Annotated in this window: 104 protein-coding genes, 1 tRNA gene and 1 riboswitch (1 of these 106 only partly in view); of the genes, 55 read left to right on the top strand and 50 right to left on the bottom strand. The window is 60.7% G+C overall.

The annotated features are described in order from the left end of the window. From AWB64_RS22510 to fdnG, 8 genes are all read right to left on the bottom strand, one after another. On the bottom strand, positions 1-489 hold the 5' end (the start) of the coding sequence (locus AWB64_RS22510) for a tyrosine-type recombinase/integrase (RefSeq protein ID WP_244164157.1). The gene continues 837 nt to the left of window position 1, outside the view; only the first 489 of its 1,326 coding nucleotides appear in the window; the start codon lies at positions 487-489; its stop codon lies beyond the left edge, outside the window. 168 nt (positions 490-657) lie between these two features. Further along, positions 658-750, bottom strand: a tRNA-Sec gene (locus AWB64_RS31660). Positions 751-800: 50 nt separating this feature from the next. Then, on the bottom strand, positions 801-2,714 hold the full coding sequence (selB, locus tag AWB64_RS22505) for a selenocysteine-specific translation elongation factor (RefSeq protein ID WP_060857648.1): 1,914 nt from the start codon (positions 2,712-2,714) through the stop codon (positions 801-803). Beyond that, positions 2,711-4,141 carry an L-seryl-tRNA(Sec) selenium transferase gene (gene selA, locus AWB64_RS22500; RefSeq protein ID WP_075643323.1) on the bottom strand — a complete coding sequence of 477 codons (1,431 nt, stop codon included), beginning with the start codon at positions 4,139-4,141 and terminating at the stop codon, positions 2,711-2,713. Before selA ends, selB begins: the two co-directional genes overlap by 4 nt. 32 nt (positions 4,142-4,173) lie before the next feature. After that, positions 4,174-5,151: a formate dehydrogenase accessory protein FdhE gene (fdhE, locus tag AWB64_RS22495; RefSeq protein WP_060857647.1), complete on the bottom strand. Its 978-nt coding sequence runs from the start codon at positions 5,149-5,151 to the stop codon at positions 4,174-4,176. Positions 5,152-5,249: 98 nt separating this feature from the next. Then, positions 5,250-5,906, bottom strand: coding sequence for a formate dehydrogenase subunit gamma (locus AWB64_RS22490; RefSeq protein WP_060857646.1), 657 nt, complete (start codon positions 5,904-5,906; stop codon positions 5,250-5,252). Next, positions 5,893-6,834: a formate dehydrogenase subunit beta gene (gene fdxH, locus AWB64_RS22485; RefSeq protein ID WP_060857645.1), complete on the bottom strand. Its 942-nt coding sequence runs from the start codon at positions 6,832-6,834 to the stop codon at positions 5,893-5,895. The genes AWB64_RS22490 and fdxH overlap by 14 nt, the downstream gene beginning before the upstream one ends. A gap of 9 nt (positions 6,835-6,843) precedes the next feature. After that, positions 6,844-9,912, bottom strand: a complete 3,069-nt coding sequence (gene fdnG / locus AWB64_RS22480) for a formate dehydrogenase-N subunit alpha (RefSeq protein WP_157766675.1) — start codon at positions 9,910-9,912, stop codon at positions 6,844-6,846. Positions 9,913-10,073: 161 nt separating this feature from the next. On the opposite strand from fdnG, the gene AWB64_RS22470 reads away from it, so the two are divergent. Continuing rightward, positions 10,074-10,502, top strand: coding sequence for a beta-xylosidase (locus AWB64_RS22470; protein ID WP_244164156.1), 429 nt, complete (start codon positions 10,074-10,076; stop codon positions 10,500-10,502). Between the two features lie 9 nt (positions 10,503-10,511). Here AWB64_RS22470 and kdpC read toward each other — a convergent pair whose 3' ends face one another. From kdpC to AWB64_RS22440, 6 genes are all read right to left on the bottom strand, one after another. Then, complete coding sequence (kdpC, locus tag AWB64_RS22465; protein ID WP_060857642.1) at positions 10,512-11,093, bottom strand: potassium-transporting ATPase subunit KdpC; 582 nt, start codon at positions 11,091-11,093, stop codon at positions 10,512-10,514. A 49-nt stretch (positions 11,094-11,142) separates the two neighbouring features. Next, positions 11,143-13,200, bottom strand: coding sequence for a potassium-transporting ATPase subunit KdpB (gene kdpB / locus AWB64_RS22460; RefSeq protein ID WP_060857676.1), 2,058 nt, complete (start codon positions 13,198-13,200; stop codon positions 11,143-11,145). Positions 13,201-13,320: 120 nt separating this feature from the next. Continuing rightward, complete coding sequence (gene kdpA / locus AWB64_RS22455) at positions 13,321-15,129, bottom strand: potassium-transporting ATPase subunit KdpA (RefSeq protein ID WP_060857641.1); 1,809 nt, start codon at positions 15,127-15,129, stop codon at positions 13,321-13,323. Then, a complete protein-coding gene (locus AWB64_RS22450; protein ID WP_056359778.1) occupies positions 15,126-15,221 on the bottom strand; it encodes a potassium-transporting ATPase subunit F in 96 nt (31 codons plus the stop codon). Before AWB64_RS22450 ends, kdpA begins: the two co-directional genes overlap by 4 nt. A 302-nt stretch (positions 15,222-15,523) precedes the next feature. After that, positions 15,524-16,513, bottom strand: coding sequence for a sterol desaturase family protein (locus AWB64_RS22445; protein ID WP_060857639.1), 990 nt, complete (start codon positions 16,511-16,513; stop codon positions 15,524-15,526). A gap of 74 nt (positions 16,514-16,587) precedes the next feature. Then, entirely contained in the window at positions 16,588-17,562 is a 975-nt protein-coding gene (locus AWB64_RS22440; RefSeq protein ID WP_244164155.1) for a YVTN family beta-propeller repeat protein, read from the bottom strand. A gap of 237 nt (positions 17,563-17,799) precedes the next feature. Here AWB64_RS22440 and AWB64_RS22435 point away from each other — a divergent pair, with 237 nt between their 5' ends. Further along, positions 17,800-19,119, top strand: coding sequence for an Nramp family divalent metal transporter (locus AWB64_RS22435; protein WP_060857637.1), 1,320 nt, complete (start codon positions 17,800-17,802; stop codon positions 19,117-19,119). 106 nt (positions 19,120-19,225) lie between these two features. Beyond that, a complete protein-coding gene (locus AWB64_RS22430; protein WP_060857636.1) occupies positions 19,226-20,440 on the top strand; it encodes a YeeE/YedE family protein in 1,215 nt (404 codons plus the stop codon). Positions 20,441-20,478: 38 nt separating this feature from the next. Here the strand turns inward: AWB64_RS22430 and AWB64_RS22425 are convergent, their stop codons facing one another. Beyond that, the gene (locus tag AWB64_RS22425; protein ID WP_060857635.1) at positions 20,479-20,901 is read right to left on the bottom strand and encodes a GNAT family N-acetyltransferase; all 423 of its coding nucleotides are present in this window, start codon (positions 20,899-20,901) and stop codon (positions 20,479-20,481) included. A 169-nt stretch (positions 20,902-21,070) separates the two neighbouring features. Here AWB64_RS22425 and pncA point away from each other — a divergent pair, with 169 nt between their 5' ends. After that, positions 21,071-21,820, top strand: coding sequence for a bifunctional nicotinamidase/pyrazinamidase (gene pncA / locus AWB64_RS22420; RefSeq protein WP_244164154.1), 750 nt, complete (start codon positions 21,071-21,073; stop codon positions 21,818-21,820). A gap of 2 nt (positions 21,821-21,822) precedes the next feature. On the opposite strand, the gene AWB64_RS22415 is transcribed toward pncA, so the two are convergent. Then, positions 21,823-22,107, bottom strand: coding sequence for a helix-turn-helix domain-containing protein (locus AWB64_RS22415; RefSeq protein ID WP_060857634.1), 285 nt, complete (start codon positions 22,105-22,107; stop codon positions 21,823-21,825). After that, a complete protein-coding gene (locus tag AWB64_RS22410; RefSeq protein WP_060857633.1) occupies positions 22,097-23,530 on the bottom strand; it encodes an aminotransferase-like domain-containing protein in 1,434 nt (477 codons plus the stop codon). Before AWB64_RS22410 ends, AWB64_RS22415 begins: the two co-directional genes overlap by 11 nt. A gap of 138 nt (positions 23,531-23,668) precedes the next feature. Here AWB64_RS22410 and AWB64_RS22405 point away from each other — a divergent pair, with 138 nt between their 5' ends. Then, positions 23,669-25,987: an FdhF/YdeP family oxidoreductase gene (locus AWB64_RS22405; protein ID WP_060857632.1), complete on the top strand. Its 2,319-nt coding sequence runs from the start codon at positions 23,669-23,671 to the stop codon at positions 25,985-25,987. Position 25,988: 1 nt separating this feature from the next. Here AWB64_RS22405 and AWB64_RS22400 read toward each other — a convergent pair whose 3' ends face one another. Continuing rightward, the gene (locus tag AWB64_RS22400) at positions 25,989-27,521 is read right to left on the bottom strand and encodes a class I adenylate-forming enzyme family protein (RefSeq protein WP_060857631.1); all 1,533 of its coding nucleotides are present in this window, start codon (positions 27,519-27,521) and stop codon (positions 25,989-25,991) included. Between the two features lie 12 nt (positions 27,522-27,533). On the opposite strand from AWB64_RS22400, the gene AWB64_RS22395 reads away from it, so the two are divergent. From AWB64_RS22395 to AWB64_RS22385, 3 genes are read left to right on the top strand one after another with little or no spacing between them, the layout of a single operon-like run. Continuing rightward, positions 27,534-28,202, top strand: a complete 669-nt coding sequence (locus AWB64_RS22395; protein ID WP_341845242.1) for a hypothetical protein — start codon at positions 27,534-27,536, stop codon at positions 28,200-28,202. Between the two features lie 54 nt (positions 28,203-28,256). Beyond that, the gene (locus tag AWB64_RS22390; protein ID WP_060857629.1) at positions 28,257-29,291 is read left to right on the top strand and encodes a M14 family zinc carboxypeptidase; all 1,035 of its coding nucleotides are present in this window, start codon (positions 28,257-28,259) and stop codon (positions 29,289-29,291) included. Further along, positions 29,288-30,049 (top strand): alpha/beta fold hydrolase, encoded by a 762-nt coding sequence (locus AWB64_RS22385; RefSeq protein WP_060857628.1) that lies wholly within the window; start codon positions 29,288-29,290, stop codon positions 30,047-30,049. The genes AWB64_RS22390 and AWB64_RS22385 overlap by 4 nt, the downstream gene beginning before the upstream one ends. A gap of 111 nt (positions 30,050-30,160) precedes the next feature. Here AWB64_RS22385 and AWB64_RS22380 read toward each other — a convergent pair whose 3' ends face one another. Beyond that, complete coding sequence (locus AWB64_RS22380) at positions 30,161-31,507, bottom strand: glycerophosphodiester phosphodiesterase family protein (protein ID WP_082850596.1); 1,347 nt, start codon at positions 31,505-31,507, stop codon at positions 30,161-30,163. Between the two features lie 277 nt (positions 31,508-31,784). Then, a complete protein-coding gene (locus tag AWB64_RS22375) occupies positions 31,785-32,237 on the bottom strand; it encodes a MarR family winged helix-turn-helix transcriptional regulator (protein WP_060857626.1) in 453 nt (150 codons plus the stop codon). Positions 32,238-32,380: 143 nt separating this feature from the next. On the opposite strand from AWB64_RS22375, the gene AWB64_RS22370 reads away from it, so the two are divergent. Next, a complete protein-coding gene (locus AWB64_RS22370; protein ID WP_060857625.1) occupies positions 32,381-33,373 on the top strand; it encodes a ketopantoate reductase family protein in 993 nt (330 codons plus the stop codon). Between the two features lie 5 nt (positions 33,374-33,378). Here the strand turns inward: AWB64_RS22370 and AWB64_RS22365 are convergent, their stop codons facing one another. Then, positions 33,379-34,353, bottom strand: a complete 975-nt coding sequence (locus tag AWB64_RS22365) for a bifunctional helix-turn-helix transcriptional regulator/GNAT family N-acetyltransferase (RefSeq protein WP_060857674.1) — start codon at positions 34,351-34,353, stop codon at positions 33,379-33,381. Positions 34,354-34,553: 200 nt separating this feature from the next. Continuing rightward, a riboswitch (adenosylcobalamin (AdoCbl) riboswitch) is annotated at positions 34,554-34,702 on the top strand. A gap of 218 nt (positions 34,703-34,920) precedes the next feature. On the opposite strand from AWB64_RS22365, the gene AWB64_RS22355 reads away from it, so the two are divergent. From AWB64_RS22355 to AWB64_RS22340, 4 genes are read left to right on the top strand one after another with little or no spacing between them, the layout of a single operon-like run. Next, entirely contained in the window at positions 34,921-37,092 is a 2,172-nt protein-coding gene (locus AWB64_RS22355) for a TonB-dependent receptor (protein WP_075643322.1), read from the top strand. A gap of 2 nt (positions 37,093-37,094) precedes the next feature. Then, entirely contained in the window at positions 37,095-37,886 is a 792-nt protein-coding gene (locus AWB64_RS22350; protein ID WP_060857622.1) for an ABC transporter ATP-binding protein, read from the top strand. Next, on the top strand, positions 37,883-38,845 hold the full coding sequence (locus AWB64_RS22345) for an ABC transporter substrate-binding protein (RefSeq protein ID WP_060857621.1): 963 nt from the start codon (positions 37,883-37,885) through the stop codon (positions 38,843-38,845). Before AWB64_RS22350 ends, AWB64_RS22345 begins: the two co-directional genes overlap by 4 nt. After that, positions 38,842-39,861: a FecCD family ABC transporter permease gene (locus AWB64_RS22340; protein ID WP_060857620.1), complete on the top strand. Its 1,020-nt coding sequence runs from the start codon at positions 38,842-38,844 to the stop codon at positions 39,859-39,861. Before AWB64_RS22345 ends, AWB64_RS22340 begins: the two co-directional genes overlap by 4 nt. A gap of 18 nt (positions 39,862-39,879) precedes the next feature. Here the strand turns inward: AWB64_RS22340 and AWB64_RS22335 are convergent, their stop codons facing one another. From AWB64_RS22335 to tauA, 8 genes are all read right to left on the bottom strand, one after another. Continuing rightward, positions 39,880-41,292 carry an FAD-binding oxidoreductase gene (locus AWB64_RS22335; RefSeq protein WP_060857619.1) on the bottom strand — a complete coding sequence of 471 codons (1,413 nt, stop codon included), beginning with the start codon at positions 41,290-41,292 and terminating at the stop codon, positions 39,880-39,882. 3 nt (positions 41,293-41,295) lie between these two features. Beyond that, complete coding sequence (locus AWB64_RS22330) at positions 41,296-42,045, bottom strand: FadR/GntR family transcriptional regulator (RefSeq protein ID WP_060857618.1); 750 nt, start codon at positions 42,043-42,045, stop codon at positions 41,296-41,298. 303 nt (positions 42,046-42,348) lie between these two features. Then, positions 42,349-42,642, bottom strand: a complete 294-nt coding sequence (locus tag AWB64_RS22325) for an HU family DNA-binding protein (RefSeq protein WP_279616271.1) — start codon at positions 42,640-42,642, stop codon at positions 42,349-42,351. 551 nt (positions 42,643-43,193) lie between these two features. Continuing rightward, positions 43,194-43,526 carry a 4Fe-4S binding protein gene (locus tag AWB64_RS22320; RefSeq protein ID WP_060857616.1) on the bottom strand — a complete coding sequence of 111 codons (333 nt, stop codon included), beginning with the start codon at positions 43,524-43,526 and terminating at the stop codon, positions 43,194-43,196. 20 nt (positions 43,527-43,546) lie between these two features. Further along, a complete protein-coding gene (locus tag AWB64_RS22315; RefSeq protein ID WP_244164153.1) occupies positions 43,547-45,073 on the bottom strand; it encodes an FAD-binding protein in 1,527 nt (508 codons plus the stop codon). Next, complete coding sequence (gene tauC, locus AWB64_RS22310) at positions 45,070-45,915, bottom strand: taurine ABC transporter permease TauC (protein ID WP_060857614.1); 846 nt, start codon at positions 45,913-45,915, stop codon at positions 45,070-45,072. The genes AWB64_RS22315 and tauC overlap by 4 nt, the downstream gene beginning before the upstream one ends. Beyond that, positions 45,912-46,691: a taurine ABC transporter ATP-binding protein gene (locus AWB64_RS22305; RefSeq protein WP_060857613.1), complete on the bottom strand. Its 780-nt coding sequence runs from the start codon at positions 46,689-46,691 to the stop codon at positions 45,912-45,914. The genes tauC and AWB64_RS22305 overlap by 4 nt, the downstream gene beginning before the upstream one ends. A 4-nt stretch (positions 46,692-46,695) precedes the next feature. Next, a complete protein-coding gene (tauA, locus tag AWB64_RS22300; RefSeq protein ID WP_060857612.1) occupies positions 46,696-47,721 on the bottom strand; it encodes a taurine ABC transporter substrate-binding protein in 1,026 nt (341 codons plus the stop codon). A gap of 345 nt (positions 47,722-48,066) precedes the next feature. Here tauA and AWB64_RS22295 point away from each other — a divergent pair, with 345 nt between their 5' ends. The 5 genes from AWB64_RS22295 (at position 48,067) to AWB64_RS22275 (ending at position 52,138) form a co-directional block, all read left to right on the top strand. Continuing rightward, on the top strand, positions 48,067-48,840 hold the full coding sequence (locus tag AWB64_RS22295) for a GntR family transcriptional regulator (protein WP_082850590.1): 774 nt from the start codon (positions 48,067-48,069) through the stop codon (positions 48,838-48,840). Positions 48,841-48,893: 53 nt separating this feature from the next. After that, complete coding sequence (locus AWB64_RS22290) at positions 48,894-50,318, top strand: FAD/NAD(P)-binding protein (RefSeq protein ID WP_060857611.1); 1,425 nt, start codon at positions 48,894-48,896, stop codon at positions 50,316-50,318. A gap of 29 nt (positions 50,319-50,347) precedes the next feature. Further along, positions 50,348-50,746, top strand: coding sequence for a RidA family protein (locus AWB64_RS22285; protein ID WP_208603301.1), 399 nt, complete (start codon positions 50,348-50,350; stop codon positions 50,744-50,746). A 126-nt stretch (positions 50,747-50,872) separates the two neighbouring features. After that, positions 50,873-51,679 (top strand): MetQ/NlpA family ABC transporter substrate-binding protein, encoded by an 807-nt coding sequence (locus tag AWB64_RS22280; protein WP_060857609.1) that lies wholly within the window; start codon positions 50,873-50,875, stop codon positions 51,677-51,679. Positions 51,680-51,934: 255 nt separating this feature from the next. Beyond that, the gene (locus AWB64_RS22275) at positions 51,935-52,138 is read left to right on the top strand and encodes a cold-shock protein (RefSeq protein WP_031356584.1); all 204 of its coding nucleotides are present in this window, start codon (positions 51,935-51,937) and stop codon (positions 52,136-52,138) included. Positions 52,139-52,311: 173 nt separating this feature from the next. On the opposite strand, the gene AWB64_RS22270 is transcribed toward AWB64_RS22275, so the two are convergent. Together AWB64_RS22270 and AWB64_RS22265 are read right to left on the bottom strand one after the other, a co-directional pair. Beyond that, complete coding sequence (locus tag AWB64_RS22270; protein WP_082850589.1) at positions 52,312-53,598, bottom strand: acyl-CoA dehydrogenase family protein; 1,287 nt, start codon at positions 53,596-53,598, stop codon at positions 52,312-52,314. Positions 53,599-53,624: 26 nt separating this feature from the next. Beyond that, the gene (locus tag AWB64_RS22265) at positions 53,625-53,840 is read right to left on the bottom strand and encodes a TOBE domain-containing protein (RefSeq protein ID WP_060857608.1); all 216 of its coding nucleotides are present in this window, start codon (positions 53,838-53,840) and stop codon (positions 53,625-53,627) included. A 309-nt stretch (positions 53,841-54,149) separates the two neighbouring features. Here AWB64_RS22265 and AWB64_RS22260 point away from each other — a divergent pair, with 309 nt between their 5' ends. After that, entirely contained in the window at positions 54,150-55,529 is a 1,380-nt protein-coding gene (locus tag AWB64_RS22260) for an LLM class flavin-dependent oxidoreductase (protein ID WP_060857607.1), read from the top strand. A 41-nt stretch (positions 55,530-55,570) separates the two neighbouring features. On the opposite strand, the gene AWB64_RS22255 is transcribed toward AWB64_RS22260, so the two are convergent. Then, positions 55,571-56,230, bottom strand: a complete 660-nt coding sequence (locus tag AWB64_RS22255) for a glutathione S-transferase family protein (RefSeq protein ID WP_060857606.1) — start codon at positions 56,228-56,230, stop codon at positions 55,571-55,573. A 187-nt stretch (positions 56,231-56,417) separates the two neighbouring features. Here AWB64_RS22255 and AWB64_RS22250 point away from each other — a divergent pair, with 187 nt between their 5' ends. From AWB64_RS22250 to AWB64_RS22230, 5 genes are all read left to right on the top strand, one after another. Then, positions 56,418-58,820, top strand: coding sequence for a DNA polymerase II (locus AWB64_RS22250; protein ID WP_060857605.1), 2,403 nt, complete (start codon positions 56,418-56,420; stop codon positions 58,818-58,820). Positions 58,821-59,139: 319 nt separating this feature from the next. Further along, positions 59,140-59,856 (top strand): DUF3348 domain-containing protein, encoded by a 717-nt coding sequence (locus tag AWB64_RS22245; RefSeq protein WP_060857604.1) that lies wholly within the window; start codon positions 59,140-59,142, stop codon positions 59,854-59,856. Between the two features lie 10 nt (positions 59,857-59,866). Next, complete coding sequence (locus AWB64_RS22240) at positions 59,867-61,960, top strand: DUF802 domain-containing protein (protein WP_060857603.1); 2,094 nt, start codon at positions 59,867-59,869, stop codon at positions 61,958-61,960. Next, the gene (locus AWB64_RS22235) at positions 61,957-62,601 is read left to right on the top strand and encodes an OmpA family protein (protein ID WP_060857602.1); all 645 of its coding nucleotides are present in this window, start codon (positions 61,957-61,959) and stop codon (positions 62,599-62,601) included. Before AWB64_RS22240 ends, AWB64_RS22235 begins: the two co-directional genes overlap by 4 nt. Beyond that, positions 62,598-63,203, top strand: a complete 606-nt coding sequence (locus tag AWB64_RS22230) for a DUF2894 domain-containing protein (protein WP_060857601.1) — start codon at positions 62,598-62,600, stop codon at positions 63,201-63,203. The genes AWB64_RS22235 and AWB64_RS22230 overlap by 4 nt, the downstream gene beginning before the upstream one ends. A 51-nt stretch (positions 63,204-63,254) precedes the next feature. On the opposite strand, the gene AWB64_RS22225 is transcribed toward AWB64_RS22230, so the two are convergent. Beyond that, complete coding sequence (locus AWB64_RS22225) at positions 63,255-63,656, bottom strand: hypothetical protein (RefSeq protein ID WP_060857600.1); 402 nt, start codon at positions 63,654-63,656, stop codon at positions 63,255-63,257. Between the two features lie 101 nt (positions 63,657-63,757). On the opposite strand from AWB64_RS22225, the gene AWB64_RS22220 reads away from it, so the two are divergent. The 3 genes from AWB64_RS22220 (at position 63,758) to AWB64_RS31655 (ending at position 66,171) form a co-directional block, all read left to right on the top strand. Next, positions 63,758-64,561 (top strand): hypothetical protein, encoded by an 804-nt coding sequence (locus tag AWB64_RS22220; protein ID WP_060857599.1) that lies wholly within the window; start codon positions 63,758-63,760, stop codon positions 64,559-64,561. 68 nt (positions 64,562-64,629) lie between these two features. Then, complete coding sequence (gene solA, locus AWB64_RS22215) at positions 64,630-65,802, top strand: N-methyl-L-tryptophan oxidase (RefSeq protein ID WP_060857598.1); 1,173 nt, start codon at positions 64,630-64,632, stop codon at positions 65,800-65,802. A 207-nt stretch (positions 65,803-66,009) separates the two neighbouring features. Beyond that, a complete protein-coding gene (locus AWB64_RS31655) occupies positions 66,010-66,171 on the top strand; it encodes a hypothetical protein (protein ID WP_167353937.1) in 162 nt (53 codons plus the stop codon). A 102-nt stretch (positions 66,172-66,273) separates the two neighbouring features. Here AWB64_RS31655 and AWB64_RS22210 read toward each other — a convergent pair whose 3' ends face one another. The 7 genes from AWB64_RS22210 to AWB64_RS22180 all read right to left on the bottom strand — a co-directional run bounded on the left by AWB64_RS22210 (position 66,274) and on the right by AWB64_RS22180 (position 75,787). Then, entirely contained in the window at positions 66,274-67,494 is a 1,221-nt protein-coding gene (locus AWB64_RS22210) for an ABC transporter substrate-binding protein (protein ID WP_060857597.1), read from the bottom strand. A gap of 50 nt (positions 67,495-67,544) precedes the next feature. Continuing rightward, positions 67,545-68,255: an ABC transporter ATP-binding protein gene (locus AWB64_RS22205; RefSeq protein WP_060857596.1), complete on the bottom strand. Its 711-nt coding sequence runs from the start codon at positions 68,253-68,255 to the stop codon at positions 67,545-67,547. Continuing rightward, positions 68,252-69,040: an ABC transporter ATP-binding protein gene (locus AWB64_RS22200; RefSeq protein WP_060857595.1), complete on the bottom strand. Its 789-nt coding sequence runs from the start codon at positions 69,038-69,040 to the stop codon at positions 68,252-68,254. The genes AWB64_RS22205 and AWB64_RS22200 overlap by 4 nt, the downstream gene beginning before the upstream one ends. After that, the gene (locus tag AWB64_RS22195; protein WP_060857594.1) at positions 69,037-70,959 is read right to left on the bottom strand and encodes an ABC transporter permease; all 1,923 of its coding nucleotides are present in this window, start codon (positions 70,957-70,959) and stop codon (positions 69,037-69,039) included. Before AWB64_RS22195 ends, AWB64_RS22200 begins: the two co-directional genes overlap by 4 nt. A 398-nt stretch (positions 70,960-71,357) precedes the next feature. Then, the gene (locus AWB64_RS22190) at positions 71,358-74,093 is read right to left on the bottom strand and encodes a cytochrome c (protein ID WP_244164152.1); all 2,736 of its coding nucleotides are present in this window, start codon (positions 74,091-74,093) and stop codon (positions 71,358-71,360) included. Between the two features lie 4 nt (positions 74,094-74,097). Then, complete coding sequence (locus tag AWB64_RS22185) at positions 74,098-74,610, bottom strand: (2Fe-2S)-binding protein (RefSeq protein ID WP_060857593.1); 513 nt, start codon at positions 74,608-74,610, stop codon at positions 74,098-74,100. Between the two features lie 16 nt (positions 74,611-74,626). Continuing rightward, positions 74,627-75,787: an FAD-dependent monooxygenase gene (locus AWB64_RS22180; protein WP_060857592.1), complete on the bottom strand. Its 1,161-nt coding sequence runs from the start codon at positions 75,785-75,787 to the stop codon at positions 74,627-74,629. A 332-nt stretch (positions 75,788-76,119) separates the two neighbouring features. On the opposite strand from AWB64_RS22180, the gene AWB64_RS22175 reads away from it, so the two are divergent. From AWB64_RS22175 to AWB64_RS22150, 6 genes are all read left to right on the top strand, one after another. Then, on the top strand, positions 76,120-76,872 hold the full coding sequence (locus tag AWB64_RS22175; protein ID WP_060857591.1) for a maleate cis-trans isomerase family protein: 753 nt from the start codon (positions 76,120-76,122) through the stop codon (positions 76,870-76,872). Positions 76,873-76,925: 53 nt separating this feature from the next. Beyond that, a complete protein-coding gene (locus AWB64_RS22170) occupies positions 76,926-77,753 on the top strand; it encodes an alpha/beta fold hydrolase (protein WP_060857590.1) in 828 nt (275 codons plus the stop codon). Positions 77,754-77,763: 10 nt separating this feature from the next. Beyond that, on the top strand, positions 77,764-78,798 hold the full coding sequence (locus tag AWB64_RS22165; RefSeq protein WP_060857589.1) for a 2,5-dihydroxypyridine 5,6-dioxygenase NicX family protein: 1,035 nt from the start codon (positions 77,764-77,766) through the stop codon (positions 78,796-78,798). A gap of 25 nt (positions 78,799-78,823) precedes the next feature. After that, positions 78,824-79,462, top strand: coding sequence for an isochorismatase family protein (locus AWB64_RS22160; protein ID WP_060857588.1), 639 nt, complete (start codon positions 78,824-78,826; stop codon positions 79,460-79,462). Between the two features lie 491 nt (positions 79,463-79,953). Next, positions 79,954-81,270 carry an MFS transporter gene (locus AWB64_RS22155; RefSeq protein WP_060857587.1) on the top strand — a complete coding sequence of 439 codons (1,317 nt, stop codon included), beginning with the start codon at positions 79,954-79,956 and terminating at the stop codon, positions 81,268-81,270. Positions 81,271-81,293: 23 nt separating this feature from the next. Beyond that, on the top strand, positions 81,294-83,540 hold the full coding sequence (locus tag AWB64_RS22150; protein WP_060857586.1) for a xanthine dehydrogenase family protein molybdopterin-binding subunit: 2,247 nt from the start codon (positions 81,294-81,296) through the stop codon (positions 83,538-83,540). Positions 83,541-83,617: 77 nt separating this feature from the next. Here AWB64_RS22150 and AWB64_RS22145 read toward each other — a convergent pair whose 3' ends face one another. The 4 genes from AWB64_RS22145 to AWB64_RS22130 all read right to left on the bottom strand — a co-directional run bounded on the left by AWB64_RS22145 (position 83,618) and on the right by AWB64_RS22130 (position 86,221). After that, positions 83,618-84,232, bottom strand: a complete 615-nt coding sequence (locus AWB64_RS22145) for an OmpW/AlkL family protein (protein WP_208603300.1) — start codon at positions 84,230-84,232, stop codon at positions 83,618-83,620. 173 nt (positions 84,233-84,405) lie between these two features. Then, entirely contained in the window at positions 84,406-84,912 is a 507-nt protein-coding gene (locus AWB64_RS22140) for a MarR family winged helix-turn-helix transcriptional regulator (RefSeq protein ID WP_082850588.1), read from the bottom strand. A 64-nt stretch (positions 84,913-84,976) separates the two neighbouring features. Further along, the gene (locus AWB64_RS22135; protein ID WP_060857585.1) at positions 84,977-85,930 is read right to left on the bottom strand and encodes a quinone oxidoreductase family protein; all 954 of its coding nucleotides are present in this window, start codon (positions 85,928-85,930) and stop codon (positions 84,977-84,979) included. 39 nt (positions 85,931-85,969) lie between these two features. Further along, complete coding sequence (locus AWB64_RS22130) at positions 85,970-86,221, bottom strand: hypothetical protein (protein WP_060857584.1); 252 nt, start codon at positions 86,219-86,221, stop codon at positions 85,970-85,972. A 96-nt stretch (positions 86,222-86,317) separates the two neighbouring features. Here AWB64_RS22130 and AWB64_RS22125 point away from each other — a divergent pair, with 96 nt between their 5' ends. Next, positions 86,318-87,118, top strand: coding sequence for an AraC family transcriptional regulator (locus AWB64_RS22125; RefSeq protein WP_060857583.1), 801 nt, complete (start codon positions 86,318-86,320; stop codon positions 87,116-87,118). A 67-nt stretch (positions 87,119-87,185) separates the two neighbouring features. On the opposite strand, the gene AWB64_RS22120 is transcribed toward AWB64_RS22125, so the two are convergent. Together AWB64_RS22120 and AWB64_RS22115 are read right to left on the bottom strand one after the other, a co-directional pair. Then, positions 87,186-87,677, bottom strand: coding sequence for a septal ring lytic transglycosylase RlpA family protein (locus tag AWB64_RS22120; RefSeq protein ID WP_244164151.1), 492 nt, complete (start codon positions 87,675-87,677; stop codon positions 87,186-87,188). 148 nt (positions 87,678-87,825) lie between these two features. After that, a complete protein-coding gene (locus AWB64_RS22115; protein ID WP_060857582.1) occupies positions 87,826-88,353 on the bottom strand; it encodes a GNAT family N-acetyltransferase in 528 nt (175 codons plus the stop codon). A gap of 276 nt (positions 88,354-88,629) precedes the next feature. On the opposite strand from AWB64_RS22115, the gene AWB64_RS22105 reads away from it, so the two are divergent. The 16 genes from AWB64_RS22105 (at position 88,630) to AWB64_RS22030 (ending at position 104,763) form a co-directional block, all read left to right on the top strand. Beyond that, complete coding sequence (locus AWB64_RS22105) at positions 88,630-89,619, top strand: LysR substrate-binding domain-containing protein (protein ID WP_060857580.1); 990 nt, start codon at positions 88,630-88,632, stop codon at positions 89,617-89,619. Beyond that, positions 89,616-91,094: an NAD(P)-binding domain-containing protein gene (locus AWB64_RS22100; protein ID WP_060857579.1), complete on the top strand. Its 1,479-nt coding sequence runs from the start codon at positions 89,616-89,618 to the stop codon at positions 91,092-91,094. The genes AWB64_RS22105 and AWB64_RS22100 overlap by 4 nt, the downstream gene beginning before the upstream one ends. After that, positions 91,091-92,065 carry an ABC transporter permease gene (locus AWB64_RS22095; RefSeq protein ID WP_060857578.1) on the top strand — a complete coding sequence of 325 codons (975 nt, stop codon included), beginning with the start codon at positions 91,091-91,093 and terminating at the stop codon, positions 92,063-92,065. Before AWB64_RS22100 ends, AWB64_RS22095 begins: the two co-directional genes overlap by 4 nt. Then, the gene (locus tag AWB64_RS22090; protein ID WP_060857577.1) at positions 92,062-92,991 is read left to right on the top strand and encodes an ABC transporter permease; all 930 of its coding nucleotides are present in this window, start codon (positions 92,062-92,064) and stop codon (positions 92,989-92,991) included. The genes AWB64_RS22095 and AWB64_RS22090 overlap by 4 nt, the downstream gene beginning before the upstream one ends. A gap of 5 nt (positions 92,992-92,996) precedes the next feature. Further along, the gene (locus tag AWB64_RS22085; RefSeq protein ID WP_060857668.1) at positions 92,997-94,025 is read left to right on the top strand and encodes an ABC transporter ATP-binding protein; all 1,029 of its coding nucleotides are present in this window, start codon (positions 92,997-92,999) and stop codon (positions 94,023-94,025) included. Continuing rightward, positions 94,022-95,035: an ABC transporter ATP-binding protein gene (locus AWB64_RS22080; RefSeq protein WP_060857576.1), complete on the top strand. Its 1,014-nt coding sequence runs from the start codon at positions 94,022-94,024 to the stop codon at positions 95,033-95,035. The genes AWB64_RS22085 and AWB64_RS22080 overlap by 4 nt, the downstream gene beginning before the upstream one ends. Positions 95,036-95,075: 40 nt before the next feature. Then, on the top strand, positions 95,076-96,653 hold the full coding sequence (locus AWB64_RS22075; RefSeq protein WP_060857575.1) for an ABC transporter substrate-binding protein: 1,578 nt from the start codon (positions 95,076-95,078) through the stop codon (positions 96,651-96,653). A gap of 7 nt (positions 96,654-96,660) precedes the next feature. Next, complete coding sequence (locus AWB64_RS22070; RefSeq protein ID WP_060857574.1) at positions 96,661-97,983, top strand: acyl-CoA thioester hydrolase/BAAT C-terminal domain-containing protein; 1,323 nt, start codon at positions 96,661-96,663, stop codon at positions 97,981-97,983. Beyond that, on the top strand, positions 97,980-98,504 hold the full coding sequence (locus AWB64_RS32330) for a CMD domain-containing protein (RefSeq protein WP_060857573.1): 525 nt from the start codon (positions 97,980-97,982) through the stop codon (positions 98,502-98,504). Before AWB64_RS22070 ends, AWB64_RS32330 begins: the two co-directional genes overlap by 4 nt. Continuing rightward, positions 98,501-99,079: a peroxidase-related enzyme gene (locus tag AWB64_RS22060; RefSeq protein ID WP_060857572.1), complete on the top strand. Its 579-nt coding sequence runs from the start codon at positions 98,501-98,503 to the stop codon at positions 99,077-99,079. Before AWB64_RS32330 ends, AWB64_RS22060 begins: the two co-directional genes overlap by 4 nt. Positions 99,080-99,194: 115 nt before the next feature. Then, positions 99,195-100,154: an AraC family transcriptional regulator gene (locus tag AWB64_RS22055; protein WP_060857571.1), complete on the top strand. Its 960-nt coding sequence runs from the start codon at positions 99,195-99,197 to the stop codon at positions 100,152-100,154. A gap of 92 nt (positions 100,155-100,246) precedes the next feature. After that, the gene (locus tag AWB64_RS22050; protein WP_060857570.1) at positions 100,247-100,819 is read left to right on the top strand and encodes a carboxymuconolactone decarboxylase family protein; all 573 of its coding nucleotides are present in this window, start codon (positions 100,247-100,249) and stop codon (positions 100,817-100,819) included. Further along, on the top strand, positions 100,816-101,916 hold the full coding sequence (locus AWB64_RS22045; protein ID WP_082850587.1) for an acyl-CoA dehydrogenase family protein: 1,101 nt from the start codon (positions 100,816-100,818) through the stop codon (positions 101,914-101,916). Before AWB64_RS22050 ends, AWB64_RS22045 begins: the two co-directional genes overlap by 4 nt. Then, a complete protein-coding gene (locus AWB64_RS22040) occupies positions 101,913-102,689 on the top strand; it encodes an ABC transporter ATP-binding protein (protein ID WP_060857568.1) in 777 nt (258 codons plus the stop codon). The genes AWB64_RS22045 and AWB64_RS22040 overlap by 4 nt, the downstream gene beginning before the upstream one ends. A gap of 54 nt (positions 102,690-102,743) precedes the next feature. Beyond that, positions 102,744-103,934: an ABC transporter substrate-binding protein gene (locus tag AWB64_RS22035; RefSeq protein ID WP_060857567.1), complete on the top strand. Its 1,191-nt coding sequence runs from the start codon at positions 102,744-102,746 to the stop codon at positions 103,932-103,934. Between the two features lie 25 nt (positions 103,935-103,959). Then, positions 103,960-104,763 (top strand): ABC transporter permease, encoded by an 804-nt coding sequence (locus tag AWB64_RS22030; RefSeq protein WP_060857667.1) that lies wholly within the window; start codon positions 103,960-103,962, stop codon positions 104,761-104,763. A 57-nt stretch (positions 104,764-104,820) separates the two neighbouring features. Here AWB64_RS22030 and AWB64_RS22025 read toward each other — a convergent pair whose 3' ends face one another. Further along, the gene (locus AWB64_RS22025; RefSeq protein ID WP_060857566.1) at positions 104,821-105,873 is read right to left on the bottom strand and encodes an NAD(P)-dependent alcohol dehydrogenase; all 1,053 of its coding nucleotides are present in this window, start codon (positions 105,871-105,873) and stop codon (positions 104,821-104,823) included. 107 nt (positions 105,874-105,980) lie between these two features. On the opposite strand from AWB64_RS22025, the gene AWB64_RS22020 reads away from it, so the two are divergent. Both AWB64_RS22020 and AWB64_RS22015 read left to right on the top strand, forming a co-directional pair. Next, positions 105,981-106,904, top strand: coding sequence for a LysR family transcriptional regulator (locus tag AWB64_RS22020; RefSeq protein WP_060857565.1), 924 nt, complete (start codon positions 105,981-105,983; stop codon positions 106,902-106,904). Positions 106,905-106,953: 49 nt separating this feature from the next. Next, on the top strand, positions 106,954-108,273 hold the full coding sequence (locus tag AWB64_RS22015; protein WP_060857564.1) for a leucine-rich repeat-containing protein kinase family protein: 1,320 nt from the start codon (positions 106,954-106,956) through the stop codon (positions 108,271-108,273). Positions 108,274-108,342: 69 nt separating this feature from the next. Here AWB64_RS22015 and AWB64_RS22010 read toward each other — a convergent pair whose 3' ends face one another. Continuing rightward, complete coding sequence (locus AWB64_RS22010; RefSeq protein WP_060857563.1) at positions 108,343-108,723, bottom strand: DUF1090 domain-containing protein; 381 nt, start codon at positions 108,721-108,723, stop codon at positions 108,343-108,345. A 204-nt stretch (positions 108,724-108,927) separates the two neighbouring features. On the opposite strand from AWB64_RS22010, the gene AWB64_RS22005 reads away from it, so the two are divergent. Beyond that, the gene (locus AWB64_RS22005) at positions 108,928-110,163 is read left to right on the top strand and encodes an acyl-CoA dehydrogenase family protein (RefSeq protein WP_060857562.1); all 1,236 of its coding nucleotides are present in this window, start codon (positions 108,928-108,930) and stop codon (positions 110,161-110,163) included. A gap of 3 nt (positions 110,164-110,166) precedes the next feature. On the opposite strand, the gene AWB64_RS22000 is transcribed toward AWB64_RS22005, so the two are convergent. Beyond that, on the bottom strand, positions 110,167-110,727 hold the full coding sequence (locus tag AWB64_RS22000; RefSeq protein WP_244164158.1) for a cysteine hydrolase family protein: 561 nt from the start codon (positions 110,725-110,727) through the stop codon (positions 110,167-110,169). 102 nt (positions 110,728-110,829) lie between these two features. Continuing rightward, on the bottom strand, positions 110,830-111,741 hold the full coding sequence (locus AWB64_RS21995) for a LysR family transcriptional regulator (RefSeq protein WP_060857561.1): 912 nt from the start codon (positions 111,739-111,741) through the stop codon (positions 110,830-110,832). Positions 111,742-111,858: 117 nt separating this feature from the next. Here AWB64_RS21995 and AWB64_RS21990 point away from each other — a divergent pair, with 117 nt between their 5' ends. Together AWB64_RS21990 and AWB64_RS21985 are read left to right on the top strand one after the other, a co-directional pair. Then, complete coding sequence (locus tag AWB64_RS21990) at positions 111,859-112,515, top strand: glutathione S-transferase family protein (RefSeq protein ID WP_060857560.1); 657 nt, start codon at positions 111,859-111,861, stop codon at positions 112,513-112,515. Between the two features lie 34 nt (positions 112,516-112,549). Next, complete coding sequence (locus AWB64_RS21985) at positions 112,550-114,595, top strand: 2Fe-2S iron-sulfur cluster-binding protein (RefSeq protein ID WP_060857559.1); 2,046 nt, start codon at positions 112,550-112,552, stop codon at positions 114,593-114,595. Positions 114,596-115,008: the final 413 nt, after the last annotated feature.

Genomic DNA, 115,008 nt, shown 5'->3' with positions numbered 1-115,008 from the left:
GATCGGCTGAAGGATCCGCACGACCATCGCGGTGTCAACGTCGCGCACCCGGACGTCACCGATGACCGGATACGCGTACGTTTTGAGCGTGTTACCCCACTGCTGAACATGCTTGAGATTTCGCCACTGGGGTTCGTGCGCGTGGATAAATGCTTCAGTTGCTTCACGAAACGTCACGTTGGCATCCGACGATATGTCGAGCAGTTGCCTTCGCTGCTGCTCACGCCGCGCAAGGATTGGATCGATCAGGTCTCTGACCATGTCACGGTACCCGGCGGCCAGCTTTCGCGCCTCGCCCAGAGAGACCCGCGAGAGCGGACCAAGACCCATCTCCCGCATGCGACCGTTCAGTTTGAACCGGAACACCCATGAACGCGCACCGCTGTCCGCGATCTGCATGTAGAGGCCACCGCCATCCGCGTAATGACCCGGCATCACTTCTTTCGCGACTCGGAGAGCGCTGAGTCGATGCAACTGTCGTCCTGCCATGTTGACCTCCCTACCCACAAACCCACATCGCTACCCATACTTCGTGGGGAAATTGTGCGGGACGTCAACGGTAGCCGCAAGCACGTCGTTACCCATAAACCGCTTTAAAATCAGCGATCTACAGGACATCATTGGAAGAGGTCGGAATGACCGGGAAGGCCCACTGGGCGGAAGGCAGCCGGAGTCGAACCGACCTGAGAACGTCTGACGCCCCCAACTGGGTTTGAAGCCCAGCCGCACCACCGGATACGGATGCCTTCCATCTTGACGCTGATAAAACCGTTTGAACTGCCAGCCGCGCATTGCACGCATCAAAGCAGATCGAGCCAACGGCTGTCCGTGCGCATTACGTGCATTTCACGGTGGAAGCGAGTATACCCAACGCGGTCGAAAAATTCCAAAACCTGGATCGCGCGTTTGCGCCCGAGTGCGGTGGCATCGCGAAAAGGTGCGGCGGCCAGTCTCGCCTCATTCTTTTTCGCTTCCGACGCAGCGATTACAGCGAGGTCGCGGATTGCATCGCGATGATAAAAAAGATCCCGCACCACCTGGAAAACTTCGCCCTGCCGCGCAAGCTTGCGCATCAACAGACGCACACGCTCTTCGGATACGCCAAGCGAAGCCGCAAGATCACGAACCCATGGCGGATTGAAACCGCCGGCTTTCAAAGCAGGCAGCAACTGCAACGCAAGCGCCTCTTCGGCGGCATCGAGCGTGACAGCGTGTCCCGGCATGTGCAGCCACGGTCCGCTCCGGACAATGTCGCCGCTCGCGCATGCATCGTTGATCAGCGCGCGCCACAACGCATCGTCCATCAGCGGCGCGGCGATCCTGCGCAAGCGCGATGCATCGGGTCCCTGCTCGTCGGGCGAACGCTCATGGAATTGCTGCAACGCTCCAAGCAAATGAGCCTTCAACGCATCCCACGTCGCGCCTGCGACGAACAACGCATCGTCGCCGGATAGCGCGACAGTGCGAGTGCCAGCCGGAAGATTCAGCGACGCCGCCGGCATGCCAGTGAGGTGTTCCAGCAACGAGCGCGATAAACCATGGGGCGCATGATCCAGCAGCGCGTCGAGCGTGCCGGTGTCGAGCATCGTCTGGATTGCGTCGAGCCAACGGAGGCGTTCCGGTATGCGCCGCTTGCGCGCCGGGCCGAACGGATCGAGCACATGTCCGCCGCCCAACGTCTGGTTCGCCTGCGCATTTCTCACGATAAACCGGTCGCCCGGCAACGCGCACACAGGCTGATCGAACACGAGTTGCGCGCGCGCAGTTTGATCCGGACGCAGCATTTCGCCATCCAGCAGCGCGACATGCGCGACCCGGTGCTGCGTGCCAAGGTGTACATGCAGCGTGGCCCAATGCTGCAACGTGACGGCGGCATCGGGTAATACGGTGAGCGTGGCATCGATACGTTCGGACACTCGCGACAATTTCGGATCGACGATCCAGTCGCCGCGACTGATTGCGCCCTTCTCGATACCCACGAGATTAAGCGCGCACCGTTCGCCCGCGCGACCCGACTCGGCGGCGCGATTTTGCGCGTGAATGCTTCGCACGCGCACAGGAGCGCCCTTGGGCGCGAGCAGCAATGTATCGCCTGCCGTCATCCGTCCGGCGATCACCGTGCCGGTAACAATCGTGCCCTGCCCGGACAGCGTGAATACGCGGTCGATCGCGAGCCGGAACAAACCGTCGTCGCGGCGCATGCGCCACGCGCTCGCCGCCGCGCGCAAATGCGCGTCGAGCAAAGCCACGCCCGGGTCGCCGGGGAGGGTTGCGTTGGTATCGAAAACCGGTGCATTGTGCAGCGTGCTCGCGGCCAGAAACGATGCAATCTCCTGATGCACGTCGTGCAAACGCGCCTCATCCACGCGATCAATCTTGGTCAACGCCACCGCGCCTTGCTTCACCCCAAGCAACTGCAAGATCGCCAGGTGTTCGCGCGTTTGCGGCATCACGCCATCATCCGCGGCGATCACGAGCAATGCGTAATCGATACCGCTCGCCCCCGCCGTCATGGTGTGAACGAGTTTCTCGTGTCCGGGGACATCGATCAAACCCAGCACGTCGCCGTTATCGAGCGGCACGTACGCGTAGCCAAGCTCAATGGAAATGCCGCGCACTTTCTCTTCTTTCAGCCGGTCGGTGTCCACGCCCGACAAGGCCCGAACGAGCGTGGTCTTGCCGTGATCGATATGACCCGCCGTGCCGACGATCATTCTTCCGGACCCACCAGTTGCGCGACGAATTCCGCTTCGTCGGCGGCTTCCAGGCAACGAAGATCGAGGCGCAATGCGTCGTCGGCGACGCGGCCAATCACCGGGCGCGGCATCTCGCGCAGCTTCTTTTCAAGCGCGAGCAACTGGCGTCCGCCGCGCTTTCCATCAGTCATCCTGACGACAAGACCATAGCTCGGCAGTACCTCGACGGGCAATGCGCCGCTGCCGATCTGGCTGAACATCGGTTCGACCAAAACCGTATAACGCTCGGCCGCCGCGCGTTGCAAAGCCGGCTGCACCCGCTCGGCGGCGGCGCGGATGGCATCGGCGGGACGCGTGAGCAAACGCAACGTGGTGAGTCGCTCGGCGAGCAATTCCGGCGCGCGATAAAGCTGCAATACAGGCTCGAGCGCGGCAAGCGTCAGCTTGCCAACCCGCAACGCACGCTTGAGCGGATGCTTCTTGATCTTCGCAATCAGGTCCCGCCGCCCGACGATCAGGCCGGCCTGCGGTCCGCCCAGCAACTTGTCACCGCTGAACGTGACCACGTCCGCACCCGCAAGAATGGTCTCGCGCACCGTATCTTCGCGCGGCAATCCCCACTGGGTCAGATCGACCAGCGTGCCGCTGCCCAGATCGACCGCTATGGGCACGCCGCGCTCCTTCGATAACGGAGCAAGGCCGCTCACTGTCACTTCCTTGGTGAAGCCATTGATGGCGTAGTTGCTCGTATGGACTTTCATGAGCAGCGCCGTGCGCGGGCCGATGGCTTCGTCGTAGTCCTTGAGGTGCGTACGGTTGGTCGTCCCGACTTCGCGCAACTTCGCGCCCGCGCGGCTCATGATGTCGGGAATGCGAAACGCGCCGCCGATTTCCACGAGTTCACCGCGCGATACGATCACTTCTTTCCGTGACGCCAATGCGGACAATGTCAGCAGCACCGCCGCCGCGTTGTTGTTCACGACAGTCGCGGCCTCTGCGCCCGTGAGCTCGCACATGAGTTCATCGATCAGGTCATCGCGGTCGCCCCGCTTGCCCGTCTCCAGATCGAACTCGAGGTTTGCCGGCCGCGTCAACGCGGCAACGACCGCACTGATCGCGGTATCGGGCAGCAACGCGCGGCCGAGGTTGGTGTGAAGCACCGTGCCGGTCAGATTGAACACCGTGCGAAAGCGCGCCCGGTTGCGCTCGTGAAGACTCCGTTCAACCGATGCCGTCAGCTCGGGCAGATCGAGCGCGCCCACGGAAGCGCAACCGGAGAGCGCAGCCGCGCGCCAGCCGTCGAGCGCGCTCCTTAGCGTGGCCAGGACCTGTGCGCGCCCGAACTCGCCTGCCAGCGTTACGAAAGCGGCCGACGCCATGACCTGTTCCACAGATGGCACATGCGCCATCAGCGCCCGCAATTCAGCGCTTGTTACATCGCTCACAAGCCGATCCTTTTTTGTTGGATTCGCTAAGGTTAGTCAGTTTTATCGCCGGCGTGTTCCGGCCACAACCACGGATGCAGCGATGCGCGCCGGTAACCTTCCTCACCCATCAGCAAATCCAGCGTCAGGCTCGCGAGATCGTCGGCGAAGGGTTCGAAATCGTAGTCCTTGTCCTGGAAGCCAATTTTTCTGTACGTATGGCATTCGTCGCAGGATTCCGCTTTCAGCGGTGCTTTTTTCGATTCTATTTCCCTGGTCTGCGTATCAGCATCCGGTGTTCCCAATGCATGATAGGCAATTCCCTTGGTCGAATCGCAGTTCGAGCATTTTGTGCGGACCATGTGCCACTCGGTGGCGCACAGGCCGCACTGCAGATACCGGTAATTCTCGTAAGCGCCGCCAATACGCACCGTGCTCGCAACCGGATGCGAACCGCAAACGGGACACAGTCCAAGCGTCTCTATGTACGGTACGTCGCGTTTATCGATATCGGCGGCCATGTCGGTCCACACCACTTGCAACGCGGCCGAAATAAACGGCGCGCTCGCCGGGTCTACTTCGGCAAACCGCTGCGCGAAGATGGCGTCGGCTTGCGCTTCGAGCGTGGCGGAATCGAGCGATTCGATTTTTGCAATCAACTGCTCTAGAGCAGGCGTGAGCGGGCCAGCGGCCTTGAGTTTGTGGAGCAGACGAATCAGCACGTCGCGCCAAGCGGGGTCCCGTACGCCGGACAGCGCCGGGATCAATGGCATCGAATGCTTCTGCGCGCTCGCGATCAACTCGGCGCTCGGCGGTTGAGCTTTGAAATCCTGGATCACGTCCTGCTGTGCGTCTGCAAGCGCCGCCATCAACCGCAAATAACCCGCTATGGGGTTGGACCGTTCAGCAAGCGCCCGCAGGCGCGCCGCGCGCGCGCGAAATACAGCAGAGCGCTCGGGCGTGCGAATGCGCGGAATGGCGGACTGATCAAGCGACTCGATCTCGCCCGCTTCTAGGATGCGTTGAACCACGATTGTCGACCTCTTGAAACTAAAGAGCCGCCGCGTTTCCAAAAGCAAAGAACGGCGGCGGCCCGGTTACATCGGATGCTGGCTTGCCCTGGCCAGACTTACTTCCCGATGATTTCCTTGAACCATCTCGGATGATGCTTTTTCGCCCAGCCATAGGTCACGGTGCCGCGCGTCATTGCTCCAATCGATCCCTTGATCCACAGAGCCGCATAAATATGCACAACGATTCCGACAATCAGCACAAACGCCGCAGCGGCATGCACAACGGCGGCAAGGCGAATGATCTCGATCGGAAAATAGAACGAGAAATATCTGCGCCAGATCACAATACCGCTTGCCAGAAGCAGCAGCAGGCAGGCGACCATAGTAAAGAACAGGAGCTTCTGACCGGCATTGTATTTACCAATGGCGGGAAGTTTTTCCTCACGATTGGCAAGCACGTCGCCAATCTGGCGCATCCACTGCACGTCGCTCTTGTCGAGATAGTTATGGTGCCAGAATCGCAACGCAAGGATCAGGAACGAGAGAAACATCACGCAGCCAATGAACGGATGCAAAATACGCGTCCATTGCCCGCCGCCCAGGAGCGCATAAAGCCACGACATGGCCGGATGAAACATGGCCAGTCCGGACAACGCCAGCAAGACGAACGTGATGGCGGTGATCCAGTGGTTCGTGCGTTCATTGGGCGTATAGCGCAGGATCAGACCGTTGCCCTTCACATCCCTTGGAACAGCATTTTCATCGTGCTTCATCGGATGCCTCCCGTGAACGGCGTGCTTCATTCGCTTCTGCCGCTTCATGCTGCGCTTCGGCCTCTTCCGCCTCCGACACCTCATTCGGCCCGACCCGCGTGTAGTGGAAGAATCCCGCTAGCGCGGCCATTGCAATGCCGGCAAGCGCCAGCGGTTTTGCCAGGCCCTTCCAAAGATAGACCATTGCGCTGATCTTCGGATTTTGCGGCAGGCCGTGATAAAGATTGGCTTTGTCGGCGTGATGAAGCACGTACATGACATGCGTGCCGCCCACGCCCGCAGGATCATACAAACCTGCGTTGGCAAAGCCGCGTTCCTTCAGATCCACCACGCGGTCGGCCGCCTGCTGCTTCATGTCCTCTTTGGTGCCGAACATGATCGCGCCGGTCGGGCAGGTCTTCACGCATGCCGGTTCCTGTCCAACGGCGACCCGGTCCGAACACAGCGTGCATTTATACGCACGATTGTCCTGCTTCGAAATACGCGGCACATTGAATGGGCAACCCGTCACGCAGTAGCCGCAGCCGATGCAGTTCTCCTCGTGAAAATCCACGATGCCGTTCGTGTACTGAACGATCGCACCCGGCGACGGACATGCCTTCAGACACCCCGGGTCCTCGCAATGCATGCAGCCGTCCTTGCGGATCAGCCACTCGAGATCGCCTTCGGTATTCTCGTATTCCGAGAACCGCATGACCGTCCACGAATGTTCGGTCAGGTCACGCGGGTTGTCGTACACGCCAATGGAATCGCCGACTTCATCGCGCAAGTCGTTCCATTCCATGCACGCCGTCTGACACGCCTTGCAGCCGATGCACTTCGATACATCGATCAGCTTCGCAACTGTGCCCGTGACGGGAGCGCGGGCCTGGGGCTCCGGCAGCGTCGTGGCAGAGAGACGTTTGATATCCAGTGATTGCAGTGCCATCTCTTTTCCTTATGCCTTTTCGACCTTGACGAGAAACGACTTGAATTCCGGTGTTTGCGAATTCCCGTCGCCCACGGAAGGCGTTAGCGTATTGACGAGATAGCCTGGCTTCGTGAGTCCCTTGAAGCCCCAATGCAGCGGCAATCCAACTGTCTGAACTTTCTTTCCCTCGATCATCAAAGGTTTGATCCGCTTCGTCACGACCGCGACAGCAACGATGTGGCCGCGATTGGACGACACTTTCACGCGATCGCCCGCAACCACGCCGACTTCCTTGGCCAGGTCCTCGCCAATTTCCACGAACTGCTGCGGCTGCACGATTGCGTTGAGGCGCGCGTGCTTGGTCCAGTAATGGAAGTGCTCGGTCAGGCGATAAGTCGTCGCCGTGTGCGGGAAATGCTCGTGCGTGCCGAACGCGGCGCGATCGTCCGGGAACACGCGCGCCGCCGGATTGCTGACGACCGCCTTGTTGTCCGGGTGCATCGGGTTGTAGCCCAGCGGGTTTTCGAACGGCTCGTAATGCTCCGGGAACGGCCCTTCCACCAGACCATCACGCGAGAAGAAACGCGCCACGCCTTCCGGATTCATGATGAACGGGTTCATGCCATTTTCAGGCGGTTCATCCGCCTTGAAGTCGGCTATATCCGCACCGGCCCACGTCTTGCCGTTCCACGCAATCAGCTTGCGCGTCATGTCGAAGGGCTTGCCGCTGACGTCGCATGAAGCACGGTTGTATAAGATCCGCCGGTTCGCCGGCCACGCCCATGCCCAGTTCAACGTGTTGCCAATACCTGTGGGGTCCGAATTGTCGCGACGGCCCATCTGGTTGCCGGCCTGCGTCCATGATCCGCAGAAAATCCAGCAACCGCTTGCCGTGCTGCCGTCGTCGCGAAGTAGCGCGAAGCTCGACAACTGCTCGCCTTTTTTCGCCAGGACCTTGGTTTTATCGGCGACATCGGTCACGTCGTCCAGAGCCTTGCCGTTGAACTCCATCGCGATTTCTTCGGGCGTCGGACTCTCCGGATCCGAATACGGCCAGCTCATGTTGACAATGGGATCAGGGTATTTGCCACCCTGCTCCTTGTACGCCTTCCTGATTCGCAGCCACAGGCCCGACATGATTTCCAGGTCGCTCTTCGATTCCCCCGGACCGTCCGCGCCCTGCCAGTGCCACTGCAGTACGCGGCTCGAACTTACGAGCGAACCGCGTTCTTCAGCAAAACACGTAGTGGGCAGGCGGAATACTTCCGTCTGGATCTTCGATGGATCCACGTCGTTGAACTCGCCAAAGTTCTTCCAGAACTCGGACGTTTCAGTAGCGAGCGGGTCCATGATGACGAGCCATTTCAGCTTGGCGAGACTCGCGCCGATCTTCGCCTTGTTCGGCGCCGCCGCAAGCGGATTGAACCCTTGCGCGAGGTAGCCGTTCATCTTGCCCTGGTTCATCAGCTCGAACACTTGCAGCATGTCGTAGGACTTGTCGAGCTTGGGCAAATAGTCGAAGCCGAAGTTGTTTTCAGCGGTCGCGTTCGCGCCCCACCACGACTTCATGAAGCTCACATGGAACGCACGATAGTTGCGCCAGTAACTTAATTGGTTCGGGCGTAATGGCTGTGTTGCACGCTTCTTGATGTACGCATCGAAGTCCTGTTCGCCTTCCATGGGCAACGTCATATAGCCCGGCAGCAGGTTCGACATGAGCCCAAGGTCGGTCAAACCCTGAATATTCGAGTGGCCGCGCAACGCATTCATGCCGCCGCCCGCAATGCCGATGTTACCCAGCAGCAACTGCACCATGGCGCCAGTGCGGATGATCTGCGATCCAACCGAATGATGCGTCCAGCCAAGCGCGTACAGGATCGTACCGGCGCGTCCGGGGACGGCGGTAGACGCAAGCATCTCGCATACCTTCAGAAATTTCTCCTTGGGCGTGCCGCAGATCTTCTCCACTTGCTCGGGCGTATAGCGCGAGTAGTGCTGCTTCATCAGGTTGTACACGCAGCGCGGATGCTGCAGCGTGGGATCGACTTTGGCGTAACCATCGTCGCCGCGTTCGTAATCCCAGGTCGATTTGTCGTAGCTATGCTTTTGCACGTCATAGCCGGAATACAACCCGTCCGTAAACGCAAAGTCCTCACGGACAATAAACGGGAAGTCCGTGTAATTCTTGACGTACTCGTGCTGGATCTTGTCGTTCGTCAGCAGATAATTAATTACGCCGCCAAGGAACACAATGTCCGAACCCGTGCGAATCTGCGCGTAATAATCCGCGACCGAAGCTGTCCGCGTAAAGCGCGGATCGACTACGATCAGCCTTGCTTTTCTGTGCGCCTTGGCTTCGGTGACCCATTTGAAACCGCACGGGTGCGCCTCGGCTGCATTGCCGCCCATTACCAGAATCACGTCCGCGTTCTTGATGTCGACCCAATGGTTCGTCATCGCTCCACGGCCAAACGTCGGGGCAAGACCTGCCACCGTCGGGCCGTGTCAGACACGTGCTTGATTATCGAATGCGAGCATGCCAAGACTGCGTGCAGTCTTGTGCGTCAAATATCCAACTTCATTGCTTCCGGCCGATGCCGCCAGCATGCCGGTGGTCAGCCATCGGTTGACCTTCTTGCCGTCTTCGGTCGTCTCGACAAAGTTTGCGTCGCGATCGTCCTTCATCAGCTTGGCAATGCGATCGAGTGCGTCTTCCCACGACATGCGTTTCCATTCATTCGATCCCGCCGCGCGATATTCCGGAAATTTCAACCGGCTCGGACTATGAATGAAATCGATAAGGCTCGCGCCCTTGGGGCACAGCGTGCCGCGATTGACCGGATGATCCGGGTCGCCTTCAATATGAATAATGCTCGACTTGGCGTTCTTAGCGTTGTCGCCCAGGCCGTACATCAGGATGCCGCATCCGACTGAGCAGTACGGACAGGTATTACGCGTTTCAGTAGTACGCGACAGCTTGTACTGGCGGACTTCCGCTAAAGCCGGCGCCGGCGAGAAGCCCATTAGGGCCAGGCTCGATCCGGCAAGCGTGCTTGCGGAAACTTTCAGGAACTGTCGCCGGGACATTTGTAGCATCGTGCGCCTCGGCATTTTTGGGGACCGGTGCCGATTATAAAGTCGTAGGACTAATTTCGCAGAAAGCTTGGCGCAAATGACTGCCGAGCAGGCATGGGCAAGCGCTTGGTGACCTTAGGAGAACGGCGTTAAGGCGCTAGCAGTAATAAATAAGTAATGTGTTGGAATATTTTGGTAATGGTCAGGCATTGTTCGTGCATGTTGCCTTAACACTCCAATTTATTACGCTCTCCATGGCCTACCAAGCGCACGACACTTTTCCTTTCCTTAACGTCGATGTGCAGTTTCGCAAGCGTTTGCGAGCGCGTGTGACTGCGGTTTTCGCGGGCAGCGTTCTATTTGCGCTAAGCACTTATGGCTTTGCGCAAATTTCGCAGGGAAACGGCAGCTCGTCTCAGGACAATCGGACTTCGTCGGCTGGAACACAGCCCGATGCGTCGGCATCGACGGTACATGAGTCGCTCAAACCGCAGTCGAAGGAAGCCGCGGGAAACGCACGAGGCGCGACGGCAGGCAATCAGCATAAGACCGAAGGTGCCGGCGGCTTTAACAATGGTTTGTATGGAACAGGCGCGGGCAGCAACAAATAAGCCGCTTGATCAGCTTGCAGGCTTCATTTCGTCAAGCGCAAGGTTGAGCTTGAGCACATTCACACGCGCTTCGCCGAGAATGCCGAACTGGCGGCCGGTGGTCGCGCGTTGAACAAGTGCTTCGACGTCGTTATGCGAGAGCTTGCGGGCCTTCGCCACGCGGTCGATCTGATACGCGGCGGCGGCCGGGCTGATCTCAGGGTCGAGGCCACTGCCAGACGATGTCACGAGATCGACGGGAACGGGCGCAGTGTTGGCCGGATCGGCGTCATGCAATGCGCTGATCCGCCCTTTGACTTCATCGGCGAGTGCGGGATTGGTCGGACCAAGATTCGAGCCGCTCGATGCAGTCGCGTTATACGGATTCGGCGAAGTCGCGGACAGACGGCCCCAGAAGTAACCGGGCGCATCGAATTGCTGGCCGATGAGTTCCGAGCCGACTGGCTTGCCGCTCTTCTCGATCACGCTGCCGTTCGCTTGCGCCGGAAATGCCGCTTGGGCAACCGCGGTCACCACGGCCGGATAGATGAGCCCGGTTACGACGGTCAGTGCCGCGAACAGTACGATCACGGGGCGAATGATGTTTTTCATGATTGACGATCCAGTTAAAAGCCAGGGTATGAAGTGACCGCCACGAAGTTCAGGCCCAGCCAAAGGCGGTCAGAACCATATCGATGATCTTGATGAACGGGAATGGCAGCAAGATACCGCCAAGCCCGTACACCAGCAGGTTGCGGCGCAGCAGCGACGCGGCGCCGAGCGGCCGGTACTTCACGCCTTTCAACGCGAGCGGAATCAGCACCACGATGATCAACGCGTTGAAGATCACCGCGGACAGGATTGCCGACGAGGGCGAGGTCAGATGCATGACGTCAAGCACCCTCAGTTGCGGATAGGTGGACGCAAACGCCGCCGGAATGATCGCGAAATACTTGGCGACGTCGTTCGCAATCGAGAAGGTCGTAAGCGAGCCACGCGTCATCAGCATCTGCTTGCCGATCTCCACGATCTCGATCAGCTTGGTCGGGTTCGAATCGAGGTCGACCATGTTGCCGGCTTCCTTCGCCGCTTGCGTGCCGGTGTTCATCGCCACGGCGACGTCGGCCTGGGCGAGCGCCGGGGCGTCGTTCGTGCCGTCGCCGGTCATCGCAACCAGACGGCCTTCCGCCTGATAGCTGCGGATGGTCGAAAGCTTCGCTTCCGGCGTGGCTTCTGCAAGAAAATCGTCCACGCCTGCTTCGGCTGCGATCGCGGCCGCGGTCAGCCGGTTGTCGCCAGTGACCATCACGGTCTTGATACCCATCTTGCGCAGTTCGGCGAAACGTTCCTTGATGCCGCCCTTGACGATGTCTTTCAGCTCGATCACGCCAAGCACGCGCGCGCCGTTATCGCTGCGCTCCGCCACGACCAGCGGCGTGCTGCCGCGACGCGCAATGTCATCGACCGCATTCGATACTTCCTGCGGATAACGCCCGCCGTTACGCTCGACGTATAACCTGACTGCATCGGCCGCGCCCTTGCGAATCTCGCGATCCGGCAGATCGACGCCGCTCATGCGCGTCTGCGCCGTAAAGTTCAGGAAGGTCGCGTGCAGCGCCGCCATCTCGCGCTGGCGAATGTTGAAGCGCTGCTTGGCGAGCACCACGATGCTGCGGCCTTCCGGCGTTTCGTCGGCAAGCGACGCGAGTTGCGCGGCATCGGCAAGGTCCTGTTCCGACAGACCCGGCGCAGCAACAAAATTCGAAGCCTGGCGGTTTCCAAGCGTGATCGTGCCGGTCTTGTCGAGCAACAGCACGTCGACGTCCCCAGCAGCTTCCACCGCGCGGCCGGAAGTCGCGATCACGTTCGCCTGCATCATGCGGCTCATGCCAGCCACGCCAATAGCCGACAACAAGCCGCCGATGGTCGTCGGGATCAGGCATACGAGCAACGCGGCAAGCGCGGTGATCGTCACCACGTGTCCCGCTTTCATGGCGCCGACCGAGAACATGGAGAACGGCAGCAGCGTCGCGGTGGCGAACAGCAGCACGATGCTCAACGCAACCAGCAAGATAGTCAGTGCAATTTCGTTGGGCGTCTTCTGGCGCTTCGCGCCTTCGACCATCGCGATCATGCGGTCGAGAAAGGCCTCGCCCGGATTGACCGTCACGCGCACCACGATCCAGTCCGACAGCACGCGCGTGCCGCCCGTCACCGCCGTGAAGTCGCCGCCCGATTCGCGGATGACAGGGGCCGATTCGCCGGTGATTGCTGATTCATCGACGGAAGCCACGCCATCCACGACTTCGCCGTCGGCGGGGATCACGTCGCCCGTTTCCACGAGCACGACGTCGCCTTTGCGAAGATCCGTCGCAGTCGTGATCTGGATCGCGCCCTTGTGATCCGGCTTGTCCAGTTTTTTCGCCATGACGTCACGCTTGGCGCTGCGCAGCGACGCGGCCTGCGCCTTGGAACGGCCTTCGGCCAGCGCTTCGGCGAAGTTTGCGAACAGCACTGTGAACCACAGCCAGAGCGAGACCGCGAGGATAAAACCCGCAGGCGCTTCAGCCTGCCCCGATAACGCGGCGACCCACAGCACGGTCGTGAGGATACTGCCCACATACACGCAGAACATCACCGGATTGCGCAACTGGGTGCGCGGATCGAGTTTCCTGAACGAGTCCGCAATCGCCGGCATCACAATGGCCGGGTCGAACATGGAACGTGCTGCCGAGCGTGAATGACCCGTTGGCTCCGGATTTTTTTCCGGCGTCTTGTTAGGCGTCGTCACGGGCGGTTTGATAATCGTGTTCATACTTTCCTCTGTATCAGTGACCGCTTATTTGCCCGAGAGCATCATCAGATGCTCGACTATCGGGCCCAGCGCAAGCGCAGGCACATACGTCAGTGCGCCCACCAGCACCACGGTGCCGAGCAGCAGCACGACAAACAACGGACCGTGCGTTGGCAAGCTGCCGGCGGTCGTGGCAATGCGCTTCTTGGCGGCCAGCGCGCCGGCAATCGCAAGCACCGGAATGATCGAGCCGAAGCGGCCGAACCACATCGCAATGCCGGTCGTGATGTTGTAGAACGGCGTGCTGACCGTGAGGCCCGCAAACGCGCTGCCATTGTTGTTCGCGGCCGAGCTATAGGCGTACAGGACTTCGGAGAAGCCATGCGGCCCAGGGTTCGATATACCCGCGGTGCCGGCTGTGGTCAGCACCCCTATCGACGCGCCGAGCAGCACGAGGAATGGCGTCAGCAGTACCACGATCGCAACCATCTTCATTTCGTACGATTCGATCTTTTTGCCGATATATTCAGGTGTACGGCCTATCATCAGGCCGGCGACGAACACCGCGAGCATTGCGAACACGAGCATGCCGTAGAGACCGGACCCCACGCCGCCGAAGATCACTTCGCCAAGCTGGATCAGCAGCAATGGAACGAAGCCGCCCATTGGCGTAAGCGAGTCGTGCGTATTGTTCACCGCACCGCACGAAGCAGCGGTCGTGGCGACCGTGAAGATGCCCGACTGCGCAATGCCGAAGCGCGTTTCCTTGCCCTCGGCGTTACCGCCGGCTTGCATCGGCGACGCACTTTGATCGACATGAAGCGATGCAAACAGCGGATTTCCCGCCTGCTCGAACGAGATTTCGCCCCAACATGCAATCGCGAACGCTATGGTCATGGCCCCGAGGATTGCGTAACTCTGCCGCCTGTCGCCGACCATCCTTCCGAACACCACGCACAGCGACGCGGGAATGATCAGCATGGACAGCATCTGGACGAAGTTCGAGAACGGTGTGGGGTTTTCATACGGATGCGCCGAGTTGGCATTGAAGAAACCGCCGCCATTCGTGCCGAGCATCTTGATGGCTTCTTGCGAGGCGACCGGACCCATTGCCAGCGTCTGCTTGTCGGCCTTGTTCTCGACCATCACCGGATTGCCCTTGGCGTCTTTCACGGCGTTACCCTGGGCATCGACTTTTGGTGCCTGATACGTCGTGGTCTGAAGCGTGCCGACATCCCGATAGGCTTCGAAGTTCTGGATCACGCCCTGGCTCACGAACACCAGCGCAATGACGGTTGCCATGGGCGCGAGGATATACAGCGTGATACGGGTCAGGTCGACCCAGAAGTTGCCGATGGTGCTCGCGGTATGGCGTGCGAAGCCGCGAATCAATGCAACCACGACCGCTATGCCCGTTGCCGCCGACAGGAAGTTCTGCACCGACAAGCCGGTCATTTGCGACAGGTAGCTCGCGGTTGCTTCAGGGGTGTAGTCCTGCCAGTTGGTATTGGTGACGAAGCTGACGGCGGTGTTGAACGCGCCATCCGGGGTCATCGGACCAAAGCCTTGCGGGTTCGACGGCAACCACTGCTGCAAACGCAGGAAGCCGAACACGACCAGCGTGCCCAGCGCGTTGAACGCGAGCACGGCAAGGGCGTAGTGCTTCCACGACATTTCCGCTTTGTCGTCGACTCCGGCGAGCTTGTACAAGACTGATTCAATCGGGCGGCCGATTCGGCGAACCACCACCGAAGAACCATCGAGCACGGCTGTTATGTATCGGCCTGCCGGGATCGCGAGCGCGATCAGCACAACAATAAAAAGAGCCGCTTGAAACACGGTATTCGCGTTCATTCCAGATCCTCCGCACGCAGCAACGCGTACACGAGGTACACGAACAAGAGCAGTGTCGAGGCACCGGCCAGCACCAGCATCCAGGTGGTCATGGACGGCCTCCCGGAGCGCGACGCAACTTGTCGCAACCAATTGCAAGCGCCGCGCATAAGGCCCAGAAGGCGACGATGCCGGCGATATAAAGCAGGTCCATTGTGTTGTTCTCCCGTAGCGGATTTGGACGTGCTGAAGGTTAGTTGAAGGCGTGTAAACGGCTGGAAAAGAGAACGGCGGCGGGTATAAAAAACATGTAAAGAAGCCTGCGGGCGCTCTCGCGAAGCCAATAAAAAAAACGCCATGCGCAAAGCGCATGGCGTTAGCTCAATCGGCGCGGCTCAAGCCGCAATCAAACTGTTCAGGCGGCGGTCGTACGGCGCAAGCGCTGCGCAATGCGCACAAATGCGTGCCATTGCTGCGCCCACATGCCCATTCCATAGTTACGTCCCAGACCCGCGGGCGCGGGCAACTGATCGCGAATGCCAGTCGGCTCCACCACACGGTTCCACGATGCAGTCTTGAACAGGATGTCCCACCAAGGAAACAGCACGCCGAAATTGCAGCCATAACGCGTACCTTCGTGACCGTAGCCAATCGCGTGATGACGCCGGTGAAACGTGGGACTTACCAGCAAGCGGTCGAGCATCGGCACAAACGGCAAGCGCGCGTTCACGTGCTGGATGCTCTGCAGCACATTGCCGAGCGCGACCAGAACCACAAACTGAGACGGCTCCACGCCGATAAAAAGCGAGATGCCTGCGAAAAATGCCGCCTGGATGATGTCGTCGAGAAAATGATTGCGGTCGTCAGCCCAGAGCGACATCTGCTGCTGGCTATGATGGACCGCGTGCAGTTCCCACCACACGCCAAACCGGTGTTGCCAGCGGTGATACCAATAGCCCGCAAAATCGAGCACGACGAGATAGATCACGAACGACACGACCGGCTGATCGGTCACGCCGGGCCAGAGACCATCCACATCGATATTCGGAATGCCGTGGATCACCATCAGGCTCTGCCAATGATTGAAGACCGGCTGCAACAGGAAAAAGAACGCAAGGTTGATGATGCCGAGCTTGGCGATCCACGTATAGAAAACGTCAGAACGAACCGCCTTGCGGTCCTGCCATGTTTCAATGGGGCGAAGCGCTTCCAGCGGCCGCAGGATCGCGAATGTCGCCAGCACTTCCAGCGCGCCGATGATCACCCAATACAGTGCGTCGTACGTGTCTTCGTCGTAACCCATCAAGCCGGCCTTGAAGAAGAGCGGCTGGACAACGTCGACGTAGAGAAGAGTCTGGAGGCTGCCCACCGCGTTATCGAGTTGCGCGAGAATCTCAGTCACCATGCAAATGCCCCTGCTTTGTCAATTAACCCGCAATAACCCGCAATATCGGGCAATAGCCGCGCCACGGCTGCGGCCTAGTCCGGATTCGGCGCATACACTGGCGCGCGGTTAGCAAAATAGATCCCATGCGGCGAGCGGCCCACGGCAATGGTATCGACCAGCTTGTAGCTGTTCAGATCGATCACCCCTACGTGGCGCGCGAAGCGGAACGTGACCCACAGCGTCTTGCGATCCGCCGACAATTCCATGTCGTCCGGTCCGGGGAGAAGACCCGTGATGTCGGCGACTTTTTGCAGCGTCGTGTAATCGAGAATGCTGATGGTGCTGGCAACGCGGTTCGTCACGGCGACATGCTTGCCGTCGTCGAGGTTGCGGAAGTTATGCGCGCCCTTGCCCGTCTGGATGCGCTTGGTGACTTGCTGCTTGTGCCAGTCGACCACCGCAACGTCGTCTTCGCCGGTCATGCCTACCAGCAATTCCTTGTCGCCAGGCGTCATCCATAACCCCGCCGGCGTGTTGCCCACCGGCATTTTCCACTTCACGGCCTGCGTGGCCAGGTCTATGGCGGCCAGTTCGCCGGAATCCTGCAAGGTGATGAAAACCGTATGAGCGTCCGACGAAAACGTCATGTGGCTAGGTGTTTTTCCTAGCGGAACGCGCTTGGCGAGCGTGAGGTCGTGTCCGTCATATTTATAGATATCGACGCGATCAAGGCGCAAGCCCGCCGTGACAAACCACTTATGGTCAGGAGAAAACCCGAGCTGATACGGATCTTCGATAGCTTCCACCCGTTTTTGCACCTGGCCGCTATGCGGATCGATAAAGATCAGATCATTCGAAACGGAATCGGCGACGATAAGCGAATTGCCGTCGGGCGTGATCATCAGGTGATGCGGTTCCTTGCCGGTCGGTTGCGTGCCGACAACTTTATGGGCGGCTTGATCAATCAGCGTAAGTTTTGCTTCGCCGGAATCCAGCACGATGACTTTCGAGTCCGGGGCATTCGCGGCGAATGCGGTGCTATGGACCAGCACGGATACCAGCGCCATCTTTGAAAGGTTTCTGATTGCAGTGCGGAGCATATTGAAAGGAATTAAATCTAGGCGGTCCGGAAAGACCAAAATTGTGCTTTGATAGCTTAAGGGCGCGGATTATTGGCTAACGGCCAGGGAAAGACCGGGAGCAGCGCAATCTTAAGCTATTCAAGCACTGCACGTGACGCGACCGGTGCGACCGCTAGCCGGTCGCTCAAGCGAATCTTTATCTCTAACGTATTGAGTCGATTAATGGATGACCGGACGCGCAACGAAACCAATCAGTCCATGAGCGAAAGCACCACGCTTGCCATGCAAGAGGTGCTCGACGGACGCCGCACGGGCCTCGCTGTCCTGCTTCCGTTCGCAGGACCGGCGGTGGTCGTTTCTGTCGCTTATATGGATCCCGGCAATTTCGCGACCAATATTCAAGCGGGCGCGCGCTACGGCTATGGATTATTGTGGGTTGTATTGCTTGCGAACTTAATAGCCATGCTATTCCAGGCGCTTTCCGCAAAGCTTGGCATTGTCACGGGAAAAAACCTGGCCGAATTATGCCGGGACAATTTCCCCAAGCCGCTTGTCTACCTGATGTGGGCTGTGAGCGAAATCGCCGCCATGGCGACCGATCTCGCGGAATTCCTTGGCGGCGCGATCGGGCTTAGCCTGCTGTTTCACATGCCCATCCTGATTGGCATGGCAATAACGGCTGTCATCACCTACGGCTTGCTGATGTTCGAAAAAGCAGGGTATCGGCCGCTTGAACTGATTATTGGCGCGCTGGTTGGAATTATCGGCTTGTCGTATCTGGCGGAGCTTTTTATTACGCCCGTTGCCTGGGCGCAAGTTGGCTTGCATCTCTTTTCGCCCTCGTTGCCCGATGCGCAAGCGGTCACCATCGCGGTCGGCATCATTGGCGCAACGGTCATGCCGCACGCGCTTTTCCTGCATTCGGGCTTGACGCAGCGACGCCTGCCTGCGCGCACCGAAGTCGAACGCAAGAAGATCATCTTGTTCTCCAACGTGGAAGTGGTCATTGCCTTGACCATTGCCGGCATGATCAACATTGCGATGGTCATCATGGCATCCGGCGCGTTTCACTCGGGTCATCCGGAAGTGGCCGAGATCGAAACGGCTTATCACACGCTCGCGCCGCTCTTGGGCATTGCCGCAGCCGGCATTTTTCTTTTGTCGCTGATCGCGTCGGGCATTTCGAGTTCTGTCGTGGGAACGATGGCCGGGCAGATGATCATGCAGGGTTTTGTCGGATTTCGCATTCCGCTATGGCTGCGCCGCGCACTCACGATGATTCCGAGTTTTATCGTCGTGTGGCTGGGCGTGAACGTGACGCAAGCGCTCGTCATGAGCCAGGTTGTGCTCAGCCTTGCATTGCCATTTCCCATGGCCGCGCTGGTCTGGTTCACGTGCAACCGGAAAGTCATGGGTTCGTACCAGAGCAGAACATTCGTCAGGGCGGCTGCAACGATTGCCGCAGTTGCCGTCTTGGCGCTCAACGCCGTTTTGCTGCTGCAAGCGGCCGGCGTGAGCATTCCTGGTTTGCCGGATGCGTAAGCGGGTGAGGAGGCGATAAAGGCGTGTGATCCGCGCAGCTTTAGCAGCGCGCATTCGTTAAACGCGAGAAAATGCTCGTTTTGCCGAACCTCTCGCGGAGTATCGAATGTCCGATCTAGCCTCACCGGTATCGCGCCGTTTTAGCGTCGATCCCAAGCCGCTCGGCATTGCCGCGCTGTTGATTCTTTCTGGCGCACTGTATCTCGCGCAAGCCGTCAACGGCCGCCAGGCCGCGCTTTATCTGGTCGGCGCGCTGCTCGGCGTCACGCTTTATCACGCCGCGTTCGGCTTTACGTCAGCGTGGCGCGTCTTTATTGCCGATGGCCGTGGCGCCGGCCTGCGCGCGCAAATGGTCATGCTCGCGGTGGGCGTTGCGCTGTTCTTTCCCGCGCTCGCGGCCGGAACGCTTTTCGGCATGCCGGTCACCGGACTTGTTTCGCCGGCTGGAACGTCGGTGGTCGTCGGTGCATTCATATTCGGTATTGGCATGCAGCTAGGCGGCGGCTGCGCATCGGGCACGCTCTATACGGTGGGCGGCGGCAGCACACGCATGATCGTGACGCTCGCGGCGTTTATTGTGGGTTCGGTGATCGCAACAGCGCATATGCCGTTCTGGACCGCGTTGCCATCCTTTCAGCCCGTTTCCCTTGTCAAGTCGCTTGGCGCGGGTCCCGCGCTCGCGCTCAACTGGGCAGTGTTCGCGGCGATTGCGGCGCTGACCGTGGTGATCGAAAAGCGGCGGCATGGACGGCTTGTCGCCGCGCATACGCAAGCACCGCACGCGTCGCCGTGGTTGCATGGACCGTGGCCGCTCGTTGCCGGCGCAATTGCGCTCGCGTTGCTAAACTTCGCCACGCTCGCGCTTTCCGGACGGCCGTGGGGCATTACGTCGGCGTTTGCGCTGTGGGGTGCCAAAGCGGCGTCGGCCATTGGATTCGATGTCGCGAGCTGGCCATATTGGGCAAGCAAGGCGAACGCCGCGGCGCTCGCCGCGCCCGTTTCGCGCGATGTGACATCCGTGATGGATATTGGCATTGTGCTCGGCGCCATGATGGCGGCGGGACTCGCGGGCCGATATGCGCCGGTATGGCGCGTGCCGCTGCGCTCCCTGATCGCCGCGATTGTCGGCGGCCTGCTGCTCGGCTATGGCGCACGGCTCGCTTACGGCTGCAATATCGGCGCGTATTTCAGCGGCATTGTTTCGGGCAGCCTGCACGGCTGGTTGTGGCTCGTTGCAGCGTTCTTCGGCAATATTGTCGGGACGCGCCTGCGTCCCGCGTTCGGGCTGGAAGTGGAGCGGCTCAAGCCCACTGCGTGCTGATTCGCTGTTGTCTCAGGCCGCAGCGCATGCACTGCAGCCTAGAGCTTGCGTGAAAGCCGCGTGAGCGTCTCGACTGGATGCCAGCCAGCTTTTTGCCAGAACACGCTGGCTGTTTCGTTATCGGCAACCACGTCCAGATGCACCCATCCCAAGTGGTTTTCTCTCAAGCGCTCCACACAGATATCGATCATCGTGCGTGCCACGCCCTGACCGCGCGCAACGGGCGCGACCACGACGTGCTGCAGGAAGCCGCGGCGGCCGTCGTGGCTCGCAAGCGCGCAGCCGACAAGTGTGTCGCCGTTCATCACCACCACGCTTAGCCCCGGGTTCCTCGCGAGCAGCCGTGCGATCCCTTCCCTACTGTCAGTTACCGGCCGGATATCCACGCCGGGTGTATCGCGCCATAACGCAAGCACCGCGTCGTAGTCGTCGAGCACCATTTCCCGAATCTGCACGTTCATTGTTCATCCTGCAAAGCGCTGTTCGATCTGTTTCGATCCATTCGATCCTTCGTCCGGCAGCAGTTTATAAAAACGCGCGGCATTCGAAAATCGCGCTGAGCAGGACGAAGGCTCAAATAGTTTTGGCGGCTTTATGATTGGGTTCCTGATCGGACTTGGGGGATTCGTCGTGGCAGAAAACCATCGCAGGATGTTGATCAAGTCGGCTGCAGCATTCGGGCTGGTTCATCTGTTCGGATTGGGAAGCCTGAATGCTCTTGCCGCGGCTGCGGCCTCTGCCCGCGCCATCAGGCCGGGCAGCAAGTCGGCGCTGATCGTCGTGGACGTGCAGAATTGTTTTATCGACGGCGGCACGCTGCCTGTGAAAGGCGGTGCCGATGTGGTTCCCGTGATCAACGAACTCGCCGGCAAGTTCGAGAATATTGTGATCACGCAGGACTGGCATACGGTGGGCCACGCGTCGTTTGCGAGTTCGCATCCGGGCAAGAAGCCGTTCGAGACGGCGCAATTGTCGTATGGCACGCAGGTGCTGTGGCCGGATCATTGCGTGCAAGGCACCGAGGACGCCGCGCTCGACAAGGACCTCAAGCTGCCGACAGCGCAAGTCATCATCCGCAAGGGCTATCACAAGGACATGGACAGCTATTCCGCGTTTGAAGAAGCGGATCACAAGACCCAGACGGGCTTGTCGGCATATCTGAACCAGCGGCATATCGATACGGTCTTCGTGACCGGGCTTGCCACTGATTTATGCGTCGCGTGGACGGCAATGGACGCCCGCAAGGCGGGCTTCAATGCATACGTGATCGAAGATGCAACGCGCGCCATCGACCTCAACGGATCGCTCGCCGCCGCGTGGAAAAACATGGCGCGAGCAGGCGTGAAACGGATTCAGTCGAAGGATGTTTTGGCGGCTTGAATTCAGCCGGCGTCCGGCTCCGGCCGCACGCCTTCTGCGAACAATCCCGCACAGAGTTCCTTGCCAGCTTCGGTCAATGCGACTGCGGGCACGCCAGCATCGCTCGGAGTGGTATCGAGCAAACCTGTGTCCGAGAGCGCCGTGAGCTGGCGGCGCAAACTGCTCATCGGAAGACCGGATTGCTTCGATAACTTCGCGAGCGACCATGCCCGCGCGGGCGACTCCTGCGCGGCGCGCCACAATTGCGTGAGAATCGCGATCAGCGCGGGATCGATTTCATCGTTCATGCTGTCTCCTGCCGGCCATGCTTGCGGCCAGTTCGCCAAGCGTTTTCAACGCGGCTTCTGTTTGTGTGTTCCAAGGATAACTGTAGTTGAGCCGAATGAAATGGCGGAACGCATCGCGCGATGAAAACATGGTCCCGGGACCAATCGTGATACCGCGCTCGAGCGCCGCTTTGTAGAGCTTCATGGAGTCCACTGCACCTGGAAGCTCGACCCATAGAACGTAGCCGCCCATCGGCCCGGAAGTCTGCGTGCCAGCGGGGAAAAACCGCTGGACAGTCGCGATCATGAGGCGCGCCTGCTGCCGGTAAATGCGGCGCACGTGACGCAGATGATGATCGTAGCCGCCCTGCTTCAAGTAGTCCGCCACCGCCACCTGCGGCACTGAAGGCGTGGTCAGCGTGTTCAGGAACTTGAGCTTTTCCACCTGCCGCCTGTAACGGCCCGGCATGGCCCAGCCGATCCGGTAAGAAGCCGTCAGGCTCTTCGAAAACGAAGCGCAATGCAGCACGAGGCCGTTCTTATCGAAGTTCTTGAGGGTCGACGGGCGTGCATCGCCGTAATAAAGCTCCTGGTACACATCGTTTTCTATGACCGGAATGTCGTGCTCCGCAAGCAGTTCGACGAGGCGCTGCTTGTTTGCGTCGGACATCACGAAACCCAGCGGATTCTGGAAGTTGGGCATGACCATGCACGCCGCAATCTCATGCTCGCCGATGATCTTCGCCAGCGCGTCGATATTGATGCCTTCGGCCGGATGCGTCGGCACTTCGATCGCGCGCATTCCCATGCGTTCTATGGCGTGCAGCATGGCGTAATACGTCGGCGACTCGACCGCGACAGTGTCGCCGGGTTTCGCCACGGCCTGCAGGCTGAGGTTGATGGCCTCGGTTGCGCCGACTGTGATGACGATCTCGTCCGGGTCCACGGGCACGCCGTTCTCCGCGTAACGCCGCGCAATCTGACGGATCAGCTCGGGGTTTCCAGGCGGCAGGTCGTCTATCAGATTCCAGCTCGAATGCCTTCGTGCAATTGCGTTCGCCAGTTGATTGATCTTGCGCCACGGAAACAGCGACGGATCCGGATACGGCGAGCCGAGCGGGGTCGCGTCGTGCGAGCGGATGGAGCGCAGCGTGGACAGAACGAGCCGGCTGACATCGACTGTTGACGCAACCGGCGGCGGCTGAGATGCGGCAGGCGGCTCAGGCTTCGCCGCCGGCATTTCCCGCACGAAATAGCCGGACTGCGGGCGCGTTTCGAGCAGGCCGCGGCTCTCCAGCAGCGCGTAGGCGCGCAAGACCGTCTTGATGCTGACGCCGTATTGCGTGCTCGCCTGGCGCACCGAAGGCACGCGCTCTCCAACCGCGAATACGCCGCGCCGCACCGCTTCCTCGACTTCAGCCGCAAGGTTTTCGTAAAGCATCACGATACAGATCGCCTAAAACGTACGAGTTTGCCAACTGTACTCCTTGTATATGTATTTTTCTGTGTACCGCCGGATTTTGGGAACACAGTAGTCTTGATGTCATCGGCGCAACGCCTCCTGCACACGCGGTTAAATGATATGAAAAAGCCAGAACCTCGCATCGAGCCCTACACGCACCCGGCCGCTGGCTGGGGCGCGCTCAAGTACGTCGCCATCAACCTGCTCAAGGAAAAAGTCTCCGGCGGTAATTACCGCGTTCTTCTCGGCCAGAACCAGCCTGACGGCTTCGACTGCCCCGGCTGCGCGTGGCCGGATCGCGAGCATGCATCCACGTTCGAGTTCTGCGAAAACGGCGTCAAGGCCGTCGCCGCCGAATCCACCAGCAAGCGCGTCACGCCTGCGTTCTTCGAAGACCACACGATCGAAGCGCTGATGGCGCAGTCGGATTACGAACTGGAACAGCACGGACGTCTCACCGATCCACTCGTCTACGATGCTTCCCGCGACCGCTACGTGCCCATTTCCTGGGACAACGCCTTTGCGCTGATCGCCAGTCATCTGAACCGGCTCGACAACCCGGACCGCGCCGCGTTCTATACATCGGGCCGCGCGAGCAACGAAGCCGCTTTCCTTTATCAGTTATTCGTGCGCATGTACGGCACCAACAACTTTCCCGATTGCTCGAACATGTGCCACGAAGCCACGAGCCGCGGCTTGCCCGTGACGGTCGGCGTTGGCAAGGGAACGGTCACGCTGGAGGATTTCGAGCATGCCGACACGTTGCTGTTATTCGGCCAGAATCCCGCGACAAACCATCCGCGCATGCTTGGCGAACTGCGCGAATGCGCGAAGCGTGGCGCGACCATCGTGTCCATCAACCCGCTGCGCGAACGGGGCCTCGAACGTTTCGCGAGTCCGCAGCATCCGGTGGAAATGTTGACGGGCGGCAGCACGAAAATCAGCTCCGTGTTCATCCGTCCGAAAATCGGCGGCGATTTCGCGCTGATCAAGGGCGTGGCCAAGCGCGTGATCGAACTCGACGACGAAGCCCTGAAACAAGGCACGCAACGTGTTCTGGATGTGGATTTCATCGCCGAGCATACGGTGGGTTTCGAAGCCTTCGCGGACGATCTTCGCGCCGAGAACTGGGATGCTATCGTCGCGGAATCCGGCGTGCCGATTGAAGACGTTTTACAGCTCGCCGATATCTACGTGCGCGGCCGCGCCGTGATTTCAACGTGGGGCATGGGCCTCACGCAGCACAAGAATTCGGTGCCGACGGTGCAGATCCTGTCGAACCTGATGATGATGCGCGGCAACATTGGCAAGCTAGGCGCGGGACTGTGCCCGGTGCGCGGCCATTCGAACGTGCAAGGCGACCGGACCGTGGGGATTGAAGAAAGGCCCACGCAGGAATTCCTGGATCGCCTTGGCGCCGCGTACGATTTCGAGCCGCCGCGCGAACACGGTTATGACGTGGTGCGTTCGATTGAAGCAATGCTCGCTGGCGATGTGAAAGTTTTCATCGGGCTGGGCGGCAATTTTTCGATTGCAACGCCCGACACGCCGCGCGTCTGGGAAGCGATGCGCTCGTGCGACCTCACCGTGCACATCACGACCAAGCTCAACCGCAGCCACCTGGTCCACGGCCGCGACGCGCTCATTTTGCCAACGCTCGGACGCACCGAGATCGACATGCAGAACGGCGTGCCGCAAGGCGTCAGCGTCGAAGATTCAATGAGCATGGTCCACATTTCGTACGGCATGAACCGGCCGGCGTCGCCAAATCTGTTGTCGGAGATCGCGATTGTGGCGCGCATGGCGCATGCAACGCTCGGCAGCGAGAAAGTGGACTGGCTCGCGAATGCAAGCGACTATGCACTGATTCGAGACGGCATCGAGAAGGTGATCGACGGCTTCGAGAATTACAACGAACGCCTGAAGCAGCCGGGCGGTTTTCATCTTGGCGTGGCTTCGCGCGAACGGGTGTGGAATACGCCAACGGGCAAGGCGCAGTTCCTCGTGAACTCCATCGACCTGGATTCGCCGATTCATCGCGCGCGTCATGTGCATGGCGAACGTTTGATGACGCTCATGACCACGCGCTCGCACGATCAGTACAACACGACCATCTATGGCCTGGATGACCGCTATCGCGGCGTGTATGGCCAGCGCCGCGTGCTGTTTGCGAACGCGCTGGACATCGAGATGCTCGGCTTCGAGGCGGGACAGCGCGTGGACATCACGAGTGTCTGGGACGATCACGTGAAGCGTCGTGCCGACGGTTTCCTGCTGGTCGCGTACGACATTCCGCGCGGTTGTCTCGGTGCTTATTACCCTGAGACAAACCCGCTCGTACCGTTGTCAAGCGTTGCCGATGGTGCGGGAACGCCTACGTCGAAATCGATCCCGGTGTTGCTCAAGGCTTCCGCCGTCACGCAACTGGAAGCGGCCTGAGTCAGACCAGCGTCGCGATTCGAGCCACTTCATTGCGATCGATCTTGCCGAGCGCGTTGCGCGGAATCGCATCGACAATCACGACCTGCTCCGGCAGCTTGAATGCGGCAAGTCGCGACTTCATCCAGAGCAGGATTTCGTCGGCCACGGCGGCGGCCGGCGCCGACTTGTCCGTCAGCTTGACCAGCGCCACCACGCGCTGACCTGACGTCTCGTCCGGTGCGCCCGCCACCGCTGCATCGGCCACCGCCCCGTGCTGGATCAGCACGTTTTCCACTTCCACTGGCGATATCTTGTTCGTATCACTAACAATCAAATCCTTGCAACGGCCGACGAAGCGGTAATCACAGTCGGCGTCTTCCACCATCAGGTCGCCGGTCGGAAACCATCCGTCACGCGTGTGGCTCATGATGTCGCCCGGACCGGTCCAGTAGCCAAGGCTCAGGTTCGGGCCGCGCAGATGCAATTCGCCGACCTCGCCCAGCCCGACCTGAACGCCGTTTCTGTCAACGAGCTGCGTGCGTCCTGGCACGCCTCGTAATGTCCGCCGGTTGTATCCGAATGCCGTGCTGCCCACGCATTCGGTCAGGCCGTAGGTGTTCTCCAATTGAATATCGAACGTGCTTTCAAATGCTTCGGCAATGTGCGCCCTGCATGCATCACCGCCCACGCCACAGACTTCAAGCGAACGGACATCACGCGCCCTTTTGCGCTGCGCCTCGACCAGCGGCATGCAAAGGAACGGCGCCAGAAATATCGCAGTGCCGGCATGTTCCTCAATGAGATCGAGCACTGCGTCTGCATCGAAACGGCTCAGCAGGACCTCCCTGCAGCCGCTGATCATTGCCACCAGCATCACGAACGTACCTGAGACGTGCGCGACCGGCGTGCTGCCGATGACACATGCGTCGTGGGTCAGCGCCCACGACTTCGCCGCGCCCGCCACATGCGATATGACACGCTGGTTGTACGCCACCAGCTTGGGCCGCCCGGTCGTGCCGGACGTTGCGAGCAGCAGGCAAGGTGCGTCGATATCCGCAGGAAGCACAGCGTCTTCTCTCGACGCGTCGTCCATGAGATGACGCCATGAACGCGCGCCGTGGTCGTCGGCCACGAAGGTCTTCGTGTGCCCGAGCACGGCAGGATCGATCTGGGACACGACCTCCTGTAAATCCGCTTCGTGTATGAAGACCGCGGGCCGTTGCACGCGCAGAAGTTCAGTCAGTTCCGCGGCCGTGAACTCCGTCTTGAGCGGCGCCACGATCGCGCCGGTCATCATGGCCGCGAACAGGAAAACGGCGTACATGGGCGACGTCCTCACGATCATCGTGATGCGGTCGCCCGGCAGGATTCCGGCGCGCCGCAGTCCGTTGCTCAGGCGGGCGACATCGATCGCGAGATGCTCGTAGGTCCAGACATCGTCGCCCGCGATCAATGCAATTGCATCGGGTCGCGCGGATGCATGGCGATACAGCGCGTTGAGCGGCGTCTCTGTAGGTGGCGGGATTTCATCGGTAATGAGGCGATATGGCATTGAGGTCTCCCAATGGATAAGGAACACGAATCACGCACGTGCGGCGGCGCAGTTGATGAGGAAACACGCCACCGCCAAGGTTTATTCCGCGCCGGGATCCGGAGGAAGACGAGTCAGGGAAGCTGGAACGTGACTGAAAAGCTGGCCATCCAGCGCAGACAGTGCCGCCATTCCACTTTTTTGAATGCCCGATTAAACCGTATATACTGTTTGTACTATTATTTTTCTGGAGACCTCATGCTTACATCCACCACGAAGAGTTCGAGCAAGAAAGCCGCCGACATTGCGGACACAACGCCGGTCGACGCGGCTCCCGCCAGCGTCAGCAAGCGCAAGGCGAGCACGAAAGCGGTAGAGGCCGCCACTGAAGCTCAGGCGAAAGCCGCCAAGACGCCTGCCAAATCGAAGACGAAAGCCGCACCGGCCGAGTCTGTTCCTCAAGAAAAAAACAAGCGCGCGAAGAAGGAAAAAGTCGTGCGCGACAGTTTCACCATGCCGAAATCCGATTACGAAAAGATCGCGGCGCTCAAGCAAAAATGCCTCGCCAATGGCGTGCATGTGAAAAAAGGTGAGTTGTTGCGGGCTGGATTGCTCATACTTGAGGCTGCGAACATCGAACAGCTTACTGCTGCGGTTGCCGCCGTCGAAACCGTCAAGACGGGCAGGCCAGGCAAGTCCTGAGCGCCAGAACGGCGGCATGAAGCTGCCGCCGTAATCAAATCAACAGGGCGTGGCATGAGCACTTTACGCGTGGCGTCCGACAGCTTTTCGGAGCTTGACGATCTCAAGGCGATCCTGACCGCGGGCGCAAAGCGCCTGCACATGCACACGGTCGGCGAGGTGCATGCGGGCGCGCGCACCTTCCCCATCCTGACCGCAACCATTGGCTCGGATGATCCGCAAGCGCCGGCCATCGGTTTCTTCGGCGGCGTGCATGGACTGGAGCGCATTGGCACGCAACTGATTCTGGACTATATGCGCGCGTTGCTGCGGCGTCTCGAATGGGATGAACTGCTGAATCAGCAACTGCAGTCAGTGCGGCTCGTCTTCATGCCTATCGTGAACCCGGGCGGCATGTGGGCGAACACGCGTTCGAATCCGAACGGCGTCGACCTGATGCGCAATGCGCCGCAAAACGCCGAGGGCCGCGTGCCTTTTCTTGCGGGCGGACAGCGGATTGGTTCGTGGCTGCCGTGGTATCGCGGAGCGCGAAACCAAGCGCTCGAAGTCGAAAGCGAGGCGTTGCTTCGGGTCGTCAAGGAAGAATTATTGAGCCGCCCGCTCAGCTTCGCGCTCGATTGCCATTCGGGCTACGGCTGGGACGACAGCATCTGGTTTCCGTACGCGCGCACGCAACGGCAAATGCCGCATCTTCCTGAGATGTACCAGCTCAAGGTCATGTTCGAGCAGGCTTATCCGCATCACGGTTACGCGTTCGAGCCGCAGAGTCATCAATATCTGCTTCACGGAGACTTGTGGGACTGCGCATATGACCAGACGCCGCCGCCCAACGTTTTCCTGCCGATGACGCTGGAACTCGGCTCATGGCGCTGGATCCGGAAAAACCCGCGCCAGCTTTTCTCGCGTCTCGGCATGTTCAATCCCGTCAAGGCGCACCGCGTGGAACGCGTGCTGCGCCGTCACGCGAATTTCTTCGATTTCCTGACGCGCGCTGCGTTTGCCTCAAACCGATGGATGCCGAAGGGCGACGCCCGCGCGCCGATCCTCGAGCGCGCGATGGAACACTGGCAACGCAAGTCGTCGCGATGAGCGCCTGGATCCTGCTGCGCGGACTGACGCGCGAGGGGCGCCATTGGGGCAGGTTCGTGGAGCATCTTCGCGTTGAAGCAGCGTTATCCGGCGACCAGGTCACGTTGCTCGACTTGCCTGGAAATGGCCGCGAAAACGCGTCGGCCGCGCCGCTGAACGTGTCCGGCATGACCGCTTTCGTCCGTTCTCGCGCGAAGGCGGCCGGATTGAAACCGCCATACCGGTTGCTCGCCATGTCGCTCGGCGGCATGGTCGCAACCGACTGGGCGCAGCGTCATGCGCAGGATATAGAAAGGCTCGTGCTGATCAACACGAGCATGCGGCCGTTTGCGGCCATGCATGAGCGCCTGCAGCTCGCCGCGTGGCCGCAGTTGATGCGCGCGGCTGCATTGTGGAACGATCCGCTTCGATGCGAAGGCATCATCCACGGCGTCACGTGCAATCGCACGGATACCTTCGACGACGACCTCGCCATGTGGAGCACGATCCGCCGCGTCGCGCCGGTGAGCGCGAAAAACGCGTTGCGCCAGCTTTGGGCGGCGGCGCGCTTTCGAGCCGGCGAACGCGCGCCTGAGTGTCCAACACTGCTGCTGTCATCCAAGGCCGATCATCTCGTCAAGGCAGTCTGTTCGGATCGAATCGCGCAGCAATGGCGGGCCGAACACAAGCAGCACGCGTGGGCTGGCCACGATCTGCCTCACGACGATCCCGCATGGACCGCGAGCGCAATCGCCGAATGGCTGCGCACGCTACCTTGAAAGCGTATTAACGGATTCGGGAATTCGCGTGTAAAGCGCGATAACCGGATTCAATGTGACTTCCCAACAAGAACCGCGGCGGCCAGTAATCGACCGCCGCACGCAGAACGCTCAACGGCCGAGTTCCTTCAAATAGGCCGCGCGCGCAGCCACGCCGGTATTCGCGAAGTCGGAGAACACGCCGTCCACGCCCAGCCTGTAGAACTTCAGATATTCCGCGCTCGGGTCGCCTTGATAATCGGCCGCCAGATACTTTTTCTCGTTGCGGAACGTGAAGATATGAACGAACAAACCGGCCTTGTGCGCGTCGCTGATCACAGTCGTGGCAGGCTGCGTGGTCGCTGCCGTTGTCGACCCGGTGAACGGCGTGCCATCCGGATTCGTCGCGGGAAACGGCGTGATTTTCAGCGGCACGATCTGCGGCTTCCAGGGGCCGATTCCGTCGGCATAAGTTTTGATCTCGGCAAGACCCGCGGGCGTGAGCATGACGTCGAACCAGCGCGGATCGCCGGCCACGGTCCAGTCGAACGGACGGCTGTCGGTGATCTCGTTGTAGATGACCGCGCCCGTCTTGTAGTCGGTGTCGAAGCCATCGATCAGTTGCACGACCTTCGTATTCAGGCCGTGGCTGCGCATGTATTTCAGGCTGCCCGGCTCGAAGCTCTGCACGAAAATGGGGGCCGTCCGGGTGTTCAGGCCGTTGTCGTTGAGGATCTTGATCAACGCGTCTTCCAACGGATGACTGCCCGGCGCGCCACACCCGTTCGCGATTGCCTGCGCGTTGTTCCAGGTCGGATTCTTGGTTTCCGGATACACGGAGATCGGCCGCCCGGTCGACGCGCTCTTTGCCTTGGCGATATCGATGATCTGCTGAAACGTCAGCACCGGATACTTGCCGTTGAATTCGGTGGGACGCTCGCTGGCGGCGTCGAAGGTCGTGCCGCCAATCAGCGTGGTCAGTTCCTGCGCGGTGAAATCGGTGACGGACCAGTCGTTCGTGTGATCTTCGCCATCCACGATCAGGGACTTGAGCACCGACTTCGGGTCAGCGGGATTCGTGAGGTCGGTTAGATATTGCGAAGGCCCCGAGGTAGGCGTTGTCGCCCATTTGACGTTGACCAACACGCCTGGGACCACGCGTTTGCGGGCCGCCACCGACGCATTGGTCCTGGCGACATCGGCAATGTTGGTGTTGTCGGAGAGCCAGGGATTATGACGTGCAACCAGCACGCAATCCTTCGACAGGTGCAAGTCTTCTTCCAGCGCGTCCGCGCCGTTATCGGCTGCAAGTTCATAGGACGGTTGCGTTTCTTCAGGCCGCAAACCCGGCAATCCACGATGCCCGATAACGAGCGGCTGCTTGCCGTCCAGCGTTGAAAAAGCCGTCACCGACGGCGGGTTAGCGTTGTCGTCGTTGCCGTTGCAGCCCGCAAGCACGCTCAAGCCGAGAAGAGCCATTGTTGCGGCGACGCGTCCGAGCGGGAAAGGCAGCTTTTTATGCTTTCGTTCGTATTTCATGTAGTTTCCCGTAAGGTGTTTTAATTCTTACGGATTATTGCCAGCGCTCAGTGACGGTGATGTGACTTCGCAGCGCAAAGCCCCGCTGTTCAATCTCCTGGCGGATTCCTGTTTATAGCGAACGCGTGCATGACCGTAAAGTTCACGCGCCAGACAAGAGCTTAAGGTCAGGAGAATGTGTACGTACTTTGAAATTAATGAAAGCAAGCATTGAACTTCATTCGACTGCCTCTTCGGCGCATTGCGCATCGACAAGTCTTGCGAGCATTGAATGGATCGCTTTGCGTTCGGCGGGCAGCAGCGCCGCCAGGATCTCGTCGTTTTGCGTTTTCGCAATGACGGCGGCACGTGCATAGGTTCGCTTGCCCTTCGTGGTCAGCGTAACGACAACACCGCGGCCATCGGTTGCGTTCGACGTCTTTTGCACCAGTCCTTTCTTCTCAAGAATGTCAGTTGCGCGGCTGGCCTGACTGCGGTCCAGATTCGATGCCCGTCCAAGATCGGATACAGAAAGCGCGCCAAACGAACCCACGCTCAGCAAGACGCGGGCTTCGGTCAACGTCAACGAGATGCCGTTGCTGAAAGCCCCGTTCATGGCCTTGTCGGTCTGTTTCTTAAGCACATGCAACCGATAGGTAAACAGGCTTTGAATCATGATCGTATCGTTCATTCCTTTCCTCCGGCATCCGCCCTTTTTATGGCAACGCACATGTATTGGATTTCCGATGCTTGCGCACGCATCAATTAATCGATAGCATCAGCTTAGCGTAATCCCGGATCAACGTGACAGGGATCGCTTCAGGAGGCGGAGTTTTGACCAGGCACGATTCGAAGATCACTGTAGTCGGCGGCGGCGCCATTGGCGGTATCGTGGCAGCCCGGCTTGCGCGCGCGGGCGTGCCGGTCAGTCTGCTCGCGCGAGGCGCGCATCTGGACGCCATAAAACGCAATGGCCTTTCGGTAATCGATGGCGACGATCGTTACGTGATCGACCTTCATGCGACCGACCTGCCCGACACATTGGGCGTACAGGATCTGTTGTTCATCTGCCTGAAAGGACCCGCCCTGACCGCAGCCGCCGCTTCGCTGAAGCCGCTGGTCGGCCCCGGCACGCATATCGTGTCGGTCATGAACGGGGTGCCGTGGTGGTATCTCCACGAATTTGGCGGCGCGCTCGCGGGTCAACGTCTCGAGTCGGTGGATCCGGCAGGCGCGGTATCGGCAGTGCTGCCGCCGTCGCAAGCTTCTGGATGCGTCGTGCATATTTCATCGTCGATTGCAGAGCCAGGCGTGATCAGGAAAGGCCACGGCAATGAGCTGATCATCGGGCCCGGGTCTGCGCGGCTCGCTGATCGCGCAGCCAACGCCATAGAGCTTTTGCGCCGCGCCCGGTTTGACGTGGTTGCCTCCAACGACATTCGTCGCGACATCTGGGTCAAGCTGTGGGGCAACATGACCATGAATCCGATCAGCGCAATCACGCGCTCGACCGGCGACGTGATCCTCGACGATCCGCTCACGAAGGAACTCGTGGTTGCCGTCATGGAAGAAGCGCGGCGCATTGGCAAGGCGATCGGGATTGAACTGACCATGACCACCGACGCCCGCAACGCGCTGACACGCAAGCTCGGCGCGTTCAAGACGTCGATGCTTCAGGACGTGGAAGCCGGCCGCCAGTTGGAGATCGAAGCGATTCTTGGCGCGCCCTGTGAGATTGCATCGAAGGCGGGAATTCCAGCGCCGTTCCTGAGCGTGTTGTATGGCCTTGTGGGGCAGTTGAACGCAAACCTCGTCAGGCGAACCTGATCGCATCAAAGCAAGACCGTACCGCGACTGAACCGTTGCTCCACGACTTTGCTTCCCCACTGATCTCCTTCGGCTTCTTCGATCAATCGAAAGCCAAACGACTCGTAAAGATGGCGCGCCGCATCCAGACCCTTGAACGTCCAGAGATATGTTTCGCTGAATCGTTCATCGACATAGTTCATGGCGTATGACATCAGTTGCCGCCCGACGCCGCAACCGCGCAGCGAATCGTCCACAATGAACCATCGCAAATGGGCAACGCCTGTGTTTTCGTTTCCATCGATTGCCAGCGAAGCGAGAACGCGATCATTTTCAATGTAGAGCCATAGCGCCTTGCCATTGGCTGGCAATGAACCGGCAAACGCCGCAAGCTCTGTCGCTACCTTCTTTTCGAAGAACACGCCAAAATTCCAGTGCGCCGAATAGAACCGTGCGTGCAAGCTTGCAATGTCACCAATACAGCCCGGCCGATACCCTTCCTGAATCCCCGTCTCCGCGATATCTCGGGCCACCGTTTCAGCAGCGTTGTCCTGCGCGAGCGCGTCGGCGTAGAGCGCGAGAGAACGGACCAGGGCCTGCTGGTCGAAGGGCGCCATGCGCCGGAGCGCGCTGGATACCTGATCCGTCGCAAACCGGTCGATTTTTTTCCGGAGCTTCTGCCCTGCCTCCGTCAAATACAACCCGGACGAACGGGCATCGTCTTTTGCGACCTCGCGCCTCACGAGCGCGCCAGCTTCCAGCTTGGCTACCTGCCTGCTCGTATTCGATTTATCCAGACGCAGGATGTTGCCCAAGGCTTTGGCGCTTATCCCTGGCGCCGCTCCAATTTCAATGATCGCGTGTACCGCGGACGGAGCGAGATCGCTGTCGGCCAGCGTTGCTCGCATGAAACCAAGCTCGCGAACCAGTTTTCGGGAGAAATTCCGGAGTTCGAGAATCGTGGTTTCTCGCGGCTTGGCGGGGATATCGACAAAGTCCATGATCGGCCCAATTGGTTGCGGTTCGCAACCAATATAGTTGTGAGCCGCAACTTGTGCAAGCTTGCGTTGCGAGCTTAGATCCATTGGTCATCGAAATAATCTGGTTTCTTCCGACCACGAATGTAATAATATTACATCGTATCTGGAGACTGTCCGATCGCTGGTTTGTTTCGAAACTTGTCTTGCGTCGATCACTTTCGCACGTAAAATGCGCGGCTACGACGTTTGGAAGCCGGTGAGAATCCGGCGCGGTCGCGCCACTGTGACTGGCCCTTTGGGGTCGGAAGTCAGACCTGGGCGTCGTAATCCAGCCAATTTTGATGGGGCGCGAAACCCCTGGAGAACCTCGCATGACCGACGCTGCCAGCGTTATCCATTTCCCTGCAAGTCCCTGTTGTCCCGATCAATCGCGTTTGCCATCCAGCGGCCGATATCCGCCCTTGGACAAAGCAACACCAACAGCTTGATTCGATTGATCGCGGCCATGCCGTGAATCGTCAGCGCTCACACAACAGAAGTCATCGCTGCCTCGCGCGGCGAGACACGCATACGCTTTCGGGGAACAAGATGGGACGAGACTGGAATTCGGCGCACAGCAGCCGGAGAAGCCGGTGCGGTTATCAATCGCGCCGTCCGAAGAGAACCGCGCTCGCGGTCCTATGTGTGCTCAGTGCGTCGCCGGTATTTGCCGATGAGACCACATCGACATTGCCGCCTGTCGTGGTGAACGACACGAACAGCATCGATACCGCGCCGCTCGCAACGCCCACACGCACTGGCTCGCGCCTTGGTCTTTCGAGCCTGGACACGCCCGCGAGCGTGGAGACCGTCACCGCAAAACAGATCACGGAACGCGGCGACCAGAGCGTCTCGGACGCCGTCACGCGCGCGACCGGATTTGTCAGCGACGGCTCGCCCGGCAATGGCGGCACGGCGTTGAGCGTGCGCGGCTTCAGCGGCCAGGAATCCGTCATGACACTCTATGACGGCACCCGCCTGTACCCGGGCGCGGGCACCATGACCTACCCTTTCGATACGTGGTCCGTCGATCGAATCGAAGTATTGCGCGGGCCTGCGTCAGTGCTGTATGGCGAGGGCGCGATAGGCGGCGTCGTGAATGTCGTGCCGAAGCAGCCGCAGCGCGACCATGCAACGACGGTGCAATTGGGTATTGGTACGGAAGGCCAGAAGCACGTTGCCTTCGATACCACGGGCGCGCTCGGCGCCATGCTCTCCTACCGCTTCTATGTCAGCGACAACCGCTCGAACGGCTGGGTGGATCGGGGTGAATCACACACGACCGCGCTTGGCGGCGCGTTGAAACTCGATGTTTCGCCGCGCCTGTCTTTCACGCTCGACTATGACTACGGGCGCCAGCGGCCCGCGACTTATCTCGGTACGCCGGTGAACGACGGCGCGCTCGATACCTCGTTGCGCTACAAGAACTACAACGTCGGCAATCCGCTGATTGCCTACATGGATCAGTCGACGCGGCTCTCGGGCATCTATCACGCAACCGATGGCATTACGATTCGCGACCAGCTCTATTATCTGACGACGAACCGGCACTATCGCGATAGTGAAAGCTATCTGCTCGATCCATCGACGCGCGAGATTACGCGCAGCGACTACATCGAGATCATTCATCATGAGCGGCAAATCGGCAATCGTCTCGACGCGACCTTTGATGGCAACGCCATGGGTCACGCGAACCGTTTCGTCATAGGCGCGGAGGCGAACCAGATCACCTTCCAGCGCGACAGCAATACGCCTTTCGATGGTTCGTCGCTGGTCAATGCCGACAGCTTCGACCCGGGCGTGTTCGCGAGCAGCGACCCGACCGTGCCGGAGTTCTACACGCGCACCCGGCAAGCCGCCCTCTTCGCCGAAGACCGCTTCGAGTTGACGCCGCGTGTGTCGGTGGTCGGGGGCGCGCGTTATGACTATGTCGATTTCTGGCGCCAGCAACTCGGCAATGGCAGCACTTTCAGCAAGACCTTGTCGAACGCTGGATGGCGTCTCGGACTTGTCTACCAGCTCACGCCGTCGATGTCCGTCTACGGACAATACACGCGCGGCGCCGACAGCGTGGGTTCGTTGATCACAATGTCGCAGGCGCAGACCGCGTTCAAGCTTGCAACTGGACAGCAACTGGAAGCCGGCGTTAAGCAGGACATCATGAACGGTCGCGGCTTCTGGACGCTCGCGCTCTATCAGATCGTGAAGAAGAACCTGTTGAGCCAGGATCCGATCAATCCCGCGATCCAGCAGCAGGTTGGCGAACAATCGTCGCGCGGCATTGAATGGTCGGGGGCGTTCAAGCTCGGCTGGGGATTTTCTATCGAGGCGAATGCGGCCTTGCTGCGCGCCCGCTACGACGACTTCAACGAGACCGTGAACGGCGTCGCGGTATCGCGCGCCGGCAACGTGCCGTTGAACATCCCGGAGCAGACGGCCAACCTGTGGCTGACCTACAGGCCCGCAGCGGACTGGGTCATCGGTTCGGGCCTGCGCTACGTTGGCCGGCGATACGGCGACAATGCCAATTCCGTCGACGTGCCTTCGTACACGGTCTTCGACCTGTCCGCACAATGGCAAGCCACGCGGCAGGTCAACGTCGCGCTTTACCTGCGCAACCTTGCCAACCGCGCTTACGCCGTGACCTCGGCGAATAACGGTACGCAATGGCTGCTCGGGCCCGCGCGATCCGCCGAAGTTGTCGCCACCATGAACTTCTGATCATGTCCTGCGGACTTCACGTCGATCATCTAAGCTGGTCTCCCGCCGAACGCGAGCAGCACCACCAGGCGCACTTGCTGCGCGAGATCACGCTGGATGTGGAGGCCGGGGAATTCGTCGGCCTGATCGGTCCGAATGGGAGCGGCAAGACCAGCTTGCTGCGCTGCGCATTTCGCTTTTCGAAGCCGCATGAAGGCTCGGTGTCGCTCGATCAGACCGATGTTTGGGGCGCGTCGCCGCGATGGGCCGCGCAGCGTATTGCCGTGTTGCTGCAGGAACTGCCCGATGATTTCGGCCTGACGGTCGAACAGATAGCGCGCATGGGGCGCACGCCGCACAAGCGTCTGCTCGACGGTGCCACGCCTGAGGACGCACGCATTGTTGAAGGCGCGTTGCGCGATGTCGATCTGTGGAGCGCACGGGAACGCGCGTTCGCTTCGCTCTCGGGCGGCGAGAAACAGCGTGCATTGCTGGCGCGCGCGCTGGTGCAGCGCCCAACGGTGCTGATGCTCGATGAACCCACGAACCATCTGGATCTGCGCCATCAAATCGAGTTGCTCAAGCTCGTCAAGAATCAGAACGTCACTACGCTCGCCACCATTCACGACCTGAATCTTGCCGCGGCTTTTTGCGACCGGTTATATGTGATCGCGAATGGCGCGATCGTCACGCACGGCAAGCCGCACGACGTGCTGACGCCTGCCATGTTGAAGGCCGTATTCAATGTCGATGCCATCGTGGACCTTCATCCCGTTTCACGATGCCCTCGCATCACCCTCATTCACTCGACATGATCAAACCTTTCACGACTGCGTTGTTGGCGCTGCTGCTGGTCAGTTCGGAAGCACGCGCGGGGCATTATCCGGTCACGGTTCAAAGCTGCAACCGCGAAGTCGTGTTCCAGCATGCGCCCGAACACGCAGTCAGCAACGATGTCAATCTCACGGAGATGATGCTTGCATTGGGCCTGAAGTCTCGCATGGCGGGTTATACCGGCGTCAGCGGCTGGAGCACAGGCAACGAAGCCTTGCGCGCTCAACTGAAGGGCGTGCCGGAACTCGCGCGGCAATATCCATCGGTTGAAGTGCTGGTCAATGCGGGCGTCGACTTCTATTTCGCCGGATGGAACTACGGCATGCAGGTCGGCGGCCCCGTGACGCCGGCGACACTCGCGCCGCTGCACATTGCCGTGTATGAACTGAGCGAATCGTGCGCGCATGTCATGCCTCGTCCCGCCGCTACCTTCAATGACGTCTATGACGATCTGCGTAACCTGGGACGCATCTTCGACGCAGACGCCCAAGCGTCGATGCTGATGGACGACATGCAGAAGCGGCTCGCGATGGTGACGCGGCGCATTGGGAATAACGCCGCGCCGCCGCGCGTCTTCGTTTATGACAGCGGCGAGGACAAGCCCTTCACCGCAGGCGGCCTTGCGATGCCAACCGCATTGATCAAGGCTGCGGGTGGGCGCAATGTGATGGACGACGTGCAGCAAAGCTGGACCCGCGTGAGTTGGGAAAGCGTCGTGGCGCGCAATCCGCAAGCGATCGTGATTGTCGATTATGGCGCGGTAACGGCTGCGCAAAAGATTCAGTTCCTGCTCGATCAACCTGCCTTGCGCAATCTCGATGCAATCCGCGACCGGCGTTTCATCGTGATTCCATACGACAGCGCCACGCCGGGCATTCGCAACGTCGCCGCCGTGGAGACGATTGCACATGCGCTCCATCCGAAGGCGTTCGCGCAGTGAAGCGCGCCGCTCCGGCTGTAATCGTCGCAAGCCTCGGCGTGGTGCTTCCGGTATCGGTCGTGCTTGCAACCGGCTTTGGTCCCACGTCGATAGCGCCACGTCTGACCGCGCGTATCGTGGCCGCGCATCTGTTGCACGAGCCGGGTGACTGGAACGCGTCGCTCGATACCATCGTCTGGCTGATCCGCCTGCCGCGCGTGCTGCTCGCGGGCATCGTGGGCGCAGCGCTCGCGATGGTCGGCGTCGCGCTGCAGGCCGTCACGGCAAACCGCCTCGCCGATCCTCATCTGCTCGGCGTCAGTTCAGGCGCGACGCTCGGCGCGGTGGCCGCAACACTGTTTCTCGGCGCCATCTTTGGCCCGTTCACGCTGTCGATCATGGCGTTCCTGGGCGCGCTGCTCGCAACCGCGATGGTCATTGCATTGGCTCATCGCCAGGGACGGCTTGACTCCGACCGGCTGTTGCTCTCAGGGGTTGCCGTATCGTTTGTGATGCTCGCGGGCGCCAACCTGCTGCTCTATCTCGGCGACCAGCGCGCGGCGTCGTCCATCCTGTTCTGGACGCTGGGCGGCGTAGGCCTTGCGCGCTGGAGCCTGCTCGGCGTGCCTGCATCCATGGCGCTCTTCGGCGGCATTTTGCTGCTCGCGCGCCGGCGCGAACTCAACGCGCTGATGACCGGCGACCTGGCGGCGGTATCGCTGGGCGTTCCGGTAAGCAAGATGCGCTGGGAAATCTTCCTGGTCAGCGCACTCGTCACGGGCGCGATGGTCGCGGTGAGCGGCGCAATAGGTTTTGTCGGACTGGTTACGCCGCACGTGTGCCGTCCGCTGGCGGGCGCCGAGCACGGGCGCTTGCTGCCGGTTTCCGCGCTCGCCGGCGCGATCCTGCTGATATGGGCCGATGTCGCCGCGCGCACGCTTATTGCCCCTGAGGACCTTCCCATAGGCGTGGTGACCGCATTGCTCGGCGGCACATTCTTTATTGCATTGATGCGCTTTGGCGGACAGTCGCGATAAGCAGGGAAATTTGCGCGTTCAGAAAATCTTGCCCGGATTCATGATGCCGTGCGGATCGAATACCTTACGGATTTCTCTCATGAGCCGGATTTCCAGCGGGTCTTTATAGCGGCTGAAATAGTCGCGCTTGAGTTGTCCGATGCCATGTTCCGCGCTGATGCTGCCGCCATAGCGTGCGACTTCATCCAGCACTTCGGCGGTAAGCCCTTCGCCATGTTGTGCGAAGAAATCGCGTGGCGCGCCGGATGGACGCGAGAGGTTGTAGTGCAGGTTGCCATCGCCGAAATGACCGAAAACAATCAATCGCACACCTGCATGATGCTTCTCCACGCGCTCACCCGCAGTCTCAAGGAAGGCCGGAATGGCTTCGATCGGCAACGACACATCGTGCTTCACATGCGGTCCATCGGCGCGTTGCGCTTCGGAGATCTCCTCGCGCAATCGCCACATGCTGTTCACTTGCGCAATTGATTCGGATACCGCAGCATCGGTGCAGAGCTCGCGTTCGAGTGCTTCGCCAATGACGGTCTCAACGAGTGCACGCAAGGCGGTTTCATCGACAGTGTCCGCCAGTTCGATCAGTACGTAAGCCGGATGACGCTCGGCAAACGGCGCGCGCATGCCTTCCACGTGTGCAAGCACCAGATCGAGACATTCCGCCGTGAAGAACTCGAACGCCTGCATGCGCGGGCCGCCGCGCTCGAACAAGAGCTCGAACAGTTCCAGCGCCTGCTGCGCCGAATTCACGGCGGCCAACACAACCACACGTACGTCGTTACGCGGATACAGACGCAGCGCGGCGGCCGTTATGATCCCGAGCGTCCCCTCCGCGCCGATCATCAATTGCTTCAGGTCGTAGCCAGTGTTGTCCTTGCGCAGCGTGCGCAGTCCATGAAATATCTCGCCGTTCGGCAGCACGGCTTCGAGGCCGAGCGCGAGTTCACGCGTCATGCCGTAGCGCACGACATTGACGCCGCCTGCATTGGTCGAAAGATTGCCGCCCAGTTGACACGAGTCTTCAGCCGCGAGACTGAGCGGCAGCAGCCGGTGCTGTTCCTCAGCGGCGCGCCGCAGATTGCCGAGAATACAACCGGCTTCGGCAACCATCGTGTTGCCAGTCGTATCGATGCTGCGAATCGCATGCATGCGATCAAGGCTCAGGATCACGTTGTTCGGGCTGGCATCGGGCGTGGCGGCTCCGCACAAACCGGTATTGCCACCGCGCGGCACGACCGGGACGCGTGCGTCCGAACACAGCGCCAGGCACGCTGCAACTTCGTCAGTCGTGGATGGGCGCACGACCGCCTGCGCCTTGCCTTTGTACATGCCGCGCCAGTCCGAGAGCCACGGCTCGATTTCATCGGCGGACGTGCTGACCGCGTCGGTTCCGAGCGTGTCAGCGAGACGTTGGGCGAAAGAGAGATCGGTCATCTATTAGTGGGCGAAAGGTGAAGTCAATCCGCCGGATAACGTTTCACGAAACGTGTCGCGATCGGGGATGACAAGGTTGAGGCGCGCCGCGGCGTTTTGCAAATGCGACGTTGCAGCGGCGCGGGCAGCTAGCGGGTCGCCAGCGCAAATCGCTTCGAAGATGAGGACATGCTCGCGATGCACGTCGTCCGGCAGCCGCTCGCGCGTGAGCGAATGCGTGCGCGCCGTTTGCACCGCCTGCCGGATCTGCAGATTCAGGTATTGCAGCAGGTCCACGTAGTAGCGGTTATGCGTGGCATGAGCAATGGCCACATGAAACGCTATATCCAGCTCGACCGCCGATTCCGGCGTGTAGAGGTTATCGGCGAGGGATTTCAAAATGCTTTCCAGTGCCTCGATGTCCGCAGTGGTGCGCCGCGCCGCAGCGAGCGCCGCGGAAGCGCCTTCCAGATCCAGCCGCAGTTCGTAGACCGCGCTTAAATCCGCGCGGTCGTTGCCCAGCGCTGATGGAACCCGAAAGCCGCCACTTTGAGTACGCGCCGTGACCGTACAGCCCGCACCCTGCCTGCTATCGATAAGACCGTGAGCGCGCAAACGTTCCGTGACCTCGCGAATCACCGACTGGCTCACGCCGAAGCGGATCGCGAGATCCTTGCCTGACGGAAGCTTCGTCCCGACAGGATAGATACCGTCGCCAATATCTCGGGTCAGTTGCTGCGCGACCTGATGCGTGAGGGTAAGGGCCTTGGTCAACGACGTTCGCTTATCTCAATTATCCGGTTTGCATGTTATATGAAAACTTTGGATCGAGAAACACACCTTATTGACGAAAGCGGCGCGCGCTGAACCCACGACCCTTTGCAACCATCGAGCACGCATGCGTGCAACCGGCGTTTCTAGTGGGTCGAGGACATCGCCAGCTGATTCAAGCCCATGCCTGGCGGCGATGTTTGAAACGGCCGGATCGCTGACGGATCCGGCCCGTTCGATGAGCACCGGCACGGCGCTCGGCCACGTCCTGATGCGAGAACGCGCAGCAGGATATCCCGGCCAGTCTTACTGGTTCACCAAGTCCTTGAACGCTTTACCGGCGGTAAACTTGACTGTTTTGGCTGCGGCGATCTGGATGGTGTCGCCGGTCTTCGGATTGCGGCCCGTGCGCGCAGCGCGTTGACCTGTGCTGAACGTGCCGAAGCCAACGAATTGAACGCTCTCGCCGCTGACAACCGCTTGGGTCACGGTGGAGATAAATGCATCGATAGCCTCGGCGGCGGCGGCCTTGCTGGTGCCAGTAGCGGACGCAACGGCGTCAACGAGTTCTTGCTTGTTCATTTCTGTTTTCTCTAGGATTGGTACGACTCACTGCCCATGCGAGCGCACGGTGGAAGCGTCACCTTACCGGAGGCGGCGGCCATAGGCAAATCAGTTTCTCCCTGATAGGGCAGGCGATCCGGGCCGGTTGCACTGCGCCGGGGACCATTCGACAGCATCGCCGTGTCAGGGGAGACAGCGTTGCGTGGCTGGCCAGTTATCCGGTGTGTGCGGACATAAGCTTTTCTTGCCGGCTTTAACGGGCAAGTGCGTCGAAAATGTATCCAACTTCGATTTTCTGGTCGGCATACCCCAGTTCCATACAGGAAACAGCAATGTACGCAACGCCGATAATATTACTGTTTGCTTTCGAATGAAGGGTAAGGATTTTTGCAAAGGCGATGTCGTTGCGTTAACTTTAGACAAACCAGAAGCCTGTCCGCACCGTTACATGTTGTACGACAAGTGGTGTCCATCGCCATTTCTCTTGTCTTGGCTACCTCGATATTTCCCTGCGCCCGTTTTCATAAAGTGGTGAAGCTGGATTTTTTAATAGTTCGATATCCGAACTATACATAAGCCGCCCGTTTTCACGTCACGCCCAATTCGAAAAGCTTGTGCGTCTGGTCGTTTTCCGTTCCCGCCGCCCGCGCTTTCTTCCAGCCGAGCGCCCGCGCATAACCGCCCAGGATTCCTCGCGAAATCAACGCTTCTTCCGATATCGCCACATGAGCGTCCGCGTTCGGATCGACGTACATGGCGTCGGCCGGACAGTACAGTTCGCACATGAAACAGGTTTGGCACTGATCCGGCCGCGTGATCACGGGAATGCTGCCATCGACTGCGTCGAAGACCTGGGTCGGGCACACTTCCACGCAGCGATTGCACGACGTGCAGCGCGCCTCGCTGATCAGTTCGATCAAGACCGCTCTCCTTTCCGGGTTCAGGTGGCGACGGGGTCGGTGCTGAATTCGAATGAGTCGATGCCAGCAACAACCAGCCGGTGACGCATCGCATCCGAACGCTCCGGATAATCACCGCGCTGGTGTAGCGCGCGCGACTCCCTGCGATGCAATGCGCTGCGGTAAGCAAGGCGTGCAACGTATAGCATCGCACGCGCCGAACGAGCTTCGGCAAGATGGGGCGTACCGACCTCGACGTTCGTTTCATGCCAGGCGTCGTCGAGCAGCTTGAGCGCGGGCGTAAGAACCGCGGCGCTACGAAAAAGATTCGTGCGCAACGACAAGACATGCTGGCCGATCAGCTCGCGCGAAGGGCCAACTGGACTGAGCGCAATCTCTTCTTCACGTGCGAGGGTGCCGGCTCGTCGCGTCCCTTGCCGTCGTGCAAATTCGCTCGCCGCCGTGCCCGCCCAGCTGCCAGTCACGATAGCCCACGCCGAGTTCGGCGAGCCGCCGCCGGTACGGCCGCCCACCACCGTCTCGCGTGATGCGGCGTCTCCTGCCGCGTAAAGTCCCGGCACGTCGGTGGCGCAATCCCGTCCACGCAACCGGATTCCGCCTGTCCCCCGCACCGTCCCTTCAAGCCGCAGACCAACCGGAAAGCGCTGCGTAAAAGGATCGATGCCCGCGCGGTCGAACGGCAGAAACGCATTGGCCTGGCCGCTTCGCAGCCACCGCTGAATGTCGGCGTTTGCGCGATCGAATACGGCGAACACGGGCTCGTCCACCAGCACTCTCGCCACCGATACGAACGGTTCATCATCAACAATCGGCACGACAGTACCGTCCCCGCGCGTATAGGTGCTCCATACGAAAGGCAGGCCCTTGGTCACGGAAGACTGGCTCGCGGCGAGTCCATACTGATTCGAGAATTCCATGCCGGAGAACCGTGCCCCCACCTCGCCGGCCGCAAGATGACCGTCGCCCGTGCATACATTCGTGCCTAGCGCGCCGCTCATGAACGCGCACCCGCCCGTTGCAAGCACGGTCGCGAAAGCGTTGACCTGCCATCGTGTGCCGTCTCTCGACACGCCATGCGCGCCTGTCACGCAGCCGTCCCGTTCAAGCAGACCAAGCATGGGACTGTGATCGAGAATCTGCACGCCTGCGCGCTTGATCTGCAGCCGCATGAAGCGCATGTAGTCGGGACCGCGCAAGGTCGCGTAGTTGACATCTCCCGTTTCGGTCTTTGGAAACGGATAGCCGAGCGTGCCAAGAAAATGCAATTGCTCCACGGCGCTTTCGAGCAATGCAGCGGTCCAACCGGGTTCGCTCAGTCCACCGCCAGACGCAAAACGCGCACCGAACTCCGCCTCCTGCAACTTAGGATCCCTGACGTACCAGACATTGTTATTCGATGCCGCCGCCGCACCCGAGGTTCCGCAATAGCCCTTGTCGGCAAGCACGACTCGCGCACCGCCGCGCGCCGCATGCAGCGCGGCCCAGGTTCCGGCGGGACCGCCGCCGAGCACGAGGACGTCCGCGTCCCATCTCGAAGCGCCGGTCATGCATGTCCTTCCCATGGCACGAGCACGCGTTGAAGCGACCTGAGTCCCCACTCGAACACGCCCGCGATCAACGCAATCACGACAATGCCCATGATGACGACATCGGTCACGAGAAACTGCGCTGCCGACTGAATCATGAAACCAAGGCCACGCGTAGCCGCGATCAACTCAGCTGCAACGAGCACCGACCAGCCCACACCGAGGCTGACCCGGATGCCGGTCAGAACATCCGCCGCCGCGGACGGCACGACAATGTACCGGATCAGTTGCCACCGCGTGGCGCCGAGCGCCTGCGCGCCGCGCAGACGGCTTTGCTTCACGCGCCGCACGCCTTGCTGAGTGGAGATGGTCAACGGCGCAAAGATCGCCAGCCAGATCAACAGGATCTTGGACGGCTCGCCAATGCCGCACCAGATGACGATCAAGGGCAAATATGCAAGCGGCGGCACCGGCCGATAAAACTCGATGAGCGGATCGGCAATAGCGCGCGCTGTCGGATTGAGGCCGATCAGCACGCCAAGCGGCACTGCAGTGACGACAGCCAGTGCGAGCGCCGCGAATACGCGCGACAGGCTTGCGGCCGAGTGCTGCCAAAGGGTGGCGTCGCTGAAACCATTCACCGATACATCCACGAACTTGTGCGCCACCGCCGCGGGCGATGGCAGGAATACGGGGCTGATGAGTTTCAGCCGCGCCGCGAGCGTCCAGGAGGCAATGACGACCAGCACCGTCACGATGCTGATCAGACGCTGCCTGTTGAACCGCAAGCGTCCAGGTTTGGGGGTGTTCCTTTCAGACAGCGCGGGGTCCGGATAATACGCAAGACGCTCTGTGTCGCTCATGGCAGTATCTCATTGTCTGCAAAAAACCGGCTCTCGATTTCGTCCCGCAAGCGGATGAACGCAAGGTCGCTCTTAATGCTGTGCGATGACTCTCCCGCAACAAAGCGTGCGCCAAAATCAAGGCGCCGCACAGACGCAATGCAACCCGGGTTCGCCTGCATCAGAACGAGATCCGTGGCCATGAAAAGCGCCTCGGCAATGTCATGCGTGATCATCACCATGCCCTTGCCATAGCGCTCCCAGAGCGTGAGCAGATACTCCTGCATCTTCAGGCGCGTCGAAGAATCGAGTGCGCCCAGCGGTTCATCGAGCAGCAAGAAGCGGGGATCTACAGCGAGCGCGCGGGCAAGTCCCACGCGCTGGCGCATGCCTCCCGAAATTTTCCACAACGGATAACGCGCGTACGCGCTCAGGCCGGTCAACTCAAGCAACGCTTCGACCGTCGCCTCGCGCTTCGCTTTCGGCACGCCAGCAAGCGTCAGGCCGAATCCTATGTTCTGCTCGACGTTCTGCCAGGGCAACAACGAATCGTCCTGAAACACCATGCCCCGATCCGAGCCTGGACCTGTGATCGCTTCGCCGTCAATCGATACCTGTCCCGCCGACGGTGCAATAAAACCCGCCAGCACGTTCAGCAAGGTCGTCTTGCCGCAGCCCGACGGCCCCAGCACGACAGTGAAGCTGCCATCCCGCAATTCGAGGCTGATATCCGCCAGAACCCGGTGCGGGCCGCTTGATGTATCGAAGGAAACGCTGAGCGCGTCGATCCGGATCATGATGTTACTTGCCGCTTCCCGCGCTTGCCTGCTGCACGAACGAAGCCGTGACCGTAGGACCGTAATCGGGCAGCACATCATCCACGCGTTTTTGTTCCTTCAAGAAAGCCGATGTATCGGCGAGCGCCTTCGCAATGCCGCCGCCCAGCAAACGCGGCGAGGCCTGTTCGTCGAGCAGCGGGAAGGTCGTTCCCTGCAGCAGCGCGGGCAGGTCCGCAGCATCCGAACCGCTGATCCGCGCGATGTCCGCCACCTGTGGCGTGGCCGCGGTCCACTTCGCACCATCCTTGCGATACTCGGCATTCTGCGCGCCCGTGACCCGCGAAAAAGCAACCAGGAAGTCGGGGTGCGCCTGCGCGAAATCCTTGCGCGCGACCCATGCGAGGAAGGTCGGCGAGCCCCACTTGCGCACTTCCGCCGACGTGGTCAACACCTTGCCCGTCTTTACGATCTTGCCGAGCGCCGGGTCCCACACATAAGCTGCATCGATATCACCGCGCTGCCAGGCCGCCGCAATCTCGGGAGGCGCGAGGTTCAGGATGGTGACCTGATTGGCCGGAATGCCCCAATGCTTGAGCGCTGCCAGAAGACTGTAGTGCGTGGTCGAGACGAATGGCACGGCAACCTTCTTGCCAATCAGATCCTGCGGCTTGGTGATGTTGCTGCCGTTTCGCACGACCAGCGCCTCTGCTGTACCAATCTCGGCCGCGACAAAGAACGTTTCGAGCGGCAAGCCGCGCGTGACGCCCGCCGCAAGCGGACTGCTGCCCGTGAAGCCGACCTGTACATCGCCCGAGGCCATCGCGGCGATCACGTCGGCGCCGGTATTGAACTTGCGCCAGTTGATCTTGTAGCCGCTGGCTTTCTCATAGAGGCCGCTGGCCTGCGCGATCTTGGATGGTTCGATATCCGTCTGGTAACCGACCGTGACAGTCTTGTTGTCGGCCGCAAATGCGGAAGATGCGAAGCTCGCGGTAAGACTGGAAACAAGCGCCAATAACGCAGCGCCTCGAATCAGATGCTTGAACATGCTTTGCAGCTCCGTAGGAAAACGCGCGGGCGCAGCGGACAGGTCCGCATTCCGGCCCAGTGTGGAATGGTTTGATCAATATGACGCAACATGATTCGGATTCCGATTCAAATGAATCGGAATCCGGTATGGGCATGAAAGCATGCGGTTTTGCACCTTCGCCCGGTTGTCATTACAACTTTTCTGAGGACAGTATATGAACGGCGCCGCACGATTTCCAAGCGATGAATTCTCACTAGCTTAGTGAATTTCCAGCTTTGCGCAGCGTTCTGTGCACGCGTGGTCTAATGTATCCTCGACATCTGAGCGCAGGCTTCACCGTGCGAAGATTGAACTCGCGTTGTCATGACATCGAAACCCGATCGCAAACCATTGATGCCCATGCAGGACTACGCCGCCCCGCTGTATAGACGCATAAAAGATCAACTTCGTGCGCGCATGCTCGACGGCACCTATGCGCCGGACGCGCAGTTACCCACTGAACAGGCCTTGTGCGACATGTTCGATGTCAGCCGCATTACCGTGCGCCAGGCGCTGGATGAATTGCGCCAGGAAGGCGCCGTCAAGACGGTTCGCGGACGCGGCACCTTTGTGGCGCCGCCGCGCGCTTATCAGAATATTGCCGCGCTGCAGGGCTTTTCAGAAGCAATGATCCCGCTGGGCCATCAGGTAACGAACCGGCTTGAGGGGTTTCGCTATTTCGATCCGGATGTGGACCTTCGGGCGCGGTTGGGTCTTGACACGGACGTCGGCAACAGCGTCCGGGTCGCGGAAATAAAACGGATACGCATACTTGATGGAACACGTTTGTCGTTCGAGACCACGTTCCTGGGCGAGCTGCTCGCGCAGAAGCTGATGACCGCGGACCTCGCCACGCAAGACATTTTCAAACTTGTCGAAGAACGCAGCGCCGTACGCATCGATCATGCAAATGTGGCGGTGGATGCGATTCTCGCCGATGAAGAAACGCTCTCGGCGTTGGAACTCGCACCGGGTAGTCCGGTACTTCGCGTCGAGCGGCACGTCTTCGACATTCACGCGCGCCCTGTCCTTTTCGAGTTCCTCCATTTTCGCAGCGACGCGTTTCAATATCGCATGCGCATTGACCGTGAACGCTAGCCAGTTAATATGAACATTCTCACTCACGCCGCGCTTCGCGAGACTTCAGCATCATGATCGGTTCCTTGAAAACATCGGAGCAGGACACAACCGTAAACATAGTCGTGGTTGGCGGTGGTTTTACAGGTGTCGCGTTTGTGATTCATGCCATTCGAGCGCGCCCGGCTAACGTGAGTCTCGACTTCACCATCGTGGAACCATCGGCTGAACTGGGGCGCGGGATCGCATATGGCACGACTGAACCGTTGCACCGGATCAACGTCCCGAGCGACCGAATGAGCCTCTTCGCCACCGACCCCACGCACGCCACGCGGTGGCTCAGGGATCACGATGCGCTTGATGCAGGCAGCGTCGACGCGCAAGGTCACTACTACGTATCGCGCCAGCGATACGGCGAGTATGTGCTCGCAACGTTGCAAGATGTTATGGCCGAAGCCGCTGCAGACGTGCGCATGAGTCATCGGCGCGCGAGCGCTGCCGGCTTGAGCAAAACCAGCGCGGGCTACATCGTCACGCTCGATGACGGCGCGCAACTGGATGCGCAGCGTGTCGCGCTGTGCTTCGGGCACACGCCGTCGAAACCGCCAGGACGTATCGATAAAAACGCCTTGCGCGATCCGCGCGTGATCGCGCATCCGTGGTCGCACGACGCATTGCACGCCATTCCCGCTGACGCGCCGGTGCTTCTGGTCGGCACCGGCCTGACCATGGCCGACGTCGCCGTGACGCTGGTCGGGCGCGGGCATCGCGGAAGCATCACGGCCATCTCGCGACGCGGCTTGCGAGCGCAACCACATGGCATATTCGCCGATGCCGCCGATTTCCTCGGCAATAGCGCGCCGCCCGCCACGGCACGCGCACTCGTGCAGAGATTGCGGCAGCGGATTGCGCGCGACAAGCTCGCGAACATTGGCTGGCAACCCGCGGCGGACGCGCTGCGCTTCGAGCTTCCACGCATCTGGAACGCACTTCCCGCGCATGAGCAACGCCGCGTTGTCAAAAGGCTGCTGCCGTTCTGGGACGTGCATCGGTTCCGGATCGCGCCGCAGATTCACGAGGCCATCGAACGTGCGATTGCAACAGGGCAAATGAACGTGGTCACGGCTGGTATCGGCGATATACGGCGCCATGAGCATGGCTTTCGCGTGGGACTCAAGCGCCCGGGCGGCAACATGGACGAATATGACTTTGGCGCCGTGGTGTTCTGCACGGGACCGGCGCGCGATATCGATAGAAATCCGCTCGTGAAGTCATTGCTCGAAAGCAGGCTCGCGCGTCTGGACGCCGTGCAGGCCGGTCTCGACACCGACCTGCAAAGCCGGATACTCGACGCGGACGGCAACGTGTCCTCCGGCCTCTTTGCATTCGGCCCGATGACCCGTGGAAGCTTCGGCGAGATGACCGGCGCACCGGACATCGCGCGCCATCTGGAGCGGCTGTTGAAGGACAGCAGCGTGCTTGCATACGCGGCGCCCTAACAACTTTTAATCACATGACGACTCAGAAAATGCATCACGTCGTTCCTGACGCGAGCCCACCGCCGCCTTCGTCGCTGTATTCGCACGCAGTTGAAGCCGCTGGCTGGCTATACGTCACAGGCCAGCTTCCCACCGATCCTGATGCGCCCGCATCAGCATTGGCCGGCGGCATAGAAGAACAAGCCGCGTTCTGCTTCGAGAACCTCAACCGGATACTGCGGCATACCGGCTATGACTACGAAGACGCGGTATTCGTGCGTATTTATCTGAGCGAGTTCGACCGGGACTTCGCGCGGTTCAATACCGTATATGCGCGTCATTTCGCACAGGACAGTGTGCGCCTGCCCGCGCGCACAACCGTTGGTGTGGCGCGTCTTGGCAGAGGCGCATTAGTGGAAATCGATCTGGTTTGCTATAAGCAGCCTTGAGGGACATTGGGCAAGTCATCGCTTAGCAAAGCAGAATTACTTGTTTAGCAAGCGATTTCGTTTCCGCTAAGTTCTTGTCGGCAAGCTGTATGCAAGCTAACCGATCAAGACCAAGGAGGAAAAGGAATGACCTTGCTGCGTGGAATCTGCGCGTTATTGTTGGCGTCAGTTGTCACCGCGTCGGCGCATGCGGCCGATCCCGACAAGAAGGAAATTCGCTTTGGCGCGACTGCCGGACCGTATGCGGACCAGATCCGCTATGGCATCAAACCCGTGCTCGAGAAGGAGGGCTACAAGGTCACCATTGTCGAATTCACCGACTATGTTCAGCCGAATCTCGCGCTTGCCGACGGCGCGCTCGATGCCAACGCGTTCCAGCACGAGGTTTACCTGAAGAAATTTTCGGACGACCACAAGCTGCAACTCACCCAGCTAATCAAGATGCCCACCGCGCCCATCGGTATATACAGCCATAAGCTTAAAAGCCTAACTGACGTAAAAGATGGCGCGACTGTTTCACTTCCGAACGACGTCACCAATCAGGCGCGCGCAATCGTGCTGCTGCAGCAAATTGGCTGGGTGACATTGAAACCAGGCGTCGATCCGGTAAAGTCGTCCGAGCACGACATTGCTACCAACCCGCACCGGATAAAGTTACTGCCACTCGACGCCGCGCAATTGCCGCGCTCACTCGACGACGTGGACTATGCATTCATCAACGGCAACTTCGCACTCGCGGCCGGGCTGAAGCTCACGGACGCGCTTCTTCTGGAAAAAATCCCCCCTTACTATCTCAATCTCGTGGCGGTACGTACCGGCGATCTTCAAAAACCGTACGTTAAGGATATTTCCGCTGCTTATCGATCACCCGAGTTCCGGCATGTCGTGGATGAGCGTTTTCAGGGCTTTAGTAAACCCGATTATTTGCGTTAAGCTGAAACCGGTGCGCCAGCACGTTTCGCATTGCAGTTTTTGCGGTTTGGAAAGCTTCAATAAATATTGGCACGGCGTACAATTGAATCGCGATAATTCCTGAGCGTCCTGCACGGCAAGGTATCTTCGTTACGGACACGTTTAAGGATTGGCGAAGTCTTGTCACAACAATGCAATGCGACGCGACTCGGCGCCCTGGCTTTATCCTCGGTTCTACTTTTATTTTTTAGCTTTAAATTTTTTCTGGACACACTCATGGCAACCGGTACGGTCAAATGGTTCAACGATGCAAAGGGCTTCGGCTTCATCACGCCGGATGACGGCGGCGAAGACCTGTTCGCACACTTCTCGGAAATCAAGGCAGAAGGCTTCAAAAGCCTTCAGGAGAATCAAAAGGTCACGTTCGAAGTGAAGCAAGGGCCGAAGGGCAAGCAGGCGTCGAACATCGTTCCAGCCTGAGTTTCAAGCGGCCCGCGCATCATCCGGCCTGGGTCGTCCACTGTTTATTGGTGAATACGGTAAAAGCGATGTGCGGCCAGATCAGGCCACTGATCCAAACGCGGTCGTCGCAATGTTCTGCATTGCGCGACCGCGAATTTACCTCGGTTCAACCAGGGTCGATCGGCCGGTATTCATCTGCCAGTTCCGGCAAATTCATCATTCTGCGTGACTGCGTGTCCGCTCGAGCCGTGCGTTTTTGCAACGTTGTCCGCGGGACTGTGAGCCAAACTGAAACGCTCGTTCGGCGCGGTCCCGTTCAAATGGTAATTGCCAACAGCGGCCTCACGTTGGATGGCGGGATTATGCGAGGCAATGACGCGTGCATTGCGCCAATGGCGGTCGAGCCGGCGCGCTTCGCTCGTCGCCGATGCACCACCCACTTCAAACAACAAGGTTGCCGCCTCCAGCACCTGTTCGAGCACGATCTGCTGCGCCTGATAAGCCTGGATGTCCACAGCGACGTAATCCGCCGTGGTCACCGCGTCCGTAATGCGTGCCTGATGTACACGTTCGAGCGCTGCAGCCACGGCCTCCACGAGCGCTTCGGCCGAATACGCGAGGCTTCCAAGCCGTCCGACAACCCGATGCACCAGCGGATTGTCACGCGGACTGGACTGCCCGGCAACACCGAAAGTCCGCGTGCGGCCCTGAACGAATTCAACGCCGTCACGCAATACCGCGCGGGCTATACCGGCCAGCGTTGCGAGATGGACTGTCTGATAGAACGCAGTAAGCAAGGAATTGCGGCGGGGCTCTGATGCCTTGTACCGGGACAGGATCTGGTCCGCAGGAACCCGGACGTTATCGAAGCGCGTTGTGCCGCTTGCCGTCAGGCGCTGACCGAAACCATCCCAGTCGTCGTGGCGGGCAACGCCCGGGGCGTCGCTGCGCACAAGCACGTGCAGGTCGCTTTGTGTATCGTGCGCTGCGACATTGATCCATTCTGAATAGAGCGTACCGGTGCTGTAGTATTTCTCTCCATTGAGCAGAACGTAAGCCGGATCCTTGTCGGAGATCACGGTTACGCTGTTATGCGTGGAGCCTATGCGTTCCGACGTGGCTGCGCCAATTGTTTCGCCTTTCGCAATGCGTCCGAGCCATCGATCGCGCGCCGCAGCGTCATCGCTCTCAAGCCGCTGCTCAATGAAGCCGGAGTGCGCGCGGATAATCTGCGGCAAGTTCGAATCAGCTTCGCCCAGCCGTGTCAGCAAGCGGAAATATTGCGGCAAGGAAACGCCGGAGCCGCCATATTCACGCGGCACGCGCAATGCGGTGAAACCGCTGTCCTTCAATTGCCTGACCGCATCGCTAGCAAGCTCGCGATTTTGTTCGCGCGCAAGCGCGCCTTCGCCGATGTGCTTGAATACCTCGGCGAAACGCGCGTAAAGCGCTGCGTCCGACGGTGCTGACGTCGTCATTCATTTCTCCACGGATTAAACGCTATTCAAAGACGCGCGATTGAAACTTCCGTCGACTTCACCAACGCGACTACCTCGGTGCCCACCTTGAGATCGAGCTCGTCGATCGACCTTGTCGTTATTACCGAGGTCACAATTCCGTTTGGCGTCTGCACGTCCACCTCGGAAAGCACGGACCCTCGAATGATCTCCTTGATGTGCCCCCTGAACTGATTACGCACATTGATGGCCGTCACGCCCATGGCGCTACTCCTTTATTGAATGAATGAACTTTGTCCTTCCGGCTTGCACAGCCGCCGCGTCTCGAACCCGCGCGGACAAAATAGTCTAGCGACGCCAACTGCCTAGCTAAACGATTGATTTGATCTAAGGTTCGCCACAATTTTGCTTAGCGCCGTGGGCGTTGAATGCTTAGCGCCAATCCTTAGCGCTGCAAGGCATATCGATCAGCGGATTTATTGGTCGCGTTACGCCGCGCCGGGATTGAGAATCGAAAGCCGGTTAATCAGGGCCCAGGTCTTGCGGCCTCCAGATCAAACAATGGACTGTCCATGACTCGTCAATCGAGCACGTCTTCAAACACAGCGCCACCGCGCCGTCTTCACCTGAACGTCAACATCCTGCATTCGGGTTTCGTGCCGTCGGCATGGCGGCTTGCTGACGCCGATCCGCGTGCGTTTATAGACGTGAAGCATTACGTGCGAGTCGCGCAGATTGCGGAAGCGGCGAAGTTCGACGCCGTGTTTCTTGCCGACAACGCGTCCATTGCGGATCAGATCAACTTTCGCCCGATCACCGCGCTCGAACCGACCATCCTGCTAGCGAGCATCGCCGCGGCGACATCGCATATTGGCGTGATCGGCACGGCGTCCACGAGCTATAACGAGCCGTACAACATCGCGCGCCGGTTTGCTACGCTCGATCATGTCAGCGGCGGCCGCGCGGGATGGAACGTAGTGACGACCGCCGACCTGGGATCGGCCCGCAATTTCGGTCGCGACGCTGTGCCGGACCATGCCGGGCGCTATGCGCGCGCAGCGGAGTTCGCGAGCGTTGTCAAGGCGCTCTGGGATAGCTGGGAGGAAGGAGCGATCGTCGGCAACAAGGCCACCGGGCTGTTCGCCGATACGGACCAGGTTCATGCCGCCGCGCACCAGGGTGCGCACTTCGCCGTACAAGGTCCGCTGAACGTCCCGCGCTCGCCACAGGGGTATCCGGTGCTGGTGCAAGCAGGTGCGTCGGGCGATGGCCGCGATCTCGCGGCGCGTCACGCAGAGGCGGTGTTCTCGGCCTCGCAATCCTTCGATGAATCGCTCGGTTATGCGCGCGACCTGAAGACGCGCGCGGCCGCATACGGTCGCGGTCCGGACGCGGTAAAGGTGCTCGCGGGCCTGACGACGATCATCGGTGCAACCGAGGCGGAAGCGCTGCGTCGCCGCGATGAACTCGTGGACCTGATTCCATGGAGCTATAGCCTCACGCGGCTGGCAGGAACGCTCGGTGTCACGCCCGACCGTCTGAAGCTCGACGAAAAGCTGCCGGATGATTTATCGTTACCCGGCCAGGGCAACGGCAACCATACGTTCTTCCACGCCACGCTCGCACAAGGCCGGCAGCATGGTTACACGGTGCGTGAGCTTATACGCGCGCTTGCCGGGGGTGGCGGGCATCGTGTCATTGTAGGGACACCTGAACAAATAGCCGATGACATCGAGCACTGGTTCAAAGCCGGCGCCGCCGACGGTTTCAATCTGATGCCCGATACCTTGCCGGGAGGCCTGCAGGATTTCGTCGATGGCGTGATTCCAATTCTTCAGCGGCGCGGCGTATTCAGACGCGAGTATGAAGGCACGACGTTGCGTGGCCATCTCGGGCTTGCAGTGCCGGAAAACCGATACTCGGCTGAGCGCGCCGCAGCCTTGGCAGTGTGAAACGGCTCGTGTTTCACACTGCCATTCCATTAGCGAAACGCTCAATCCCGATCGGGCGCGCCAAGCGGAAAATACGCGCGATAAGGCCGCGCTTCATCGACCGCGCGCGCGAACGAAGGACGCGCCAATAGCCGCTTCCGGTAGGCAATGACGTTCTCAAACGACGTGGCGATCCGATGCGTCCAGTCCGCGTAAAACAAAAATGGCGCGGCGGCGCAATCCGCCATGCTGAACTGGTCGCCGGCGGCCCACTCGCGGCCGGTCATGGTTTTATCGAGCCATGCGTATGCGGTTTCGAGCATGGCGCGGGCATCGGCAACGCCGCGCGGGTCGCGCTCGCCCTCGGAGCGCATGGAATCGAACACGACCTTTTGCTGCGGTGTCGCGACGTAGTTGTCGAAGAAACGGTCCATGAAACGAACCTCGAGCGCGGCGCGCGGATCGGATGGCAGCAACCGCACCGGTCCCGGATAGAGCAGCGCAAGATGCTCGATGATGACCGTCGACTCGGGGATGGTTCTGCCCTCGTCCACCAACAGGGGAAACCGTTTCAAAGGCCAGCGCTCCGTGAGTTCCGCCATTGGCTGCGGGTCTTCGTTCGACAATTGCCTGTATTCGAACGGCGTGCCGTTCTCGTACAGCGCGGTCAGGACCTTCTGGCAGTATGACGAAAATGGATGGGCGTAGAGCGTCAATGTCATCGTCGTTCACCTCGGGATAAAAAAGAATCGGAGCAGAGCCGCGCGTGCCCATGCTTGATCCTACGACGACTGGCGCAAGCGGAAAACGACACATAACGAGAAAAAAAATTAAAAGAATGAGCGATACCGACGCCAACCGCCCGCACCCACTAAAATCCGTGTAGGCAAAGGATTTTTAGGCGGTTATTTGAGCGGGCAATCAAGCGGGCCTCAACCCGGTTTCATTCTGACGCGGCATTGGCGGGACACGGCCGATGGCACCGACGTGGAATTCTGGCTGGCGACGGACAATGGTCCCCGTCATCTGCGCTTGCGCGCTCAAGAGTCGGTGGCGTTTATCCCGGCACAACAACGCGAGCGTGCCGAAACCATTCTGCAGCGCGAAAAACGCGCCGAGTTGCGGCCGCTCGATCTGGTCGATTTCAGTCATCGGCCCGTGCTGGGACTTTATACCGCGCACTACCGGCAGCTCACGGCGCTTGAACGGCGCCTGAAGCAGGGCGGCGTGGATGTCTATGAAGCTGACATCTTCCCGCCGGACCGCTACATGATGGAGCGCTTCATCACCGCGCCTGTCACGTTCAGCGGCGAGCCATCCAACGAGTCTCAACCTGGCGCGCAGCCATTTTCTCCGCTCATCAATGCCGAGCTGAAACCTGCGCCGGAATATCGGCCGAAGTTGAAGCTGGTGTCGCTCGATATTGAAACCAGCGCGCATGCGGAGCTATATTCCATCGCGCTGGAAGGCTGCGGCGAGCGGCAGGTCTATATGCTCGGGCCGCCGAACGGCGACGCTGGCGACATCGACTTCAAACTCGAATACTGCGAGACGCGCGGGCAACTGCTGGAGAAACTCAACGCCTGGCTCAAACGTTTCGATCCCGATGCGATCATCGGCTGGAACGTGATCCAGTTCGACCTGCGCGTGTTGCAGGAGCACTCGGAACGCTATCAGGTTCCATTGCGTTTAGGCCGCGGCGCAAGCGTCATGGAATGGCGTCAGCATGGCCTCAAGCAGAACCATTTCTTTGCGGGCGCGGCGGGGCGATTGCTGATCGACGGCATCGAAGCGCTGCGGTCGGCGACCTGGAGCTTTCCGTCGTTCAGCCTCGAATATGTTGCGCAAGCGTTGCTGGGAGAAGGCAAGGCAATCGACAACCCGTATCAGCGAATGGACGAAATCCAGCGCCGCTTCGACGAAGACAAGCCCGCGCTTGCCCGCTACAACCTTAAGGATTGCGAACTCGTCACGCGCATTTTCGCGGCGACCGAACTGCTTGCCTTCTTGCTGGAACGCGCATCGGTGACCGGTTTGCCCGCTGATCGAAGCGGTGGATCCGTTGCGGCGTTCACGCATCTTTATATGCCGCGCATGCATCGGCAAGGTTTCGTGGCGCCCAATCTCGGCGATGTGACCGGCGCGGCAAGTCCCGGCGGATTTGTGATGAATTCCCGTCCGGGCCTTTACGATTCCGTGCTCGTGCTCGACTATAAGAGCCTGTATCCGTCGATCATTCGAACGTTTCTGATCGACCCGGTTGGCCTCGTCGACGGCATGCGTCATCCCGGCGACGAACATTCCGTACCCGGCTTTCTTGGCGCGCGGTTTTCGCGCACGCGCCATAGCTTGCCGGCAATCGTCGGTCAGGTCTGGAAGGGGCGCGAAGAAGCCAAGCGCGAGAACAACAAGCCGCTTTCGCAAGCGTTGAAGATCATCATGAACGCGTTCTACGGCGTGCTGGGTTCCACCGGATGCCGTTTCTTCGACCCTCGTCTGGCCTCGTCGATCACCATGCGCGGCCACGAGATCATGCGTCGCACGCGCGAACTGATCGAGGCCGAAGGCTACGAAGTGATCTACGGCGACACCGATTCCACGTTCGTCTGGCTGCGGCATGCACGCAGCGAGGACGAGGCGGCGCGCATTGGACGCGCGCTCGTTGAACGCGTCAATGCGTGGTGGAAAGAAGATGTACGCGAGCGTTTCGGACTTGAAAGCGCGCTGGAATTGCAGTTCGAGCGGCACTATCGGCGATTTTTCATGCCTACCATCCGCGACGCGGAAGAAGGCAGCAAGAAGCGTTATGCGGGACTGAGCCTTCTGCCCGACGGCAGCGAGGAAATTGTCTACAAGGGACTCGAAACCGTTCGCAGCGACTGGACGCCGCTTGCGCAGCAATTCCAGCGCGAGCTCTATTCGCGCATTTTCAGGCGGGAGCCGTACGAAGACTACGTGCGCGACTATGTGCGCCGTACGCTGAGCGGTGAATTCGACGAACTGCTGATCTATAGAAAGCGCCTGCGCCGGCCGCTCGATGCGTATGAGCGCAATGTGCCGCCGCATGTGCGCGCCGCGCGTATTGCCGATGAATACAATCGCGCGCAAGGGCGGCCGCTGCAATATCAGCGCGGTGGCTGGATCAGCTACGTCATGACCAGCGCGGGACCCGAACCGCTTGAAACCTGGCGCTCGGGTATTGACTACGACCACTATCTGACGCGCCAGCTCAAGCCCATAGCCGATGCGATCCTGCCGCTTCTACAGAGCGATTTCGATATGCTGATTTCGGGGCAGCATGAGTTGTTCTAGCGGTCGGGATATCCACAGAAATTGGGGAGAAGGCTGTGGACAAGTACATTGAACATCGGGCAAGGCCTTGATTTGCTTACGACTTGGTGGCTTGCCTTGATTGCGAGGCATGCAACGAGCCATCGGTTGCGAATGCATGTTGCAACGGCTCTGCCATTCCCTCCCGCGCGGCCTCGTTCTTTCGAAAGACGTTCTTCAAAGCCCCTTCCCACCAATGTCGTCAAGCATCGCAATGCCTCCGTTTTTTGACTATCCGTCACACATTGGCGGCGCTAACCCCGTCGGCGTGTAAACTAGCGGACTTTTTGACTCGGCCTAAATGGTGCAAGCTCCACAGCGCACAGCTCCTGGCGGCCCCGCGCTCATTCGCTTACTTGCGCGCCTGACGGACGTCGAATTTACCGAATCAAGGCAATCGCTTTCGGACCGGCTGAGCCAATGGCTCCACTGGACCGATGCAATCGCGCTGTCCACGGCGCTGGGCGGCAAACCGCCCGCGGTTGCTGCGGGCACGCACGTCTTCAGCAGCGCGGAGGACAGCGAGTGCGCGGGCGCGCGCGGCGCATTGGCGAACACCATCACGAACGATAGCGTGCTGGGTGTCCCGAAGAAGCGGCGAGGCATGGGGCAGACGGATATCGAACCAGCCATCGACTATCCGGTCTTTCGTCAACGCTATCTGACCCTGCAACAGACGATGGAAACCGGCATCGGCACGCTGCGCGGCCGCCTGCGCGCACGACTTGCCGGCAGGACACCTGCCATGACGCGGCTCGCGGAGGTGGACGCGGTCATGGAGCGCGCGCTCGGTCCGCGCGAGCGGGCCCTGCTTGCTACCGTACCCGCGTTGCTGGGACAGCACTTCGAGCGTCTGCGCCGCGCCGCGCTGGACACACTGGCGGACGACGCCTCGAACAACACGCCGGACGCATGGCTCGACGTATTTCGCAAGGATATGCAGAGCGTGCTGCTGGCCGAACTGGATCTTCGTTTTCAACCAGTCGAAGGGCTGCTCGCCGCCCTTCGCACTAGCTAACCGGGACGCCATGTCCAGAAATCTGATCAATCTCGTTGTGTTCCTGAGTGGTCTGGCCGCTGTGTGCTGGATCGGCGCGGGTTACATTGGCTCGAACTTGCTGGCGCTGGCCGTCACGCTCCTGATCGCCGCCTGCTACATGGCCGGCGCGTTCGAACTGAAACGCTATGGCGAGGCCACGTCAAGCCTGGCGCGGGCAATTACGGGCCTCACCGCGCCGCCAGCGAGCCTTGGCGCGTGGCTTGACCCATTGCCTGCCAGCCTGCGTAATCCCGTGCGGCTGCGCGTGGAAGGCGAGCGTGTGTCCTTGCCGGGCCCGGCGCTGACGCCGTACCTCGTGGGACTGCTGGTGTTGCTGGGCATGCTGGGGACGCTCCTTGGCATGGTGGCGACCCTCAGGGGCACGGGCATGGCGCTCGACAGCGCGACCGACCTGCCGGCCATTCGCGCATCGCTCGCCGCCCCGGTCAAGGGACTGGGTTTCGCGTTCGGCACGTCTATCGCGGGCGTGGCTACATCGGCCATGCTCGGGCTGCTTTCCGCGTTGTGCCGGCGCGAGCGCATCCAGGCGGCACAGATGCTCGACGTGAAGATCGCGACGACCTTGCGCATCCACTCGCAAACGCATCAGCGCGAGGAAGCCTTCAGGCTCCTGCAGCGCCAGGCCGATGCCATGCCCACGCTGGTCGATCGTCTGGAAGCGCTGATGGCCACGATCGAGCAGCAGAATCTTGCGGTGCACGAGCGGCAGATCGCGAGCCAGGACGCTTTCCATGGCCGGACCGAAGTCATTTACACGCGCCTCGCCGCAGCGGTTGAGCGTTCGATGAAGGATAGCGTCGCCGAAAGCGCCCGCGCCGCCGGCGCCGCGCTGCAACCTGTCATGGAGGCGACCATGGCGGGTCTCGCGAGCGAGTCGGCTGCATTGCACACGTCGGTCACGAACGCCGTGCAGCGGCAACTGGATGGATTGTCGAACGGTTTCGAATCGACGGCCACGAGCGTGTCCGACATCTGGCATCAGGCGCTCGCCACGCACCAGCGATCCACCGAAGCGCTGTCCGGCCATCTGCGCACATCGCTTGACCGCTTTACCGAAGTCTTCGAGGAGCGCTCGGCCAATCTGCTCGACGGCGTATCCACGCGCCTTGAAACCACAACGGCAAGCATGTCGGATGCATGGAACGATGCACTGTCGCGGCAGGAACGTACCGGCGAGAAACTGGCGCAGCACAATGAGCATGCGTTGAACGCGGCGGCCGCGACTTTCCAGCAGCATTCGGTCTCCCTGCTGGACAAGGTGGCGCAGTCGCATGCGGACTTGCAGACGGAACTGGCGTCGCGGGATGAACAGCGGCTCGCGGCATGGACCGGGCAGCTTGCTTCAATGGCCGCAGCGCTCAGCCACGAGTGGGAACAGGCGGGGACGCGCACCGTGAGCCGGCAGCAGGAAATCTGCGACACGCTTGCTGAAACCGCTCGCGATATATCCGCGCAAACGCAAGCGCACGCGAGCGATACCATCGGCGAAATCGCGCGGCTGGTGCAGGCTGCATCGGAAGCGCCCAGGGCCGCGGCAGAAATGATTGCGGAACTGCGCGCGAAGCTCTCTGACAGCATGGTCCGCGATACCGCCATGCTCGAGGAACGCAGCCGTCTGCTGGCAACGCTCGAAACCCTGCTCAGTGCCGTCAACCACGCATCCACCGAGCAGCGCTCAGCTGTCGACGCGCTGGTGAGCACATCGGCGGATCTGCTGGACCGCGTCGGCACCCGCTTCACCGAGAAGGTGGAAACGGAGACCGGGAAGCTCGCCGGAATTGCGGCGCAAGTCACTGGCAGCGCGGTCGAGGTGGCAAGCCTCGGGGAAGCATTCGGCGTGGCCGTGCAGCGCTTCGGCGATTCGAACGAGACGCTCGTGACTCATCTTCAGCGTATTGAAGCCGCACTGGACAAATCGCTTGCGCGCAGCGACGAACAACTTGCTTATTACGTTGCGCAGGCCCGGGAGGTCGTCGACCTGAGCGTGATGTCGCAGAAACAGATCATTGAAGACCTGCAGCAGATCGCTGGCAAGCGGGCGGCGGGAGCCGAAGCGGCATGAGCGAGGATATTGACGGCGGCGTGGAACCCGCAGCACCGGTATGGGCCGTTTTTGGCGACCTGATGTCGGTGCTGCTCGGCGCGTTCATGCTGATCCTGGTGGGTGTCATCGGCGTGCAGCTTGAGCTTTCGAGCAAGCTGGAACAAGAGGTCAAGCAGCATCAACTGGAAGCGCAGCGCCGCAAGACGCTCGAGCAGGCGCTCGCCGGGCCGCTGGCGGCCGGCCGCGTCACGCTGGTCAATGGACGCATCGGCATCAACGGCAGCGTGTTGTTTGCGCTGAACTCCGATCAGTTGCAACCCGAAGGCAGGAAGGTGTTGAAGAGCCTCGCTGGTCCGTTGTCGGCTTATCTGCGGGCCAACGAGCAGATCCTGATGGTGAGCGGCTTTACCGATGACCGCCAGTTGCGCGAAGGGAACCGCCGGTTCGCCGACAACTGGGAACTCTCGGCGCAACGCGCGTTGACCGTGACGCGCGCATTGATCGATGAAGGCGTGCCCTCCTCTTCGCTCTTTGCCGCCGCATTCGGCTCGCAGCAGCCAGTCGAATCGAATGCGGACGATACCGGGCGCGCCAAAAACCGGCGCGTGGAAATTGCGCCTGTTCCCCGGCCATCGACAGCAATGGTGAAGGCGCCATGAGTGAGGGTTTCGGCCCGCCCAACGTCATCGCGACGCTCGATGCATGGCGCGCACAGGGCGCCGATGCGCTCGATCCGGTGCGCTTTCGGGTTATCGAAGCAATGCATCGGCGGGCGATGGCATATGACGGCGAAACGCGGCGCGCTCTGGATGCGCGGATAGCGAGGTTGATCGATGCCTATGCCAATGATCTGGCTTCGCACGTCAAGCCCGGAGCACCGGTTAGCAAGCCAGTTCGTGGAGCGCTGGCTGAACTGGCCGATCGTATTGCAGATAATAAAGACGCTTCGCTCGCCTATCCGGAAATGGAGGCGCTCGATTACTTCAGGCAAACGTGGAACACGCTCAGCACCGAAAGACAGTTCAGGCAATCGCTTGCCCAAGTACCAGGGAACGCCGGTCCGCTTAATTCGAGTAGCCTCGTGCACCGGTCGCTAATGCTGATGCGCGAACTGTCGCCGGGTTATCTGCAGCAGTTTCTGTCGTATGCCGATGCTTTGTCGCGGCTTGAGCATATGAATGGCGCCAACACGGCAACGGGCGATAAAGACGCGGCTCGCGCGGGACCAGCCAGGAAAAGCGGCCGGAGTAAAACGCGCTGACCTTCTACCTGAACGCGATCGTGAATACTCGAGTCTGGCCAGCCGCTATATCTACTCCCCGCATTGCACGTCCGGCCTCGGCACGGCGATGATCGCCGGGTATGTCCCCCGGTCGAGTTCAATGCGAGCGACAACGGCCATCGTTTCGTTGTCGATATCATCGTACACGCTGACCTTTTCATGCCGAAGACTGGTGATGCCCGTACAGGCGGACGCGCGGCCCTCGTCGGAAACGCGGCACTGGATCGGGTTGTCGGTGAGGTAGCGATATCTGTCGCGCTCGGGCGTTGCAAGATATTCGTGAACGCTTTGTGCCGAGCCGCCAACGCCAGTCACATACCCAATCGCGCACTGCTGCGTGGATGTCACGCCGCTCGCGGATGTCTGGGCTGTCGCTGTCGCACTCGTGGCGAGGACGGCCACCGCGAATGCCGATGCAAAGAAATATCTCATGATGCAGGTTGCCGTTGTCGGATCGAAGTGCTGGAATTGTACGGCTGACGGCTCGCCGGCGTGCGGCGCGTCCGAACTATACTGGGCGCCTGGAGGATTCAATGGCCGATAACGAAAGACTGCATCCGCTGCGCCCGTTCCTGAAAAACTGGGTTTGGGAGCATGGTCGAATTGGGACTCGCTATCTCGACTGTGTCGATGGCGCAATCAAGTTCGACGAAGGCAAGAAAGCGCATTTCGCCGCCGAGAAATACATCTACGTGCCTCTCGGCAAGGACGCGGAAGACACGGGCGCAACAGACGGCCCCGTGATTCAGGAAGCGGGACTTGCGCGATTCTTGCGGGCCGCGCAGTTGGGCACGCCAGCGGACGGCGGTTCCGTTACGGACGTTCAGCGCGCGGTGCAGGATTGCGTGGAACTCGGGCTGTTCAGTGCATATCAAGCCGAAGCCCGGGAGGCGTTTGCCCGCTATTCGGAAGAGCCCATGTTCGAGGACGAGATCCGCGCTGCGGTCGCGGACGACATTCGCCGCAGCTATGCCAGGACACGCGAACAACTGGCGCTGTACGATTTCAGCGTGCTTTACGGTTTGCCCGCGCCGCTGCTGATCAGCGAGACGCCTTTTATCGACTGGCGTGTGCGTGCCAATCCGGCGTTGCCCTATGTGTCGATGCCGCTCGGACCTTACTGCTTGCTGGTAGGCGCGCCGTCGGGCAGGAGCAGCCGCTTGGGTCCTGTAGTCTGGAAGGCCGCGAGCGCGATGGGCCCGCTGAAGGACCACAATCGCCATATCGCGGAGCATGCGCGCCTTTGGCTGGTGGCGACCACGGACGATCAACTGATTGCCGAGCAAAGTCGCTTTGCTGCTCCCGCCAGCGCAAGGAACGAGGATACGAAGCCATGACCCGGCGCTGATCCAATGCCCCGCCCCAAGTATCATATCGGTCTACTTCAGACCGCACAGGTGGATCAATGCACGAAGAGCGATGCGATGTTGCAGTTGTCGGACTTGGCGCCATGGGTGCGGCGACGCTTTATCAACTGGCCAGGGCTGGCGCTGACGTAGTTGGCATCGACCGGTTCGCGCCGCCGCACGATCAGGGTTCGAGCCACGGCGACACCCGCATCACGCGACTGGCAGTAGGCGAAGGCGCGGCTTACATTCCGCTTGTGCGCAGGTCGCACGCCATCTGGCGCGAGCTCGAAGCGCAAAGCGGCGAAGCGCTTTTCGAGCAATGCGGCGTGCTCGTGATGACTTCGAGCGAAGCGCCGGGACGGCACCACGGCGCAGACGATTTCACGGCGCAAACCATCGAACTCGCGCGACGTTACGGCATCGATCACGAGGTGCTCAAGGCATCGGAGATTCGCGCGCGCTTTGCGCAATTCGGGCCAATTCGCGACGACGCCACCGGTTACTTCGAACCCGAAGGCGGATTCGTGCGTCCGGAGCGGTGTATCGCCGCGCAACTGGATGCCGCCCGACAACACGGCGCAACGGTGGTCACGGGTGTGACCGTTTCTTCGATAGAGTCAGCGGGCGGCGGAGTTCGGGTCAAAACCGCCGACCGCACATTCGTGGCGAACAAGGTCGTCACATGCGCTGGAATGTGGTCCGCCGGTTTGCTGGGCGAACCGTTCAGCGCGTTGCTGAAAGTCTGCAGGCAAAAGTTGTTCTGGTTCAGGCTCGAAGCGCCGTCGATATTTGCCGAAGTCTCCCCGACTTTCATCCTTTCGGACGGTCCGTCGGAAACGGATATCTGCTACGGTTTTCCGCCCATTCCCGGCGAAAACAGCATGAAAATAGCGAGCGAGCAATATACGGGACTCGATTCCATTGACTCGCTGGATCGCACTGTTTCGCAGGCGGAAGTCGCGCAGATGTATCGGGATCATGTCCTGGGCAATTTCGCGGGCGTGACGCCTGAACTGGTCAAAGCCAGCGTTTGTACCTACACGGTTACGCCCGACTACGGATTCATTATCGACGACCACCCAGCGCTTGCGAATGTGACGGTGGTATCGGCCTGCTCCGGACACGGCTTCAAGCACTCCGCGGGAATTGGCGAAGCGGTGGCGCAGCGGTGCCTGACAGGCCGGAGCGACGTGGACCTTTCGGCGTTTTCGTTAAACCGCTTTCGTTAAGCATCTTCGCCAAACCATCTTGCGACCGGTAATATTTGCGTTTCTCAAAGCGCTGAGCACTCGCCATTTCCATCGAATTAGCCGTGGAAAGCCGCGCTTTTCACGCAATTGCTTTTTCACCCACGGCCTCACAATTCACCTATGCCAGCTTTCTTTGCAGGCAGCCTCAGGAAAACAATTCGGTTCGGGGATGAAATGAGCACGTTGATGTGGATCTTGTCTGTGTGGGCGATGGCTGCATTGCTTGTCGTGTTGTTCGTGCACGGCGCGAGTATCAAGTCGAAGCCGCCAGCCAAGCGCAAGCCGGCCGACGCACGCACCCCGGCAGATTCATCGGAGAATCTCCGCCGCATTTCCTTCGAAGGCTGACCGCTTCCAACAACGTCGGCCCCCAAAAAAGCCGCGCCCGTTTCTGGGCGCGGCTTTCGTTTTACAGCCGGTTCTTGCAGCTGGCTTTTGCAGTCAGCACGCTCAGTCCGCCGGACGCATCTTCGCCACTTCGGCATCCGATGGCTGCACGCTCGCGCCATCGACATACCGGTACGACGTCATCACGCCCTTGCCATCCTTCAACGCGGTCGTACCCACATACGCGCCCATGGTCGACTGATGGTCTTGCGCACGATACGAGATCGGGCCAAACGGTGTATCGACGGACAAGCCCTTGAAGGCTTCGGAAAGCTTCTCGGAATCGGTCGATTTGGCCTTCTTCAGGCCATTCGCAATGGACATCAGCGCCGAATAGCCGACCACCGATCCAACCCGCGGATAGTCATGATATTTCGCCTGATACGCCGCGACGAACTTCTTGTTCGCAGGGGTATCGATTGAATACCACGGGTAGCCCGTCACGATCCAGCCAACCGGCGCTTCAGCGCCCAGCGGATCGATATATTCAGGTTCGCCCGTCAGCAACGACACCACCGAACGGTCCTTGAACAAGCCGCGCGTGTTGCCCTCGCGCACGAACTTGCCCAGGTCGGCGCCGAACTCCACGTTGAAGATGGCGTCGGGCTTGGCGTCGGCGAGCGCCTGCGTGACCGCGCCCGCATCGAGCTTGCCGAGCGGCGCAGCCTGGTCGGCGACGAACTCCACGTCAGGCTGCGCAGCCTTCAACAAGCGCTTGAATGTCGCCACCGCCGACTGACCGTATTCATAATTCGGATACACCACGGCCCAGCGTTTCTTGTGGAGCTTCGCGGCTTCGGGCACGAGCATGGCGACCTGCATATACGTGGATGGACGCAGCCGGTACGTGTACTTGTTGCCGTCCTCCCAGACGATCTTGTCGGTCAGCGGCTCGGCGGCAAGGAAGAATATCTTGCGCTGCTTTGCGTAGTCGGCGAGCGCGAGACCGGTGTTCGAGAGAAAGCCGCCGAACAGCAACGAGACCTGCTCGCCGGTCGCCAGTTCCTGCGCAACGCGAACGGTGTCGCCCGGGTTGCCGTTGTCGTCGCGCGAGATGACTTCGAGCTTCTTGCCGTCTATACCGCCCGCCGCATTGACTTCGTCGAGCGCCATGTTCCAGCCATTCTTATATGGCCCGAGGAACGCCGGCTGCGCCTTGTAGCTGTTGATTTCGCCGATCTTGATGGTGTCGGCGGCAACCGCGCCGGTCGACGCCAGGGCGGCGGCCAACGGCGCAAGCATCAAAACGGTCAGGCACAGCCGCGATCCAGCACGCGTGGTCATAGTTGTTCTCTCCAGAGAGGGCATAGATTGATGCTGAGAAGGAAACCGCTTTATACACTGAGGTACGCACGCCGCACGGCTTCGTCGCGGGCAAGTTCATCTATGGTGCCGCTGAAGCGGATCTGTCCTTTCTCCAGCACATACGCGCGGTCGCTGACCAGTTCGGCGAAATGCATGTTCTGCTCGGAGAGAAGAATGGAGAGTCCTTCGCGCTTCAATTCGAGAATCATGTTCGCCATCTGTTCAACGATGATCGGCGCCACGCCTTCGGAAGGTTCGTCGAGCAGCACGAGATAGGGATTGCCCATCAGCGTGCGCGACACGGTCAGCATCTGCTGCTCGCCACCGCTCATCTGGCTGCCCGGACGGTTCGGCATTTCCCCAAGATTCGGGAACAGCTTGAAGAGCTTGCCGGGTGTCCAGCGCGGCGCGTCATCACGTGGCGGCTGGCGGCCGGTATCGAGATTTTCCATCACGGACAGATCGCCGAACACGCGGCGGTCTTCCGGCACGAACCCCATGCCAAGCCGCGCGATGCGATACGGCGGCAAGGTTGAAATTTCCTGGCCACGGAAACTGATCGCGCCACGCCGCGTGGGCAGCATGCCCATAAGGGCTTTCATGGTCGTCGATTTACCCGCGCCGTTGCGGCCCATCAACGCGACCACTTCACCGCGGCCGACTTCGAGCCCGACGTCATAGAGAATTTGCGCGCGGCCATAGAACGCGTTCAGGCCCGACACTTTGAGCATGGCCGTCATCGCGCCACCCCGTCTTCGGCCAGCGACGCGCGCGGCATGAACGATTTCCCTGTGCCGAAGTACACCTCGCGCACGCGCGGATCGTTGCGCACGGTCTGCGCGTCCCCTTCGCCGATCAGTTTGCCGCGTGCGAGCACGATGAGTTTGTCGGCATAAGCGAACACCACGTCCATGCTGTGCTCGGTGAACAGCACGCCGAGCTTGTGGTCGATCACGAGTTGCTTGGTCAGCGCCATGAGGTCGTTGCGCTCCTTGGGCGCCATGCCCGCGGTCGGTTCGTCCATCAACAGAAGTTTCGGCTTGTTGGCAAGTGCAATGGCAAGCTCGACGCGCTTTACGTCGCCGTATGCGAGCACGCCGCACGCACGTTTTGCATGCGCCGCCATGCCGACCTGTTCGAGCAACGCGAGGGCTTCGTCGGCATGCAGCGACGGCGCTGGTTTCCACATGTTGAATAACTGGCGATCGCGCGAGACCAGCGCCATCTGCACGTTTTCAATGACCGTCATGGAGTTGAACGTGGCCGCGATCTGGAAGGTCCGTCCAACGCCCATGCGCCAGATATCGCGCGGACGTTTTCCGGCGATCTCGTGGCCATCGAAAAGAATGGAGCCCGAGCTGGGTCTCGACTGCCCGTTGAGCATGTTGAAGCAGGTCGATTTACCCGCGCCATTCGGGCCGATCAGCGCAAGCAGTTGTCCGGCTTCGAGGTCGAAGGAAACATCGTCGACTGCCTTGAGGCCGCCAAACGATCTCGCCAGATTCGATACGCGCAGCAAGCTCATGACGCCTCCTTGGCGGGTTGCGGCGCTGCGCCGTGATCGGTGTCACGGCGGGAGTCGAGCTTGTGCTGCACGAAGCCCACGATCCCCTGCGGGAACGCAATCACGAGAACCAGGATTGCGCCGCCGAGCAGCGCCTGCCAGTAGTCGGTTTGACGCGCCACCGTATCCTGCAACCAGGTGAACACCGCCGCGCCCACAACAGGCCCGGTCAGTGTCTGCAAGCCGCCGAGCAGCACCATCACGAGGCCGTCGACCGAACGACCCACGCTGATTGCCTCCGGCGAAATGGAACCCTTAGAGAACGCATACAACGAACCGGCAAGCCCGCAAAACAAGGACGCAATAATGAACGCGACCCATTGAATACGCTTTACATCGATACCAATGGCTTCTGCCCGCAACACCGAATCGCGCGATGCACGCATGGCATAGCCGAGCGGCGAGAACAGCATGCGCCTGAGCATCCACACGCCGATCACGGCGAACAGCAAGGTCAGGTAGTAATACGCGATCGGCGAGCTCAGCCATGCCGATGGCCACAGGTTGAGAATGCCATTGCTGCCGCCCGTCACCGCGTCCCACTGGTACACGATCGACCACACGATCTGCGCGAAGGCGAGCGTCAGCATCGCGAGATAAACACCCGACAAACGCACGCAGAACCATCCGAATACCAGCGCGCCGACGCCCGCGAGGACGGGGCCCAGCACAATGGCCGCTTCCATCGGCAGGTTGAGGACTTTCAGGAATAGCGCTGCGCCATAGGCTCCGAGGCCGAAATAAGCGGCATGGCCGAACGAATGCATGCCGCCGGGTCCCATGATGAAATGCAGGCTCGTTGCAAACAGGACAGCGATCAGGATTTCAACCAGCAGCACGGGCATGTACGGAAACACGCCCGACAACAACGGCGCAAGCAACAGCACCGTGAGGACAATGCCAGCAAATATTTTCAGCCGCGAATCCGCGCGGCGCAGCGGCGTTTCGGCGAACGCCATGGTGCGAACGGCGGTCTGCGCGCGGCCAAGCAAACCCCACGGCCTTACAACCAGCACGATCGCCATCACAACAAACTCCGCCACGAGCGTGAACTTGCTGAGCGAGAACACCACGCCGCCAATGGTCACGTCGCCAATGCCAATGCACAGCGCCTTGATCTCCGCGATCAGCAACGCGGCCACGAACGCACCCGGAATCGATCCCATGCCGCCGACCACGACGACGACGAAGGCGTTGCCGATGGTATCGAGGTCCAGCGAAAGATTGGCCGACATGCGCGGCACTTGCAGCGCGCCGCCGAGACCCGCCAAGAACGCGCCGATAAAAAACACGCCCGTGAAAAGCCACGCCTGATTGATCCCGAGCGCGCCGAGCATTTCGCGGTCGCTCGTCGCGGCGCGCACGAGCGTACCGAGCCGCGTGCGCGTGAGGCCAAACCACAACACGGCGAGCACGATGGGACCGATCACGATCAGCGCAATGTCATAGGTTGGCAGCGAGTGGCCAAGCAGGCTGACCGCGCCGCCGAGCAAGGGCGCGCGCGGACCGAACAGGTCTTCCGGGCCCCAGATATAAAGCGCGGCATCGCGGAAAATCAGCACCAGCGCGAAGGTCGCGAGCAGGTGGAACAATTCGGGCGCCTGATAGATGCGCCTGAGCACGATCATTTCCACGAGCGCGCCGATCACGGCCACGACAATGGCTGCTGCAAGCATCGAGAGCCAGAAGCCTGCGACCGTTGAACCAAAGCGGCTCGTAATGCTATAGGCCACGTACACGCCAAGCATATAAAACGAGCCATGCGCAAAGTTGACGATACGCGTGACGCCAAAAATCAACGACAAGCCCGATGCAACCAGAAACATGGCGCATGCGTCCGCTAGTCCGTTGATGAGTTGCACAGCCAGATTCGACAACATGACGCCTCTATCGCTTGGGGTTCATCAGGAAGACGGCGCGCGTCTCGCGCAGCGCTGGATCAACTCATCAATACAAATGTACACACTCTAATTCTAGTCTTCTATGCAATGAGCATGCCTGTTTTTAGGCTAGTGGCTTTTACTAAGTATTTGGCTTAAACTCATTATATAAAAGGCATTTCACGCTGACGGATCGCTGACACTCGGACACTGCGCAGTCCCGCACTGCACCTTTAAAACCCAGCGTACACGCCATAGTCTCTTTTACGGTGCGAAGGTCCCGCTATTGGTGCAATGCCGCGACGCAGTGCAGCGGGGCATGACAGGTTATCGGCCGATTATAAGAAGTGTTGGACGAAAGGGCCTGAACCAACCGCGCGCCCCTACGAAGCGAATATTTAATGCGCGTGCTTCCGAACCCGCGCCGACGCCTGTTCAAGATCCTTCCACGGCGCTTCGTTTGGCGCAAAAGTCGCGCGAATATACGTCACGAGTTCCGCCATCTGACTATCGTCGAACGAATCCCTGAAGCCGGGCATGTAGCCGAGCGCGTCGGTCGCGGGTGCATCAATACCGTTTTGAATGACCTTCAGCAGGTTGTCCGGCGTGGATTCGCTCACGCTTGTATTGAGCGCAAGCAACGGACGCACGCCGAAGTTGCCGACACCGCCCGTCACCGCATGACACACCGCGCACGCGCCTTCGAAAATGCGGCGGCCACTGTCGAGGCCTTGCAGCGTGACGGCGTCGGGTTTGTGTTGCGCAACCTGCGTTGGTTTGGCGGCGTCGGACGTATCCGACAACGAAGCCACGTAATGCGCCATGGCGCGCACATCGGCTTCCGGCAGCGTCGACAGACTTGCGACGACCGGCGCCATCGGTCCTGCAGCAACACCGTGTTCGGGCGAGAAGCCGGTCTTGAGATAATCGTAGAGCGCCTGCTCGGTCCATTTGACCGGCGCTTTGGAGTTGCCGACAAGCGATGGCGCGACCCATCCCTCCGCGCTGCCGCCCGTCATGTACAAGCGGCCGCCCTTCTCCGCGCCTAACATGTTGCGCGGCGAATGACACGCGCTGCAATGGCCGGCGCCATCGACGAGATACTGGCCGCGATTCCATTGCGCCGAGCGCGTTGGGTCCGGCTTGAATTCGCCTTGCTTCAGATACAGCGCGTTCCATCCCGCCACCAGCGCGCGCTGGTTCAGCGGAAACGGCAGGCGCGTTGGCGGCGGCGCATTTTCGACCGCAGGTTGCGACATGAGATACGCGTAGAGCGCGGTCATGTCCGCTTCGCTCATCTTCGTGAACGCGGTGTAGGGAAACGCGGGATACAGATGATGCCCATCGCGCGAAATGCCCTGACGCATTGCGCGATCGAAGGCGGCGAACGACCAGTTGCCGATACCCGTCTTCGGATCGGGCGTGAGGTTAGTCGTGTAGACCATGCCGAACGGCGTTTCGAGGCCCAGGCCACCCGCGTTGACCGCGCCGCCGGGCGCCGTGTGGCAGACGGCGCAGTCGCCGAATTCGGCGACTTCCCGGCCACGCGCGATGGTGGCTTCGGACCATGTGGAGGCCAGTGGGCGCGCAATGGGTTCAATGGGTTCAATGGGTGCACGGAGCGGCCAGAGAGAGCACGCGAGGCCGATCACGCCGCCCACGCCACCCGCCGCCAGCAGCGCCTTCAGCGAGCGCCTGCCGCGCTTCGGCGCGCCCACGAACGACGACGCCGATCCATCCAGCGCCGCGCGCACGCGTTCCGGCGTGAACGGCGGCGCGCGAAAGCGCACGCCAGTTGCGTCGAAGAGCGCATTGGCGATGGCGGCCGCTGCCGGCGAAGCATCGATGCTTTCGGTCACGATCTCGGCAGGCAACGTTGAAGACGGCGCCAATGCCAGTTCGTGCGATACCGCCTGCGCGTCGGGCGTTTCATCGTGCGAGGGCCGCGCGGTGAGTTGCAAACCCAGCGCGCGTGAGGCCGCCGCCGCGATCAGCCGCGCTGGAACGCCAGCCATATTGCCCAGCCTTCGACGTCCGCTCGCGCGTCCCGCGGCCACGCGATTGACGGCCACGTCGCCCGTTAGCCGATTGACGTCGAGATCGACGATCCATGCCGAATACGCGGGCGTTTCGGCGTCGCGCTTGTGTTCGTCGAATGCGAAACCTCGGCCGTGGACAATCGCGGTATTGCGCGTTTGCCTGGGCTTGCCTCCCCACGCGGCGCGCTCGGCAATGGTGTCGATCAACGCGCGCGCGCCGTCCTGCTCCACGGGATCGAGATGATCGAGCCGGAACGACACGGGGTCGCGCTGATTGTCACGCGCAATTTCATCGATAAACGATTCGCGCGCGAATGTGTGCGCGGCATCCGGAATGAGTCCGGCCGGATCGTCGGTCAGCGACCGGGAACGGCGGGAGAAGTACGGCCCCAAGTCTTCAGCGGCAGACGCTTCGTTGCCTGAAGATCCTGGTATGCGCGCCTCGTATTGCCAGTCGTGCAGCGTGCCTGTGCTATCGAGCGAAGCGGCAACGGCGAACGTCGCTTCCCGCGCGTTCGCCGACGATAAATATCCACCGACACACACCGCGCCGCCCACTTCGTTCATCAACATGACGGCCGCCATGGCGGCGTGTGTTGCCAACGCCAGATCCGTAGCCTTGCTCTCGTCCAATGAATGGAATTCGAAGCGCCCGGCGGAAAATCCTGTCGCGGCAACAAGCTTCGAAAGCAAGTCTGCACTGGCCGGCGCACGCGTCCACAACGAAACCAGATCGCCATCCATGCGCGCAATCGCTTCGCATGGCGTGAAAGAATCCGAAGAGAGAGGCCATGCGTAATGCGCTTCGTGCTGAAGGTCCGAACGCGCGACGGGCAGCGAAGCAGCGTCCGCGCCTGCAATGGGAACATCGATCAGACGGCGCGCCGCGTCACATGCAAGCTCAAGCCGGCCCGCAACAAACGCAGCCACGCTCCCTGTGTGAATCCAGCGCACGCCTTCGGTCCGCAAGGCAGCAGCACGCTCCAGCAACGCGGCGTCGGCGTTCATCAGCACACATGCGTGAAGCATCGAATCGGGCAGCAGCACGGGCTGGCCGGAATCCCGTTCGCGCATGGCGTCCATTGCACGCGTCATTGATTCAGCGCCCTTCTTCGCGTTTCAGGTACTCGATCGCGCGATGCACGGCCTTCATGATCTCGATGTGCGTGCCGCAGCGGCACAGGTTGAAGCGCAGCGCGTCGCGGATCGCGGCGTCATCGGGCTCGGGATTGCGATCGAGCAGCGCCTTCGTGCTCATGATCATGCCGTTCAGACAATAGCCGCACTGCGCCGCCTGTTCGTCGATAAAAGCACGCTGGATGGGATGCAGCGCATCCAGCGTGCCGAGCCCTTCGAGCGTCACCGTTTCCCGGCCGACCGCCGCCGCAACCGGCACCACGCATGAACGCGCGGGACCGCCGTCGAGCAGGACCGTGCATGCGCCGCATTGCCCGAGGCCGCAGCCGTACTTCGGGCCATTCAATTCGAAATCGTTGCGCAGCACATAGAGCAAGGGCGTGTCGCGCGTCACGCCTTCGAGCGTGCGCGACGAACCATTGACGGTCATGGTCAATGGTTCGGGAGCCGACGACGCAGATGCGGACACGCTCATGTTTGATTTATCGGAATCAGACCGCAGCTACCGATGCCTGTTTCGCCGCCGGCGCCTTTAACGGCTCGTTGAATACATCATACGCAAACACCCATGCCGGATCTTCGTTCGTGCGCAGCCACGTGTTGTTGTGCGAGACCAGTTGCACCTTCGAAGCACGCTCCGCGCGATTCGCTTCATACAGCGCGAACGCGCTGGCGTAGTCGTTCACACCGACCTCGTCCAGGCAGCGCGTCAGCATGGCCGCATCTTCGATTGCCATGGCCGCGCCCTGCGCCATATGCGGTTTCATTGGATGGCAGGCGTCGCCAAGCAGCACCAGGCGGCCGCGGCTCCACAACGGCAAGGGATCGCGCTCCAGCAGCGGCCACTTCGTGACTTCCGGCGTGGCGTCGATCAGCTTTTGCACCGAAGGATGGTAACCCGCGAAAACTTCGCGCATCTCGTCGCGGCTGCTCGGCGCAACCGATTGTCCCGCCGGCCACTCGGCTTGCGGAACGCCGGTCACGTAATAGATTTCATCGCGTTTGGACGTGACGTAATACACCATCATATGACGATCTTCCGACCACCACTTCACGCACAGATCGAACGGATCGGCGCCGAGCAGCGACGCCGGAAAGACGGCGCGGTGCGCCACATAACCCGTATAACGCGGCGGTTCGGCGCCCAGCAGATGGTCGCGGATCTTCGAATTCACGCCATCCGCGCCAATCACAATGTCAGCCGTCTCCACGCTGCCATCGGCAAACGTGAGGCGCACATCCTTGCCGGTTTCTTCGATCTGGGTCAGGCACTTGTTGAACTCGATGGTGCCAGGCTCGACCGCCTCGGTCATCAGCGCATGAAAGTCGCCGCGATGCACCGTGAGATACGACGCGCCGTATTCCTTCTCCGCGAAGTCGCCAAGCGGAATCTGGGCAATCGCTTCGCCGCTTTTCCAGTCGCGGCTGTACCAGAAGTCCGGATGCGATCCCATGACGTTGAGCGCATCTTCGCAACCGATGCGACGCATGATCTTCATCACATTCGGTCCGAGATGAATGCCTGCGCCAAGACGCGAAAACGCCGGAGCCTGCTCGTACAGACGCACTGAATACCCGGCGCGCTGCATCAACGCGGCTGCCGCCGTTCCTCCGAGGCCCGCGCCAACAATCGCGATACGGGGTGTGCTCATGATGATCTCTCCATGTCTGGCGCTCGGGCAAAAATTGCTTCAGCCGAGCCTGTTGAATGAACTGATATCGAGTGTACACATTGAATTATTTTGGGTAAAGAAAATTTGCATTTGATCCAGTCAAGTGCGAACAAGCCCTTTATAGGTGCGATTTATCAGGGTTTTCACCAACATAAAGCATGCGTGCACCAGCAAAAAATATTTGTGGAAACTTGTTATATTCCAATGTGTACACTAGAATTTCCTGACGCAATCAACGCACCGCATCGCGCATCCAAGCACTGAACCTATCAAGCCGCCCCGCGTGGCTCACGAAATACGGAGTCGAACAGATGAGCAAGAACTTCCGCATCGGCCAGATCGTGCCGAGTTCGAATACCACGATGGAAACCGAGATCCCGGCCATGCTGCTCGCGCGCCAGGCCATCCGCCCGGAGCGCTTCACGTTCCATTCGAGCCGCATGCGCATGAAGAAGGTGGTGAAGGAAGAACTCGCGGCCATGGATGCGGAATCGGACCGCTGCGCGCTGGAACTGAGCGACGCGCGCGTGGACGTGCTGGGCTATGCGTGCCTCGTCGCGATCATGGCGATGGGACATGGTTATCACCGGGTTTCCCAAAAGCGGCTGCACGAACGTACGGTCGAAAACGGCGGCTCGGCGCCGGTCATCACGAGCGCGGGCGCGCTAGTCGAAGCACTGAAGGTCATCAAGGCAAAGCGTATTGTGGTGGTTGCGCCCTACATGAAGCCGCTGACGGAACTCGTGGTGGATTACATCCGCTCGGAAGGGTTTGAAGTCGTCGACTACCGCGCGCTCGAAATTCCCGACAATCTGGATGTCGGCCGCCACGACCCGCGGCTCTTGCCGGAAATCGTGAAGACGCTGGACTACAAGGACGTGGATGCAATCGTGCTGTCGGCCTGCGTGCAGATGCCGTCGCTCGCCGCCGTGCCGCAAGTCGAGGCCATGACCGGCAAGCCGGTGATTACGGCGGCGATTGCGACCACCTACGCCATGCTGCGCGAGCTCGATCTCGAACGCGTGGTGCCGGGCGCGGGCGCGCTGCTCTCCGGCGCATATTGACCGCGCCGTTGAACCTTTCATTGAAAGCTTTCGACTCATCTACGGACCCCGCGATGGACTCAACCTTGCTCTACGGCGCGAATGTCAATGCCAATGGCATTCGCCAGCATTTCCTGCGCTATGGGGGCGCCGACGGCGTGCGCGCCGGCCGCCCTGCCGTGATCCTGATTCCGGGCATCACGAGCCCCGCAGTGACGTGGGGGTTTGTCGGCGAAGTGCTTGGCCGCCAGTTCGATACCTACGTGCTCGATGTCCGCGGCCGGGGTTTGTCGGAGGCATCGGCCACGCTCGACTACAGTCTCGACGCGCAAGCCGCCGATGTCATCGCGCTGGCTCAGGCGCTCGGCCTCGAACACTATGCGCTCGTTGGCCACTCGATGGGCGCCCGCATTGCCATCCGCGCCGCCCGCAGCGCACCTGAGGGCCTCACGCGCACGGTGCTGGTCGACCCGCCCGTATCCGGTCCCGGCCGCCGCGCGTATCCGGCGAAACTGCCGTGGTACGTGGATTCGATCCGCCTCGCCCTCAAGGGCATCGACGCCGAAGGCATGCTCGCCTTTTGTCCGACCTGGACCGAAGAGCAACGGCGCCTGCGCGCGCAATGGCTCCATACCTGCGACGAACGCGCGATGCTGACTTCATTCGAAGGTTTCCATACCGACGATATCCATGCCGATCTGCCGCACCTGCGCGTGCCGTCGCTACTCATCACGGCGGCGCGCGGCGACGTCGTGCTCGACGAAGACGTCAAGGAAATGCAGGCGCTCGCACCCGGTCTGCTGCATACGCGCGTGCCGGACGCCGGCCACATGATCCCGTGGGACAACGAAGCCGGCTTCTACGCAGCATTCGGCGATTTCCTCGGCGCAAAGCTTATTTAAAGGAGCTGTCATGCCTATCAGCGATTACGAAATGATTGCCGCGTGGAAAGAGGTGCTGACGTTGTCGAAGCTAGAAGCCGGCCAGACCGTCACCATTCTCACGAGCGCGTCCACACATCCGCAGACGCTGTCGAGCGCGCTGATCGCCACGCAGTCGATGGGCGCTATCGTCAACCGGCTCGACCTGTTGCCGGTAAATGGCGAAAAGGCGTTGAGCCGCGACTCGCTCGCGTATCTCGGCACCACGCCGCTGACCGGCAATCACGCGGCCATCGCGGCGTTGAAGGAAAGCGATCTCGTGCTCGACCTGATGACGCTGCTGTTCTCGCCCGAACAACACGAGATCCTGAAAACGGGCACGAAGATCCTGCTCGCCGTCGAGCCGCCCGAAGTGCTCGCGCGCATGGTCCCGACCGCAGCCGACCGCACGCGCGTGCGGGCGGCGGCGGCGCGCATCACGGCGTCGCGTGAAATGCGCGTGAAGTCGAGCGCCGGCACGGAACTGGTTTGTCCGCTGGGCGAATTTCCGGCGATCTCCGAATACGGTTTCGTCGATGAACCCGGGCGCTGGGACCACTGGCCAAGCGGTTTCGTGCTGACGTTCCCGAACGAAGGACAGGCGAGCGGACAGATTGTGATCGATCGCGGCGACATCCTGCTGCCGCAGAAAAGATACGTGAACGACCCGATCACGCTGACCGTTGAGAACGGGTATGCAACGCGCATCGATGGCGGCGTGGACGCCGCGTTGCTCAGCGATTACATGGCGTCGTTCAATGATCCGGAAGGTTACGCGATCTCGCATATCGGCTGGGGTCTGCAGCCACGCGCACGCTGGTCGACGCTCGGGCTTTACGACCGCGAAGCGACCATTGGCATGGATGCGCGTGCGTTCGAAGGCAACTTCCTGTTTTCTCTCGGACCGAATAACGAAGCCGGCGGCAAGCGCACCACGACATGCCATATCGACATTCCGCTGCGTCATTGCGACGTGATGCTCGATGGCGAAGCCGTGGTTCGCGACGGCGTGGTGATGGACCGCTGACACAATCCTGAATCGGAGCATTTGAATGAGCGACATCCAGAGCCATGCGGAATCCGGCGTCTACAAGCAGCAGGGATTCGGTACGCCATTGCCGGTGAAAGGCAATATCGGCTTGCTGATCGTGGACTTCGTGGTCGGCTTCGCGGACCCGAAGACCTTTGGCGGCGGCAATATTGCGCCGGCCATAAACCGCACCACGCATCTGCTTGCCGCCGCGCGACGCCATGAATGGCCGGTTGCGCACAGCCGCATCGTCTATGCCGCCGATGGCAGCGACGACAACGTCTTCTCGCTGAAAGTCCCGGGCATGGCAACGCTGACCGAGGATCATCCGAACAGCGCCATTGTGCCGGAACTCACGCCGGCGGCCGGCGAACTCGTTGTGCGCAAGACGGTGCCGTCCGCATTCTTCGGCACGCAGCTCGCGCCGTGGTTATCGCAGCGCGCGGTTCAGACGTTGATCGTGGCGGGCGCGGTGACGAGCGGATGCGTGCGCGCAAGCGTGGTCGATGCGATGTCGCATGGCTTTCGGCCGCTGGTCATTTCCGATTGTGTCGGGGACCGCGCGATCGGCCCGCACGATGCAAATCTCTTCGATATGCAGCAGAAATACGCCGCCGTGATGACGCTGGATGAAGCGCTTGCCGCCATCGAAAATCGATAAGAACACTCTGGTCCGAACGCTCGAGAAGCGCGGCTGAATCAACGCGATTTACCTCGAAAATGTCCCGCGGATCCGGCCTGCGGGACGCTTCAACACGCCTGAAGTAAAAATTATAACTATCTGATTTATAACGATATTTTGTTATAAAAACATTGCATTCCGGATTTTGATTTCGTAACTTTGCAGGTGCCGCGACGCTTAAGTTTTGCACCTTGCACAGCGTGGTCGTCGCCTCTTCGCGGAACTCGCTCTGCCCGCGCCTACAACGAATCACCCAGCCAAAATCCATGAGTCAGTTCTCGCGTTCGCCTTATCCACACAACCGGATGTTCAAGCTCGCAGCGGCAACCGCCGCGGCGATTAATTGCGTGCTTCCGTGACGGCGACCGCCGGGCAGTTCGCCGGAACGCTCGGGCTTTATCACCTGTTCTGACCTGTCACAGCACCTTATTTACAGCACCTTATTTACAGCGATTCCCAGGAGACACCTCATGTCGACCCCGATCACGGACACTGCGCGCGGCACGCTGCACACCGACGCCCAGGCGGAACGCGAGCTATACCGAAAGCTCACGTGGCGGCTCATTCCGTTCTTTTGCCTGTGTTATTTCTCGGCCTACCTGGACCGCGTGAACGTGGGCCTCGCGAAGTTGCAGATGCTCGATGCGCTGCATTTCAGCGACACCGTCTATGGACTTGGCGCGGGCCTCTTTTTTGTCGGCTACATTCTTTTCGAAGTACCGAGCAACCTGGTCTTGCAGAAGGTCGGCGCGAAGCTCTGGATTGCACGGATCATGGTCACGTGGGGCATTCTTTCCGGCCTCACGATGTTCGTCAAAACGCCCGGCCAGTTCTACGTCCTGCGCTTCATGCTGGGCGTGGCCGAAGCTGGGTTCCTGCCCGGCGTGCTGCTGTATCTGACGAACTGGTTCCCCGACGCACGGCGCAGCAAGATCATCGCGCTCTTCATGATGGGGTTGCCGCTGTCGAGCTTGATCGGAGGCCCGTTGTCGGGCTGGATCCTGACCTTCTTCGACGGCATGCACGGCTGGCAAGGATGGCAATGGTTGTTCGGGCTGGAAGCGTTGCCGTCCATCGTATTGGGCGTGCTGGTGTTCTTCTATCTGCCGAACACCGTGGAATCCGCCAGGTTCCTCGATCACGACGAGCGCCAGCGCCTGAAGCACGATCTCTCGCAGGAATCGCATGCGGGCAAGCGCCACAGGCTGCGTGACGCATTCACGGACCCCAAGGTGTGGGCACTCGGACTGATCGATCTGTGTGTACTGCTGGGCACGTATGCCATCAGCTTCTGGCTCCCGAGCATCATCCGTGATTCGGGCGTCAAGAGTGCGCTGGAAATCGGCATGCTGACCGCTATTCCAAATGCGCTCGCCGTGGTCATGATGCTGGTGACGGGCGCGAGTTCGGACAAGTACCGCGAACGCCGCTGGCATATCGTCGTACCGTTTGCGTGCACGGCGTTTGGCCTGATTGCCAGCACGTTCTTCAGCGGCAGCACGGCCATTACGGTGATCCTGTTGTCGATTGCGAATGCAGGCGTTGCCGCTGCCATGCCTGTGGTGTGGGCGCTGCCCTCCACGTTCCTGCGCGGCACCGCGGCGGCGGCAGGCATTGCGTTCGCGTGTTCGATTGCGAATCTCGGCGGCTTTGCAAGCACCTACGTACTCGGCTGGATGAAGGACGCAACGCACAGCATGAGCGCTGGCTTGATCACGTTCGGCTTCCTGATGCTCGCCGGATGTCTCTTGGCGTTGGCGATGCCCAAGAGTATTGTTAATCGATAAGCGCATTTTCAGGAAAACGCGTCATGCCAAATGCAGGAGCGCCTACCCGAGGTGAACTGCTCGCCCGCAACGGCTGCCTGAGCATTGTCAGGCAGCCGGCGGCGCCGGTAAAACCCGCTCCCGGACAACCGGGCAGCGGGTCTTCCTACGTTCAGGACACGCCGGAAATCTTCGTCGCAGTGCTGGACGATGGACGAATTTTCGCGTTCAACGGTCACGTGGATCTGGGAACGGGCATACGCACGTCGCTCGGGCAGATCGTGGCGGAAGAACTCGACGTGCCCGCCGCGCGCGTGCAGATGATCCTGGGCGATTCGACGGAAGTGCCCAACCAGGGGCCGACGATCGCGAGCGCGACGATCCAGATTTCGGCGGTGCCGCTGCGCTTCGCTGCGGCCCAGGCGCGGCTTGCGCTGATCGGGATCGCGGCACAAACGTGGGGCCTGAGCGCGGACCTGCTCCGCACCGGCGACGGCTGCGTGATCGCGCCGGACAACACCCGGCTCACATTCGGCGCACTGCTTGAAGGGCGCCGCGTGACGCTTGCGCTCGACAACACCGTCGCGGTGAAAGACCCGTCGGCGTATCGCATTGTGGGGCGTTCGGCGCCGCGCGTCGATCTGCCCGCCAAGGCAACTGGCGCGCTCACCTTCGTGCACGACATGCGCGTGCCCGGCATGCTGCACGGGCGCGTGGTGCGGCCGCCGTATGCGGGGCACGATTGCGGCGAGTTCATCGGCAAGATGCTGCTCGACGTGGATCTTGCGTCGGTGGAAGCGTTGCCGGGCGTGCGGGGTGTCGTCGCGATCGGCGATTTTGTTGGCGTAGTCGCCGAGCGCGAGGAGCAGGCCATCCGCGCCGCCCGCGCGCTGCGTGTCACATGGCGCGCGTTGCCTTCGCTGCCCTCTCTGAATGATCCGGCCAGGGCCATATCGAGCGCGCCCGCCAGGCGGCGTTTGCTGCTGGAAGAAGGCGACGTGGAATCGGTCCGAGGTCAGGTCAATACCACTACGCTCGCGCGCACCTACGTCTGGCCGTACCAGATGCATGGGTCCATAGGACCATCGTGCGCGCTGGCGGACTATCGCGATGACCACATCACCGTGTGGTCGGGAACACAGAATCCGCTGAGCTTGCGCTACGACCTGTCGGTTCTCGTGGACCGCGCGGAAAGCGATATCAATATCGTGCGCATGGAAGCCGCCGGATGCTACGGCCGCAATTGCGCCGACGACGTCTCCGGCGACGCGCTGCTGCTTTCCCGCGCGATGCGTTGCCCGGTACGCGTGCAGCTAACGCGTGCCGATGAACATCAATGGGAACCCAAGGGAACGGCGCAAGTGGTGGACGTGACCGGCACGGTGTCGGACATGGGCGAGACGCTGGGTTATGAATTCGCGTCGCGTTATCCGTCCAACGATGCACCGCTGCTCGCGCTGCTGCTCACGGGCGCAACGCCTGCCGAACCTCGCGTTTTCGAAATGGGCGACCGCACGGCGGTTTCGCCCTACACGTTCAAGCATCGGCGCTTCGTGTGCAACGACATGGCGCCGCTCGTGCGCGCGTCGTGGTTCAGGGGGGTATCGGCGCTGCCGAACTCGTTTGCGCACGATGTGTTTATCGATGAACTCGCGTTCGTGACCGGCGTCGATCCGCTCGAATTCAGGCTGCGTCATCTGGAGGACGAACGCGCGCGGGAGTTGCTGGAGGCAGTCGCCACGCGTGCCGGCTGGCAGCGCCGCGTCACGCGCAACGACCCGGACGCGCGCGTGCTGCAAGGACACGGCGTGGCGTACGCGCGTTATGTACACAGCCGCTTTCCGGGTTTTGGCGCGGCGTGGTCGGCGTGGATCGTGGATCTGGAAGTCGACCGTGTGACCGGCGAGATTCGCCTGAAGCGCGTGACCGTTGGACAGGATACCGGCACGGTGGTCAACCCGGATGGCGTGCGCCATCAGATTCACGGCAACGTCATCCAGACGCTCAGCCGTACTCTGAAAGAGCGTGTTCGCTTTACCGATGGTCTTGTCGCGAGCCGCGAATGGGGCAGTTATCCGATCCTGACGTTTCCGGAATTACCCGCTGTCGATGTCGTGCAGATGGAACGTCAAGGCGAACCGCCGCTGGGTTCGGGTGAATCGGCTTCGCTGCCGGGCCCGGCGGCAATCGCCAATGCATTGTTCGATGCCACCGGCGTCAGGTTCCGGGAAGCGCCGTTCACCGCCGACGTGGTGCGCGCGACGCTGCAGGCGGCGATGACGGCGGTTTAGAACACGGCGTTGCAAGGCGCCGCCCTCGTTCCGAGTCCCATGTTCCGTCAACGCCGGCCCGAATTTCCAGCCTCGGACTAGAAGCGCATCCCCACGCCGATACCCACCACCAGCGGATCGATCTTCAGCGAACCGAGCGACGTGTCTCCCGCGGAAGCACTCGTGCGCATCCAGATCTTCTTGATATCGGCATTCACGAACAGATTGCGCGCGACCTGCACGTCAACGCCGGCCTGAAGCGCGGGGCCAAAGCTCGAGTTCTTGATGGAGACCGGCGTATCTCCGGCGTGCAGCCCGTTGTTGTAGAAGAGCGTGTAGTTCAAGCCCGCACCGACATAAGGACGCACCTTGCCCGCGGCATTGAAATAATATTGAAGCAGCAGCGTGGGCGGCAACACGTTCACCCCGCCGAGCGCGCCCGCGTTGGATGTCACCTGGTGGCGTGAGGTCGCGAGAATGAGCTCGACCCCAATACTCGGGCGCACCATATAAACAAAATCAAGTTCAGGGACGATGGCGTTATTGACGCCCGTCCCAATAGCGCCCAGCGTTCCGCCCGCCGAAACATCAGGCTGAATGCTGATCGCCCTGACGCGCGCGAGAATGTCGCCCTGATCCGCATGAACAGACGAACTTGCCGTTGCCAAAACAGCGCAGGCAAATGCGATTGCGATGGATATGTTCTTCTTCAAAATTCACCCCGTTTCTTGGTCCGGCGTCGAATGAAATCGCCATAACAAGATTTTCTATGGAGGTGGATTTTGTCGTTTGATATGGATCAGCGAATGTATTACGGGCTGCGAACTTCGTTGAGCATGTCTATAAAAACCCACAGGCTCGTGCAGACAGCACTCCGGTCTTCCCGCTAATTCTCCTCTGCTCGCGTCATCGCCTTCAGCAAATAGACGATTGCCACACGCTCGGCCGGATTCAGTCCGCCAAATGTCTGCTCGCTGACCTGCTTGGCGAAGGGAATGCTTTGATCGATCAACGCGAGGCCTTCAGGCGTGGTGCGAACGATAAGCTTGCGTCCATCGAGCGGATCAGGCGAGACCACGATCAGCGAGCGCGCCTTGAGCCGCTCGACCACGCCGCGGATGGTCGCCTGGTCGATTGCGGTCGCCTTCACAATATCGTTGAGCGAGCAGGATTGCTGTTCCTTCACCGCGCACAACGTCACGAACTGCGCGGCGGTCAGGTCCGAATCTGGAATGGCCGCCTGGAAAATGGCGACGTGGCGCTGATACGCGCGCCGCAGCAGATGGCCGATCTGCTCGGAGAAGTGATACTCGTCAACGCCGGGAATGGTCGGCGAAGCGGGAACGGCTGCATCGGCGCGAACAACCGGAGCGGAAAGGAATTTTTTAGCCATACGGCAATTGTAGCGTACACATTATACCTCCGGCGATGTACCCCGCAGCGATCAATCGTCGCGGTCAAGGTATGAAAACCGTGCGGCGCAAGCTGTCCGCGTTGTCCCAATGCGCGCCGAGATCCGCCAGAGGCACGGCATGGGTCGCGATCTGCAATCCAGCGGGTGCGGCTGCCTCGAATACGCCCAGCATGGCATTTAGAAGACGCGGCAGCGGGACGCTGCCAATTCCGCTGCCGAGCAGGGTGATCGCCGCCGCGCGCAGGACGGCGGACGGCAACGGGATCTCCGCGCCGCCAATCGAACCGATCTGGATGAAGCGCACTGGATGATCGTCAGGCGAGGCCTTCGCCGCCGCAATCAACAGCGACCGGGCGGTCGCGCCCCACAAGTAATCCAGCACGACATCCACGCCTTCGCGAAACTGCGATTCGAATGCTCCGTTCAGCGCGCCCTCGTCCTGCGCCAGTGAAATCGTCACATCCGCGCCGGCCGACTTCAACGATGCCAGCGCATCCGTGCGCCGGCCCGTAGCGATGATCTTCCGCGCGCCAAGCCACTTCGCGACCTGCACGGCGAGGCGGCCGGAACTGCCCGTTGCACCGTTCACGAGCACGGTTTCTCCCTTCACGAATCTAGCCCGTTCCACCAGCGCCGCCCAGGACGACATGCCCGGAATCGCAATCGCCGCGGCCGTGACGTCATCTATTGCATCGGGCAAGAGAACGCAATTCGCTTCCGGCGCGATGCTGTATTCGGCCATCGAACCGAACGGGTCTTGCGGCTTGAAGAAATAAACGCGGCGCCCGTCTTCCAGACGCCCGGTGCCATCGACGCCCGCAACAAACGGAAATTTCCCCACCGACGAATAGTGCGACCCCGATGCCTTGGACCGCGTGACGTGACTGAGCGCGGACGCGGTGACTTCAATCAGCCGATGACCCGCTATGGGAACAGGTTTATCGAAATCGGCGTAAGCGGGACCAGTTCCTGGCGCTTTGACGACTGCAGCTTTCATGGCGTTTCCCTCGATGTGTGAGTTTGACTGATGCGCAGGTCAATGTGCATCGACCCAATTGCGCAGCGCGGTATCGCGAATGTCCAGTACATCGAACAATCCGACGGCGCGCAGCGCGGGCAATGCTTCGAGCATGTCGGTCTCGGCTTCGGCGCGGGCGCTTGCGGATGTTTCGGAATTTGTCCAGACACGCGCATTCGCGAGAAATGCCGCGACGGTGCCTTTGCGGATCGTCGTACCGCCAATGTCGGCTTGATTGATGTGGTCAGGAAGGATGTCTTCGGCTCGCATTGTGATTGCCTCCGGTGCAGTAGGAATGAAGCCAGTTTAGGCGTGCGAAAGCGGCCAGTCTCCGGTATAAATGCCAATCGATACCGCATTTCAGCCATGACATCCTATTTGATCCGACCGGACCTCGTGACCTCGCCCGACGGTCCGTTCCTTGCCGCGGCCGAACTGACGCAGGCCGAGGCGCGCGAGACGCCGCCGCACAGCCACGCGCGCGGACAACTCATGGGCGCGTTGAGCGGACTGATGTCGGTCGGGCTCGACAATCAGAACTGGGTCGTCCCCGCCGTCCATGCAATCTGGATTCCGCCGCATTGCGTTCATTCAGTGCGCTCGTACGGGCCGTTTTCCGGCTGGAGCGTTTTTATCACCGAGCCGCGATGCGCGAACTTGCCGGGCGCGCCCCGTGCAATCAGGACCACGGCGTTGCTGCGCGAAGCCGTGAGACGTGCCGCGACGTGGCCGGGCGCCGAACTCGATCAGACGCAGGCGCGCATCGCGGAAGTGGTCATCGACGAACTGCGGGCATCGAAAGAAGAATCGCTGGCGCTGCCGCGCCCTGAAGATCCGCGGCTCATCCGGATCACGGACGCGCTGGCGGCTGATCTGTCGGATAACCGCCGTCTCGAGGAATGGGCGGCGTGGGCGGGTCTCGCACCGCGCACGCTGAGCCGCCGTTTTTTGGCGGAGACCGGCTTGAGCTTCGCGCAATGGCGTCAGCAAGCGCGCGTGCTTCGCGCACTGGAACTCGTGGCGGACGGGGTCGCGGTGACCACAATCGCGCTTGAACTCGGCTACGAGAATGTCAGCGCGTTTATCGATATGTTTCGCCGGGCGCTGGGGACAACGCCGGGGCGGTATCTGGCGGCGGAAGAAACGAACGATAATGCGGGCGCTTGAACTGTCCGCTTGTTGCAAGTCGGTTGCGCCCGTTCAATGCCTCACAAAGCCGGTGGCGTGGCGCATTCTATTGTTGGGTTTGCGCGGCGCCGGCACCCGGCTTCACGCTGCCATCGGCTTGCGGGACTTCCACGGGCTTGACTTCGACTGGCGCGGTGCCGTTCTCTTTCAACCCGAGCTTGTCAGCGGTCTTGGGCGATACGTCGACTATCCGATCCTTCACATAAGGGCCGCGATCCCTGATTTCGACCACTTCGTTCTTGCCGTTTTCCAGATTCGTTACGCGGGCCTTCGTGCCAAGCGGCAGCGTTTTGCTGGCAGCGGAATTCGTTTGCGGATTCATGGGCGTTCCGTCAGCCATCTTTTTCGAATAAAACTTCTGGCCGTAGTACGAGGCTTCGCCTTTGCGGGCTTTCCCGGTGCGATCAAGACTGTGATGGCGGCTTGCCTTTGCGCCTGGCTGGCTGGCAGCGGTCGATACCGGCGGTTGCGCGTGAAGCGCCGTGCTCAGGCAACATGACATGACCAGAAGCACCAGCCTTCCAAGAACATCGTTCATTTGCCAAGTCCTCGTCCGCGCGTCAAAACGGCATTGAAATAGCCCTATCGTGGATCCACGGCTTTGAGAAGACTGGCACGCCGGCGCACGATGTCTGTACGGTATCGCACCGAGTTAAACGCGCGCGAGAAGGCGACTGCCAAATGCATCAAACATGCTTGTAGTAAAACGTCGTCGCGCAGAACGTGCCATGCGGCATCAACGCGCATTTCGGCACAACGCCCACACGTTGCCACCCTGCCTTTTCATACAGACGCTCGGCATCTCCACCTGTCACGGTATCGAGCACAAGCACGCTCTTGCCTTCCGCTCGCGCGGTGTCTTCGGCGGCTTTCATCAGCCGTTGCGCAATACCCCTGCGTCGAGCGTCGCGACGCACCAGCATCTTGGCAACATCAGCACGATGCGGCTGGTTCTCAGGTTGCGCCAGGACCAATTGCACCGTGCCAACAACATGGCCGCCGCTATCTTCCGCGACCAGCAACGCACGTTCGCCGCAGACAACTCCTTGCGCCACGGCGCGCCAGAACGCCAGTGCTTTCTCGCGCGACAGCGGTAACATGAAACTGACCGAGGCACCGCCCTCGACGCAATCAATCAATACATCGGCCAGGCTTTCCACGTAGGACGCAGCTTCATTTGAGCCGATGCGACGTACGTTTATGTCGTTGCTCATGCTTTTCTCCGGGCATGAATAAAGGGATCGATCCAGGCTTGCATCTTAGCCGTTACCGGGTCTCTTCTATGTCGGGCGAGCATCTTTCAATGCTCGCCGATAATCGAACGGGACGTAGTCATAGCCTTGGATGCGCGGTCGGCTTTCGTCCAACGAATGCCTGCAACCATTATTCGCCCGGCTGTTCTATCAATATAATTTTTGATCATTTGCATTTCGCATGCTTGCACCGCAAGAATGCAATTTCTGCATTCATCGATATCGATCTGCCGGCTCATGGAAATTCGCCAACTCGAAGCGTTTGCCGCCGTCATGTCCGCCGGAAGCGTCACTGCTGCCGGGCGTCTGCTTGGACGCTCGCAGCCGGCAGTGTCGCGCTCCATCCAGGAACTCGAAGCGGAGATCGGTTATCCGCTGTTCCAGCGTTTTGGCCCGCGCGTGGCGCCTACGCGCGAAGCGTCCGAGCTTTATCAGGACGTCGAACGCACGCTGGCAAGCCTGCGTCAGGTCAAGTCGCGCGCGGCGCAGATCGCGCTGAACGCGCCGCCGCCGCTGACCATTGCCGCAACCTCCGCGCTCGCAGCGGGTCTCGTGCCCCATGCGTTGGCGCGGCTCAGCCAGACGCATGCAATCGAATCCGTGCACTTGCGCAGCGCCGCACCGGAACAGGTGGTCGATGCAGTCCTGAACGGCATGGTCGACATGGGTGTGTCAAGCCTGCCGCTGGAACATCGCGGCGTGCTCGTGCATTGGATCGGCGAATCGGCGTGCGTGGCCGCCGTGCGCGCCGACGATCCGTTGGCAAGATCGAAGCGAATTGCGTTGAGCGACTTTGGCGGCCGTCGCCTTGTGACAATGCAGAACCCCTACCGGCTGCGGCCGCGTCTGGATGCCGCGTTCGCACAGGCAGGCGTGCGCACCGCGGGTGTGATCGAAACAAATTCGTCGCTGAACGCGCTCGGCGCCGTGCGCGCGGGGCTTGGGCTTGCTGTGCTCGAACCCGTGACGGCGCGCGGGCTGCCCGTGGAAGGGGTCGTGCTGCGCCCGCTCGATATCCGCATCCCGTTCCTGTTCGGCGTCATCACGCCCGAATTCCGGCCGCCGGGAGCGGCGACTCTGGCCGCGGCCGAGGCGCTCATGCACGCCGCCGCCGAGATCCTGCCCGACTTCGTTCTGCACGATGCCAGCCAGCACGGCGCGATCCTCCAGACGCTGTATGGCGAAGCCGACGAGACCCTTAATCCCACCGAAGAGCACGCGACGTGAGCCTCGATACCCTCGCTTCATCGACTCAGATCAAAGGGCTCGCTGCGCTCGAACTGCGGCTTGCCGAGGACTTGTCCCTGCTCGAACTACCCGCGCGCGAATGGGTGATGAGCAGGACGCATGACGGCCAGGACGTGCTGGAGGTTGCGGTGATCGGCGGCGGCATGGCGGGGCTGGCGGCATCGGCGGCGCTCAAGTTGCTTGGCGTGCGGGCGTGCATTTTCGACCGCTCGCCGCAAGGGCTCGAAGGCCCGTGGGCCACGACCGCACGCATGGAAACGCTACGCTCACCGAAGCAATTGACGGGGCCGGCGCTCGGATTGCCGGCGCTTACTTTTCGCGCATGGTTCGAAGCGCAGTTCGGCGCCGACGAATGGCAAGCCCTCGATAAGATCGACCGCTTGCAATGGATGGCGTATCTGGTCTGGTATCGCCGGGTGTTGGCGCTCGATGTCCGCAACGAACATAGCATTGAAGCCGTGACGCCGCGCGCGGACGGCCTTGTCATGCTGAGTGTGCGGACGCAGGAGCAGCGCTTCAATGTCTTTGCGCGCCGCGTCGTGCTCGCGACCGGGCGCGATGGTTTGGGCGGACCGGCGTTGCCAGGTTTTATCGACGGATTGCCGCGCGCGCGTTGGGCGCATTCCTCGGATACGCTCGATTTCAGCACGCTCGCGAACAAGCGCGTGGCCGTGGTGGGCGGCGGATCTTCCGCCATGGACGGCGCGGCGACCGCGCTCGAAGCGGGTGCCAAAAGCGTTGACCTGCTGATCAGGCGTAACGATCTGCCGCGCGTGAACAAGGGCAAGGGCGCAGGCAATCCGGGCCTCACACATGGCCATCAAACACTCCCCGACGAATGGAAATGGAAGATCCGCCATTACATCAATACCGTGCAGGTGCCGCCGCCGCGCGGCAGTACGTTGCGGGTATCGCGTCATCATCCGAAGGTGCGGTTCAATCTCGGATGCCCGGTCCTCTCCGTGGAAAACACGGACGATGGTCTCGCTATTCATACGCCGAAGGGAACGTTCGCGGCCGACTTCCTGATCGTCTCCACAGGCTTCAAGGTCGACTGGAGCGCGCGTCCGGAGTTCGCCGCGTTTGCGCCTTTCATCCGTACGTGGGCCGACCGGTACGCGCCACCATCCGGCGACGAAGACGCGGAATTGTCGGACTCGCCCGATGTTGGCCCCGCGTTTGAATTCCTCGAAAAAACGCCGGGGGATTGCCCGGGTTTGTCGAACATCCATTGCTTCTGCTATCCGGCAACGCTCTCGCACGGCGCGGTCTCCGGCGACATTCCCGCCATCAGCACGGGCGCAAAACGCCTCGCGCAAGGTATTGCGGGTTCGCTGTATCGGGAAGACGTGGAGCAGCATTACGCAGCACTCGAAGCGTATGCCGAGCCCGAGCTATATGGCGATGAATTCACGCCCGCCGACGCACCGCCCCAGTATGCGGAGGACCAGTGACCGGCTGGCTCGTTCGCCGCGTCGCGCAGGCGGCGTTCGTGGTGCTACTGATGACGCTGATCGTGTTCGTTGGCTTGCATGCGATAGGCAATCCAGTCGACATCCTCATTGGGCAGGATGTGGATCAGGTCGACCGGGCGCGCATTATCGCGCAACTGGGACTCAATCAGCCGCTCTGGAAGCAATACCTTGCTTTCCTCGCAAGCGCCACGCATGGCGATCTCGGCAACAGTTTCGTTTATAACGAACCCGCGATCCGCCTGATCCTGCAACGGCTTCCGGCCACGCTCGAACTGGCGGTGTCCGCGCTGTTGCTGGCGCTTTTCATCGGCATTCCGCTCGGGCTTTTTGCAGGCCTGCATCCGCGCAATCCGCTTTCGAAAGTGCTGATGACGGGCAGCATCGTCGGCTTCTCTCTGCCTACGTTCTGGGTCGGTCTCATGCTGATCATGCTCTTCAGCGTCAAGCTCGGCTGGCTGCCCGCAAGCGGTCGTGGCGCGACCGCAAACCTGTTCGGCGTGCAGTGGTCATGGCTGACCATCGACGGTCTGCGCCATCTGATCTTGCCCGCGCTGAATCTCTCGCTTTTCAAGGTCTCGCTCGTGTTGCGCCTGACGAGTGCCGGCGTGCGCGAAGTCATGCCGATGGAACACGTTCGCTTCGCGCGCGCCAAGGGCTTGTCGCCCATGCGCGTGGTGCTCGTGCATATCCTGCGCAACACGCTCATTCCGCTTGTCACGGTGATTGGACTGGAGTTTGGTTCGACCATTGCATTCGCGGTCGTGACCGAGACGGTGTTCTCGTGGCCGGGCGCGGGCAAGCTGATTCTCGACAGCATCAATGCGCTCGACCGGCCGGTGATTCTTTCGTATCTGATCGTGGTCGTGTGCATGTTCGTCACGCTGAACCTGCTGGTCGATATTCTCTACAAGTTTCTCGATCCGCGCGTGCGGCTGGAGGGCGCGCGATGAGCACAACGCCTCTCGCGCCCGACACGCCGGCTCGTGCGACGCCCGAGCGCCGGCGTTCGCCGTGGCGCCAGCTTGCGGCGGATTTCGGGCGCTCGCCGGTGGCGCTCGCGGCGTTGATCGTCGCGATCCTGCTCGTGCTCGCGGCGATTTTCGCGCCGTTCATCGCGCCGCAAAATCCCTACGACCTGCTGCAACTCGATGTCCTCGATGCGCGCCTGCCGCCCGGTTCCATGAACAGCGCCGGAACGCATGCGTACTGGCTTGGCACCGACGGCCAGGGACGCGATCTCTATTCGGCGATGCTCTATGGCTTGCGCCTGAGCTTGTCGGTGGGCCTCGGGTCGGCGGTCATTGCAGGCGTGGTCGGCACGGTGTTCGGATTGATCGCGGCTTACGCGGGCGGGAAAATCGACAGCCTCATCATGCGGCTTGTCGACTTGCTGCTCGCCTTCCCGTCCATCCTCGTTGCAATGATGCTGCTCGCGTTCCTTGGCAAGAGCGTGACGAACGTCGTACTGACTTTGGTATTGATCGAGTGGGCGTATTACGCGCGGACTGCGCGGGCGCAAGCGCTCGTCGAAGCGCGGCGCGAATATGTGGAAGCGGCGCGCAGCCTCGCGATTCCAAACTGGCGCATCGTGCTGGTTCACATGCTGCCCAATTGCCTGCCGCCGCTGATCGTGGTCGGCACGCTGCAAGTCGCGCGCGCGATCACGCTTGAAGCAACGCTGTCCTTTCTCGGACTCGGCGTGCCGATCACCGAACCATCGCTCGGGCTGCTCATTGCCAATGGCTACCAGACCATGCTCTCCGGCGAATACTGGACCAGCGTTTATCCGGGACTCGCACTGCTCGCGATTCTCGTATCCATCAACATGGTGGGCGACCGGTTGCGCGAGTTGCTCAATCCGAGGTTCGTGAAATGAGCGGCATGCCCATTCATACCTCCGATACCACGCTCGAAGTCCGCGGTCTTAAAACACGCTTCCTCACGCGCGAAGGAGAGTTGCCGGCGGTCGAAGACGTATCGCTCACGCTTGGCCGCGCGCGTGTGTTGGGCCTTGTCGGCGAGTCGGGGTCGGGGAAATCGGTGACGGGATTCTCGGTCATGGGACTTGTCGATGCACCCGGCCGCGTGGTCGGCGGCGAAATCCTGTTCAAGGGCAAGAACCTCGTCGGCCTGCCCGAAGCCGAGATGCGGCGCTTGCGCGGCAGCCGTATTGCGATGGTGTTCCAGGACCCGATGTCCACGCTCAACCCCGTGCAACGCGTGGATGCGCAGATGATCGAGGCCGTGCGCGCGCATCGGGATGTAAGCCGGCGCGCCGCGCGCGAGCAGGCAAGCGAAGCACTGGCCGCAATGGGCATCGCGAGTCCCGGCGAGCGCCTGCGTGCCTATCCGCATCAATTGTCGGGCGGCATGCGCCAGCGCGTGGCGATCGCGATTGCGATGTTGCATCAACCCGATCTCATCATTGCCGATGAACCCACGACCGCGCTCGACGTCACCATCCAGGCGCAGATCCTGTCCGAAGTGCAAAGGATGGTGAGGACGCAAGGCACGTCGCTGATCTGGATCACGCACGACCTGTCCGTGGTCGCGGGTCTCGCCGATGACATCGCCGTCATGTATGCGGGCAGGATCGTCGAGCAAGGCACAGTCGATGCCGTGCTCGATCACCCGCAGCATCCCTACACGGCGGGTCTGATCGATAGTTTGCCGAGCCTGAATACACGTCACCGGCGGCTCACGCAAATAGCGGGCATCACGCCTGACTTGCGCTCGCTGCCGCCAGGCTGCGCGTTCGCGCCGCGCTGCACGCGCGCGAGCGCTGTGTGCGTGACGCCGCCCGCCCTTGGTCCGTCGCCCGCGGCAAAAGCGTCCGACCATGGCACGCATCTCGTGCGCTGCTTCCATCCGGGCCGTCAGGCCGACGTGCGCAAGGAGACGACGGCATGAGCCAAATCAATACGCGCGCGCTCGTGGAACTGCGCGGCGTCAGCCAGCGCTTCGGCGAACGAAACGACAACGCCGCTGCGCGCTGGCTGCGGGAACGAAAGCTCCTTGCGCCGCATGCGGTCACACGCGCGGTCGATCACGTAGACCTCGCGATACAACCTGGCGAAGTAGTCGGACTCGTCGGCGAATCGGGTTGCGGAAAATCGACGCTCGGCCGCATGGTTTCGGGTCTTATCGCGCCGACAGAAGGCGACGTGTTGGTCGACGGCGAGAATCGCGAAACGATGTCGCCCGACGCGCTGCGCGCCGCCCGGCTCGCCATCCAGATGATCTTCCAGGATCCCTATTCGAGCCTGAATCCACGGCGACGCGTGCGGGATATTGTCGGTGAGGCGCCGCTTGTTCACGGCATGACCAATCGCGCCGATCTCGACGCGTATGTGGCCGCACAATTAAAGCGCGCGGGTCTCGATCCGGCACTCGCCGACAGATATCCGCATGAGTTCAGCGGCGGTCAACGGCAGCGCATTGGCATAGCACGGGCGCTTGCTGTCAATCCGTCCATGCTCGTCTGCGATGAAGCGGTCGCCGCGCTGGATGTATCGATTCAGGCGCAGATACTCAACCTCTTCATGGATCTGCGCGAGCAACTCAACCTGACCTACCTGTTCATCAGCCACGACCTGGGCGTGGTCGAACAGTTGTCGGATCGCGTGGTGATCATGTATCTCGGGCGCGTGGTCGAAAGCGCACCAGTGGAAGAGATATTCCGGCATCCGAACCATCCATACACGCAGACCTTGCTCGCGGAAATCCCACGTTTGGATGCACGCAAGAGGCGCTTCACCGCCATTCGCGGCGAGATGCCGAGTCCGCTCGCGCCGCCATCGGGCTGTCATTTTCATCCGCGATGTCCGCACGCAATGCCGCGTTGCAGGACAGAAGTTCCGGCCTTGCGCGGTATCGCCGTGGAACATATCAGCGCCTGTCATTTGAACGACACGCATTGAATCTTCAATCCAGAACACACTTATAAAAAGGAATTGCATCGTGAACCGCTTGATCCTTTCCACGCTGAGCGTCGCACTTGCCGGCGCGGCGCTGTTCAGTTCGGCTACATCTGCGCAGACGCTCAACATTGCGTTCGCCGACCCGCTCTCATCGCTTGATCCGCAGTTGAACAACTATGCCGGCGACCGTTCCGTGGACCTGCATTTCTGGGACTTGCTGGTGGAGAATCACGACAACACGCTCGCGCCCGGTCTTGCAACAAGCTGGAAGGCAACGGGCAACGACACATGGGAATTCAAGCTGCGCCATGACGTAAAGTGGCAGGACGGTACCCCTTTTACCGCCGATGACGTAATCTATTCTTACCAGCGCGCCCGCAATGTCCCGGGCACCATTGCGACCTTCGCGGGCTACCTGCGTACCATCGCTTCGGTGAGCGCACCCGATCCGTACACGCTCGTCATCAAGACCAGCACGCCGACGCCGGACCTGCCGCTCAACCTGACATCGGTGCACATCATCAGTAAGCATGTGGGCGAGAAGTCATCGAGTGAAGACTACAACGCCGGCCGTGCAATGGTGGGCTCGGGACCGTACAAGTTCGTCTCATACACGCCGGGCGACCGCGTGGTGATGAAGCGCAACGACGCCTACTGGGGCGCGAAGCCGATCTGGGACACGGTGAACTATCGCTATGTCAGCAATGCGGCGGCCCGCACGGCGGCGCTGCTCTCAGGCGACGTGGACATGATCGACAAGGTCTCCGTTTCCGACTTGCCGCGCCTGAAACAGTCGCCGAAGGTCTCGGTCTATGCCTACCCAGGCTTGCGTGTGTTGCTGCTTCAGCCGAGCTTCCGCGAAGGCCCGAGCCCCTATATCACCGATAACGCCGGCAAGCCCCTGCCGAAAAATCCGCTGCTCGATGTGCGCGTGCGCCGCGCGTTGTCCCTGGCGATCAACCGTCCCGCGATCACCGACCGCATCTTGCAGGGCGCGGCGACGGTCGCAAATCAGTGGATGCCGGCAAAGACCTTCGGTTATGACCCCGAGGTCAAGGACATTCCGAACGATCCCGCGCAGGCGAAGAAACTGCTGGCCGAAGCAGGTTTTCCCGACGGCTTCCAGTTGACCTTGAGCGTGCCGAACGACCGCTATCCGCAAGCGCCGGAAACCGCGCAGGCGGTCGCGCAATTCTGGGCGCGCATTGGCGTGAAGACGAAGGTCGAGGTCATGCCGTGGGCCAGCTACGCGAGCCGCGCGAACAAGAACGAATTCGCCATGAGCATGATTGCGTGGGGCAACGGCACGGGCGAAGCGAGTTATGCGCTCGTGAACATACTCGGCACTGTCGATACGAAGAAGGGCATTGGTTCATCGAACTGGGGGCGTTATAGCAGCCCGGCTGTCGATCACGCGCTCGATGCCGCCACCGCCGAGTTCGACGCGGCCAAGCGCGAAGCCATCCTGCGCGGCTCGGTGAAAGTGGTGAGCGACGACGTGGGCATCATTCCGCTGTTCCACTACGAGAACATCTGGGCCGCGAAGAAAGGGCTGAAGGTGACGCCGGCCGTCAGCGACCGGACAACCGCAATGATGGTCACGCGCAGTGGCAATTGAGGCGGCCATGACCGATATCATCGAAATCGCCATCACGCCGGCCGACGACCTGATCGATGTCCCGCGCCACATTACCGTAAGCAGCGCGCAGCCGGACTCGTTGATCGAGTTGCGCACGCAAACCGCACGCGGCGACGGCGCGATCTGGACAAGCCGCGCGGTCTTTCGCGCGGATGATCGGGGCGTTGTCGATGTTTCGCGCGATGCGCCGGTTCAAGGCGATTACAGCGACGTTTCGCCGATGGGACTCATCTGGTCGCAAACTCCGGTTGAGACTGGAAAACGCGAAGTGTTTCCGGCGGATGTATCGGACGCGTTGACGACGCGCATTGAAGTCTTCGACGCCGATGGGCAGGGTGTGACCGCGGGCGTGTTGACACAACGCCTGATGGCGCCGGGCGTTCAGCGGCGCGAGATGCGCGTGGACGGCTGCATTGGCACGCTGTTCGTTCCCGCAACGCAGGGGCCGCATCCGGTCGTGCTCGTGCTGAATGGATCGGGCGGCGGCATCAATGAACCGCGCGGCGCGTTGTATGCATCGCGTGGATACGCGGCTTTGGCGCTCGGTTACTTCAAGACGCCGGGGCTATCCGACTACATCTCGAACACGCCGCTGGAATACTTCCGCCGCGCGCTCGACTGGATCCACCGCGAGTTGCAACCCGCGCATGGCTTCATTGCAGTCAGCGGACAATCGCGTGGCGGCGAACTTGCGTTGCTGCTCGGCGCGACTTATCCGGACCGTCTCAAGGCAGTGATCGGTTATGTACCGGGCGCGGTCGTTCACAGCGCGCAAAATGCCGCCGATCCCGCGACGGGCCGTGAAGGCCCCACATGGCTGCTCGATGGCAAACCGCTGCCGCATCTCTGGGAAAACAATCGTACGGCAAGCTGGAAGCCGTTCGACGAAGGTCCGCCGCCCCATCGGCATGAACGCGCAATCCGCACCGCATTGCTCGATGAACAAGCGGTGGAACGTGCCCGGATTCGCGTGGAACGAATCAATGGACCCGTGCTCCTGTTTTCCGGAACCGATGACGGTTCATGGCCCTCGTCCGACTATTCGCGCATGGTCGTCAAGCGGCTTGAGCGGGAACGGCATGCGTATCCGGTTCGCCATCTGGACTTCGACAAAGCCGGCCACGCCATCCTCTTCCCCTACGTGCCGACCACGCAACTCGTGTATGCGCATCCCGTGTCGGGGCGCATCAGCACCGGCGGCGGCCAGCCTGCCGCGAACGCACACGCCGACGAAGCATCGTGGCGCGCCGTACTCGATTTCCTCAACGCCGCGACAACTTCAAACGCACGCGCAATGGAGCAACCATGACAGACACTTACGATCCCGCTACAGATATTGTCGACCGCATCGCGGGTCTTACGCCCGGCTCGGTGACTCATGCCACAAGGCATCAGCGCGAAAAGGTCGCCGACGCGACGCAGCGCAGCTATGACGCGCTGTTCGACCCGGCGCTGCCGGATTTATCGCTTGGCGACCGGTTGCTGGTTGCGCTGTACGCATGCACGTTGTCGAACGCTCCGGCGCTTGCCACGCACTACGCGGAACGGCTTGCGTCCATTGACGTGGATCGCGCTGTGATCAATCAGATCGCTCAGGGTTCCATCGGCACACAGGAGCCGCGCCTGCACGCAATGCTGGTCTTCACGCGCACGCTGATCGAATCGCCCATCAATGGCGATAAAGCCGCGCTCGAACGTCTGCCCGCCGCCGGCATTCCAACGCCTGCCGTGGTCGCCCTGGCGCAATTGATCGCGTTTCTTTCCTATCAGATCCGCCTTGCCGCCGGACTTCGCGCGCTGCAGGCATTGAATGCAACGGAGGCAGCATGAGCCGTCTGATTGAAGCGCATGGATTCACGAACCGCGTGCTCGGCTGGGACGCCTGGCTTGACGTAGTGCAACTCGCCGATGCTTCGCCCGAACAAGTCGCCGTGCTCGAAGAAAGCCATCCAAAGGCGAAGGAGTCCGATTACTACCTGTTCCTCGTGCATCAGCCGGAGATCCTGAGGCAGCGTTCGGCTGCGTTCAACGCGATCATGTATGCGCCGGGCGGCCTGCCGCGCGCGGAACGCGAGCTGGCGTCGACCGTGGTATCGCGGATCAACGGCTGCGTGTATTGCGCGTCGGTGCATGCGCAGCGTTTCGAGCAGTTGGCCAGGCGCGACGACGTGATCGAACAGGTATTCAATGATCCGGTTACCGCAGGAACCACGCCGCGCGAGAAGGCGATCGTGCGGGCTTCGATTGATCTGACGCTTACGCCGGGCCATGTCGAACCCGCTCAATTGAAAGCCTTGCGCGACGTTGGACTCAGCGATGACGAGATTCTCGACCTGGTTCATTCCATCGCCATTTTTGCGTGGGCCAACCGGTTGATGCTCAATCTGGGCGAACCAGTGGGTTGAAGAACGTGAAGTAAATTCGCAAAACCGCATAAGCATCCAACGACAAGTTCTTTGCATAAACACGGCATGACAGGTAGGTATGGATCTCGCTCGCTGACCCTTTCCGACTCCTGCCATGTCACCCAACGCCGAAAGAATTGCCGACTGGCTACTCGCCGGTCTCGAACTGAAAAGCACGCTGTTTCACGTCGGCCAGTATTGCGGGGCGTGGCAGGCATCGACCGCGGGTCACCAACAAGCCAGCTTTCATGTCGTACTGCATGGCGAATGCTGGCTGCACCTGCCGGCCAGATCCGGGCGCAGCGCATCGAGCGTGCATCTGACGCAAGGTGACGCCGTGTTTCTCCTGCACGACATGCCGCACTGTCTTTCGCCTTCACCTGCAGCGCCGCCAGCCGGTCAGGAAAGCGCGCGTGCCGGCGCCATGCAGCCTTTGCAATCCGATCAGGAATCGCAGGAGCCAAACCTCGGCCTTGCCTGCGGCTTCTTCGAATTCCGCTCCGGCCTCGACGACCAGCTGCTGGGCCTGATTCCCGACCACATCGTCGCCCGTCGCGATTGCGCGGCGCTCGACGGTCCACGCGCCGTGTTCGACCTGATTCGTGCGGAAGCGCATCGTCATCCGGATATGCCGTCGGCGTTGATCACGCGTCTGACCGAGCTGCTGTTCTTCTATGCGCTGCGCTCGGTCGCCGCACGCGAAGACATCGCGCCCGGCCTCTGGTCGCTCATGAGGCGGGCGGAGTTCGCGCCGCTGATCACGGCGATCATCGATACCCCCGCGAAGCGGTGGACCACCGATTCAATGGCCGAGTTCGTTCACATGTCCCGCGCGCGGTTCTGCAAGCAGTTCGTGGAAGCATGCGGCCAGCCACCCGCGCAATTCGTCACGCTGGTTCGTATGAAGGTAGCCGCTACAATGCTTCGAAGCGGCACGCCGACGCCCGACGCCGCGGGACTCGTGGGCTACCAGTCCGAATCGGCGTTCGCGCAAGCGTTCAAGCGTGTGACCGGCGAGCAGCCGGGCGCTTACAGGCGAAACCGGGCGCAAGAGCCAATGGACGCGGTCCACTAAAAAAGACAAACGCGCATGAATCGCAGACGCACGCGCATTGCCGGGAGCACGGCTCATCGCGGACAATGCAGGCTCGACTACAAGGAACCGTCATGAGCCGTCTGCCGTTGCAAACCATTGAAAGCGCGCCCGAAGCCAGCCGCCCTTTTCTCGAGAAGGCGTTGGCGAACAACGGCTTTTTGCCCAATCTCGTGGCGTCGCTCGCGAACGCGCCCGTCGCGCTCGAAACCTATCTGACCGTCGCGGGCATCAACGGACGCAGCGGCTTGACACTCGCCGAACGCGAGACCGTGCAGATCACCGCCGCCGCCGTTCACGGCTGCGGTTTTTGCGTCGCCGGACACACGGCGGTCGCACTGAAGAAGGCACAATTGGACGCGCCGGTCGTCGATTCGATCCGCGATCAGACGCCTGTCAGCGACGCACGTCTCAATGCTGTCGCGGTCTTCACGCGCGCCGTCATCGCGGCACGTGGCTCGGTATCGGATAACGAATTGAGCACGTTCCGCGCGGCCGGCTTCACCGATGCCAACACACTCGAAGTCGTGCTCGGCGTGAGCCTCGCCACGCTATGCAACTTCGCCAACAACCTGGCGCAAAACGAACTCAACCCGGAACTCGCGGCGTACAAATGGGAACCTCAAGCCAAGGCGAACGCTGCATGACATCCCAAGGGCTGCAGCCGGATACGTCCGAACTCGACGCGTGGCTCGCCACGAATGCCGAAGCTATCGATACAACGCAGGCACTTGCGTCAGAGATCCTGCCTCGGCTCGGCCGCGCAGGCGTGTTTCGTATCGGCGTGCCGGCTCATTTCGGCGGCTCGGGCGCGACCATCGCGGATGCCATTGAAGCCGTGGCGCATGTCGCCGAGCAATCTCTCGCGGCCGCGTTCGTGTTCTGGGGACAGCGGACGTTTATCGAATATGTGCTGCAAAGCTCGAACGAGAGCTTGCGCACGCGCTGGCTGGACACGTTGTTAAGTGGCGAACTCGCGGGCGCAACGGGTCTTTCGAATGCGATGAAATACCTGTCGAACATCGAACCGTTGCAGATGAAAGCGCGCTCGCTCAATGGCGACCAATGGACGCTCGACGGCAGTTTGCCGTGGATTACCAACTTGCGTCCGCAAGGTTTTGTGGCCGCCGCCGCGTTCGATCATGCATCGCAGGAAAGCGGCGTGCCGCCCTCCATCTTCGCGATACCGCACGACGCCAAAGGCGTGACGCGCAGTGAAGACCTTGACCTGGTCGCGCTGCGTTCGAGCAATACCGCGGCGCTGCGCGTGGAAGGCACCGTGCTCGACCAATCATTCCGCATCACCGCCGATGCCCCCGCGTGGCTCGCTCGCGTGCGCCCGGGCTTTCTCGGCCTTCAGTGCGGCATGTCGGTGGGCCTTGCACGGCGCTGCCTTGCGGCCGTCGGCGAGGCGGGTCCGGGATCGCGCGCCGCTGTGGCCGGCGAAGCAGAACATCTTGCGAACGAACTTGAAGACCTTACGCATCGTTTGAAAGACGGCGTGCTCAAAGGCATTTTTATTGCAGCACCTGCTGCGCTGTTCGAGATCCGGATTGCACTGGCAGCGATCGTGGAAGCGGCTGTCGGGCTCGAAGTCCAGGTCACCGGCGGTCGTGGTTACTTGCGCGGACAAGGCGGCACGGCACGCCGCATGCGCGAAGCGGCGTTCGTGCCCATCGTCACGCCGAGTCTCGTGCAACTGAAAAACCAGCTCGCGCTGCATGCAAAGGCACACTCCGCATGAGCACGCAGCAGCCGCTTATCGAAGCGCGAGGCTTGAGCCTGAGTTATGCCGGACGCTCCGTATTGCGCGGCGTGGACCTGAGCGTTCAACCCGGCGAACTGGTTTCCGTCCTCGGGCCAAGCGGTTCCGGTAAGTCGACCTTGCTGCGCATTATCGCGGGATTGCTCAAGCCGACATCGGGACATGTCCTCGTGGATGGCGCGCCGCTCGATGGCCCACGCCCCGACGTCGCCCTTGCGTTTCAGGACCCTTGCCTGCTGCCGTGGTTATCGGTGGAACGCAATGTGGGATTCGGACTTGGCTTCTCGCGGCAACCGTCGCTTACACGTGGCGAACGGCGCGACCGGGTGACCGCCGCGCTCGATGAAGTCGGCCTTGCCCACGCTCGAACCTACATGCCGCGCCAGTTATCCGGTGGCATGGCGCAGCGTACCGCCCTCGCCCGCTGTCTCACGCGTCAGCCGCGCGCGCTGCTGCTCGACGAACCCTTCGGCGCGCTCGATGAAATCACGCGCGCCGACATGCAACGTCTGCTGCTCAAGGTCGTGCAGGACACGCACGCGGGCACGGTGCTGGTGACGCATGACATAGATGAAGCGTTGCTGGTCTCCGATCGCATCGTGCTGCTCGGCGCGCAAGGTTCGCTGATCGCGCAATGGCGCGTCACGGTGAGCGCGCCGCGTGCGGCCGAGGTCCAGGCGCTGGGCGCGTTGCGCATCGAGATTCTCCAGGCGCTGCAGGATTCCATGGCGCGCGGCAAAAACGCAGCATAAAAAAGGCCGGCACCCGACTTAACTTTCAATCGATGCAGGAAACGCAGGATCACCATGTGCCAGCTCCCAATGTCCCGCCGCGAGTGGCTGAAACTCGCATCCATGTTCACCGTCGCGGGCGCGGCGCCGTTGCTGAGTTCGTTGAACGCGCGCGCCGCGAGCGATCCAAACGCGCCCGTGCGCATAGGCTATCTGCCGATCACCGACGCCACGCCGCTGCTCGTCGCGCATAACAACGGCTATTTCGATGCAGCCGGCATCGCAGCCGAAAAACCGACGCTCCTGCGTAGCTGGGCGCAACTGGTCGAAGCGTTCCTTTCAGGCCAGGTCAACGTAGTCCATCTGCTCTCGCCCATGACCGTCTGGGCCCGCTACGGCAGTCAGGCGCCGGCCAAGGTGGTCGCGTGGAATCACGTCAACGGATCGGGGCTGACGGTCGCGCCGTCCATCGCCAAGCTCGGCGATCTTGGCGGCAAGACCGTTGCCGTGCCGTTCTGGTATTCGATCCATAACCTCGTCTTGCAGGACATGCTGCGCTCGCAAGGGCTCGTGCCCGTGCTCAAGAAAACCGATGCCCTCAAGCCCAACGAGGTGAACCTGATCGTGATGTCGCCCTCCGACATGCCACCGGCGCTGGCGTCGGGGCAGATCGCGGGGTTTATCGTTGCGGAGCCGTTCAATGCGGCGGCTGAGGGGCTGAAGATCGGCAAGGTGCTGCGCTTTACCGGCGACGTCTGGAAAAGCCATGCGTGCTGTGTCGTGTTCATGCACGAGCAGGACCTGAGCGGGCGCGCGGCATGGTCGCAAAAGGTCGTCGATGCAATCGTGAAAGCGCAGGTCTGGACACGCGAACATCCCGCCGAAGCGGCGCAGGTTCTGTCGAAGGAAGGCAAGAACCACTACACGCCGCATACGCCGCAAGTGCTCACGCGCGTGCTCGCACCCTCGCCGGACGAGGCGGGCCGTTATCTCGCCGATCGCGCCATTGTTCATGCGGACTGGCACGAAAAGCGCATCGATTTTCAGCCCTATCCGTTTCCGAGCTATACCGAGGAACTGGTGAAGCGGATGAAGACCACGCAGGTGGAAGGCAACGCGCAGTTCCTCGCGAAGCTCGACCCGGCATTCGTGGCGCGTGATCTGGTCGACGACCGTTTTGTGAAGAACAGCATTGCAGCGGTTGGTGGCATGAAGACCTTCGGTTTGCCCGAAGGCTTCGCGCGTTCGGAGAGTATCGTTGTCTAGCGTGTCTTCTTCATCGTCCGCGCCCGTGGAGGGCGGCTCCAGACCGTCTCCACGCCGGCGCTCGTGGTTCGGGCGTATCTGGCCGGGGATTGCCGGCATCGTGGCGGTGGTGGGCTTGTGGTGGCTCGTGCTGACGGTCGTGGCAAGTCCTGATAGCCTTGCCGCCCAGTTCCTGCCAACGCGCGCCATTGCCGCGCTGCCCTCGCTCATTCGCGATGATCGCTTGTTCGAGCACGTTGTCACGAGCTTGCGCCGCATTGCGGTGGGTCTCGCATGGGCTTTGGTGATAGGCGTGCCGCTCGGATTTTTGATCGGCAGGCTGCGCTGGCTCGATGCCGCGTTGTCTCCCACGCTGCAATTCCTGCGCATGATCTCGCCGCTTTCATGGATGCCGATAGCGGTCATGTCGCTCGGTGTCGGCGATAAAGCCGTGTACTTCCTGCTCGCGTTCGCCGCGTTGTGGCCGCTTGTGATGAGCACGGCTGCGGGCGTTGCGCAGATCGACAAACGCTGGCTGCAACTCGGCGAGAGCCTGGCCGCGACGCGTTTCGAAATGCTGTGGCACGTCTACGTGCCGGGCATCGCATCGCATGTTTTGACCGGCGTGCGGCTTGCGATCGGGATTCTCTGGATCGTGCTCGTGCCGGCGGAAATGCTTGGTGTCAGCGCAGGGCTTGGGTATCTGATCCTCGATACCCGCGACCGTCTTGCCTATTCCGAACTGACGGCTGTAATCCTGGTGATCGGCGCGCTTGGCTTCTTGCTGGATTACGCGGCGCGAATGGTTTACCGGCGCTTCGGGGCAGGACACGTGGTGGGCGACGAGTAAGAAAAAGGCCACGCGAATGCGTGGCCCGGGCGACGGACTCACTTCACTAACGGTCGCTCATGCCGCGGCGAGCGAAGCCATATCGATCACAAAGCGGTACTTCACGTCATTCTTGAGCAGGCGCTCGTAGGCTTCATTCACAGCCTGTATGGGTACGATTTCAACGTCGCTGACAATGCCATGCTCGGCGCAAAAATCCATCATCTCCTGTGTCTCGACCATACCGCCGATTGCCGATCCAGCCACCGCCTTGCGTCCAAAGATCACGCTCACGCCCGCGAGCGGTTCCGTATCCGTCAACACGCCGACGAGAGCCATGGTCCGGTCGCGCTTGAGCAGCGCCATGTAGGGATTGAGGTCGTGCCCGACCGGAATGGTGTTGAGCAGGAAATCGAAGCTGCCTGCGTGCGCGGCCATATCGGCGGAATCGGTCGAGACCAGCACTTCGTCGGCGCCCAGGCGGCTCGCATCCTGACCCTTAGCCCGCGACGTGGTGATCATGACCACGTGCGCGCCCAGCGCCTTCGCAAACTTGACGCCCATGTGTCCGAGTCCGCCCAGCCCGATCACGCCAACTTTCTGACCCGGGCCCACGTTCCAGTGCCGCAGCGGCGAGTAGGTCGTGATACCCGCGCACAATAGCGGCGCGACCGCCTTCAAGTCCAGGTCCGCGGACACTTTCACCACGAAACGCTCTTCCACCACGATCTGATCGGAGTAGCCGCCGAAAGTCAGTTGATCGCTGCCGCGTTCCTTCCCGTTGTAGGTCCAGGTCGCGCCTTCCTCGCAATACTGTTCGAGGTTCTCGCGGCACGCCGAACAATGGCGGCATGAATCCACCATGCAGCCCACGCCTGCGTAATCGCCCACCTTGAACTTCTGGACGCTGCTGCCGACCTCCACCACGCGTCCGACAATTTCATGGCCCGGCACCATGGGATATAGCGCGTTTCTCCAGTCATCGCGCGCCTGATGAAGATCGGAATGGCAAATGCCGCTGTACAGGATTTCGATGCGAACGTCATGGGCGCCGGTATCCCGGCGCGTAAAGCTGAAGGGAACAAGCGGCGTGGTCGCGCTATGAACGGCATATCCTCGGGCTTGAAACATGTAAGTTTCCTCTCTGGCTTTGTTGAACATACACGCACAATAACCAGCACATCGCCGCGGCACAAGCTTGATTTTCCGCATGTATCGTTGAATAATCCTGCACAATCATGCGTCCCGACAACCTTTCGCATCTCTCCGCATTCGCAGCCGTCGCCCGTCATGCCAGTTTCCGGAAGGCAGGCGCCGAGCTGGGACTTTCCACATCGGCGGTCAGCTATGCAATCCGCGGACTCGAGGAACGGCTGGGCGTCAACCTGATCAACCGCACCACACGCAGCGTCGCGCTGACCGACGCCGGCCAGCGCCTGCTCGAACGTCTTCAGCCAGTGCTGCACGACCTGGGCGACGCGCTCGAGGAAATGAACGACTTCCGCGCAACGCCAACCGGCACGTTGCGCCTGAACATGTCGCACGTTGCAGCGCGGCTCGTGGTCGCGCCGCTCATGTCGCGCTTTCTTGCCGCTTACCCGGACATTGCGCTGGAGATTGTCGAAGATGACAGCCTCGCCGATATCGTCGGTTTGGGTTTCGATGCCGGCATCCGGTTTCAGGAGTCCGTGCCGGAGGACATGGTCGCGGTCGCAATCGGCCCGGCGCAGCGTGGCCTTGTAGTCGCGTCCCCGGCCTATCTGGAAGGGCGTGCGCCGCTGCGCCATCCCAACGATCTCTTCGATCACAACTGCATCCGGTACAGGTTTCCGAGCGGCAGACTCTATAAGTGGGAACTGGAAAAAGACGGCACGCAGCTCGAGATGGACGTCAAAGGGCGCGTCACGGTCGGCACCATGCATCTTGCGTTGCAGGCGGCGCTTGATGGAGTTGGCATCGGCTTTGCCATTGAAGGCTCGGTTACCGAACACATCAGCCAGGGGCGGCTCGTTTCCGTGCTCGAAGACTGGTGTCCGTATTTTCCGGGCTTCATGATGTATTACCCGCGCCAGCGAAGAACTTCGTCGGCGCTGCGTGCTTTCATCGATATGGCGCGGGAGGCCGGAGCCGGCCGATCATCCGGCCAAGGCGTTTCCCCGTAGAATCCGGCTATGCCAGAACGGCATCACCCTCGGATACTCGCACGCATTGATGATCACCACGCTCGAAGAACTGCGCGCCGGATTGCCGGCCGGCACCCGGCAACTCAAGCTCGCTTGCGGCTTGACGGAATTTCCACGCGAAATTTTCGATCTCGCCGATACGCTGGAGTCACTCGACTTGTCCGGCAACGCGTTGTCTTCGCTTCCGGACGATCTGCCGAGGCTTGAAAAGCTGCGCATCATCTTCTGCTCCAACAATGCGTTCACTGAATTGCCAGAGGTCCTGGGCAAGTGCCCGCAGTTGAGCATGGTCGGGTTCAAAGCCAATCGCATTGCCAGGGTGACGGGCGCGGCGCTGCCTGCCAATCTTCGCTGGCTGATTCTCACCGATAACCACGTTGAAGCGTTGCCGTCCGAGATAGGAAACTGCACACAGCTTCAGAAGCTGATGCTCGCGGGTAATCGCCTGCGAACCTTGCCACCCACGCTTGCGGCTTGCTCACGCCTGGAATTGCTCAGGCTCGCCGCGAACCGGCTTGATGAATTGCCTTCGTGGCTTGCGTTAATGCCGCGTTTGTCGTGGCTCGCATATGCGGGCAATCCGCTAAGTGAAGCACTCGAAACAAATGCGCTGACCCACACGCCGATCGACCTTGTCGATTGGCAGGATCTTGAGCTTCAACATGTCCTGGGCGAAGGCGCTTCAGGCGTGATCTATCGTGCGGAATATTCGACGGGCAACGGCGCTGCCCAACCGGTCGCGGTCAAGTTGTTCAAGGGCGCGGTAACGAGCGACGGCTTGCCCCACTGTGAAATGGCCGCGTGCATCAACGCGGGCGAGCATCCGAACCTCATCTCGGTACTTGGCAAGGTGCGCGGACATCCGCGAGGAACCGACGCACTCGTGATGGCGCTGATCGATCCGGAATTCAGGAATCTCGCGGGACCGCCGAGCCTCGATTCGTGCACGCGCGATATCTACGCGAACGGTACACAGTTCACACCGGCATCCGCGTTGCGCATTGCTTCGGCAATCGCATCGGCTGCGTGTCATTTGCACGCAAAAGGGATCATGCATGGCGATCTCTACGCGCACAACATCCTGCACTGCGGTGAAGGTCGCGCGTTGCTGGGAGACTTCGGCGCGGCGTCGTTTTATGCGCCTCAGGGCGCTCTGGCTTTATCGCTTGAGCGTCTTGAAGTGAGGGCCTATGGCTGCATGCTGGAAGAATTGATCGATCGATGCGAGTCCGTCGAGACTTCATTGATCGAACTGAAAAACAGATGCCTGAGCGAGAAGAACGATGACCGGCCGCTGTTTGGCGAGATCGTGTCCATCTTGGGCGCGCTAGCCGAAACCAGAAGCTGATCCAGCTAATGAAGAGATGCGGGCGCGAAACCCGCCGTTCAGGTTTCAATCAAAAAGCAGTCACTTTGGTCAAGGGCTAACCGGCTCCTGAGCGCGCTTGAGTTCCTCCCGCGCTTCGTCCAGCTTGCGCTGGCGGGACGCAATTTTCTTGGGACTATCGTTTTTATCCTGGGCCTTTTTCAAATCGGCTTCCCGGGATTCGACTTTGGCCTGCGCCTGGGTAATGCGGTGCTGACGTCTCTTTTCAAGCGACGCGTCGGAACAATTCTTCCGGGTCTGATCGAGTGCGGTCTGAAGACCCCTGACTTGCGCAGTGTTGCCATGCGCACGCGCGTACTCGATTTGCTGGCTGATCTTGTCCTGCTTTTGCTGGCAAGTATCGCTGTTCGCGTTCGCAAAAGCGCTTGTTGCAAGCACGCTCAAGGTGGCAGCCGCAAGAATACGTCTCATTTTTTCTCCAGGTTGGCAATGCGCGAGAGTCCTAATGTAAACCGTTTCAACGCGTACACCAACCGTGATTGCTCTCCGGCCGATATGCAAACCGCAAAACGATCTAACGGCACGGCGAGCGATCAGCTAGATTTTCGAATCCATACGTGTGCGCCAGAGCGTTAGCCACACCCGCTCCTTGAACCTCAGAAAGGATTCGACGACATGACTCAATTGCCGCCTGGCACGTTATCGGTTGGAGCCGATTACGACAATGTCGCGCGCCGCTTCAGGCCAATCTTCGCCTGTATTGCCGAGAGTGCGGTCGCATGCGACCAGCTCAGGACACTGCCGCGCGAACAAATCGCCGAACTCAAGCAAGCCGGTTTTGGTGCATTGCGCGTGCCGGTCTCGCACGGAGGCGCGGGCGTGTCGATCAAGCAGTTGTTCCGCTTGTTGATCGAACTCGGCACCGCCGACTCGAACCTGCCGCAGGCGTTGCGTGGACACTTCGCGTTCGTGGAAGATGTCGTCAATGCGCCCGCGAGTCCAGAGCGGGACCGGTGGTTCAAACGTTTTGTCGAAGGCGATTTGTTCGGCAATGCATGGACGGAAGCAGGCGACGTTGCGCTTGGCAGCATAAAGACGCAGGTGTCCAGGCGTGATGGCCGGTGGGTCTTGAACGGCGAAAAATACTACAGCACGGGCAGTATCTTCGCGGACTGGATCGACGTCTATGCACAACGCGCCGAAGACGGCAGCGACGTCATTGCCGCGGTTGCCACACAACAACCGGGCGTCACATTGAGCGATGACTGGGACGGTTTCGGCCAGCGCACCACCGGCAGCGGCACGACCGTATTCAACAATGCCGAGGTCGAGCATACGCACATAGTCGACTTCTCGCGCCGCTTCAAATATCAGACCGCCTTTTATCAGCTCTTCCATCTGGCGACGCTGGCCGGTATTGCCCGTGCAGCCGAACTCGACGCCGCCGCCGAAGTGCGTGCGAGAAAGCGCATCTACAGCCACGGCAACGCGCCCCATGTCAGCCAGGACGTGCAGATCCAGCAGGTCGTTGGTGAGATCGCGGCATGGGCCTACGCCACCGAAGCGATTGCGCTGCGCGCGACCGAGCCGGCGCAGCGCGCATATGAAGCACATTTCGCGGATGATGCCGAAGCCGAGAAGCGCTTTAACATTGAAGCAGAAATAGAATCGGCGAAAGGTCAGATTGTCGCGACAGAACTTGCATTGCGCGCTTGCACGCATTTATTCGATGCGCTCGGCGCATCGGCTATTGGAGGCGGCAAGGCGCTCGACCGGCACTGGCGCAATGCCCGTGCGGTCTCCTCGCATAACCCGGTCATCTACAAGTCGAAACTCGTGGGAGACTGGTCCATCAATCAGAAGGAGCCGGTGTACCTCTGGCAGATCGGCGCCGGGCCTGCAAACAAATAGACGCTAACCGCGAGCACGCGCCCTCTGGTTCGACGCGTAGATGTTGTCGCGTACCGGTGCGGCGCCGCCTTCGAGCACATCGATCCATTCGTCGGTGGAAAGCACCGCGGCAAACCGCGATTGCATCACGACAGTGAACACGCGGTGGATCTCTTCGGCGCTCGCATGACCCGCGCGGTTTTCATAGGGCACGGAACCGGTGGCATCGACGAGAAACTCAACCGACATGCCCGCGTGGACCGCGTGCTTCACGGTGGAATCATCGCAGTTGTGCGTCATGTAGCCGGCGATCACGAGCGTGTCGATTTCGTGCGCCTTCAACCAGTCGCCCAGCCCCGTTCCGGCGAACGCGCTGGGCAGCGCCTTCTCGATCACCTGCGCATGCGGCCGTGAACTCACCACGTCATGCAGCGCGGCGCCGACTGATCCGCGCGCGAACAATGGCGACGTTTCGGGAGCGATATTCTGGATCAGCACCACAGGTACGTTGTGGCGGTTCGCGGCGTCGATTGCGCGGCCTATATTTGCAAGCGACATATCGACGTCCGGATATTCAATCAGCAGGTTGCCGGTGACATATTCATTCTACACATCTATGACGATCAGCGCGCGGCGCGGCGAGGACGGCATGGCGAAGCTCCTGTGGTGTGGTGAACCTGCTCGCGACTATACAACGTCACGTTCAAGATGTGCCTTCAGCGCGTCGATGAAAACGCGCACCATCGGCACCGGATACCGTGCCGACGGAAACACTGCATGAATCCCCGTCGGCGGCCCCGACCATTCCGGCAGCAAGCGCACGAGCCGTCCTGCCGCAACATCGTCGCCGATTGAAAAGTCCGTTAGAAACGCCACGCCGCCGCCCGCGAGGGTCGCGGCGCGGCAGGTGGGCGCGGTATCGGCGAAAAAGCCTGCGTTGAAGCGGATCGTGCGTTTGGCGCCGCGTTTGCTTTCCACCGATACCACCAGCGGTTTCGTCAACGCCGACATGGCCACGAACGGAAGCTTGGCGAGCGCTTCGGCCTTGGCGGGCTTGCCCCATGTATCGATAAAACCGGGACTCGCGACCAGCCACTTCACGAAGCCGCCAATCTTCACCGCGCGATAACTCGAGTCCACGAGCCGCCCAAGGCGGATGGCGACATCCACGCCTTCCGCAACCAGGTCGACCAACCTGTCCGCCGATACCAGTTCGACTTTCAGTTCCGGATGGGTTTGCCGCAAGGCGACCAGCATTGGCGCGATGACGCTTGCGCCGTAGTCGATCGGCGTTGCCACGCGCAGCGTTCCGCGCAATTCGCCCGACCCTTGAGCGAGCGCCGAGATCGCGTCATCCGCCGTGTTCAGGATATGCCGGCAGGCCGTGTAGAACGCGCGTCCCGCCTCAGTCACGGTAACGCGGCGCGTGGTTCGCACGAGCAGGGTGGCGCCGAGTTCCGCTTCGAGCCGCTGCATGTGCGTGCTGACCATGGTCTTCGCGATTCCCAGGCGGTCCGCGGCGGCGGTCAGCGATCCGGCTTCGACAACGGCCGCAAAAACTGCCAGCCGGTTGAGGTTCACTCCGCTCAGGTTGGTCATGTCGATTGTCCACTTTAAGAGGATTGTGTTACCGCGATTATCCGTCTTCCAGGATTATTCGGGGCGCACTATGCTGGAAGCATTCGCTCACTTCCTCAACTGTGCCGGAACCCGATAATGCCCGCCGCCAACAAACCCCTGCCAAACCAGCCGATCCGTCTGCACACCACCTTGCTCTCCGGACATGGTCATCGTGTGAAGCTTTTCCTGACGCTGCTGGACCTGCCGTTCACGACAATCGAACTCGACATGAAAGCCGGCGACAACCGCAAGCCCGCGCATCTCGCACTTAATCCGTTCGGCGAAGTGCCGGTGATCGAAGACGGCGATATTGTCCTGACGGACTCAAACGCCATCCTTGTGTACCTTGCACGCAAGTACGGCGATGCGTCGTGGTTGCCGGAAGATCCCGTCAATGCCGCTGCCGTCCAGCGCTGGTTGTCGCTCGCGGCGGGCAAGATTGCATACGGTCCGTGTGCCGCGCGGCTCGTGACCGTGTTCGGCGCGCCGCGCGACCATGCAGGGGCAATCCGCATTGCGGAAGATCTTTTTGCGATCATCGATACCGAGTTCCGTGACAAGCCGTTCGCTGCTGGACACGCACCGACGATTGCGGATATTGCCGCGTACTCCTACATTGCGCATGCGCCCGAAGGTGGCATATCGCTCGATCCTTATCCCAACTTGCGCGCGTGGTTAAAGCGCGTGGAAGCATTACCGCGCTTTCTGCCGATGCCTGTAACGAAGGCCGGATTGCTCGCTGAGTCTGCCTAACGTTTCGGCTTCGACCAACAACCGGTGAACGCTCATGTCCGATACCCTCGTCGCGGTTCCGCCCGCAGGCTGGAGCATTGCTGAATCGCCTTTTCATGCGGGAGAACTCGCGGCGCAGGAGCGGGTCGGCGTGCGTGAGCGCATGGATGTCAATGCGCGTCGCGGGATTCGCGATTACGTGCCGGAGCAGCATCGGATATTTTTTGCGGAGCAGCCATTCATGGTGCTTGGTGGTGTGGACACAGCGGGGCAACCGTGGGCTACGTTGCGTATCGGCGAACCGGGATTTGTGTCCACGCCCGATGAACACACATTGCGCATTGCAGGCCGCAGCCTCAATGGTGATCCGCTTGCGGGCACGTGGAAAGTGGGTTCCCTGTTAGGCGGCCTTGGCATTCAGCCTGCAACGCGCAGGCGTAATCGTGTAAACGGCGTTGTGACGGCTATCGATGAACATGCGATTACCGTAGCCGTCAGTCAAAGTTACGGCAACTGTGCGAAGTACATTCAAAGCCGGACGCCATCGCCCATGGATTTCGACACGCAAGCACGTGACGATGAAGCGCCTGTCATATCCGATCATTTGAGCGATGCGGATCGCCAATTGATCTCCAGTGCGGACACATTTTTTATTGCTAGCGCCGATACATCGGAGGATGCGGGATATGGGCGTGGCGCGGACGTCTCGCATCGCGGTGGCAAGCCGGGGTTTATTCGTATCGACGATAACCGCACGCTTACCACGCCGGATTTCAGCGGCAACCTATTCTTCAACACCATTGGCAACTTGCTGCGCGATCCGCGTGCGGGCTTGCTGGTGATCGACTTCGTCAGTGGTGATTTGCTGTATCTGGCCGTGGATGCAGAGGTCATTTGGGAAGGGAAGGAACTTGAATCCTTCGATGGCGCCGAGCGTCTGATCCGCTGGCGAGTGCGTGAGGTCAGGCGTACTCGGCGCGCTTTGCCGTTGCGCTGGTCGGACGTTCAATATGCGCCGCAGTTAGTCAAAACGGGAAGCTGGACGAAGACGCCGAGCGCATGGCGGAAGCTTAAGGTATCCGAAGTTCGAGAAGAAGCGCCTGGCATCAAGTCTTTTTATTTTGAACCGGCCGATGACATGCCTCTTCCTCCCTACGAGCCCGGTCAGTTCTTGCCGATCCGCCTGGACATTCCGGGCCATGCGGGACCGGTCACGAGGACCTATACGCTATCCGATGCCTACGATGCGCGGCGTTACCGGATCACGGTCAAGCGAGAGGGCGTTGCGTCGACATGGCTGCACGAGCACATTGAAGCGGGTGCATTTTTAGAGGCCAAGGCGCCAAGTGGCGCATTCGTTCTCGACCGGACGAACATACGTCCGATAGTCTTTGTCTCTGCGGGCATAGGCATTACGCCGATGATCGCGATGCTTAAAAGCATAGTTGGCGACCCAAATGAACGCTCGGGGCTTGAGCATATTTACTTTATTCATGGCGCGCGTGACGTGAATGAGCACCCGTTCGCTGATGAACTTCACGCCGCAACGAAAGCATCTCCGCGTGTTTCGGTTCATCTTAGGGAGAGTCGGGCGGTGAACGCTTCTACGGCGGGGCGTGTGGACATTGCGTATTTGAGGAGCGTGTTGCCATTTGGTGATTACGACTTTTATCTTTGCGGCCCGGCGGCATTCATGCGGGATTTGTATAGCGGCTTGCGCGCGCTCAACGTAGCTGACGACCGTATTCGTTTTGAGGCGTTTGGTCCTGCCAGCGTCAAGCGAGATAAGGGGCTTATAAACCTGATGCCGATTGTGCCTGAGCGTTTGGCGAAGGTTGTTTTCAAGCGGTCGCAAAAAACGGTGCAGTGGTCTCCGGAGGATGGAAGTTTGCTTGAATTGGCGGAAGCGAATGGCGTGGAGGTGGCGTCGAATTGCCGGTCGGGGGTATGCGGCACGTGTTCCACGCGCATTATTTCGGGCGATATAACCTACCCCGTGCCGTGCGAGGGAGAGGCCGAGGCTGGAATGGCGCTGCTTTGCAGCGCCATTCCAGCGAAAGCGGGGAAAGGAGAGGAGTCGACCGTAGAGATAGATGCGTGAGCGTGAACTTGCCCGAGAGCGCTGGTGGCGAAGCGTGTGGATGTAGGGGTTCGGAGGGGAAGGGTTTCAGCTAACGGTGGTTATGGCGTCGAGGGTTCTTTTGAAGTCCCAAGCAGATGTACGTGCACGCTCGGGGCATCTAAGCGCCATCGATAGCGTTTCGCGGACGGCCCCGATGGGCGGAACAGTGGCTTGATCGGCGCGAATGCCAGGCTTCACTGGATCGCCCTGAAGGGTATACCCGCGCTTGCTGTTCCATTAAGAGTTTTCGTATGTAAAGCGGGAGTTCATTTCGGCATTCTGTGAAAGATCAAAAATCTTAAATAATACGAGAGAGTTATCCGCAGAATGAGCATCGTGACGCGATCAGAAATATCACAGGGCGCGCTTCCAGGCCACGCGAGCTACTTCCT

The sequence above is a fragment of the Caballeronia sordidicola genome (assembly GCF_001544455.2).
In the GTDB taxonomy this organism is placed as follows: domain Bacteria; phylum Pseudomonadota; class Gammaproteobacteria; order Burkholderiales; family Burkholderiaceae; genus Caballeronia; species Caballeronia sordidicola.
The sequence above is the reverse complement of the archived record's forward strand: the minus strand, read 5'-3'. Positions and strand labels throughout refer to the sequence as shown.

Excerpts from the sequence above, each read along its gene's own strand:
- selB (WP_060857648.1), bottom strand. The coding sequence starts at position 2,714 with ATGATCGTCGGCACGGCGGGTCATATCGATCACGGCAAGACCACGCTC.
- AWB64_RS22490 (WP_060857646.1), bottom strand. The coding sequence starts at position 5,906 with ATGAAGCACGATGAAAATGCTGTTCCAAGGGATGTGAAGGGCAACGGT.
- fdxH (WP_060857645.1), bottom strand. The coding sequence starts at position 6,834 with ATGGCACTGCAATCACTGGATATCAAACGTCTCTCTGCCACGACGCTG.
- kdpC (WP_060857642.1), bottom strand. The coding sequence starts at position 11,093 with ATGAAAAACATCATTCGCCCCGTGATCGTACTGTTCGCGGCACTGACC.
- kdpB (WP_060857676.1), bottom strand. The coding sequence starts at position 13,200 with ATGTTCGACCCGGCCATTGTGATGCCGGCGATTGCGGACTCGTTCAGG.
- kdpA (WP_060857641.1), bottom strand. The coding sequence starts at position 15,129 with ATGAACGCGAATACCGTGTTTCAAGCGGCTCTTTTTATTGTTGTGCTG.
- AWB64_RS22450 (WP_056359778.1), bottom strand. The coding sequence starts at position 15,221 with ATGACCACCTGGATGCTGGTGCTGGCCGGTGCCTCGACACTGCTCTTG.
- AWB64_RS22445 (WP_060857639.1), bottom strand. The coding sequence starts at position 16,513 with ATGGTGACTGAGATTCTCGCGCAACTCGATAACGCGGTGGGCAGCCTC.
- AWB64_RS22440 (WP_244164155.1), bottom strand. The coding sequence starts at position 17,562 with ATGGCGCTGGTATCCGTGCTGGTCCATAGCACCGCATTCGCCGCGAAT.
- AWB64_RS22435 (WP_060857637.1), top strand. The coding sequence starts at position 17,800 with ATGGATGACCGGACGCGCAACGAAACCAATCAGTCCATGAGCGAAAGC.
- AWB64_RS22430 (WP_060857636.1), top strand. The coding sequence starts at position 19,226 with ATGTCCGATCTAGCCTCACCGGTATCGCGCCGTTTTAGCGTCGATCCC.
- AWB64_RS22425 (WP_060857635.1), bottom strand. The coding sequence starts at position 20,901 with ATGAACGTGCAGATTCGGGAAATGGTGCTCGACGACTACGACGCGGTG.
- AWB64_RS22415 (WP_060857634.1), bottom strand. The coding sequence starts at position 22,107 with ATGAACGATGAAATCGATCCCGCGCTGATCGCGATTCTCACGCAATTG.
- AWB64_RS22405 (WP_060857632.1), top strand. The coding sequence starts at position 23,669 with ATGAAAAAGCCAGAACCTCGCATCGAGCCCTACACGCACCCGGCCGCT.
- AWB64_RS22400 (WP_060857631.1), bottom strand. The coding sequence starts at position 27,521 with ATGCCATATCGCCTCATTACCGATGAAATCCCGCCACCTACAGAGACG.
- AWB64_RS22395 (WP_341845242.1), top strand. The coding sequence starts at position 27,534 with ATGGATAAGGAACACGAATCACGCACGTGCGGCGGCGCAGTTGATGAG.
- AWB64_RS22390 (WP_060857629.1), top strand. The coding sequence starts at position 28,257 with ATGAGCACTTTACGCGTGGCGTCCGACAGCTTTTCGGAGCTTGACGAT.
- AWB64_RS22385 (WP_060857628.1), top strand. The coding sequence starts at position 29,288 with ATGAGCGCCTGGATCCTGCTGCGCGGACTGACGCGCGAGGGGCGCCAT.
- AWB64_RS22380 (WP_082850596.1), bottom strand. The coding sequence starts at position 31,507 with ATGGCTCTTCTCGGCTTGAGCGTGCTTGCGGGCTGCAACGGCAACGAC.
- AWB64_RS22375 (WP_060857626.1), bottom strand. The coding sequence starts at position 32,237 with ATGAACGATACGATCATGATTCAAAGCCTGTTTACCTATCGGTTGCAT.
- AWB64_RS22365 (WP_060857674.1), bottom strand. The coding sequence starts at position 34,353 with ATGGACTTTGTCGATATCCCCGCCAAGCCGCGAGAAACCACGATTCTC.
- AWB64_RS22355 (WP_075643322.1), top strand. The coding sequence starts at position 34,921 with ATGGGACGAGACTGGAATTCGGCGCACAGCAGCCGGAGAAGCCGGTGC.
- AWB64_RS22350 (WP_060857622.1), top strand. The coding sequence starts at position 37,095 with ATGTCCTGCGGACTTCACGTCGATCATCTAAGCTGGTCTCCCGCCGAA.
- AWB64_RS22345 (WP_060857621.1), top strand. The coding sequence starts at position 37,883 with ATGATCAAACCTTTCACGACTGCGTTGTTGGCGCTGCTGCTGGTCAGT.
- AWB64_RS22335 (WP_060857619.1), bottom strand. The coding sequence starts at position 41,292 with ATGACCGATCTCTCTTTCGCCCAACGTCTCGCTGACACGCTCGGAACC.
- AWB64_RS22315 (WP_244164153.1), bottom strand. The coding sequence starts at position 45,073 with ATGACCGGCGCTTCGAGATGGGACGCGGACGTCCTCGTGCTCGGCGGC.
- tauC (WP_060857614.1), bottom strand. The coding sequence starts at position 45,915 with ATGAGCGACACAGAGCGTCTTGCGTATTATCCGGACCCCGCGCTGTCT.
- AWB64_RS22305 (WP_060857613.1), bottom strand. The coding sequence starts at position 46,691 with ATGATCCGGATCGACGCGCTCAGCGTTTCCTTCGATACATCAAGCGGC.
- tauA (WP_060857612.1), bottom strand. The coding sequence starts at position 47,721 with ATGTTCAAGCATCTGATTCGAGGCGCTGCGTTATTGGCGCTTGTTTCC.
- AWB64_RS22295 (WP_082850590.1), top strand. The coding sequence starts at position 48,067 with ATGACATCGAAACCCGATCGCAAACCATTGATGCCCATGCAGGACTAC.
- AWB64_RS22290 (WP_060857611.1), top strand. The coding sequence starts at position 48,894 with ATGATCGGTTCCTTGAAAACATCGGAGCAGGACACAACCGTAAACATA.
- AWB64_RS22285 (WP_208603301.1), top strand. The coding sequence starts at position 50,348 with ATGCATCACGTCGTTCCTGACGCGAGCCCACCGCCGCCTTCGTCGCTG.
- AWB64_RS22280 (WP_060857609.1), top strand. The coding sequence starts at position 50,873 with ATGACCTTGCTGCGTGGAATCTGCGCGTTATTGTTGGCGTCAGTTGTC.
- AWB64_RS22275 (WP_031356584.1), top strand. The coding sequence starts at position 51,935 with ATGGCAACCGGTACGGTCAAATGGTTCAACGATGCAAAGGGCTTCGGC.
- AWB64_RS22270 (WP_082850589.1), bottom strand. The coding sequence starts at position 53,598 with ATGACGACGTCAGCACCGTCGGACGCAGCGCTTTACGCGCGTTTCGCC.
- AWB64_RS22265 (WP_060857608.1), bottom strand. The coding sequence starts at position 53,840 with ATGGGCGTGACGGCCATCAATGTGCGTAATCAGTTCAGGGGGCACATC.
- AWB64_RS22260 (WP_060857607.1), top strand. The coding sequence starts at position 54,150 with ATGACTCGTCAATCGAGCACGTCTTCAAACACAGCGCCACCGCGCCGT.
- AWB64_RS22255 (WP_060857606.1), bottom strand. The coding sequence starts at position 56,230 with ATGACATTGACGCTCTACGCCCATCCATTTTCGTCATACTGCCAGAAG.
- AWB64_RS22245 (WP_060857604.1), top strand. The coding sequence starts at position 59,140 with ATGGTGCAAGCTCCACAGCGCACAGCTCCTGGCGGCCCCGCGCTCATT.
- AWB64_RS22240 (WP_060857603.1), top strand. The coding sequence starts at position 59,867 with ATGTCCAGAAATCTGATCAATCTCGTTGTGTTCCTGAGTGGTCTGGCC.
- AWB64_RS22235 (WP_060857602.1), top strand. The coding sequence starts at position 61,957 with ATGAGCGAGGATATTGACGGCGGCGTGGAACCCGCAGCACCGGTATGG.
- AWB64_RS22230 (WP_060857601.1), top strand. The coding sequence starts at position 62,598 with ATGAGTGAGGGTTTCGGCCCGCCCAACGTCATCGCGACGCTCGATGCA.
- AWB64_RS22225 (WP_060857600.1), bottom strand. The coding sequence starts at position 63,656 with ATGAGATATTTCTTTGCATCGGCATTCGCGGTGGCCGTCCTCGCCACG.
- AWB64_RS22220 (WP_060857599.1), top strand. The coding sequence starts at position 63,758 with ATGGCCGATAACGAAAGACTGCATCCGCTGCGCCCGTTCCTGAAAAAC.
- solA (WP_060857598.1), top strand. The coding sequence starts at position 64,630 with ATGCACGAAGAGCGATGCGATGTTGCAGTTGTCGGACTTGGCGCCATG.
- AWB64_RS31655 (WP_167353937.1), top strand. The coding sequence starts at position 66,010 with ATGTGGATCTTGTCTGTGTGGGCGATGGCTGCATTGCTTGTCGTGTTG.
- AWB64_RS22210 (WP_060857597.1), bottom strand. The coding sequence starts at position 67,494 with ATGACCACGCGTGCTGGATCGCGGCTGTGCCTGACCGTTTTGATGCTT.
- AWB64_RS22205 (WP_060857596.1), bottom strand. The coding sequence starts at position 68,255 with ATGACGGCCATGCTCAAAGTGTCGGGCCTGAACGCGTTCTATGGCCGC.
- AWB64_RS22200 (WP_060857595.1), bottom strand. The coding sequence starts at position 69,040 with ATGAGCTTGCTGCGCGTATCGAATCTGGCGAGATCGTTTGGCGGCCTC.
- AWB64_RS22195 (WP_060857594.1), bottom strand. The coding sequence starts at position 70,959 with ATGTTGTCGAATCTGGCTGTGCAACTCATCAACGGACTAGCGGACGCA.
- AWB64_RS22190 (WP_244164152.1), bottom strand. The coding sequence starts at position 74,093 with ATGACGCGTGCAATGGACGCCATGCGCGAACGGGATTCCGGCCAGCCC.
- AWB64_RS22185 (WP_060857593.1), bottom strand. The coding sequence starts at position 74,610 with ATGAGCGTGTCCGCATCTGCGTCGTCGGCTCCCGAACCATTGACCATG.
- AWB64_RS22180 (WP_060857592.1), bottom strand. The coding sequence starts at position 75,787 with ATGAGCACACCCCGTATCGCGATTGTTGGCGCGGGCCTCGGAGGAACG.
- AWB64_RS22175 (WP_060857591.1), top strand. The coding sequence starts at position 76,120 with ATGAGCAAGAACTTCCGCATCGGCCAGATCGTGCCGAGTTCGAATACC.
- AWB64_RS22170 (WP_060857590.1), top strand. The coding sequence starts at position 76,926 with ATGGACTCAACCTTGCTCTACGGCGCGAATGTCAATGCCAATGGCATT.
- AWB64_RS22165 (WP_060857589.1), top strand. The coding sequence starts at position 77,764 with ATGCCTATCAGCGATTACGAAATGATTGCCGCGTGGAAAGAGGTGCTG.
- AWB64_RS22160 (WP_060857588.1), top strand. The coding sequence starts at position 78,824 with ATGAGCGACATCCAGAGCCATGCGGAATCCGGCGTCTACAAGCAGCAG.
- AWB64_RS22155 (WP_060857587.1), top strand. The coding sequence starts at position 79,954 with ATGTCGACCCCGATCACGGACACTGCGCGCGGCACGCTGCACACCGAC.
- AWB64_RS22150 (WP_060857586.1), top strand. The coding sequence starts at position 81,294 with ATGCCAAATGCAGGAGCGCCTACCCGAGGTGAACTGCTCGCCCGCAAC.
- AWB64_RS22140 (WP_082850588.1), bottom strand. The coding sequence starts at position 84,912 with ATGGCTAAAAAATTCCTTTCCGCTCCGGTTGTTCGCGCCGATGCAGCC.
- AWB64_RS22135 (WP_060857585.1), bottom strand. The coding sequence starts at position 85,930 with ATGAAAGCTGCAGTCGTCAAAGCGCCAGGAACTGGTCCCGCTTACGCC.
- AWB64_RS22130 (WP_060857584.1), bottom strand. The coding sequence starts at position 86,221 with ATGCGAGCCGAAGACATCCTTCCTGACCACATCAATCAAGCCGACATT.
- AWB64_RS22125 (WP_060857583.1), top strand. The coding sequence starts at position 86,318 with ATGACATCCTATTTGATCCGACCGGACCTCGTGACCTCGCCCGACGGT.
- AWB64_RS22120 (WP_244164151.1), bottom strand. The coding sequence starts at position 87,677 with ATGAACGATGTTCTTGGAAGGCTGGTGCTTCTGGTCATGTCATGTTGC.
- AWB64_RS22115 (WP_060857582.1), bottom strand. The coding sequence starts at position 88,353 with ATGAGCAACGACATAAACGTACGTCGCATCGGCTCAAATGAAGCTGCG.
- AWB64_RS22105 (WP_060857580.1), top strand. The coding sequence starts at position 88,630 with ATGGAAATTCGCCAACTCGAAGCGTTTGCCGCCGTCATGTCCGCCGGA.
- AWB64_RS22090 (WP_060857577.1), top strand. The coding sequence starts at position 92,062 with ATGAGCACAACGCCTCTCGCGCCCGACACGCCGGCTCGTGCGACGCCC.
- AWB64_RS22085 (WP_060857668.1), top strand. The coding sequence starts at position 92,997 with ATGCCCATTCATACCTCCGATACCACGCTCGAAGTCCGCGGTCTTAAA.
- AWB64_RS22080 (WP_060857576.1), top strand. The coding sequence starts at position 94,022 with ATGAGCCAAATCAATACGCGCGCGCTCGTGGAACTGCGCGGCGTCAGC.
- AWB64_RS22070 (WP_060857574.1), top strand. The coding sequence starts at position 96,661 with ATGACCGATATCATCGAAATCGCCATCACGCCGGCCGACGACCTGATC.
- AWB64_RS32330 (WP_060857573.1), top strand. The coding sequence starts at position 97,980 with ATGACAGACACTTACGATCCCGCTACAGATATTGTCGACCGCATCGCG.
- AWB64_RS22060 (WP_060857572.1), top strand. The coding sequence starts at position 98,501 with ATGAGCCGTCTGATTGAAGCGCATGGATTCACGAACCGCGTGCTCGGC.
- AWB64_RS22055 (WP_060857571.1), top strand. The coding sequence starts at position 99,195 with ATGTCACCCAACGCCGAAAGAATTGCCGACTGGCTACTCGCCGGTCTC.
- AWB64_RS22050 (WP_060857570.1), top strand. The coding sequence starts at position 100,247 with ATGAGCCGTCTGCCGTTGCAAACCATTGAAAGCGCGCCCGAAGCCAGC.
- AWB64_RS22045 (WP_082850587.1), top strand. The coding sequence starts at position 100,816 with ATGACATCCCAAGGGCTGCAGCCGGATACGTCCGAACTCGACGCGTGG.
- AWB64_RS22040 (WP_060857568.1), top strand. The coding sequence starts at position 101,913 with ATGAGCACGCAGCAGCCGCTTATCGAAGCGCGAGGCTTGAGCCTGAGT.
- AWB64_RS22035 (WP_060857567.1), top strand. The coding sequence starts at position 102,744 with ATGTGCCAGCTCCCAATGTCCCGCCGCGAGTGGCTGAAACTCGCATCC.
- AWB64_RS22025 (WP_060857566.1), bottom strand. The coding sequence starts at position 105,873 with ATGTTTCAAGCCCGAGGATATGCCGTTCATAGCGCGACCACGCCGCTT.
- AWB64_RS22020 (WP_060857565.1), top strand. The coding sequence starts at position 105,981 with ATGCGTCCCGACAACCTTTCGCATCTCTCCGCATTCGCAGCCGTCGCC.
- AWB64_RS22015 (WP_060857564.1), top strand. The coding sequence starts at position 106,954 with ATGATCACCACGCTCGAAGAACTGCGCGCCGGATTGCCGGCCGGCACC.
- AWB64_RS22010 (WP_060857563.1), bottom strand. The coding sequence starts at position 108,723 with ATGAGACGTATTCTTGCGGCTGCCACCTTGAGCGTGCTTGCAACAAGC.
- AWB64_RS22005 (WP_060857562.1), top strand. The coding sequence starts at position 108,928 with ATGACTCAATTGCCGCCTGGCACGTTATCGGTTGGAGCCGATTACGAC.
- AWB64_RS21995 (WP_060857561.1), bottom strand. The coding sequence starts at position 111,741 with ATGACCAACCTGAGCGGAGTGAACCTCAACCGGCTGGCAGTTTTTGCG.
- AWB64_RS21990 (WP_060857560.1), top strand. The coding sequence starts at position 111,859 with ATGCCCGCCGCCAACAAACCCCTGCCAAACCAGCCGATCCGTCTGCAC.
- AWB64_RS21985 (WP_060857559.1), top strand. The coding sequence starts at position 112,550 with ATGTCCGATACCCTCGTCGCGGTTCCGCCCGCAGGCTGGAGCATTGCT.